This window comes from Pseudoalteromonas sp. TP27 (genome assembly GCF_056470645.1).
Genome location: NZ_JARDAK010000016.1, coordinates 1 through 101,185 on the forward strand (window position 1 = coordinate 1; position 101,185 = coordinate 101,185).

The 101,185-nt window shown below is 38.6% G+C and carries 89 protein-coding genes, 1 other RNA gene and 1 other annotated feature; of the genes, 50 read left to right on the forward strand and 40 right to left on the reverse strand.

The annotated features are described in order from the left end of the window. Window positions 1–219: 219 nt before the first annotated feature. A complete protein-coding gene (locus PX700_RS16275; RefSeq protein WP_479521282.1) occupies window positions 220–1,767 on the reverse strand; it encodes a methyl-accepting chemotaxis protein in 1,548 nt (515 codons plus the stop codon). A 584-nt stretch (window positions 1,768–2,351) separates the two neighbouring features. On the opposite strand from PX700_RS16275, the gene gshA reads away from it, so the two are divergent. Together gshA and PX700_RS16285 are read left to right on the forward strand one after the other, a co-directional pair. Then, complete coding sequence (gshA, locus tag PX700_RS16280; protein WP_479521283.1) at window positions 2,352–3,929, forward strand: glutamate--cysteine ligase; 1,578 nt, start codon at window positions 2,352–2,354, stop codon at window positions 3,927–3,929. A gap of 143 nt (window positions 3,930–4,072) precedes the next feature. Next, window positions 4,073–4,684: a transglycosylase SLT domain-containing protein gene (locus tag PX700_RS16285; protein WP_166419225.1), complete on the forward strand. Its 612-nt coding sequence runs from the start codon at window positions 4,073–4,075 to the stop codon at window positions 4,682–4,684. 57 nt (window positions 4,685–4,741) lie between these two features. Here PX700_RS16285 and PX700_RS16290 read toward each other — a convergent pair whose 3' ends face one another. Together PX700_RS16290 and PX700_RS16295 are read right to left on the reverse strand one after the other, a co-directional pair. Then, complete coding sequence (locus PX700_RS16290) at window positions 4,742–6,010, reverse strand: HlyC/CorC family transporter (protein ID WP_197178274.1); 1,269 nt, start codon at window positions 6,008–6,010, stop codon at window positions 4,742–4,744. Window positions 6,011–6,071: 61 nt separating this feature from the next. Continuing rightward, complete coding sequence (locus tag PX700_RS16295) at window positions 6,072–6,878, reverse strand: cytochrome C assembly family protein (protein WP_197178265.1); 807 nt, start codon at window positions 6,876–6,878, stop codon at window positions 6,072–6,074. A gap of 253 nt (window positions 6,879–7,131) precedes the next feature. Between PX700_RS16295 and ffh the strand changes: the two genes are divergently transcribed. The 6 genes from ffh (at window position 7,132) to tyrA (ending at window position 12,109) form a co-directional block, all read left to right on the forward strand. Further along, window positions 7,132–8,511: a signal recognition particle protein gene (ffh, locus tag PX700_RS16300; RefSeq protein ID WP_479521284.1), complete on the forward strand. Its 1,380-nt coding sequence runs from the start codon at window positions 7,132–7,134 to the stop codon at window positions 8,509–8,511. A gap of 260 nt (window positions 8,512–8,771) precedes the next feature. Beyond that, entirely contained in the window at window positions 8,772–9,020 is a 249-nt protein-coding gene (gene rpsP / locus PX700_RS16305) for a 30S ribosomal protein S16 (RefSeq protein ID WP_002962192.1), read from the forward strand. 17 nt (window positions 9,021–9,037) lie between these two features. Then, window positions 9,038–9,574: a ribosome maturation factor RimM gene (gene rimM, locus PX700_RS16310; RefSeq protein WP_166419221.1), complete on the forward strand. Its 537-nt coding sequence runs from the start codon at window positions 9,038–9,040 to the stop codon at window positions 9,572–9,574. After that, window positions 9,574–10,341, forward strand: a complete 768-nt coding sequence (gene trmD, locus PX700_RS16315) for a tRNA (guanosine(37)-N1)-methyltransferase TrmD (RefSeq protein ID WP_165729152.1) — start codon at window positions 9,574–9,576, stop codon at window positions 10,339–10,341. Before rimM ends, trmD begins: the two co-directional genes overlap by 1 nt. Window positions 10,342–10,374: 33 nt before the next feature. Next, window positions 10,375–10,734: a 50S ribosomal protein L19 gene (gene rplS, locus PX700_RS16320; RefSeq protein ID WP_007581406.1), complete on the forward strand. Its 360-nt coding sequence runs from the start codon at window positions 10,375–10,377 to the stop codon at window positions 10,732–10,734. A 241-nt stretch (window positions 10,735–10,975) separates the two neighbouring features. Further along, window positions 10,976–12,109 carry a bifunctional chorismate mutase/prephenate dehydrogenase gene (gene tyrA / locus PX700_RS16325; RefSeq protein ID WP_479521285.1) on the forward strand — a complete coding sequence of 378 codons (1,134 nt, stop codon included), beginning with the start codon at window positions 10,976–10,978 and terminating at the stop codon, window positions 12,107–12,109. 59 nt (window positions 12,110–12,168) lie between these two features. On the opposite strand, the gene PX700_RS16330 is transcribed toward tyrA, so the two are convergent. Beyond that, window positions 12,169–13,326 (reverse strand): chorismate mutase, encoded by a 1,158-nt coding sequence (locus PX700_RS16330; protein WP_479521286.1) that lies wholly within the window; start codon window positions 13,324–13,326, stop codon window positions 12,169–12,171. A gap of 44 nt (window positions 13,327–13,370) precedes the next feature. Further along, window positions 13,371–13,488: a sequence feature (Phe leader region), on the reverse strand. A 199-nt stretch (window positions 13,489–13,687) separates the two neighbouring features. Here PX700_RS16330 and PX700_RS16335 point away from each other — a divergent pair. Continuing rightward, window positions 13,688–16,690 carry a bifunctional diguanylate cyclase/phosphodiesterase gene (locus PX700_RS16335; RefSeq protein ID WP_479521287.1) on the forward strand — a complete coding sequence of 1,001 codons (3,003 nt, stop codon included), beginning with the start codon at window positions 13,688–13,690 and terminating at the stop codon, window positions 16,688–16,690. Window positions 16,691–16,734: 44 nt separating this feature from the next. Here PX700_RS16335 and PX700_RS16340 read toward each other — a convergent pair whose 3' ends face one another. Further along, the gene (locus PX700_RS16340) at window positions 16,735–17,064 is read right to left on the reverse strand and encodes an SUI1 family translation initiation factor (RefSeq protein WP_479521288.1); all 330 of its coding nucleotides are present in this window, start codon (window positions 17,062–17,064) and stop codon (window positions 16,735–16,737) included. A 134-nt stretch (window positions 17,065–17,198) separates the two neighbouring features. Between PX700_RS16340 and PX700_RS16345 the strand changes: the two genes are divergently transcribed. From PX700_RS16345 to PX700_RS16360, 4 genes are all read left to right on the forward strand, one after another. After that, window positions 17,199–17,504 carry an STAS domain-containing protein gene (locus tag PX700_RS16345; RefSeq protein ID WP_415637746.1) on the forward strand — a complete coding sequence of 102 codons (306 nt, stop codon included), beginning with the start codon at window positions 17,199–17,201 and terminating at the stop codon, window positions 17,502–17,504. After that, window positions 17,504–19,153, forward strand: coding sequence for a SpoIIE family protein phosphatase (locus PX700_RS16350; protein WP_479521289.1), 1,650 nt, complete (start codon window positions 17,504–17,506; stop codon window positions 19,151–19,153). Before PX700_RS16345 ends, PX700_RS16350 begins: the two co-directional genes overlap by 1 nt. A gap of 56 nt (window positions 19,154–19,209) precedes the next feature. Beyond that, the gene (locus PX700_RS16355; RefSeq protein ID WP_479521290.1) at window positions 19,210–19,869 is read left to right on the forward strand and encodes a GAF domain-containing protein; all 660 of its coding nucleotides are present in this window, start codon (window positions 19,210–19,212) and stop codon (window positions 19,867–19,869) included. A gap of 80 nt (window positions 19,870–19,949) precedes the next feature. Beyond that, window positions 19,950–21,140, forward strand: a complete 1,191-nt coding sequence (locus PX700_RS16360) for an amino acid aminotransferase (protein WP_415637743.1) — start codon at window positions 19,950–19,952, stop codon at window positions 21,138–21,140. Between the two features lie 80 nt (window positions 21,141–21,220). Here the strand turns inward: PX700_RS16360 and PX700_RS16365 are convergent, their stop codons facing one another. Further along, window positions 21,221–22,423 carry an aromatic amino acid transport family protein gene (locus tag PX700_RS16365; RefSeq protein WP_010554637.1) on the reverse strand — a complete coding sequence of 401 codons (1,203 nt, stop codon included), beginning with the start codon at window positions 22,421–22,423 and terminating at the stop codon, window positions 21,221–21,223. A 215-nt stretch (window positions 22,424–22,638) separates the two neighbouring features. Between PX700_RS16365 and PX700_RS16370 the strand changes: the two genes are divergently transcribed. Next, window positions 22,639–23,499, forward strand: coding sequence for a DMT family transporter (locus tag PX700_RS16370; RefSeq protein ID WP_479521291.1), 861 nt, complete (start codon window positions 22,639–22,641; stop codon window positions 23,497–23,499). Window positions 23,500–23,801: 302 nt separating this feature from the next. Here PX700_RS16370 and PX700_RS16375 read toward each other — a convergent pair whose 3' ends face one another. After that, on the reverse strand, window positions 23,802–24,680 hold the full coding sequence (locus PX700_RS16375; protein ID WP_479521292.1) for a flagellar protein MotY: 879 nt from the start codon (window positions 24,678–24,680) through the stop codon (window positions 23,802–23,804). 202 nt (window positions 24,681–24,882) lie between these two features. Between PX700_RS16375 and rnt the strand changes: the two genes are divergently transcribed. Next, window positions 24,883–25,599: a ribonuclease T gene (rnt, locus tag PX700_RS16380; protein ID WP_479521293.1), complete on the forward strand. Its 717-nt coding sequence runs from the start codon at window positions 24,883–24,885 to the stop codon at window positions 25,597–25,599. Here the strand turns inward: rnt and PX700_RS16385 are convergent. Next, window positions 25,583–27,208: a DUF342 domain-containing protein gene (locus PX700_RS16385; protein ID WP_479521294.1), complete on the reverse strand. Its 1,626-nt coding sequence runs from the start codon at window positions 27,206–27,208 to the stop codon at window positions 25,583–25,585. The genes rnt and PX700_RS16385 overlap by 17 nt on opposite strands. A 263-nt stretch (window positions 27,209–27,471) precedes the next feature. Between PX700_RS16385 and ssrA the strand changes: the two genes are divergently transcribed. After that, window positions 27,472–27,828, forward strand: a transfer-messenger RNA (tmRNA) gene (gene ssrA, locus PX700_RS16390). 374 nt (window positions 27,829–28,202) lie between these two features. Here ssrA and PX700_RS16395 read toward each other — a convergent pair. The 4 genes from PX700_RS16395 to PX700_RS16410 all read right to left on the reverse strand — a co-directional run bounded on the left by PX700_RS16395 (window position 28,203) and on the right by PX700_RS16410 (window position 31,059). Continuing rightward, complete coding sequence (locus PX700_RS16395) at window positions 28,203–28,841, reverse strand: hypothetical protein (protein ID WP_479521295.1); 639 nt, start codon at window positions 28,839–28,841, stop codon at window positions 28,203–28,205. A 599-nt stretch (window positions 28,842–29,440) separates the two neighbouring features. Continuing rightward, window positions 29,441–30,343 (reverse strand): hypothetical protein, encoded by a 903-nt coding sequence (locus PX700_RS16400; protein ID WP_479521296.1) that lies wholly within the window; start codon window positions 30,341–30,343, stop codon window positions 29,441–29,443. Window positions 30,344–30,345: 2 nt separating this feature from the next. After that, a complete protein-coding gene (locus tag PX700_RS16405; RefSeq protein ID WP_479521297.1) occupies window positions 30,346–30,546 on the reverse strand; it encodes a hypothetical protein in 201 nt (66 codons plus the stop codon). Window positions 30,547–30,789: 243 nt separating this feature from the next. Further along, window positions 30,790–31,059, reverse strand: a complete 270-nt coding sequence (locus tag PX700_RS16410) for a hypothetical protein (RefSeq protein ID WP_479521298.1) — start codon at window positions 31,057–31,059, stop codon at window positions 30,790–30,792. A 179-nt stretch (window positions 31,060–31,238) separates the two neighbouring features. On the opposite strand from PX700_RS16410, the gene PX700_RS16415 reads away from it, so the two are divergent. Next, entirely contained in the window at window positions 31,239–31,997 is a 759-nt protein-coding gene (locus PX700_RS16415; protein WP_479521299.1) for a sulfite exporter TauE/SafE family protein, read from the forward strand. A 34-nt stretch (window positions 31,998–32,031) separates the two neighbouring features. On the opposite strand, the gene PX700_RS16420 is transcribed toward PX700_RS16415, so the two are convergent. Together PX700_RS16420 and mnmC are read right to left on the reverse strand one after the other, a co-directional pair. After that, the gene (locus PX700_RS16420) at window positions 32,032–32,667 is read right to left on the reverse strand and encodes an NAD(P)-binding oxidoreductase (RefSeq protein ID WP_479521300.1); all 636 of its coding nucleotides are present in this window, start codon (window positions 32,665–32,667) and stop codon (window positions 32,032–32,034) included. 342 nt (window positions 32,668–33,009) lie between these two features. Beyond that, window positions 33,010–35,019, reverse strand: a complete 2,010-nt coding sequence (mnmC, locus tag PX700_RS16425) for a bifunctional tRNA (5-methylaminomethyl-2-thiouridine)(34)-methyltransferase MnmC2/FAD-dependent 5-carboxymethylaminomethyl-2-thiouridine(34) oxidoreductase MnmC1 (protein WP_479521301.1) — start codon at window positions 35,017–35,019, stop codon at window positions 33,010–33,012. Between the two features lie 179 nt (window positions 35,020–35,198). Here mnmC and fabB point away from each other — a divergent pair, with 179 nt between their 5' ends. Further along, entirely contained in the window at window positions 35,199–36,410 is a 1,212-nt protein-coding gene (gene fabB, locus PX700_RS16430; protein WP_415637729.1) for a beta-ketoacyl-ACP synthase I, read from the forward strand. A gap of 104 nt (window positions 36,411–36,514) precedes the next feature. Here fabB and PX700_RS16435 read toward each other — a convergent pair whose 3' ends face one another. Continuing rightward, window positions 36,515–36,880, reverse strand: a complete 366-nt coding sequence (locus PX700_RS16435) for a hypothetical protein (RefSeq protein ID WP_415637728.1) — start codon at window positions 36,878–36,880, stop codon at window positions 36,515–36,517. 51 nt (window positions 36,881–36,931) lie between these two features. Between PX700_RS16435 and PX700_RS16440 the strand changes: the two genes are divergently transcribed. Then, on the forward strand, window positions 36,932–37,369 hold the full coding sequence (locus PX700_RS16440) for a GNAT family N-acetyltransferase (RefSeq protein WP_479521302.1): 438 nt from the start codon (window positions 36,932–36,934) through the stop codon (window positions 37,367–37,369). A 75-nt stretch (window positions 37,370–37,444) separates the two neighbouring features. Then, window positions 37,445–39,118, forward strand: coding sequence for a gamma-glutamyltransferase (gene ggt, locus PX700_RS16445; RefSeq protein WP_415637726.1), 1,674 nt, complete (start codon window positions 37,445–37,447; stop codon window positions 39,116–39,118). A 48-nt stretch (window positions 39,119–39,166) separates the two neighbouring features. On the opposite strand, the gene PX700_RS16450 is transcribed toward ggt, so the two are convergent. From PX700_RS16450 to PX700_RS16490, 9 genes are all read right to left on the reverse strand, one after another. Next, window positions 39,167–40,024 carry a Tim44 domain-containing protein gene (locus tag PX700_RS16450; RefSeq protein ID WP_479521303.1) on the reverse strand — a complete coding sequence of 286 codons (858 nt, stop codon included), beginning with the start codon at window positions 40,022–40,024 and terminating at the stop codon, window positions 39,167–39,169. A gap of 161 nt (window positions 40,025–40,185) precedes the next feature. Next, complete coding sequence (locus PX700_RS16455) at window positions 40,186–40,938, reverse strand: DUF3379 family protein (protein WP_479521304.1); 753 nt, start codon at window positions 40,936–40,938, stop codon at window positions 40,186–40,188. Continuing rightward, window positions 40,938–41,495, reverse strand: coding sequence for a sigma-70 family RNA polymerase sigma factor (locus PX700_RS16460; protein ID WP_032827217.1), 558 nt, complete (start codon window positions 41,493–41,495; stop codon window positions 40,938–40,940). The genes PX700_RS16455 and PX700_RS16460 overlap by 1 nt, the downstream gene beginning before the upstream one ends. Before the next feature lie 61 nt (window positions 41,496–41,556). Further along, the gene (locus PX700_RS16465; protein ID WP_479521305.1) at window positions 41,557–43,215 is read right to left on the reverse strand and encodes a BatD family protein; all 1,659 of its coding nucleotides are present in this window, start codon (window positions 43,213–43,215) and stop codon (window positions 41,557–41,559) included. Further along, on the reverse strand, window positions 43,209–45,137 hold the full coding sequence (locus PX700_RS16470; RefSeq protein WP_479521306.1) for a vWA domain-containing protein: 1,929 nt from the start codon (window positions 45,135–45,137) through the stop codon (window positions 43,209–43,211). The genes PX700_RS16465 and PX700_RS16470 overlap by 7 nt, the downstream gene beginning before the upstream one ends. Next, entirely contained in the window at window positions 45,137–46,123 is a 987-nt protein-coding gene (locus PX700_RS16475; RefSeq protein WP_479521307.1) for a vWA domain-containing protein, read from the reverse strand. The genes PX700_RS16470 and PX700_RS16475 overlap by 1 nt, the downstream gene beginning before the upstream one ends. Further along, on the reverse strand, window positions 46,116–46,550 hold the full coding sequence (locus PX700_RS16480; RefSeq protein WP_479521308.1) for a DUF4381 family protein: 435 nt from the start codon (window positions 46,548–46,550) through the stop codon (window positions 46,116–46,118). Before PX700_RS16480 ends, PX700_RS16475 begins: the two co-directional genes overlap by 8 nt. A 2-nt stretch (window positions 46,551–46,552) precedes the next feature. Further along, on the reverse strand, window positions 46,553–47,497 hold the full coding sequence (locus tag PX700_RS16485) for a DUF58 domain-containing protein (RefSeq protein ID WP_479521309.1): 945 nt from the start codon (window positions 47,495–47,497) through the stop codon (window positions 46,553–46,555). 3 nt (window positions 47,498–47,500) lie between these two features. After that, complete coding sequence (locus tag PX700_RS16490) at window positions 47,501–48,457, reverse strand: AAA family ATPase (protein ID WP_024598407.1); 957 nt, start codon at window positions 48,455–48,457, stop codon at window positions 47,501–47,503. Window positions 48,458–48,763: 306 nt separating this feature from the next. Between PX700_RS16490 and fadI the strand changes: the two genes are divergently transcribed. The 3 genes from fadI (at window position 48,764) to PX700_RS16505 (ending at window position 52,900) form a co-directional block, all read left to right on the forward strand. Then, the gene (gene fadI, locus PX700_RS16495) at window positions 48,764–50,074 is read left to right on the forward strand and encodes an acetyl-CoA C-acyltransferase FadI (RefSeq protein WP_415637717.1); all 1,311 of its coding nucleotides are present in this window, start codon (window positions 48,764–48,766) and stop codon (window positions 50,072–50,074) included. Beyond that, entirely contained in the window at window positions 50,074–52,296 is a 2,223-nt protein-coding gene (fadJ, locus tag PX700_RS16500) for a fatty acid oxidation complex subunit alpha FadJ (protein WP_479521310.1), read from the forward strand. Before fadI ends, fadJ begins: the two co-directional genes overlap by 1 nt. A 94-nt stretch (window positions 52,297–52,390) precedes the next feature. Beyond that, entirely contained in the window at window positions 52,391–52,900 is a 510-nt protein-coding gene (locus PX700_RS16505) for a GNAT family N-acetyltransferase (RefSeq protein ID WP_415637715.1), read from the forward strand. 36 nt (window positions 52,901–52,936) lie between these two features. Here PX700_RS16505 and PX700_RS16510 read toward each other — a convergent pair whose 3' ends face one another. The 4 genes from PX700_RS16510 to PX700_RS16525 all read right to left on the reverse strand — a co-directional run bounded on the left by PX700_RS16510 (window position 52,937) and on the right by PX700_RS16525 (window position 56,137). Then, window positions 52,937–53,323: an MmcQ/YjbR family DNA-binding protein gene (locus PX700_RS16510; protein WP_415637714.1), complete on the reverse strand. Its 387-nt coding sequence runs from the start codon at window positions 53,321–53,323 to the stop codon at window positions 52,937–52,939. Window positions 53,324–53,507: 184 nt separating this feature from the next. After that, the gene (locus PX700_RS16515) at window positions 53,508–54,305 is read right to left on the reverse strand and encodes a hypothetical protein (protein ID WP_415637713.1); all 798 of its coding nucleotides are present in this window, start codon (window positions 54,303–54,305) and stop codon (window positions 53,508–53,510) included. 18 nt (window positions 54,306–54,323) lie between these two features. Further along, a complete protein-coding gene (locus PX700_RS16520; RefSeq protein ID WP_138584009.1) occupies window positions 54,324–54,869 on the reverse strand; it encodes a hypothetical protein in 546 nt (181 codons plus the stop codon). Beyond that, window positions 54,866–56,137, reverse strand: coding sequence for an SAM-dependent methyltransferase (locus PX700_RS16525; RefSeq protein ID WP_415637712.1), 1,272 nt, complete (start codon window positions 56,135–56,137; stop codon window positions 54,866–54,868). The genes PX700_RS16520 and PX700_RS16525 overlap by 4 nt, the downstream gene beginning before the upstream one ends. Before the next feature lie 609 nt (window positions 56,138–56,746). On the opposite strand from PX700_RS16525, the gene PX700_RS16530 reads away from it, so the two are divergent. From PX700_RS16530 to PX700_RS16565, 8 genes are all read left to right on the forward strand, one after another. Further along, window positions 56,747–57,574, forward strand: a complete 828-nt coding sequence (locus PX700_RS16530) for an SAM-dependent methyltransferase (RefSeq protein WP_479521311.1) — start codon at window positions 56,747–56,749, stop codon at window positions 57,572–57,574. Window positions 57,575–57,679: 105 nt separating this feature from the next. Next, window positions 57,680–57,985: a hypothetical protein gene (locus PX700_RS16535; protein ID WP_479521312.1), complete on the forward strand. Its 306-nt coding sequence runs from the start codon at window positions 57,680–57,682 to the stop codon at window positions 57,983–57,985. 12 nt (window positions 57,986–57,997) lie between these two features. Further along, window positions 57,998–58,948, forward strand: a complete 951-nt coding sequence (locus PX700_RS16540; RefSeq protein WP_415637710.1) for a methionyl-tRNA formyltransferase — start codon at window positions 57,998–58,000, stop codon at window positions 58,946–58,948. Between the two features lie 642 nt (window positions 58,949–59,590). Then, entirely contained in the window at window positions 59,591–60,211 is a 621-nt protein-coding gene (locus tag PX700_RS16545) for a phage tail protein (RefSeq protein ID WP_415637709.1), read from the forward strand. Between the two features lie 78 nt (window positions 60,212–60,289). After that, window positions 60,290–60,622: a hypothetical protein gene (locus tag PX700_RS16550; RefSeq protein ID WP_415637708.1), complete on the forward strand. Its 333-nt coding sequence runs from the start codon at window positions 60,290–60,292 to the stop codon at window positions 60,620–60,622. Continuing rightward, window positions 60,609–68,783, forward strand: coding sequence for an Ig-like domain-containing protein (locus PX700_RS16555; RefSeq protein ID WP_479521313.1), 8,175 nt, complete (start codon window positions 60,609–60,611; stop codon window positions 68,781–68,783). The genes PX700_RS16550 and PX700_RS16555 overlap by 14 nt, the downstream gene beginning before the upstream one ends. Window positions 68,784–68,929: 146 nt before the next feature. Continuing rightward, entirely contained in the window at window positions 68,930–69,502 is a 573-nt protein-coding gene (gene efpL / locus PX700_RS16560) for an elongation factor P-like protein EfpL (protein WP_007580599.1), read from the forward strand. A gap of 140 nt (window positions 69,503–69,642) precedes the next feature. Beyond that, window positions 69,643–69,837, forward strand: coding sequence for a hypothetical protein (locus PX700_RS16565; RefSeq protein ID WP_007580601.1), 195 nt, complete (start codon window positions 69,643–69,645; stop codon window positions 69,835–69,837). On the opposite strand, the gene PX700_RS16570 is transcribed toward PX700_RS16565, so the two are convergent. Together PX700_RS16570 and PX700_RS16575 are read right to left on the reverse strand one after the other, a co-directional pair. Then, the gene (locus tag PX700_RS16570; RefSeq protein ID WP_479521314.1) at window positions 69,834–72,086 is read right to left on the reverse strand and encodes a sensor domain-containing protein; all 2,253 of its coding nucleotides are present in this window, start codon (window positions 72,084–72,086) and stop codon (window positions 69,834–69,836) included. The genes PX700_RS16565 and PX700_RS16570 overlap by 4 nt on opposite strands. 54 nt (window positions 72,087–72,140) lie before the next feature. Further along, window positions 72,141–74,864, reverse strand: a complete 2,724-nt coding sequence (locus PX700_RS16575) for an insulinase family protein (RefSeq protein ID WP_479521315.1) — start codon at window positions 74,862–74,864, stop codon at window positions 72,141–72,143. A 192-nt stretch (window positions 74,865–75,056) separates the two neighbouring features. On the opposite strand from PX700_RS16575, the gene sixA reads away from it, so the two are divergent. From sixA to PX700_RS16590, 3 genes are read left to right on the forward strand one after another with little or no spacing between them, the layout of a single operon-like run. After that, entirely contained in the window at window positions 75,057–75,527 is a 471-nt protein-coding gene (sixA, locus tag PX700_RS16580) for a phosphohistidine phosphatase SixA (RefSeq protein ID WP_166419186.1), read from the forward strand. 24 nt (window positions 75,528–75,551) lie between these two features. Beyond that, window positions 75,552–75,905, forward strand: a complete 354-nt coding sequence (locus PX700_RS16585) for a RidA family protein (protein WP_024591642.1) — start codon at window positions 75,552–75,554, stop codon at window positions 75,903–75,905. Between the two features lie 8 nt (window positions 75,906–75,913). Next, the gene (locus PX700_RS16590; RefSeq protein WP_479521316.1) at window positions 75,914–76,651 is read left to right on the forward strand and encodes an SDR family oxidoreductase; all 738 of its coding nucleotides are present in this window, start codon (window positions 75,914–75,916) and stop codon (window positions 76,649–76,651) included. A 79-nt stretch (window positions 76,652–76,730) separates the two neighbouring features. Here the strand turns inward: PX700_RS16590 and PX700_RS16595 are convergent, their stop codons facing one another. The 7 genes from PX700_RS16595 to smrB all read right to left on the reverse strand — a co-directional run bounded on the left by PX700_RS16595 (window position 76,731) and on the right by smrB (window position 81,227). Further along, window positions 76,731–77,081: a hypothetical protein gene (locus PX700_RS16595; RefSeq protein ID WP_479521317.1), complete on the reverse strand. Its 351-nt coding sequence runs from the start codon at window positions 77,079–77,081 to the stop codon at window positions 76,731–76,733. Between the two features lie 225 nt (window positions 77,082–77,306). Next, window positions 77,307–77,528 carry a hypothetical protein gene (locus PX700_RS16600; protein ID WP_479521318.1) on the reverse strand — a complete coding sequence of 74 codons (222 nt, stop codon included), beginning with the start codon at window positions 77,526–77,528 and terminating at the stop codon, window positions 77,307–77,309. 51 nt (window positions 77,529–77,579) lie between these two features. Then, window positions 77,580–78,239: a DUF2589 domain-containing protein gene (locus tag PX700_RS16605; protein WP_479521319.1), complete on the reverse strand. Its 660-nt coding sequence runs from the start codon at window positions 78,237–78,239 to the stop codon at window positions 77,580–77,582. A 29-nt stretch (window positions 78,240–78,268) separates the two neighbouring features. Then, window positions 78,269–78,871, reverse strand: a complete 603-nt coding sequence (locus PX700_RS16610; RefSeq protein ID WP_479521320.1) for a DUF2589 domain-containing protein — start codon at window positions 78,869–78,871, stop codon at window positions 78,269–78,271. Between the two features lie 72 nt (window positions 78,872–78,943). Then, entirely contained in the window at window positions 78,944–79,402 is a 459-nt protein-coding gene (locus tag PX700_RS16615) for a hypothetical protein (RefSeq protein WP_479521321.1), read from the reverse strand. A gap of 298 nt (window positions 79,403–79,700) precedes the next feature. Further along, on the reverse strand, window positions 79,701–80,642 hold the full coding sequence (locus PX700_RS16620) for an AEC family transporter (RefSeq protein ID WP_479521322.1): 942 nt from the start codon (window positions 80,640–80,642) through the stop codon (window positions 79,701–79,703). A 27-nt stretch (window positions 80,643–80,669) separates the two neighbouring features. Then, entirely contained in the window at window positions 80,670–81,227 is a 558-nt protein-coding gene (gene smrB, locus PX700_RS16625; RefSeq protein WP_024598396.1) for an endonuclease SmrB, read from the reverse strand. Between the two features lie 152 nt (window positions 81,228–81,379). On the opposite strand from smrB, the gene prmB reads away from it, so the two are divergent. The 8 genes from prmB to PX700_RS16665 all read left to right on the forward strand — a co-directional run bounded on the left by prmB (window position 81,380) and on the right by PX700_RS16665 (window position 88,582). Further along, window positions 81,380–82,315, forward strand: a complete 936-nt coding sequence (gene prmB / locus PX700_RS16630) for a 50S ribosomal protein L3 N(5)-glutamine methyltransferase (RefSeq protein ID WP_007377743.1) — start codon at window positions 81,380–81,382, stop codon at window positions 82,313–82,315. A 227-nt stretch (window positions 82,316–82,542) separates the two neighbouring features. Continuing rightward, window positions 82,543–83,640: a chorismate synthase gene (aroC, locus tag PX700_RS16635; protein WP_008138551.1), complete on the forward strand. Its 1,098-nt coding sequence runs from the start codon at window positions 82,543–82,545 to the stop codon at window positions 83,638–83,640. Window positions 83,641–83,759: 119 nt separating this feature from the next. Continuing rightward, window positions 83,760–84,152 (forward strand): DUF4112 domain-containing protein, encoded by a 393-nt coding sequence (locus PX700_RS16640; RefSeq protein WP_479521323.1) that lies wholly within the window; start codon window positions 83,760–83,762, stop codon window positions 84,150–84,152. A gap of 174 nt (window positions 84,153–84,326) precedes the next feature. Further along, window positions 84,327–84,788, forward strand: a complete 462-nt coding sequence (locus tag PX700_RS16645; protein WP_479521324.1) for a zinc-ribbon domain containing protein — start codon at window positions 84,327–84,329, stop codon at window positions 84,786–84,788. 117 nt (window positions 84,789–84,905) lie between these two features. Next, window positions 84,906–85,460 carry an elongation factor P hydroxylase gene (locus PX700_RS16650; RefSeq protein ID WP_479521325.1) on the forward strand — a complete coding sequence of 185 codons (555 nt, stop codon included), beginning with the start codon at window positions 84,906–84,908 and terminating at the stop codon, window positions 85,458–85,460. Further along, window positions 85,450–86,613: an ATP-NAD kinase family protein gene (locus PX700_RS16655; RefSeq protein ID WP_479521326.1), complete on the forward strand. Its 1,164-nt coding sequence runs from the start codon at window positions 85,450–85,452 to the stop codon at window positions 86,611–86,613. The genes PX700_RS16650 and PX700_RS16655 overlap by 11 nt, the downstream gene beginning before the upstream one ends. Then, window positions 86,610–86,885, forward strand: coding sequence for a YfcL family protein (locus PX700_RS16660; RefSeq protein ID WP_479521327.1), 276 nt, complete (start codon window positions 86,610–86,612; stop codon window positions 86,883–86,885). Before PX700_RS16655 ends, PX700_RS16660 begins: the two co-directional genes overlap by 4 nt. 143 nt (window positions 86,886–87,028) lie before the next feature. Next, window positions 87,029–88,582: an AbgT family transporter gene (locus PX700_RS16665; protein ID WP_479521328.1), complete on the forward strand. Its 1,554-nt coding sequence runs from the start codon at window positions 87,029–87,031 to the stop codon at window positions 88,580–88,582. 76 nt (window positions 88,583–88,658) lie between these two features. On the opposite strand, the gene PX700_RS16670 is transcribed toward PX700_RS16665, so the two are convergent. The 3 genes from PX700_RS16670 to PX700_RS16680 form a co-directional block, all read right to left on the reverse strand. Next, a complete protein-coding gene (locus tag PX700_RS16670) occupies window positions 88,659–89,249 on the reverse strand; it encodes a hypothetical protein (RefSeq protein ID WP_479521329.1) in 591 nt (196 codons plus the stop codon). Between the two features lie 229 nt (window positions 89,250–89,478). Then, window positions 89,479–91,338: a DEAD/DEAH box helicase gene (locus tag PX700_RS16675; protein WP_479521330.1), complete on the reverse strand. Its 1,860-nt coding sequence runs from the start codon at window positions 91,336–91,338 to the stop codon at window positions 89,479–89,481. A 160-nt stretch (window positions 91,339–91,498) separates the two neighbouring features. Beyond that, entirely contained in the window at window positions 91,499–91,762 is a 264-nt protein-coding gene (locus PX700_RS16680) for a GrxA family glutaredoxin (protein WP_004587283.1), read from the reverse strand. A gap of 257 nt (window positions 91,763–92,019) precedes the next feature. On the opposite strand from PX700_RS16680, the gene PX700_RS16685 reads away from it, so the two are divergent. The 8 genes from PX700_RS16685 (at window position 92,020) to PX700_RS16720 (ending at window position 101,146) form a co-directional block, all read left to right on the forward strand. Next, a complete protein-coding gene (locus tag PX700_RS16685) occupies window positions 92,020–93,057 on the forward strand; it encodes a response regulator (protein ID WP_479521331.1) in 1,038 nt (345 codons plus the stop codon). 21 nt (window positions 93,058–93,078) lie between these two features. Beyond that, window positions 93,079–93,690: a cysteine hydrolase family protein gene (locus tag PX700_RS16690; protein WP_479521332.1), complete on the forward strand. Its 612-nt coding sequence runs from the start codon at window positions 93,079–93,081 to the stop codon at window positions 93,688–93,690. Next, entirely contained in the window at window positions 93,683–96,493 is a 2,811-nt protein-coding gene (locus PX700_RS16695; RefSeq protein WP_479521333.1) for a PAS domain S-box protein, read from the forward strand. The genes PX700_RS16690 and PX700_RS16695 overlap by 8 nt, the downstream gene beginning before the upstream one ends. Before the next feature lie 327 nt (window positions 96,494–96,820). Further along, the gene (locus PX700_RS16700; protein ID WP_479521334.1) at window positions 96,821–97,111 is read left to right on the forward strand and encodes a hypothetical protein; all 291 of its coding nucleotides are present in this window, start codon (window positions 96,821–96,823) and stop codon (window positions 97,109–97,111) included. A gap of 423 nt (window positions 97,112–97,534) precedes the next feature. Beyond that, window positions 97,535–98,347, forward strand: coding sequence for a putative bifunctional diguanylate cyclase/phosphodiesterase (locus tag PX700_RS16705; protein WP_479521335.1), 813 nt, complete (start codon window positions 97,535–97,537; stop codon window positions 98,345–98,347). Window positions 98,348–98,455: 108 nt separating this feature from the next. Next, window positions 98,456–98,830, forward strand: coding sequence for an Hpt domain-containing protein (locus PX700_RS16710; RefSeq protein WP_479521336.1), 375 nt, complete (start codon window positions 98,456–98,458; stop codon window positions 98,828–98,830). A 9-nt stretch (window positions 98,831–98,839) separates the two neighbouring features. After that, the gene (locus tag PX700_RS16715) at window positions 98,840–100,237 is read left to right on the forward strand and encodes a sigma-54-dependent transcriptional regulator (RefSeq protein WP_479521337.1); all 1,398 of its coding nucleotides are present in this window, start codon (window positions 98,840–98,842) and stop codon (window positions 100,235–100,237) included. 378 nt (window positions 100,238–100,615) lie between these two features. Further along, window positions 100,616–101,146 (forward strand): redoxin domain-containing protein, encoded by a 531-nt coding sequence (locus PX700_RS16720; RefSeq protein ID WP_415637695.1) that lies wholly within the window; start codon window positions 100,616–100,618, stop codon window positions 101,144–101,146. Window positions 101,147–101,185 lie beyond the last annotated feature (39 nt).

A 101,185-nucleotide genomic window follows, 5' to 3' on the forward strand; every position in this document is an offset into this window, starting at 1 on the left:
CCAGACTTGTGATCAAGAGACAGCTGAAATAGCGGCTTTTTAATGTTTATCTAGGTATTATACCAACTTGCATAAATCTTTGATCAATTTAACGAATTAAATTGCACTATAACGTCGTTAAAAATTTTTTATTTAGAACAACTAGATACAAAAATTTTTGCCTAGTTCTAGCGTAATTTTCTTTACGTTAAATAGACCCCATATATAAGCAGATTGGTATTAAACTTTAAAGGTTAGTAATAAATCGTTAACTCTACACGAACCTTCAACAAGCTCAGCTGCTCCCGTTGCCACATTAAAGCTTAAGCTTAAGTTTTCATCACCAAAGTCTTTAATTTGCGAAACATTATTACTAATGTCGTTACTAACCATTTGTTGCTCTTCTGCAGCCGATGATGTTTGTATAGCCAAATGAGATATTTCACTAATTTGAGTAAAAATCTCCTCAAGTTCAACTTGGGTTTTATCTGTTGTCAGAACACAGTTATCAGCTTGTGTTTTAGTGCGTTGCATTACTTTAGACCAGCTAAATAAAGTGTCCTGTATTTCCTTAATAGAGCTATGGATTTGCGTTGTTGCATTTTGAGTACGAGACGAAAGAGTCCTTACCTCGTCGGCGACTACAGCAAAGCCTCGGCCATGTTCTCCTGCTCTAGCTGCTTCTATTGCTGCATTTAGGGCAAGTAAGTTAGTTTGATCGGCAATTCCCTCTATTTCACTCATTACCTTACCAATTTTGTCGGCTTCAGAGGCTAAGCTGGTGGCTGTGGTTGCAGCCTCTTCTACTTGAAAAGCTAAATCAGATACCATTTTACTATTATCGGCAATATGCTCTTTTATTTCAGAGCAGCTTTGATGGGTGTTATTTACTTTATCAGCTGTTTGAGAAGTATTTACTGATATTTCCCCAATGGTCGAACTCATTTGGGTCATCGCGGATGCAATTTGCTCTAAACGTTCACCTTGTGAAGAAATACCTTTTTCAGTAAGCGTTGATTGTTTATCTAGATTAGTGGCGATGCCATTAAAGCTTAATGTGGAATCCTTCATACGGCCAAGAACAGTACGTAACTTTGCACTTAGCATTTGCTCTCTATAATCACTTACACTGTGGGGTGTGTGGCCGCTGTAAATATAACGAGAGACTGAATCAGCTGTTGCTTTTTGATCGCGCAATATTTTGGGAGTAACAATGAGTTCGTCATAATTTAACACAATAACCAAAGCGCAAATAAATAGGCTAATTGCAGCTATTGTGATTGAGCCCGCAACAGCGATAAAAATTAGCCAAAGTAGTAGACATATAAAAGTAATACTTTGTCTTATTGTGGTGTGTTCTCGCAGATTAAATAATGATTTGTTAGTATTTATTTTGTTGTAAAGAGTTTGTGCGCGTTGTTTAAGCTGTGAGCTTGCTTTGGTTCTTACTGATTGATAACCAATGAGCTGACCATGTTCAAATATAGGGGTTACAAAGGCATCTACCCAGTAATAGCGACCATCTTTACAGCGGTTTTTAACCATACCGCGCCAAGAGTGTTCTTGCTTTAGTGTTGTCCACATTTCTTTAAAAGCAGCTTTTGGCATGTCAGGGTGACGAACAATATTATGATGCTGACCGATAAGTTCTTGCGCGCTATACCCGGCTATAGAACAAAACTCTTGATTGACGTACGTTATTATACCTTTGAGATCGGTAGTAGAAACAAGCTCTTGTGATTCATCAAAGTATACTTCTTCATTTTTCAAGCTTTTATTATTGTGCATTATGTTTATTATCATCCTTTATTGTTGCTGTCATTATATTGGTTACAACCTATAAAGCAAAAAATAGTGTATTCCCTTGTACATTTATAAGGTAAATAATTTTTTTTATTGATCTAGATCAAGTTAAAATGCTGGAAAGATAAATTGAACTTACTTTGAATAAGTTCTGGTCTATTTTTTAGGTTTATATTTTGCTTATTTAATTTATATTTAAATACATATTTAAAGCATTTGAATAATGCCCATAGCAATGGCAATATTACGGCTTAATATAATGATGTTGGTCATATCAAGCGCATGTATAAAATGGGAAATAATTATTAATTTTGAAAAATTATATTGTTCTTAGCAATTTATACCCGTCGCATTAAATAACTGATCTATTACAACGCTAAAAAATAGCACAAGAACAAGGCGAAATTATGACATGTAGTTGTTCTATATAAGTTATTTTTAACGCAGTGAGTGCGCTATTTAATGCGATAAAATGATCATATTTTTAATAAAATGGGTATTAATCTTGAGTCTAAGTAATTAGCCCCCATAACCTTATGATTAAGCCACGTGGCCCGAGGAAATATTTTTTGACAACACATGATTTAGCTAGCGCACTTGAAGCGTTATCAGTAAATGAGCATCAACATGCAATTAAAGGCATTAAACGTGGCATAGAGCGAGAGTCGCTAAGAATACAAGATAATGGTGCTATATCACCTCAAGGTCACCCAAAAGGGGTGGGTAGTGCGTTAACTAACGGCCATATCACAACTGATTTTTCTGAGTCTTTACTAGAATTTATTACCCCAGTTAGTGAATCATCAACGCAAACGCTTAAGCAGTTAAAAGACCTTCAAAAGTTCACTCTAGAAAAAATGGGTGAAGAACTACTTTGGCCTATTAGTATGCCGTGTTTTATTGAACATCAAGACGATATAGTGCTAGCTCAATTTGGTAGTTCTAATACAGGCAAAATGAAAACGCTATACCGTGAAGGATTAAAAAATCGCTACGGTAGTATGATGCAAGCAATTGCGGGCGTTCACTTTAATATTTCATTCCCGGATACGCTTTGGCAGTCGCTTCATTCGTTACGACAAAGTAGTGCAAGCCTTCAAGATTTTATTTCAGAAGGCTATTTATCGCTTATTCGTAATTTTAAACGCGAATTATGGCTAATAAGCTATATGTTTGGCGCATCACCAGCATTATGTAACTCATTTTTACAAGGTCGAAAAACAGACTTACCATTTAAAAAACTAGGTAAAGGAACGCTTTATTTAGAAGTGGGTACTGCATTACGACTAGGTAATTTAGGTTATACAAATAGCGCTCAGTCGTCACTACGCGTAATGTATAACTCGTTAGATGAATATGTAGCGGGCCTTAAAAAAGCAATCAACACACCATCAGAAATTTATGGTGATCTTGATGACTACACGAGTGAAAACCCTAAACAGTTAAATAAAAATATTCTGCAGATTGAAAATGAGTTTTATTCGCCAATCCGCCCTAAACGTAATGCTAAAAGCGGTGAAACACCAACTGACGCACTACTTCGCGCAGGTATTGAATACGTAGAAATTCGTGCATTAGATGTTAACCCGTTTAGTGAAGTCGGTATTGATATTGAGCAAATTCACTTTTTAGATGTGTTTTTAACGTATTGTTTATTGAAAGATTCAGCTCCAATGGATTGGAAAGAACAAGCACGTAGTACTGAAAACCTCGACACAGTAGTAAATCAAGGTCGAGAAAAAGGGCTCATGCTTAACTTTAATAACACACAACGTAGTCTTCAATCGTGGGGCGATGAAATATTTACGCAGCTTACTGATGTCGCTAAATGGATGGATAATGCTTATGGTGTCGACTATTACTCAGAGACTATAAAACGTATGGCGACGTGGATACATAACCCAGAGCTTACTTACTCTGGACGATACGTTTCACAATTAAAAGAGTCTGGTTTAGACAACGGGCACTTTGCACTAGCATTGGCTAGTAAATATAAGCAAAGCCATGTAGATACTGATTACAGTGAGTTTTTAAAGCCTTGGCTGGAACAACAAGTTGTAGAGTCTAACGAAGCACAAGCTGCAATTGAGCAAGCAGATACCCAGTCATTTACTGCGTTTTTAGATGCGTATTTTGACGGTAAATAATTTGGGTATTTAGTAAAATTTAAGCAAAAAAACGCAGCCCATGTTGGCTGCGTAAATATATTCAGGGATGAATTAATGCTGTACTGCTGCATTCATTGAGTCAGACCCACACTTTTTAGAAAAGTTCTGTGAGATCTTAGAAAATGAAAAAAAATGCAATTATTTTATCTCTCGCCATTACTTTAGCTGGCTGTGCTACGGCTCCTCCAAAGCAACCTAACGATCTATGTAAAATTTTTGAAGAAAAGCCAGATTGGTATTTTGACGCAAAAGACGCGCAAGAAAAGTGGGGTTCTCCAAAGCATGTGCTTATGAGTATGATGTACCAAGAAAGCTCATTTAGACATGATGCAGCTCCACCTATGGAGTACTTTTTATGGATAATTCCAACTGGACGTGCAAGTGATGCTTATGGCTATTCGCAAGCTAAAACCCCAACGTGGTCTGATTATATTCGTGAAACAGGCAATAATGGTGCTGATAGAGACGACTTTGACGATGCAATCGACTTTATGGCGTGGTTTGTTTATAAAACCCATAAGGTAAATAAAATCTCTAAATGGGATGCTTACGCACAGTACCTTAATTACCATGAAGGCTGGGGTGGATATAAGCGTGGCACGTACAAAAAGAAAAAGTGGTTAATGGGTGTCGCAAACAAAGTTAAACACAGAGCGAGCCGTTATGGCGCGCAATTAAAGCGCTGTGAAGATGAGCTTGATAAAGGTTGGTTTGAACGTCTTATATTTGGCTAGATAGTTATTAATGGATATAAAAAAGGAGCCAATTGGCTCCTTTTTACTTAGTGAGAACTAGCGAGAACGCTTATTAGGCTGAATCTTCACCTGTTTTATCATGTTCTCTTTTACTTCGAGTACTTCAATAGGGTATCCCGCGATACGCAAACTAATATTTGCATCGGGAATATCTTCTAAGTATTCAACAATTAAACCGCTCAGAGTTTTAGGGCCGTCTAACGGAAAATCCCAACCCATTTCTTTATTTAAATCGCGTACGTTAGCGCCGCCATCCACAATACATGAGCCATCAGTTTGTGTTTCTACTTCTTCGCTTGGTGTACGAGTTTGCGTAGTTGTGAAATCGCCAACAACTTCTTCTAAAATATCTTCAAGCGTTACTAAGCCTTGAATATCACCGTACTCATCAACTACTAAACCAATACGCTCTTTAGATTGCTGAAATTTTAACAGCTGAGTATTTAGTGATGTACCTTCAGGGATAAAGTAAATTTCGCGAACAGCGCGCAGCAAAGAGGGTTTATCAAATTGCTCTTTTGTAAGCAGACGAAGTGCATCACGAGAGTGAATAAAGCCTACTGCATCATCTATATTATCGCGATACAACAACACTCGAGTATGCTGAGCATGGGTAAGCTGGCGACTAATTAGTTTCCAGTCGTCGTTAATATCAATCGCCACAATTTCGTTTCGTGGGATCATAATATCTTCAACAGTTACCTGCTCTAAATCTAAAATGGAGGTCAGCATGCTTTGGTGGCGAGCAGGAATAAGTGCACCTGACTCATTGAGTACTGTTTTTAATTCTTCTTTACTCATGCTGTGTTCGTCGATTTGTGCGGCACTAATACCAAATAATCGTAGTATTCCGTTGGTCATCCAGTTAATAACAACCACTAAAGGGAACATTATTTTAAGTAGCCCTTTTAAAATAATAGAGCTTGGAAAGGCAACTTTTTCAGGGTAAAGAGCAGCAAGGGTTTTAGGGGTTACTTCAGCAAATATAAGCACGACTAAAGTTAACACACCTGTTGCTATTGCAATACCGAGGTCACCATAAAGACGAATACCTATAATGGTTGCAACTTGGGCTGCTGCAATATTAACAAGGTTATTACCGATTAAGATTAAACCGATGAGCCTATCTGGACGGCTAAGTAATTTACTGACTCGTTTAGCTGCACGATGATCCTCTTTAGCTAGGTGTCGCAGGCGTATACGATTGATTGACATAATTCCGGTTTCTGAACCAGAAAAATAAGCAGAAAAAAGCACCAAAAAACCTAAAATGATAAATAGGGTACTTGTCGATATGTCGTCCAACGATGGATCCTTTTCTTATAAATCAATGCGTATTAAGCTAGAGTGAGCAAGCAGAGTCAAGTTAAAACTTATTTAGTATCACTTCTTGTATGAAACGGCTGCCAAAATAAGCGAGTGTGAGGACAAATGCAGCGACCATGATTGTAATAACCACCGGTTTACCGCGCCAACCCTTTTTCATATGACCAATAGCAACAACGGCAAAAATAGCCCACGCAACTAACGACAATATTGTTTTATGAATAAACTCTTTAGCAAACATACCATCAAGAAATACAAATCCTGAAAGTAATGCAAACGTGAGTAATATAGTGCCCAAATTAAGAAGTTGGTAAAGCTGGCGCTCAACAACCATTAAAGGCGGAAGGTGACTGTGTACAATGGCTAAATCTTTACGTTTTAAACGTTTATCAATAAAGTAAAACTGTACACCGTATAAAGTAGCGATAATTAAAATACAGTAGGCTAACAAAGAAAGAGAGATGTGCGTTACCAAACCAACGTCAATATTAATACTTTGCAATAAAATATGATGAGGAATAAATAAACTGGCAATTGTTAATAAAGCACCAAAGCCATAAACAACGGGTAATAATAAGGTCGCAGGAAATTTTAGCGAAACAGCAGTTACCGAAACGACAATAACCCAGCAGGTTAGTAAAGCGACATTTACAATACTTAAGTCTTGGCCATCAGCCCTAAAAACAGAATTAACCAATAGAAGCATATGCGCCACTATAGCAACTGTGCTCAAAATGACGGTTACTTTTTGGCTAGGGCCTTGTTGATGAAACAGGCGTGAAAGCACGTGAGACGTTGCTAACACATAAAATAAACTGGCAATAATAGTTAAACTAATAATCAGCATTGTGCTTGGGCCACTTAATTTGAGACAAAATAATCCTTGTTGTTATATGGTCATTGTATTTTATAGCAAAGCAAATGCATAGACCTTAAAAAAAGAAACTCAACAAGGTACACTTGAACACTATATTGTAAGACGCCATATACGGTATACTACTTTTAATTGAAACTTAATAAGTCAATCTAGGTTAATTGAAAAATCAAATTAACCGTAAAATTTAAATGGATTGATATAAACGTCTTATCGGAACCGTTACATGTTTGAGAACCTCCAAGAACGATTAGGTAAAACCTTAAAAAATATCAGTGGCCGTGGCCGTCTGACTGAAGACAACATAAAAGACACACTTCGCGAAGTGCGTATGGCATTTTTAGAAGCCGATGTGGCATTGCCTGTTGTTCGCGAGTTTGTAAAACAAGTTAAAGAACGTGCAGTTGGGGTTGAAGTTACAAAAAGCTTAAGCCCAGGCCAAGTATTTATAAAAATAGTGCGTGAAGAACTAGAAAAAGCAATGGGTGAAGCTAATGAAGAGCTAAGCCTTAATGCGCAACCGCCAGCCGTTGTAATGGTAGCGGGTCTACAAGGTGCGGGTAAAACCACCAGTGTAGCTAAGCTTGCTAAGTTTTTAAAAGAACGAAAAAAGAAATCAGTACTTGTAGTAAGTGCCGATGTTTATCGCCCTGCGGCTATTAAACAGCTAGAAACGCTTGCAACAGAAGTTGATGTTGATTTCTTTCCAAGTGATATTTCGCAAAAGCCAGTTGATATTGCAACCGCTGCAATTTCACATGCTAAAAAGAAATTTATAGATGTAGTACTTGTTGATACTGCAGGTCGTTTACATGTTGATAGCAACATGATGGACGAAATTAAAGATCTTCATAAAGCAATCAACCCAATTGAAACTTTGTTCGTTGTTGATGCAATGACAGGTCAAGATGCGGCGAATACAGCTAAAGCATTCGACGAAGCATTACCACTTACCGGTGTTATATTAACAAAAACCGATGGTGATGCACGTGGTGGTGCTGCTTTATCAATTCGTCATATCACTGGCAAGCCTATTAAGTTTATGGGTGTGGGTGAGCGCACTGACGCACTTGAACCTTTCCACCCAGACCGTATAGCGTCGCGTATTTTAGGCATGGGTGACGTACTTTCATTAATCGAAGAAGTCGAGATGAAAGTAGATAAAGAGCAAGCTGCCAAAGTTGCTGAAAAAGTATTTAAAGGCGCAGGTTTTACCCTTGATGACTTTGCTGATCAATTAAAGCAAATGAAAAACATGGGTGGCATGATGTCGATGCTCGATAAACTGCCTGGTATGTCTAACTTACCAGATGCGGTTAAAGGTCAAATGGGTGATAAAACATTTATCCAAATGGAAGCTATTATTAGCTCAATGACCAAAAAAGAGCGCGCACGCCCAGAAATCATTAAAGGTTCGCGTAAAAAACGTATAGCCGCTGGCTCTGGTACACAAGTACAAGAGATCAATAAGTTGCTTAAGCAGTTTACGCAAATGCAAAAAATGATGAAAAAGATGAAAGGTAAAGGCGGCATGACTAAAATGATGCGCGGTATGAAAGGCATGTTACCACCTGGAATGATGGGTGGCGGTGGTCCTAAATTTTAAAAAGTACCATTAAGTTACTTTTTAAAATAATAGCGAATCATATTTAAAGGAGCAAATAGCTCCTTTTTTGTTGAATAAATTATGCATGTAATGCACCTTTAACTCTGATTTGTCGTTGAGATCACGGTTTAACCTACTAAACTGCCTTTTTGCTTCACTTCTTACTTGCGTTATTGCCAAAAACTCGTACAATTCCCCAGCTCCCCATTCTGGGGAGTAAATCTTATTAATGAAAACAGTCAATCTTTATAGAGGACGGTATGGTAACTATTCGTTTGCAACGTGGTGGCGCTAAAAAACGCCCTTTCTATCAAATTGTGGTTGCGGATAGCCGTTTCTCGCGTGACGGTCGCTTCATCGAGAAAGTAGGCTTTTTTAACCCAATTGCTTCAGGTCAAGAAGAAAAAATTCGTTTAGATTTACCACGTGTTGAACACTGGGTAGGTCAGGGCGCATCTCTTTCAGATCGCGTAGCTAAGTTAGTAAAAGACGCTCGTAAAGCGGCTTAATAGGCGTAAGTGTAACCATGAGTCAAGAGAACACCTCATCAATAATTGTCGTAGGAAAGCTCGGTGCCCCATATGGTATAAAGGGCTGGCTTAAGGTACATTCATTTACTGATGATCCCGTAGGGATCTTCGATTTCAGCCCGTGGTTGATAGGGCAGCAAGGTAAATGGCAGTCCTTAGAAGTGGTCGACTGGCGTCGCCACAACAAAGGCTTTATCGCTAAATTTGCGCAGGTAAACGACCGAGACGAAGCAATGGCTTATACCCATGCTGAAATCTCAATGGATTCAGCGCATTTACCAGAACTCCCGCAAGGTGAGTTTTATTGGCGAGATCTCATTGGCATGTCTGTTGTAACTGATAAAGGTTATAGCTTAGGCATTGTTGATGACCTGATGGAGACAGGATCAAATGACGTTCTGGTTGTGAAAGCAAACAGTAAAGATGCATTTGGTCAAGCTGAGCGTTTAATTCCTTTTTTAACTGATTCAGTTATTAAAGACGTTAAATACGACGCAAGAGAAATTACCGTAGACTGGGATCCTGGTTTTTAATGACGCAAACTAGTTCATTATGGGTAGGGGTGATAAGCCTTTTTCCAGACATGTTTGACGCTATTACAGACCAAGGTGTTACCGGTCGCGCAGTAAAAAATGGTTTAATTGATTTTAACTGCTGGAATCCGCGAGACTATGCTTTAGATAAGCATAGAACCGTAGATGACCGTCCTTACGGGGGCGGACCGGGTATGTTAATGATGGTTGAGCCATTAAAAAAAGCGATTGCCGAAGCTAAAAAAGCAGCTGGTGATGGTGCTAAAGTAATTTATATGTCCCCGCAAGGGCGCAAACTTGATCAGCAAGGCGCTAGCGAACTCGCTAGTTCTAAAAAACTGATTTTGATTGCCGGTCGCTATGAAGGTATAGATGAGAGAATAATAGAATCATACGTTGACGAAGAATGGTCAATTGGTGATTTTATTTTGAGTGGTGGTGAACTACCTGCCATGACATTAATTGACGCAGTAGCGCGATTAGTGCCGGGTGTGTTAGGTCATAATCAGTCAGCAGAACAAGATTCGTTTTCGGATGGCTTGTTAGATTGTCCACACTATACACGACCAGAAACATTGGACGACAAACAGGTTCCTGCTGTATTACTCAGTGGTAACCACCAAGAGATAGCAAAATGGCGGCTTATGCAGTCATTAGGCAGAACTTGGTTACGACGTCCTGACTTGTTGCATAACCTAGCTCTGACTGAGGAGCAAGCGGTATTACTCGCGAAATTTCAGCAAGAGTACCAAAAAGCTTGTGGCTAGAAGACAGTTACACCTAGGAAAGTGAGAAACATAATGGCAAAAGTAAACCAAAATATTATTAAAGCGCTTGAAGATGAGCAGCTTAAAACAGACGTACCTGCATTCGGCCCTGGTGATACAGTGGTTGTACAGGTAAAAGTAAAAGAAGGTGCTAAAGAGCGTCTACAGGCCTTTGAAGGTGTTGTAATCGCTAAGCGTAATCGTGGTCTTCACTCAGCATTCACAGTTCGTAAAATCTCGAACGGTGAAGGCGTTGAGCGTGTATTCCAAACGCACAGCCCTCTTATTGATAGCGTAACAGTTAAGCGTCGCGGTGCAGTTCGCCGTGCTAAGCTTTACTATCTACGTGAGCGTTCTGGTAAATCTGCACGTATTAGAGAAAAACTTAACTAATACGCGCTGTTTATCAACGCAAAAAACGGGTTGCATCCTTCGGGTTGCAACCCGTTTTGGTTTTAGAATATTATTTTCTCAATTCTCAATTCTCAATTCTCAATTCTCAACCCCTCATCAGTAAAATTTCCGCTTTAACCTTTTCTCAGTTAACCGATCCTGTTAGTATTTATCGTATTGATTAGTTTACTTTTATGTAAATTTATATTTACGTTATTTGGTTTTTTAAGGTGGTATGAACGTGGCTGACATAAATGATTTAGCACAGCTAAGAGAAGGTATAGATGAATGTGACGCGCAACTTGTTGCCTTACTTGCTAAACGTAATGGTATTACGCAAAAAATTGGTGAGATAAAACAACAAACAGGTGCGTCTTTACATGCACCGGATCGTGAAGCAGAGCTATTAGCAGCAAGACGACAAGAAGCAATAAATCAAAATGTAAGCCCAGATCTCGTTGAAGATATACTTAGACGCATGATGCGAGAAGCCTATCAAAACCAACAAGCAAAACTTGCATGCGCAGCGCCAGAGCTTTCGCCAATTGTGATTGTAGGTGGTCAAGGTGCCATGGGGCAGTTATTTGCACAGCAGTTTATTCGCTCAGGTTACGACGTTAAAATTTTAGATAAAGATCAGCAAAACGATGCACAAAATATCTTAAAAGGTGCCAAGCTAGTAATGATTAGCGTACCAATTAATGCATTGGACGCAGTGGTTGCAAAGCTACCTAAACTAGATGATGACTGTTTACTCGTCGACATTACATCGGTAAAGCAATCACCTATTAAAGCACTAAAAGCTGCGCATAGCGGCCCCGTTGTTGGTTTACACCCTATGTTTGGGCCTGATATATCACATTGGGTAAAACAAACAGTCGTTGTATGTGAAGGGCGAGAGCACCAAGCAGCAAAAGGCTTATTACAGCAGTTACAAGTATGGGGTTGCCAGCTTGTTGAGCTTGATGCTAAAAAGCACGATGAGGCAATGCAAATTATTCAGGTAATGCGCCACTTAACAACATTTGTATACGGGCAGTTTTTAGCTAAGCAAAGCCATACGTTAGAAGAGCTGCGCAGTTGCTCTTCGCCAATATATCAATTAGAGCTGATGATGGTGGGGCGCTTATTTGCACAGTCGCCAGAGTTGTATTCTGACATTATGCTCGCACAATTTGATGATGTAGAGAACCTACTTGCACAATACCAAGATACCTTTGCAAGTACATTAGCTAAATTAAAAGCGGGAGATAAAGCCGCGCTAATTGATTCTTTTGCGCAAGCTAAAGCTTACTTTTCTGACTCGACAGAACACTTTTTAACGCAAAGTAGAAGCTTATTAAACAAAGCCAATGATTCAAAGGTTTTAGACTAATAGTTGCTAACTAACTAAAAAAGGGCCGATATCGGCCCTTTTTGATTTATAAAATTTTATTAAGTATTAACGCTTACAGCCTGTAATGATTCGCTTTGGTAGCAGCCTAAAATGCGTACATATTGAGTGTGCTCTTTAAGTTCTTCTAACGCTTCTTTTACCTGTTTATCAGCTAAGTTTGCTTCAAGATCTACATAAAACACTTCTTCCCACGGATTGCCCGGAGTTGGGCGCGACTCAAGTTTTACTAAATTAATCTTATGCTGTTTAAAAATCATCAACGCATCGGCTAGTGAGCCCGCTTGTTGTTTTGTCGACATGATCAAACTCGTTTTAGTTGGAATTTGGTTAGACACTTGTAAAGGCTTACGTGCAACAACAATAAAGCGGCTATGGTTTTCGCTTTGATTAGCTAGGTTTGATTTAATAACCTCAAGCCCTACGTTTTTTCCCGCTTGTGCAGAGCCAATTGCAGCGCTGTGTGGTGTGTTCAGGGCTGATTGTAGTGCGCTTGATGTTGAGTCACATGTTTCGTGTTGTAAATCACCTAAGCCCTGTAAAAAACGGCTGCACTGCGCAAATGGTTGCGGATGTGCAAATATTTTTGTTAGTTGGCTAAGTTCAGTATCAGGGTTTGCGAGTAAGCAATGCTCTACACTGTGAGTGACTTCTCCAACAATAGAGACTTGTGCGTGCTGTAATAAGTCAAACACCTCGTTAATACTGCCAGAGCTTGTATTTTCAATTGGCAGTAAACCAAAATCAGCTTGTCCGTTTTCTACTTTACCTGTTATTTCGTCAAATGAGGTACAGCCAATTTCAACTAATTTACCCGGGCGGCGGCTAAAATATTTATGGCATGCTAGTTGGCTATAAGAACCTTGACCACCTAAGTAAGTTACACGGTGTGTTTCACTAAGGGCATCTGGATTCAGGTTTTTTTGTAGCATTGCTTGTTGGTGTAAAACAGAGTCTTCCAAAATAGTTTGAAAAACATTGTTTACGTAATAAGCATCTAAACCAAGCGATTTACCATAACCAATTAGTTTTTCTAAAAGAGCGAGTTCACGTGCTTCATCGCGTATAGGCTTGTTATTGGCAATTTTGTATTCAACAACACCGTGGCTAATACGACGGCGTTTAGCTAATAACACCAGTAAGTCGGAGTCTATTTCATTTATGTCGTGTCTTAGGGCATTTAATACATCATTTGTCATTTTGGTATCCTCATTCCAAAAGTAAGCTGTTATTACACAGCAAAAACAAAAAAGCCTCCCGGTTGGGAGGCTTTACTATTCGATTGATTTTATCTCACAAACAGGGAAGCCTCTTCTATATAAAGAAGCTAAAAAACGAAAAAAAAGTGCGAGAGATAAATATGTTCATGCAGTTAATGTATGGAGAGTTGCTAACAATGTCAATAACGATACGGCGCTAAATAAGCACAGAGCGCTATTTATTTGATCATAATTAGTTTTTAGTGATATTTAACAAATAATTTATATATATGAAGTCAGATCTGATATATTTCGTTAACTGGTTCAAATAATAACAATTATTAATAATTAAGGTTGACCCGTGGTTTACAGACGCCCTCCATCGCGTTTTGGATTAAATTCTTTAAGTGTAAAACTTTCACTGCTTATATCTGCTATTTGTTTAATAGCAGGAGTATGTGCGGCTGCCTTAATGCTTAAATCTGAAGAGAAACAACTTGTATTTGAAGAACACGAGGTATTAAAAAGTTCGACAGATTTATTAGTAAAACAATTTAATGAGCGTATTAAAACAAAAATAAATATTGCTCAGCAAGCTAATAACGTAGTGACAGAGCAGCTTTTTCAACCCAATTCACCAATTAATTTAAACAATAAATCACAGTTACAGTTTAATAGCGACGGCACAATTCGAAGTGCCTCTGCCGACGGATTATCTGCCGCATTTTTACCACAGCAAAATTACTCTCCTTTTTACAAACGCCTGTTTAATGATTCTGAAATGTTGTGGCGTATAATTTCTCCGACTCTGGTACATGACTTCTTTAATTTTTATTTAATAACTGATGATGATTTTATTCGTGTTTCTCCTCCAAACTGGGCACTAAACGCACCTGCCGAGTTTAGAGTAACGCAAGGGTCAACGTATAAATATATTAAAAGTACATTAAGAGCAGAGCGAAAGCCTGCATGGTCAAAAGTTTATTACGATACAGTATGGCGCAAGTGGGTTATGAGCTTACTAGTGCCTGTTTATGTTGATAACGCATTTTTAGGTGTGACGGGGAGCGATATTTCTCTCAATAAACTTATTTCTTTTTTACCTGTTGGTGATAAAGAAAAACACCTACTTGTGTTTGATAGCAAAGGGCAATTGTTAGCGCATCCGAGTCTAAACCCTGCATTATTAGCTGACTACGGTAGTGATAATAAAACACTCGCTACTAACGAATTTGTAAACCCAGAACTACAGTCGATTATTGACGATGCAATTGCGGTAAAGTTACCTGAATATGCAAATGCATTTGAACAAAATAATGAAGCCCATATTATTAATATTCGTAAGATTGATGATTTAGATTGGTATATCGGGGTTTACAAAAAACGTTCATCTACGTTATCTGCGTTACAAGATTTAAAACTGAAATTTTTTGGCCTCTTTATTTTATACGCAATATTAGTTGCTTTATTGCTACATCAGGCACTTTATCAATTAGTGCTGCGTCGTCTACATACATTAGTATATGCGGTAACGAACTTTGGTCGAGGGCAATTAACAACTGAGTTCCCACCAGAAAACAAAGATGAAATTGGTACACTTAATGGCTCATTTAGAGACATGACGGTAGAAATTCGTAAACTTATCGATGGTTTAAACCAAAGAATTACTGAAAAAGAAATTGCCGAAAAAGCTGCGAATCGATTATCTAAAGCGGTGGCTTTCTCGGGCACCGGCGTTGTGATAACAAACGAAAACTTTGTTATTGAATATGTAAACCCCAAAATGCTTGAAATGACAGGCTACCCAGAAAGTCATTTTAACCGAGCGCCATTACTTAATATTATCGCCTCAGAAATGGCTATTTTAGTTGAAGATATAGACATAGATTTACGCAGCCGTAATTACTGGCGAGGCGACACATTAATTCAAGGCTTAAATAAAGAACCTATTTGGGTGTCCTTAAGCATCTCGCCAATTCGCGAAGACAGCGGTGAAATAACAAGCTATATCGCATCAGCACAAGATATTTCATTTGTAAAAGAAAGCCAGCGTAAAATGGAACAGCTTGCTTACTTTGACACCCTTACAGGCCTTGCCAACAGAACGTTCTTTAGAATGCAATTACGTAAATCAATGGCATTGGCAGAGCGAGGGCATTATGCATTTGCATTGTTTTATTTCGACTTAGACGAATTTAAACGTATTAACGACACACTAGGCCACGATGCTGGCGATCAATTATTAATTGAAGTGGCAAACAGGCTTAAAAAACGTTTAAGAGCAGAAGATACGATTGCACGTTTAGGTGGCGATGAGTTTGCAGTGTTACTTAGTGGTATAGAAAGCCAAGAGCACGCGGCAGATGTTGCTAATACTATTCAAAAAACATTGAATGTGCCTATAAAGCTAGGTAGCAATGAAGTCATTGTGAGCGCTAGTATTGGTATAACTATGGCTCCATACGATAGCCTAGAGGAAGATCAGTTACTCAAACATGCTGATTTGGCAATGTATGAAGCCAAAGCAAAAGGACGCAATACATTCCATTTTTATAGCCAAGAATTGAACGCAGCTGCAAATGAGCGTTTATTTATTGAAAATGAGCTACGTATAGCATTAAAAGAAAAACAATTCGTTGTTTACTACCAACCTCAAGTCGACAGTCGTACTCATCAGGTCGTTGGCTACGAAGCGTTATTAAGATGGTTTCACCCAGCGGAAGGGTTGATCTCTCCAGATAAATTTATCCCTATTGCTGAGGCAACTGGCCTTATAGTTGAATTAGGTGAATGGGTACTTCAAGAGTCTTGTGATTTTGCCGTAAGATTAACGGAGCAAGGTCTAGAAAATAATATATCAATAAACTTATCTGCTCGTCAGTTTAAAGATTCGAGTCTAGTATCTACGCTGAGTAAAATGATAATTAGATCGGGTGTTTCGGCTAAGCGCCTTCATTTAGAATTGACCGAAAGTATGTTGATGGGTAACGTTGAAGCTGCTATTACTCAACTGCATGAATTAAAAGCGCTAGGTGTATCAATTTCTATTGATGATTTTGGTACGGGTTATTCATCACTTAGTTACTTAAAGCGATTCCCAGTTGATATATTGAAAATTGACCGTTCATTTGTAAAAGATATCCCTGAGGATACAAATGACATGGAAATCACTGCGGCTATTATTGCTATGGCACAAAAGTTAAAGCTAGACGTGGTAGCTGAAGGCGTTGAAACAATAGAGCAAGTGAAATTTTTACAAAATAACAATTGCTTTATTGTGCAAGGTTATTATTTTAGCCCTCCAGTCCCTGAGTGCAATTTACCTAACTTGTATAAAAAGTTAAGTGAACCTTTAAAAAGTTAAGTGAACCTTTAAAAAGTGAAGTAAATAGTTAATAAGATTGTGGATTAACCACCCGCAATCTTAACTTTGAATTTTAACCCTTCTAAAATGGCTCTTAGTTTATCGCGGTCATCACCTTGTACTTCTATAATGCCTTCTTTTACTGCGCCGCCTTGACCCATTTTACTTTTTATGGTTTTAGCCAATTTTTTTAGATCGTGATCTTTTGGATCAATGCCAACAACGAGCATTACGCCTTTGCCTTTACGGCCTTTTGTTTGTCGCTCTATGCGAATAAAACCATCTTTAAAAAGCTTAGCTTCTAACTCTTTTTCTGGTTTTGGCTGGTCAATGCGACCAGTACTTGTTGAATACACTAACTGGCTATCACTCATACCTTACCTTTATAGATACAATAGATTAAATATTGGCGTAAATGATAGCAAATTTGAAGTGGTGTGTTTTTCTTTTTGCTAAATAATTTTAACAGGTTATATTTAATTCAAAGGAAATATTATTGGAGTTTACTATGAGTTTAACTAAGAATGAATCAGTCGATGGCACTACATTAACAATACAAATTAAAGGTAAATTTGACTTTAATTTAGTGCAATCTTTTCGCCAAGCTTATGCCCAAATGAGCGAAAAAACTGTAAAGGTTATTGTTGATTTAAGAGAGACTGACTACATGGATAGCTCAGCACTTGGCATGTTACTTAATATGAAAAAAACAATTGATAGCCAAGTAGAAACTATCGAAATAAGCAATTGCCAACCACAGCTTAGAAAAATTCTACAAATTTCACGTTTTGATAAAAAGTTTGATATTAGCTAATGATACATGTGTTAATTGTTGACGATCAGGCGCTCAATCGCATTTTGCTAAGTAAAATGCTTGAGCAAGAGGGCTATAAAATATCTGTAGCTTATAACGGGCTAGATGCGCTTAATGTACTTAAAAGAGAGCAAATAGACGTTGTTTTACTCGATGTTTTAATGCCTGTAATGGATGGTTTTGAGGCCGCTGAAAAAATAAAGCAGCTGTATAGTGAAGTTTACTTACCGATTATTTTTATAACCTCCTTAGACGATCAGGCAAGCTTTGAGCGCTGCCTTGCAGTAGGCGGCGATGACTTTATTCATAAACCATTTGAAAAAGTTATTCTGCATGCAAAAATTAAAGCACATAGCCGCACCAGAGAACTGAGTAAAAAAGCCAATCAACAAAAAAAATTGCTTGAATATCATCATAATCAAACTGAACGTGAACACGAAATAATTGAACATATTTTTAATAATTCACTAGAAAACCAAGGTAAATTTAAAGAGTATCTCGACTTTAGTTTATCACCTGCCTCTATGTTTAACGGCGATATGTTTTTAGTAGCCCAAAGCCCGATAGGTAATTTGTATTGCATGCTGGGGGATTTTACTGGCCACGGCCTAGCAGCAGCAATTGGCGCATTACCGGTTTCTCGTGTGTTTTACACTATGGTACAAAAAGGCATGGCGATTAATGACATTGCCTGTGAGCTGAATACACTACTGTACAACCTCCTACCTGGACACATGTTTTGTGCTGCAACCATTATAGAGCTCAGTGCATCCGGTAAAAGTGTTTCTGCATGGATGGGCGGCTTACCCGATGCCTACCTAATAGATAAAGACGGTAATGTAAAACAAACATTAGAGTCGCAACATATGGCGCTGGGGATTTTAGACGACCAAGAGTTTGAATATGAAGTTATTCATTTTGAAACAAATAGTAATACACGCCTAGTATTAGCAACCGACGGAATTATAGAAACAGCAAACAAAGAAGATATATTTTTTGGGGAAGAGCGTTTTTTACAAACCTTAAAAAGTAAATCGATGATTAGTAGTGAAGATATAGTGGCTAACGTTACTAAGTTTGCAGATGGTACTAAACAACAAGACGATTTAAGCATTGTTTTACTAAACTGCCTGCCTTTAATTCCTGAGGAGCAAGAGCGAGAAGCATTTTCTACTTTAGCTTTTAATTTATCTTTGAGCTTAAACTCAGAACAAATAAAAAAAACAGACCCCGTTTACGATGTAGTTAATATTTTAAGCAGTGTTGAGGGGTTAAATGCTCACCGCTCTAATATATTTTTACTGTTGTCTGAGGCTTATAATAATGCGCTTGATCATGGTGTATTAGGGCTTAACTCCGAAATTAAAAAACAAGAAGATGGTTTTTTTCGATATTACGAATTAAGAGAAGCAGCTCTGGCTAAACTTACCGATGCCATGATTATTATTGATATGCGCTATTGCCCCGACACACTCAGTTTATATTTTATTATTTGTGATTCAGGCCGAGGGTTTAGTTGTAAGCACGATGAGCTGGCAAAGGTTAATAATGAATTTGGCAGAGGCGTGTCTTTATTAGAAGAAATAGCCGAAAAAGTTACTTATAACGCCAGTGGTAATCAAGTTGAAATGTGCTACAAGTTGAGCTAGCTCTGTAAAAATATCCATGCTATTATTCTCGAAACTTTAGATGTATGGATGGCCAAATGATTTCTTCTTACCTAAAACAAGCACAATTAAGTGCTAATCCTACTTTAATTGCAACAGAGTTTGAAAAGCTTGAGCTGCATCTTACAAACACAACTTTACCTGATGTGCGTTGGGAGTATCAAATACCAGAGCTTGGCGAGGGCGGAGCGTGTAGTTTATTTGGTTACTTACAAGATGAGCCATTCAAATTAACTGACTATCTTAAAGGTGATGAGCAAACACAACTTAAGTTAGCTAATTTACAAAGTATTGTAAGCTACATAGAACAGCAAACAGGCGTTGATTGGTATGGTATTTATCAATCAACTAATACAAGTGAAGGTAAGCAACTGTTAAAATTAGCTTATCATGGTGCGCCTAGTCGCCCGTTGTTTCCTTTAACGCAAGCATTTGCAGCAGGGAGTAATAACGTACAAGTTGCGCTATCTCATCAAGGTCGCATTATTAATAACGTTGAAGCGTATTTGTCACAAGGCGGTGAATACTACACATGCGATCCTAAAGTTAAATCAGAAACCTGCTTACCTTTATTCAACGCACAAAATGAATGTGTTGGTATTATCGATGCAGAAGCCTTTAAAAATGATTTTTTTGATGAAAAGACGCTTGCCGTTTTAATTGCATGTTGTATTAAAATTCCTCACTTTATAGTGTAAATAACGCTAGTCAATATGATGTGCTTTTATGTTAAGCTTAGCTTAACAGCTAACCCCTAAATAACGATAAGAGATAGCCAATGTTCTCAGTATTAAAACCATTACCAACAGATCCTATTCTTGGCCTTATGGCGGCCTATAAACAAGATACAAACCCTAATAAAATTGATTTAGGTGTAGGTGTCTACAAAGATGAGCAAGGCAATACACCGGTTCTTAAAGCGGTTAAAAAAGCTGAAGCGTTTCGTCTTGAAAACGAAATGAGCAAATCTTACATTGGTTTAGCGGGTAATTTAGATTACTGCCAAAAAATGGAGCAGTTATTACTAGGCGAACATCAAGCATTGCTAGCAAATCGCGTACGTACTGCGCAAGCTCCAGGTGGTACGGGTGCACTTCGTGTTGCAGCTGAATTTATTAAGCGTTGTAATACAGACGCGACTGTTTGGGTAACTAACCCAACATGGGCTAACCACATTAGCTTGTTTGAAGCAGCAGGCTTAACAGTAAAAGAATACCCATATTACGATTACGAAAATAAAGATTTACTGTTTGATGAAATGATCAACACACTTAAACAAGTGCCTAAAGGCGATGTGGTTTTACTACATGCATGTTGTCATAACCCAAGCGGTATGGATTTAAACGAAACACAGTGGAACACGGTTGCTGAACTTGCAAAAGAAGTGGGCTTTACACCACTTGTTGATATTGCATACCAAGGTTTTGGTGCTTCGCTTGAAGAAGATGCACGCGGCTTACGTATTTTAGCCGATGCAGTAGAAGAGCTAATTATTTGTTCTTCATGTTCTAAAAACTTTGGCTTATACCGCGAGCGTATTGGTGCATGTTCACTAATTGCAAAAGACAGCGCAGCAGCTGATATTTCAAACTCTGTAATGCTAAGCGTTGTGCGTAGTATTTATTCTATGCCGCCAGCGCATGGTGCCGATATTGTTAATACTATTTTAAGCAGTACTGAGCTTACACAATTATGGCACTCTGAGCTTGATGAAATGCGTAGCCGCATAAATGGCCTACGTAGCTTAATTAAAGAAAGCTTAGCAACGAAAGATATTGCACAAGACTTCTCATTTATTGAGCGCCAAAACGGTATGTTTTCTTTCTTAGGTATTAACAAAGAGCAAATTGCTCGCCTACAAAAAGAATACGGCATTTACATTGTTGGCTCTAGCCGCGTAAATGTTGCAGGTGTTAGTCATTCAAATATTGAATACTTTTCAAATGCTGTAGCTGACGTTTGTAAATAAACGCAGTTAATATAAAAAACCGCACATCATAATGATATGCGGTTTTTTATTATCTAAATTTAAACAAAAAGCAGCAACCTTTAACCGATAGCAGGAATAAGCCCCGCCATTTGCATAAACTGCGCAGCAATAATAGTGATGCCACATATAGCAGCTATACCAAGCCCAACATTCCCGCTTTTAACTTGGTAGCCTGTTTTATTTGATGTTGTACGCTGTTTATAAACCATTGCTACAGGCAAAAATATTGCCAGGACGACAAGTGCTATTGCAGCGTAACCTAAGGCCATAATAAAGCCTTGAGGATAAAATAATGCAAAGCCAAGTGGCGGAATAAACGTAATTAAGGCCGTTTTAATTCGGTCTGTTTTATTGTCACCCTTTTTAAATGCATCAGCAAAAAAATCAAATAACCCTAAACTCACCCCTAAAAATGATGTCGCAAGTGCTAAATCAGCAAATAACTTAACGGCCGTTGCCACACTTGGGTTATGCGCAATACTTGCCACGCTAGATACAAACCCATTAAGACCTTGGCTGTTGAGTAAATCAGCTTGGCTCATAATACCTTGGCTAAGTAGTTGCCAAAAAATATAAATGACTAAAGGTAGGGCGGCTCCAGCAATCATTACTTTGCGCAGTACTTTTATTTCTACACCAACATATTTAACAATAGAAGGGATAGAGCCATGAAAACCAAACGAAGTAAATATAACCGGTATAGCCGAAAGGATTAATCCTTGCTCTACGGGCATCTCTAATAAGTGCTTACCTTGCACATAAGGGGTAAGCATGTAAAACAAACTAGCTAATACAATAATTTTTATTGTAAATAACACTCTATTTAGTTTATCTACCTTGCTAGTGCCTAGCGTTACCACACTTGCAATAATAACAGCGAGGATCACAGAGCCAAACTGTGGGGCTATATTTACATCAAAGCCTATATTTATACGCGCTTGGAGTTGTGCACCACCACCTGCAATATAAGCAGCGCATAAAGCGTAAAATAAAAAAACCATCGAAAAATTCGCAATATATTGTCCGCGCTTTCCAAGCCATAATTTAGCCAATGTATTTAATGTAGCATCGCGTGGTGCATATTGGTGTAGCTCTAACATGAGTAGTGCGGTGTAGGTCATTAGTAACCAGCTAGCAATTATTAATGCAAGTGCAGTACTAAACCCAAGCCCGGCAGATGCAATTGGCAATGCCAACATACCCGCACCAATAGTGGTGCCTGCAACAATTAACATGCTTCCCGTTGTTTTATTTTTAAGCACTTAATTACCTTAATTATTATTAATATTGATGCACCATATAACTAGTTACTCAAATCTCAAATAGTTTTGTAATAAAAGAGCATTATTAAAATGTAACTTACAATTTACAACTGTATTTATTAAAGGCTTTAGTGTTTAAAAAGTACTAAAACACAGTAGTGAGCGTATAATTTATTCTTTGTTTTATTCATTCATATAAAGCGTAGGGATGGCACGTGCCAGTTAGAGTATCGTATTTTTTAATGGTTCTTATATGGTCTACTACACCACTGGGTATAGTGTGGAGTAGTGACACTGTATCGCCAACGCTTGCTGTATTAATGCGAATGCTGGTGGGGCTATTGTTAGGCGGCTTAATTGTTGCTATTACAAATATTAGAGTGCCTTGGAGTAAAAATGCATGCTTACTTTATTTTTATTCGAGTATAGGTATTTTTGGCGGTATGTTGCTGAGCTATATGGCAGCTAAAACAGTCCCTTCTGGTATTATTTCGCTTATGTTTGGCCTTGCACCTATTTTGTCGGGGTTGCTTGCTCAACAGTTATTAAATGAACCTAAATTTAGCCCGATTAAATTAGTTGCGTTAGCGTGCGCCTTAATTGGCTTATATTTTGTTAGTTATAACCAAGTACAAAACTCGCAAACTCAAGGGCTTGGGTTGCTTTATGTGTTTATGGCTGTCTGCTTTTTTAGTTTAAGTGGTGTGATGATCAAGCGTGTACAGATTGCGATTCACCCTATGGCAACAACATTTGGTGCCTTAGTTTTTGTAACTCCACTCTTTTTTATTGCTTGGTGGTTATTAGATGGTGAGTTGCATATACAAAACTGGAGTGCAAAATCATTGTGGGCTATTGGCTATCTAGGAGTATTTGGATCTTTAGTAGGGGCTTTGGCGTATTTTCATGTGCTGCAAAACTTAAATGCAAGTACGGTATCACTTACTACACTTATCACCCCGAGCTTTGCGATAGGCTTAGGGGCTTGGCTAAATAATGAGTCATTAAGCCAAGAACTAATAATTGGTGCGGTTATTATTTTAATTAGTTTGGGCCTGTTTATCTTTCAGGATTAAAATTTGTTCAACCTAGGGGCGATTTAATCGCGGCGCGAGGTTTGTAACCTAGTGGGCTAAGTAAAAACCAAGCAACAAAGAGTAAATAGCCCCTAGGCAGAACCCTTCGGGCAGCGCCTGTTTGGCATTAATGCTACGTTATCGCCCATTTATGGGGAATAACCACACTACATAGGCTCTGCCTTGCCTAAATACCAAACAGCCTGCTGCAAATTCAACCTCGAAAGACAAACAGGCCCCAAGCTTTTTCAATTTGGTGATAAGTTTTTAAGGCGAAAAAAAGTAAACACAAATTAGCTTTACTACATTTTTTCTATTTGAATAATTAAACGACGGTTTTTGTCTCGGCTTAAAATGTTATCGTTATTATCAACAAAGCGTTTTTCGCCCAAACCGGTTGTTTGTACTTTGGCTTTATCAACACCCAAGCTCACCATATAATCTTTTATAGTTTTGGCGCGCTTGCGCGATAAATCTAAGTTATTCCAGCGTCCGCCATAGCTATCGGTGTATGAGTCAATACTAATGGACTCTATGCTTGCATCATTTTTTAAATACTCAGCAATTTTATCAAGACGTTGTTGCGACGATTTAGTTAATTTACTGCTGTTTGATTGATAGTTCATTACAGTAAACGAAATATCTTCAAAGCTGTACGGGAGTAGCTCATCACGGCACTGTAAAAAAGCCCAGTAAGCTTGTTTAAAGTTTACGCTCGATATACCAACGGCAATTTTATCGGCACTGTTTTGCCAGTCTTGATAATAAAAAGTAGGGTAGTAGCCTTTTTCAAGTTCGGTAAGCATTTCCCATGCGGTTTTATTGCCTAGTTCGCCATCAAACTTTTTAAGTAATTTCATGTTTGCAATATCGCGTGCAGGCAATCCTGCGCGCCATGTTGGTGGCACTGCTTTTAAGCCTGCAATTGCGTAGTTATCTGGGCGTACAACCATATCTAAATTAAACGTTAAGTTTTTATTTTTACTCGCAGAAGCTTTAAAAATAGCTTCGCCGTAATAAGGAACTTCATGATTTAATTGGCATTGTAAGCGCGTTGTTTTAACTACTTCCCAATTGGAGTTGTCTTGGGTTGCTGTGTATTGGCGCATAGCAGCTTGCGAGTGAGTACCACAAAGCACTGCACTTATACTAAGGCTAATAAATAACAACTTATACTTCATGGTGCTCTCCAGCTATCCGGGAATGCCAATAATTTGGCAAATTAACGACTGCAACGATTAGTTCGTTCTCTATATAACTAACTTATAAGTTAAAGCAAGTTATGTGCCTACAATTTTAAAGCAATAAATACTTAAATCCCCTAGCCTAGGGGGCATCAATTTTGACATAATAGTCAGCTTACACGTATAAACAAAGAAGACTATGGCAAATACTGAGCAAACACCTTTCGCAAAACGCTTTCGTGGATTTTTTCCTGTTGTTATTGATGTTGAAACTGCAGGTTTTAACAAAGAAACAGATGCATTGTTAGAAATAGCAGCCTCTGTTTTAAAAATGGATGACGAAGGATTGCTCAGCATAGATCATACTGTTCATTTTCATGTTCAGCCATTCGAAGGCGCTAATATAGAACAAGCCGCCATCGACTTTAATGGTATAGACCCGTTTTCACCACTACGTGGTGCAGTACCAGAAGACGAAGTAATTAAAGAAATATGTAAAGTAGTACGTAAAGCGCAAAAGGCCGCTGGCTGTCAACGCTCAGTGATTGTGGCGCATAATGCCGCATTCGATCATGGCTTTTTAAATGCAGCAATAGAGCGTAATAACATTAAACGTACGCCATTTCATCCGTTTGTAAGCTTCGATACTACGTCTTTAGCGGGTTTAGCATTAGGGCAAACTGTATTAGCAAAAGCATGTAGAGCGGCTGGTATCGAGTTTGATAACAGCCAAGCGCACTCAGCGCTTTACGACACAGAACGTACAGCAGAGCTTTATTGTTTAATAGTAAACCGCTGGCAGCAATTAGGTGGTTGGCCATTAGCCCCAACCGACGATTGTGACGCTGACGCCGAAACTGGTGCCGAAGTTGAAACTGAAACAAAAAATGACGAAGACGCTAAAACGTCTGAGTAATTTTACCCTCAGTTAGCTTAACTAAATGGGGCGGGTAAATACGCGAAAATTGTTTAGAATCTTTCGCTATTTTAAGCTCCACACCAGGGTGCATTAGCTCGTTTACTTTTAAACGACTACTGGCAAGTAATTGCGTTATTTTTTGCTTAATAAGTATTTTTTGACGATTAATATGGGCAGAACGTATTTTTATATGTTGTTCATTTTCAGATATTTTATTCATAAATTGCTGACGCTGAGCAGCCCCCGCAATTTTACTCGCTTTTTCACGAGCTTGTTGTAAAGCCGCGACTTTGATTGCAAGTACTTTTTCAAAATCAGTTATTTGAGTTTGCTTTTGACGAAGCTCAAACCAGAGCTGCGCTAAAAACACACGTGTTTTAGTACCGGCTGGCGCGCCTAGTTCACCTGTTTCAATGCGCATAGCGTCTAAAATATTACCGCCAATAATTTTACCTCGCGGATTATTTGCTTTGCCTACACGTATTAATCGCCTAGCACTTAAATCACAATGCAGAGCTTGGCGTTCAATAAATAAGTCTTGTTCGGTTTTAATATTACAGTACTGAGCATAACCAATCGAAATAGTACGTTGAGCGGTTATACAACATGTAAATGCTTCTTCGCTTTCACGTTTTCGGCCAATTGCACCAAGCATAATAGTGACTGCACTTTTACTTTCAACAGTTCCTGATTCTACAAAACCAAGCACCGTAATATCACCATTGGCTTTTACGCGCATACCGTCTTTAATATCGCCAGTAATAATTACACTGCCGTCAAAATCAACATGGCCTGTACTTACATCTACGTTATCAAAGCATAAAACGTCATCTACACGCATACCACGGGGCAGAGCTACAGGTACACCTTTGCAGTCGGCAATAAGCATATTAGGATTATTAGGATCTACTTTTGTACCTTCGAAAGGCTGGAGTTGGTGATCTTTACCTGGTTTTGCACTAATTGAATCGCCAAATACCGTATAGCCTTCTTCTCCAGGGGTTGCGGCAATGCGCTGCATTAAGGGAGTGCCGGGTTTTACAGTGATAATAGCGCCAAGGTTTTTCATATCAACCTTACCGCCTTCTGTAGCTTGTGGGCTAAGTACTCGGTCTTGGGCTGTTGAGCATAAACGCACAAATTTAGCGTCGCTACCTTCTTTAGGATTGCGCCCATGTGCAATTATGGCACTGTAAGAGCTTCCTGCTGGTTGCTCAAACTGCTGGCCTAAAAAGGTATCAAGCGCACGAGGACTTATTCCTTTTTTAACACCTGCATCAGCAAGTGCTTTTTGCGCGCCTTCCATAGACAAAAGTGCGCCACCTTTAGCGGTAGTTAATGTTGCTTCTGCGACCATGTTTTTTTCATCAATATTAATGACAAGCGACGCATCAAGAGCTTTAGCAACTACAAGCGATACTTCCTGATAATTTTTAGTTGGTGCAAAAAGCTTTCCAATATTGGCGACTATAGCTCCATACTCACTAAACTCAGATTGTTCAAGCATTTCTACTAACTGAGTACTCGTAACAGGAAAACCACTATCAATAGGATGACTTACTAAAGAGACAAACCCTGTACTTTGATCAAATGAAAAAACCGACATTTATAAATTCCTTAAATTATGCCTGTTATTATTTTTATTTTTTACAACTAAAGGTTTAGAAATGACAAAAACCTTAACTCCTTATTTGAACACAGGTTAAACATATTGTTAAGCAAATGTTTATAGAGCCTTGCATAAACTAAATTTTGCTTATTTAACGTGCGATTGATGCATGCAATTAAAATAAACCGTTACTAGGCCTTGAGTATCAGTACTTTACTCGGTTATACTGTTTGTACGCTCTGAATTGAGTTACTAATTCAGGGGCTGATTAGGATTCGACGGAATTCAAGAAGCCCAAGGTGCATGTCGAGGTGCGGTTTGCCTCGTTAAACAGCCGCAACCTAAAGTAATCGCAAACGACGATAACTACTCTCTAGCAGCTTAGGCTGGCTAGCGCTCCTTCCATGTATTCTTGTGGACTGGATTTTGGAGTGTCACCCTAACACCTGATCGCGACGGAAACCCTGGCCGGGGTTGAAGCGCTAAAACTAAGCGGCCTCGCCTTTATTTACCGTGTTTGTCCGGGACTTAAAGGTTAATTAAATGACAATACTAAACATGTAGTACCGACGGTCGAGGCTTTTCGGACGGGGGTTCAAATCCCCCCAGCTCCACCAATAAAGGTTTTTGAACTCGTTATTCGAAAACCATAAGAAACCCGCAAATTTTTTAACCCAAATTTGCGGTTTTTTTTATGCTTATAATTTAATTATTAATAATTGTGGCAAATAAGCTTGAGCTTTTATTTCAGCGTTTTACAGTACAGTAAATAAAACAGATATTAATTTGCCGAAAGGGCAGTGTAGCAATGTTTTAAGGCATACTTTTGTAAGTCATTTTATGATGAACGGAGGTAATATTTTAGTGTTACAGCAGATACTTGGTCATGTAAAGATTGAGTAAACTATGGTTTACGCACACTTTGGAGCAAGCCATTTAGAGGATGCTATTAGATTGGGCCCAAGAGTAGATATATAAGTTATAGCCAAGTTCAAAGAGGTATTCTATTGTTTTTTAAAAAAGAGCCTACGATTACCGAATAATCTATTATTGAACGTATTATTAAATCGCAAACGCCAAAAGAAGATTGCTCTTTTTCAAAATAAGAGATCATTTTAAGGATATCTTGTTCGCTATAAAGTCTTCTTTTCTTGTCTTTATAGACTTTTAGCTTTTTAAACTCTTCAACATGAAGATTATCAATAATGGGGCTGTTTAGTTCAAAAATCATTTCAGGCTTAGGTGGCGAATACGCTCTAAAATTGGTAACTCCAAGTGAACTATTTGAAAGGTGAATATTATAATTTCTCAAAATTTTTAAAAAATGGAATACAGGGTTTTCATTTTTTATCAATGAATAACATTCAATATCAGCATTATTAGGATAATTTACTTTAAGTAGCTCTTCTATTGTTATGAATTCTGCTAAGGCAGCCCTTAAATAAGCAGTTTTGATATTATTGTTAGAAATAATATGATTCGATTCATCAGTTCCAATATGACTTGCTAAATATATGGCAGAACAGAATCGCGTATATATGTCAATATCCAATTGAGTTCGTTCATCTGGTTTAGGGATAATCATATAACCTTCATCCATTTTTGGAAATAACTCGTAATTTAAATTCATAAAACTGCTTAAGCTCTTAATTTTTTAACTTTTTATTTGGTAAATTCATAGAGATTAGTGGCTTACTAAATCAAAATTGATATTGATAAAGCAAGAATTATATAGAAAGATAAATCTAATTTGTATCGCCAAATTGTTCTTTTTTGCGAGTTCGTTTCAAGGCATGAATCCTATAGTTAAAAAATAATCTGTTATATTAGTTTTTTCTCAATAATTGCCGGAGTGCTAATTTAAGTAAAGCATAAAGAGTACCGCTTCTAAATTGGTTCGATGAAGTGGTCCACTATCAGCTAATAGTCACAAGGTTAATGTTTAATAGGATTTAGGTCGCGTATTTTCATGTCCATATATTGCCCAGCTATGATAGTTAACACAAGACCTAAGTAGATATTACTAGTGTATAACACCCTGATTTCATAGTAAGTTGTTGTTTTTAATAGTTACATGTAACAATCGAGGCTTTCGGGCAGGGGGCAAATCCCCCCAGCTCCACCAATAAAGGTTTTTGAACTCGTTATTCGAAAACCATAAGAAACCCGCAAATTTGTTAATCCAAATTTGCGGTTTTTTTTACGGAATTTATAAAGTGAAAATAGAGTTTAAGAATTTCTAATTGCACGTAGCTTCATTTTTATCGCAATCACAAGCAGGCTAAATAATGACAGCATGCTTATTAACAACGTTAGGTAAAGTATGGGGTTATTTTGCTCTTCGGTTCTGACTGGAGAGCTGTTTGTAGTTTGCGAGTTTTGATGTTGCCTAATATAGCTTTGGCTGATCCAATCTACCGCGTTTATCCATTGTACTTTGGCGGGATCAGTATTGTTGAGCATCCCTATTGCGTGCTTATCTTTATTTAAGCTTTTTGAAAGTTGTATCAATTGCTGCCAAAATTCATTTTTAGGGCCTAGGTCATCTATTTCTTGCAGGTGCTGTTGTAACTTATCGCCACCCATCGTTTTAATATCAGCTTGTCCTGTGCTTTGCGCGTAGCTATTTATTAGCGATGAAAAGCGACTAAAGTACTCATTACTTTTTTGTAGGGTAGGGTTAGCTGTGTGATCGTTTGTTACTTTTTTTGCAGGTTGATTTAGGCTGTTTTGATCAATTAAATATTGCTTATAGCTTTGGTAGCTTAAGTTGTTCGTAGTTATGTTATTTGTAGTTGTGTTATTTGGAGTGGCGAAGTTGTTTTTAAGTGCTTTAACACTAATTACTGCGCCTAGTAAGGTAATAATAAAAAGGGCGCAATAGCAAAAATACAATGCGCTTTTTAAAGTGTTACGCAGTAGTTTATATTTATTATTACTTTGCTCTATAGTTGAATTTTTAAATGGGGTTGCATCTGTATTTAGTAATTCACTTTGTGCTGAGGTGCTTTTTTCATGAGTGCTCTTATTAATATGTTTATTGGTACCTTCACTGTGCTCAGTGAGTGCTATTTGATTATTTTGAGATTGAGCGATAACAGTAGTGCGCTGAGGTTCTACTTTAGTAATCAACCCTAGCTTTTTAAGTGAAGATTCTGTTTTAACAGCATCAATACTCGATAAGTCTTTTTTAAAGCATAAGCTTTTCCATCAAATAATTGAACAACAATACTATGAGGAATATTCAGAAGCAGGCTGAGTTGCTCTTGGGCAGAGGTAAGGTCAGTATTTTGATATAACTGTCCATTAAAAACAATTTTAAATGTAGCGCTCACGTTGGTACCTTGCTTGTGTAATTCCATTTTTGGAATTTTATTTTTATTATTTGATACACAAAGTTAATTTAACAGATAAAGGTGATGCTTTCTAATGATTTGTGATTAAAAAAGCCTTAACAAACAGCGCTAAGGCTTTGGGGTGTAGCTGTTATTTTACTTTATAGTTTAGCGAGTGATTTTACAGATTGCTTTTGCTCACTTACGGGTTGGGTTGCTTTGTCTATTAATGTTTCAAGTGGTTTATTTCGAACACACATAAGTACTTTGTTCATCGCCATTACTTAGCGTACATGTTTGAGTGGTAATAGATGAAATAAGCGCATCGCTTTCAAAGTTAAAAGGGTCAACTTCGACAACAAAATCGGTTGAAGTATCTGTTGTAGTTTCCTCACCGGTGGTTGCTTCAGTCACAACGCTACTTTCAGTATCGCTACCGTTACAGGCAGTTAAACCCAGTGCAAGTATGCACATTGCTAGCGGCATTAAAATTGGTGCGTTAATCTTTCTCATCAGAGATATCCGGTAATGAAGTTGAATGTATAATATTTGTTAAATGTGCAAGCAAAGTGCAAAAACAATGCAACATTGTACATTGCCTCAGATTGGGGCTGATAATTTTGTAAATGCACAATATTTTTTATTATTTAAAATACTGCGCCTTTAAAATATTTAAATAGGCAGTGAGTTTTATGGACTTTTTATTTCCCGACAGCATGTCTTTATTTTTGTTTTTATTGTTAATAATCACAGCAGGGTTTACCTCTTTTGTATCTGCTGCATTTGGCGCTGGTGGCGGGTTAATGCTGCTTGTAGTTATGGCGTCGTTTATGCCGATGGCAGTTGTTGTGCCTGTGCATGGTTTAGTACAGCTTGGCTCTAATGCAAATAGGTTTTTACTCAGCTTTAAGCATATTGATAAAAGCATGTTTGTTTACTTTGCGTTAGGCGGCTTGGTAGGGGCGGGGTTATCTAGTTTTGTAATTGATGATATATCGCTTGATGCAATGAAGTTAGTGGTCGCTATTTTTGTTATTTATTTACTGTGGGGTAAAACGCCGCCTATAAAATTAACCTCTAAGCTGTGGCGTGTGGTTGCGGGTTGCATTACTACTTTTGTTTCAATGTTTGTGGGGGCAAGCGGTCCACTTGTTGGTAGCTGTTTATACATAAATAATTACGAAAAGTTAAAATTTACGGCGACATTTTCGAGCATTATGAGTGTGCAGCATTTATTAAAAGCGGTGATTTATGGCGCTGTCGGCTTTAGTTTTTGGCAATGGGTGCCGCTTGTAATCGCTATGGTAATAAGTGGCGCTGTAGGAACTTGGTTTGGAATTAAATTACTAAAAAGTATACCAGGGGATAAGTTTAAACGTATTTTTAGAGTGGTATTAACGTTATTAACCCTGCAACTAGGTTGGCAAGGTGTAAAAGTATTACTCCACTAGTAAAAGTGGAGTAATAATCGTTAAATAATAAAGGTTATTTAACAGCGGCTTTAATTGGCTTGTCGCCATCAAATAACTCAAAAATGCGGTTGCTAATAAATGGGTTAGTCGCAATATGTAATAAAGCATTGGCTACGTTTTCGCGGCTAATTTTAGCTTTTGAGCGGTCACTTGGTCGCTGAGTAGTTACTTGCATTGATGCGCTATCGTCAGTCAATGTACCTGGGCGAACAATAGTGTAATTTAAGCCACTATTTATTAAGTGCTCGTCGGCCATGTGTTTTGCTACTAAGTAAGGTTTTAAATCACCTTTAATTGAATCTGGATCGTCAGCACCAATTGAGCTGACCATAACAAAGTGTTTAACGCCGTGCTCTTTTGCAAATGTAGCTGCTTTTGTTGCTGCCCATAAATCAATTAGTACGGTTTTGTCATCGCCAGTGTTGCCACCAGAACCCGCTGCAAAAATCACTTGGTCACAGCCTTTCATTGCATCGCCAAAATCGCCTTCCAGATCTTGCTCAACAATAGTTAAAAAGGAGCTGCTTAAATCGCTTAGTTTGTTTTTGTCGCGAACTAGTGCCACAACATTTTGCTCATTTTCTAAAAGTAGCTCAGTTGCCATTTTGCCTATTTGTCCGCTTGCGCCAATAATTAGGGTCTTACTCATAATTAACTCCTTCCAATAAATAGTAAAAGTAATGTGCTTACAAACAGACCTTGGGGTAGGGGATAATTTTTAAAGGGTAAAAATGAGTTTAAATGAGCTAATTTCAAAAAATACTTTAATTAAAATACGATGCTTAACTGAGCATTAAAATTAGATGGTTTTATTATGTTTTTTAGAGTTTTTTAATTGCTTGTTATGCTTTTTACATATTATCGCGATAATAAGTTAACAATACTTTTTGGCAGTTATATTTTTAGGTTGTGTAGCGTTTTTGTTGGAAATACTTTTAATTATAATTTTTTAAGCGGTATTTTTTAGCCTACCAAGAAACACCGCTGTTGCTTAAATTTTATTACGAATTAAATCTCGCACGATAAACCGAGCTGGATGAATAGCTTGGCTTACGCGTTCGCTTAATGGCCGGGGTTCATTATTTAAACAGCTTACGAGATATTCTGCACTTAGCGGTGCGCTACACAACGCGCGAGCACCAAAACCGGTAAAAATATGAAGGCCTTGTTGTGGCTTATTAAGTTGCTCATATTGGTAGCGTTTACCTAAACGTAGATTAGCAAAAGCCATAGTGTAATCACTTTGCTCACACCATTGCCCAGCCATTGGCAGGTGATCTACAAATGTGCAGCGAACAGCCGCTTTTGCCGAGGTTATATTACCAAGAGTGGAGGCAAATTCACTTTGCTGATAAAAGCTAAGTAGTTGCTCTTGGTTTAATTGGTTGTCGAGCGCTGTAACTTCACGGCTTTTAGTGTTTTTTTCAAACGTGGCACCCATACAGTGATGATCTAAATAGGCTGGAGTAAAATACCCTTTATGGCAAAGCACTGTTTTAAGTTTATGTGATTGCTCACTTGCCTCAATATGCGAAACCTGACCGCGCACTCCTACTATTGGCAGCGCTTTTGTTTGCTCAAATGCATCACTGTGCTCGCCCGCACAAATAATTACATCACTAAAAGGACCTAACTGCTCATCATTCGTTAATAAAAACCAACCGCTTTCAGTTTTTTTAAGCTGTTTTATATCGCAGTTAAACACGCTTTTAAATGGGTTTATGCTATTTGCAGCCTTTAGCATAGCGCTTACTAATTGCGGCGGATTAACCCAGCCGCCTTGTTCAAAAAACACGCCTGAATAACCTGTCGTTACTCCGGCTATTTCGTCGCCTTGCTCTGCGGTTACGTTATGCATTAGCTGGGTTGGCCACAGTTGTTTTTGTGCTAAGTTTTCGTGCTTATCGGCTAGCGGTTTTTTTACTGCATGCTGTAATACGCCGCACCAATCGTAATCAAAACTAAAGCCGTTATTGAGCAACTGGTTATACAAACGTTTGGCGTATAAAAAACTATGTGCAAACAATTCGCTGTGCGGCGAGTTTTTAGCTTGTAGGTGAGGGTAAATAGCGCCTTGCACATTGTGCGATGCCCCCATAGCGGGCTTTTCATCTTGGCAAAATAAGTGGCTGGTTATGCCACGCTTTGCCAAGCTATATAAAATACAGCTACTGGCAATACCGCCACCTATTACGGCTACGTTTTTTAATGCGCTGCTATCTTGATTAAAATAAGCAGGGGCTGATTGAGCGTTATTAATATGGCTAAGTTGGCCGATAAGCATATCTTTATTCTGATCAAAGCCTTTGGCCTTTTTTGTATTAAAGCCAGCCTTTATAAGGCCATGCATAACAAAATCAACAGATATAAATGACGATAAAGTTGCATCACTTCTTGATATATCTGCCATGGAGTTAAATAAACTTTGCTGCCACATATCAGGGGTATTACTTGGCTCAAAACCATCTAAGTACCAAGCATCAACAATTCCTGTTTGCGGATAGCTCATTGCCTGTATGGATTCTAAAGCATCACCAAAGTATAAATCGAGAACAACAGTGCCATTATTAAACTCGAGCCGGTGACACCCCTCTAAATTAATGGGGTAGTTTGCTGCTAATTGCTCGCTTAAATGACTTAAAGTAGGCCAAGCGGTTAAAGCTTGTTTTAAGTCGTTCACGGTTAAAGGGTGTTTTTCAAACGAAATAAAGTGTAAGCGTTTTACACTTTTTTCACATTCATTTTGAACTTGCATCCGCTTAAGGTGGTCAGTAAAGCGTTGCCATGTATTTAAAAAGTTTAAACCTGTGCCAAAGCCGGTTTCGGCAATAACAAAATGTGGTTGGTCATGATTTTGTAATCGTGCATCTATATTATTTTGCTCATAAAACACATAATGCGATTGAGCTAAGCCATCGACATTAGAAAAATAAATATCACCGAAGTCATTAGTCGAAGGTGTACCTAAATTATTAAAGTGACTATGTGCGTTTTTAATCATGATTTTTTAAATTTATGGATATATTTTTTTATTATTTTACGGGTTTTCTTTGAAATAGTCTGGCGTTATTTATATGCTAGCAGTTCAGAGTACAAGTGTACGCTAGAAAGCTGACCACTTAGGTGATTAAATTCGCGTAAAATAGAATGCAATTAAGTATTAAGCTAAGGGAATTACCCATGAGAAGAGCTGTAATTACAGGTATCGGTGTTGTATCAAGCATTGGTAACAACAAAGAAGAAGTATTAGAATCGTTAAAAACGGGCAAAAGCGGTATCGCTTTTAACCAAGAATTTGCCGATTATAAGTTACGTAGTAACGTATCGGGTAAAATTGATATTGACGTTAAAGAACATGTTGACCGCAAAGCAATGCGCTTTATGGGTGACGCTGCTGCTTACTCTTATATTTCGATGACTCAAGCAATCGAAGACTCAGGTTTGACTGACGACCAAGTATCAAATGAGCGCACGGGTATTATTGTTGGCTCTGGCGGTGGTTCGTCTAAGTGGCAAGTAGAAGCAGCTGATATTTTACGTGAAAAAGGCGTAAAACGCGTAGGGCCTTATATGGTTCCACGTACTATGGCGAGCACTACATCTGCTTGTTTAGCAACACCATTTAAAATTAAAGGTGTTAACTACTCAATTAGCTCTGCATGTGCAACCTCTGCGCATTGTATTGGTAATGCAGTAGAACAAATTCAATTAGGTAAGCAAGATGTTGTTTTTGCTGGTGGCGGTGAAGAACTACACTGGACATTAGCAATGGAATTTGACGCTATGGGCGCACTTTCTACTAAATACAACGAAACACCAGAAAAAGCATCTCGTACATACGATGCAAATCGCGATGGTTTTGTTATATCTGGCGGTGGCGGTATTGTTGTAGTTGAAGAACTTGAACACGCACTTGCACGTGGCGCACATATCTACGGCGAAATTGTTGGCTACGGTGCAACATCAGATGGCTACGACATGGTTGCTCCATCTGGCGAAGGTGCTGCACGTTGTATGCGCCAAGCTATGCAAGATGTAGATAGCATTGATTACTTAAACACGCATGGTACATCTACACCAGTAGGCGACGTTAAAGAGTTAGGTGCGATTCAAGAAGTGTTTGGTGGTAAGTCACCAATGATCAGCGCAACTAAAGCAATGACGGGTCATGCCCTAGGTGCTGCAGGTGTTCACGAAGCTATTTTCTCATTATTGATGCTAGAGCACGGCTTTGTAGCGCCTTCAATTAATATTGATGAGCTAGATGAGCAAGCGGCAGGTTTAGATATTATTACTGAGCGTCGTGATGTTGAGTTAAATACGGTAATGTCTAATAGCTTTGGCTTTGGTGGCACAAACGCGACTTTAGTTATGAGTAAGTACAAAGGTTAATTTGAGCTTATAAGCCTTAAATATGTAAACACATATTTAAGGCTAAATAGCTTAAAACAAAAAAGGAAAGCCGAGGCTTTCCTTTTTTATTATCGAAGGTTAAATTAACCTTCGTTATGTTCTTTACGCGCTTGCTCAATTTCGTCAGCAATTTCTTGCGCTTTCTGCTTAGTTTTTTCGGTTAACTCACCAGCAGTTTCTTTGCTTTTAATCCATGCATCAACAGCAATCTCTTTGCCGTCGTCGTACATGTCTAAGCCCATTTTTTTACTTTGCTCTAATAGCTCGTTTAAAGACTCGTCATTTTTAAGATCGTTTGTTGTCTCTTTAACGTCGTCCCATGCATCACCAAGCTTTTCTTGCATTTGTGCGCTTTTATCTTTTGCATCTTCTTTTACTTCGTTGGCATCTTCACAACCAGTTAATGTAATTAAAGTGCCTAATAAAGCTAAACCTGCTAATTTATTCATGTGCTATCTCCTTTAGAGACTGATAATTAATTCGAGGCAGACTATACAACAATGAAAATGAACACACTCGGAACAGAACGATTAAATTTAAAATTAATGCATAAAGATACAGGCTCACAATTATATGAGCAAACGTGTTGGGGGTTATGGGAAGTAACAATAAAACAAAGTAATATTTTTATTGGCTATATAATTGTAAAACCAATGGATTTATTTAGTGAATTACCTGACTTTAGTGATATAGAAATTGGTTGGCGATTAAAACAAGAAAGCTGGGGCAGTGGCTATGCGACAGAAGCTGCCTGTGCCATGTTTAATGAGATAACTAAGCAACAAGATGTAAAAAAAATCAGTGCGACGGCTAATAAAAACAATCTAGCCTCTATAAAGGTAATGGAAAAATTAGGCATGCAATTTGTTAAAAACTACATACAAAAAGAACAAGGTGCTGATGTGGTTTCAGTACATTATTCAAAGAGCATAGATTAATAGAGCGTGTGAACGTTATTTCGTATCAGAAAATATCAATACAGATTGCTATAAACAATAAATTAAGGATATTCCATGGGACTATTTTTCTCTAAAAGTAAGCTAATTGCGAAAAGTTTACTTATTTTACAGCTAAGCGTGTTTAATCTCGCAGCAGAACCTTTAACGCAAAGCGCGGTCGCAATGCCTGACTCGTTCAGTGCAGATGCCGCCAAAAGTATATTAGAGCAAGGCGGTAATGCTGTTGATGCGGCTATTACTGCACAATTTGTGCTTGCGGTAACGCTTCCTGAAGCTGGAAATATTGGCGGCGGGGGATTTATGCTTATTCAAAAAGATGGCAAAGGCGACTTTATAGATTATCGAGAAACAGCACCAACAGCCGCTCATCGTGATATGTATTTAGATGAGCAAGGTAATGTTATTGCAAACAAATCAATATATGGCATTCACGCAAGCGGTGTACCTGGCAGTGTAGCGGGTATGTGGCTTGCCCATCAAAAACATGGCACTTTAAAGTGGGAAACACTCGTACAGCCTGCTGTAACGTTGGCTGAGCAAGGGTTTGTAGTTCCGCCTAAGTTGGCACAGGGTGTTAGCCACTATATAGCGCATCTAAAAGATCAAAAAATAAATGTAAACTTTGAAAAATATTTTGCTGATGTAAAAGCCAATAAAGTATTTAAACAACCAGAGTTGGCAGCAACGCTAAAGCGTATTCGTGATAACGGTCAAGATGGATTTTATAAAGGCGAAACCGCAAATATTATTGCTAAGTTTATGCACCAGCACGGCGGTATTATTAATCAAGATGATTTAAAAAATTATACCGCTAAATCGCGCACGCCCATTAAAGCAAGTTGGAATGGTTATGAAGTACTTACTTCACCACCGCCGAGTTCAGGTGGTATTGCTATTTTACAGTGGCTTAAAATGTATGAGCTACAAAAACCTGATGCAGGCTTAGTTCATAACTCCACGCAGTATGTTCATTTACTCTCTGAAATAGGTAAACGTGTATTTGCAGATAGGGCAGAATATTTAGGCGATCCTGATTTTTTTGATGTGCCAGTAAACGCGTTAACTAATATTAACTACCTCAAAGAGCGCAGTAATGGCATTTCGCTAACCGCTATCTCTACTACCGAAAATATTAAACCGGGCCTTAAAGAAAGTGAGCAAACTACGCACTTTTCAATTGTTGATAAAATGGGTAACGCTGTAGCAAATACCACCACAATAAACTTAGGGTTTGGTAGCGGTGTAGTTGTTGAAGGTGCGGGATTTATTTTAAATGATGAAATGGACGACTTTAGCGCCAAACCAGGCGTTATGAATGTATTTGGTGCAATAGGCGGTAAGGCTAACGAAATACAGCCACACAAGCGTATGTTGAGTTCTATGACACCTACAATACTACTTAAAGACAACACTGTTAAAATGGTGACAGGCTCGCCGGGTGGTACAACTATTATTAGCTCTGTGTACGAATCTATCTTAAATGCGGTAGAGTTTGATATGAGTGCAGAGCAGGTTGTAAACAGCCCTCGTTTTCATCACCAACTATGGCCTAAAAATATAATTAGAGCGCATAAAGGTTTAACTGATAGCGTAAAAGCAGAACTTACAAAAATGGGTTACACCATCGATGAAAATCACTTTGGTGACTTACACGTTATTATTAATAAAGAGGGTCAATTAGATGCCGCTTCTGAAGCATCAGGGCGCGGTAAATCAATTGTTTTTTAAATAAAAAAAACACCGCGCTAAAAGGCGCGGTGTTTTAAACGTTAACGCTTATTGCGTATCAATTAAATCTTCAACACCCACTATTAGCCATGGAGCATCATCTGAAATTAGGCGTTCTAAGTGCCAAATTTCTAAAATAGGTTCTTCTTTTTTATCGCCTAAATCACGGTACTTACCTTTAAAGCGAACACTAACCTGCCACGATTGCGCATTTGTATCTGCACGCACAAGTTCGGCATCAATAAACATTACTTCTGTTTCTACGCTCTGTATAGCTTCACGCTCAGCTTTAAATTCGGCAACAAGTTCAGGGCTTAAGTATTCAGCCATTGTGGTGTAATCAGCATTATTCCATGCAGTTTGTAGCGTATGGTAATGGCTACGGGCACCTTGTAAAAAACCATTAACGTCAAAGTTAGGCGGTAAGTTAAAAGGCACACTTTCACCTTGTGGTGCATTGCTTGCAAAGCCTGTACTCATTGGCTGCTCGATTGGTGCTTGTTTAAAAACATTTTGCTGAGCATTTGTACCAGCACTGGCATTTGCAAGTTGTGGAGCACGGCTCGCACGTAAAAAGCCTGTTACTAGCTTAAATAAAATAAAGAGTCCGCCAGCTAATAAAATCATTTCCAGTAGCTGAAAACCTTCAAAATCGTCGCCTAGCATTGCTGCAATTAAGCCACCGGCTAAAAGACCACCCAACACGCCTGCCATAATCCCTTTTTTATTTGATTTAGCTTTGGGTGCTGTTGATGCAGGTACATCTGATTGTTTATTTTGTGTGGTTTGTTGTGTTGCAGGCGTTTTTCCGCGTTTGCTGCTGCCAAACTTTTTACGTGCATGTGCATCAAAACTAGCAGTACATAACAATGCTAATAGTGAAAAAATAACGATGATGTTCTTCATGAAAACCCTTAATTTTAATTGAGCCGCGATTATAATTTACTTTAAGGGGAAATATAAATAATTACTTTTAAAATCAGATGGTTTGAGTGTAATTTAATCTATTTAATAGACACAAAAAAACCGCTTAATAAATATTAAGCGGTTTTTTAATTAGGTAAAAATTATAACCAACGAATAGCGCCTGTAACGCGTTCGTTATAAGTATTTAGAGGTGCGCCAACACTTGCCACTAAAATAGTATCTGCTTGTGGACCACGATTAATATGACCTTCAAAGCGGTCATCGTGGAAGTTATCATCACCAAAACCAAATGATTTATTTTCAGATGGCACTATAAATACAGTCATTGGGCCAAAGTCAGACTCAAATATTAAGTGCAGACCTTTTTCGCCTTCAAAATCACAAAACATAGCGTACGTTACGGCACCTGGAAGTTCATCAAGATGACCCCCTAGAACTGCAAGCTTGTCGTTAACGCTTTGTAGGCTAATAGGCTCTTTTTTATCAAGGGCATTAATTTCGTAGTACACATGGGCTAGTGCATGTTCACCTGCTTCGTGCGCAATATTTTGCTCTGTACTAAAAAAGAATGCACCCATTGCTACAAAAAATGATGCGGCAAGCGCTAAATGTACTCGATCAAACTTAAAACGCGATCGGGCATCAACCACGTTTTTTCCCGTTGCTTGCTCTTCTTGTAGCGCTTTTTCTTTTAATGATGTGTTTAAAAGAATACGGTCTGCAAGATTTTCTGGCACAGGTATGTCTAAAGCATCTTGAATATACTTATCAAAATCTTTCATATCGTTAATAAAACTTTGTCGCTCTGGATTACTGTCAGCAAACTCCATAAGCTCCTTGTCAATGTCGTTTGGCTGCGCAATAGTGCGGCGACGAAACTCAAGTTCATCCATTATTTTGATGCCCCTTTAAGTTGTTCATCATCACGGCTTAAAGCCTCTTTAAGTTGATTTCGGGCACGGTATAAACGAGTCATTACCGTGTTTTTATTTAAATTAAGTATGCCTGCAATCTCTTCACCAGAGCAGCCCATTACAACTTGCAGTAATAATGGTTCTCGGTATTCATCAGATAGCAGTGCAATCTGGCGTTGAATTACCGTTTGTTCCATTTCATCATCTAATGAATGGCTGGTTTCATCAACAAGCGTATCGTTTTCTACATCACTGTAATCAAACTGTTTACGCTCAAATCTGCGTGCGTTTTCTCTTCGTAATATAGTTAGCAGCCAGGGTTTAGCTGCTTTTTGATCAAGTAAAGAGTCGAGTGAACGCCAAGCGCGTAAAAACGTCTCTTGAACTAAATCATCTGCTATGTGCGGATCACGGCATAACCAATAAGCAAAGCGATAAAGCTCTTTATTGTAAACGTGGACCAAGGCTTCATAACGCTTTTGTTTCTCTGCCATATCGATTAAGACCTGATTGTTTGATTTTTTCTTTCCAAGCATAAGCACTTTTTTAATTAAAAATTATTATTTATTGCAAAAAAAGACCTGTTTATAGTCGTTATTAATCATAAAGATCTTTTAATACAGCTTGTTGCGATTTTAATGCTTGAGTTTGATAACTCTCAATAATTTTAATAATAGCATTAAGATCCGTGTTTGCGTCTTTATTGCTATAAAGTTGCGCCTGTAATTGGTTAATAAAACCATTTAGCTCACTACTATTTATGCGGCTACAAAGCTCATCAATAGCGCCCACATTTTTGTGGGTAACTTTTATAGCAAAACTATTTAGTGCATTGTAAAAAGCTTTCACATCTTGTGTTTTAGCTAAAGCTTTAAGCTCATTTAAGTTTGGCTGAACAATACGCCCACTATTAACCTGTACTTTTTCAGTCGTATTTTTAGAAGAACGGGTAATTAGATAAAAAATTACAGTGCCAATCCATAAAATATACCCTAAAGCGGCAACAACTATTAACCAAAGAGGAGTATCATTTTTAGTTTCAATAGGTTGTGAACCTGTCGCTTCATTCGAAATATTTTCAATTGCAGGTAAATTGTTTGGGTTTGATTGTGGGTTTGCCACTGCGGTATTCGGTGCGGTACTACTTGGTGTTACTGTTATAGTGCGCTTTGGTAATGTAGCTACGCTAATACGGTTCATCTTAGTATTAAACCAAGGCAGCTTTATTTCAGGCAAAGTATAAGTACCTGGTTTTTGCGGCAGTAATGCATATGATGCCGTTTGCTGCGATACAACTCGTCCGTCACGTACGGCATTGTTGTTTTCTTTTTTATCAGGGTAGCTGCGTATGCCATCAATAGTAGGCATTGTAATTTCAGGCAGCTGCTCTTTAGTAACCCCAAGTGCCGTAAATGTAATAGTGCGTGTTATAGGCGTACCTACTTCTACTGTGTTGTCGTTAGGTTGCCATTCTTCATCAAGACTAACCAGCTCGCTTGGTAACCATGCGCCCTTGTAGTCACTCGGAATTGGTTTAATTTCTACTTGCTGATCATCGCCAAGAGCAGATACCTCCAATTGGCGGTAATTTTGCTGTACTCGCCCTTGAAAAGCAGAGCCTGCAATAGTGTACGCACCACTTTTTTGTGGCTGAATTAAATATTCGCGAGTAATAACAAGATAGCGTTTACCATCAACTAGCTCATAACCTTCTGTTTGCTTACCCAATTGCGTAAGCTGAGCGTCTTCCATACTTGGTGTGCTTAAACTGCCATCAAGCAGTTCTTTTGCAAGATAAAGCTTAATAGTATAAACGCCGGCTTCTTGCACAAATAATGAATTACTCGATAGTGACGTTTTTAAAAATATTTCGTTATTTTTATCTGCATCAACAGAGCGTTTTGCTACTTTTAATTTAATAGGCTGTGAGGTTAACCCTGCAACGCTAAAAGCGGGAATTGTGTAATCGCCCTCAGCACGGGTCATTAATTTAACCGACCACGTAGTTTGCTTATTAATGCTGCCATTAATAATGTTGGTACGAGAGCTTAAGCTAGTCGGGCCTACAACAAAGTCTTTTAACAGTGCAGAGGTGTCAGGTTGTTGGCCTTTAACGGTGTCGTCTACCGATATATTAAGCATAAAAAACTCACCCGCTAAAACGGGGTTTTTATCTACACTGGCTTCTAATTTGGTGGCAGCCCACGAAGGCATCGCACTTAATAGCAATAAACAGCAAAATAATCGCATTACCATGATTTTTCGACTCCTGTAGGGCGACGTTTATATTGTCTTTTTTGGGCTTCTAATTGCATTTTATTCCGTAATAAAATAGCCGGGTCATCCGGAACTTTTCTGAGTAATTGATTAAGTTGTTGAGCTTTTTCTTTCTCTTCGTTAGTCAATTCGCTAGCTTGTGCTTGCATTGCCTGCTGTTGAGCATTTTGCTTTTGCTCATCACTAGCAGGTTGCTCGCTCATTGCTTGAGGCTTACTTTGTTGCTGCTCGTCTTCTTTAGGCTGGTCAGCGTCTTTATTTTGCCCTTGCTCACTTGGTGGCTGTGCTTGCATATCAGGTTCATTTTGCTTGTCTGATTGCTCGCCAGGCTCGCCTTGTTGATCTTTTGATTGTTCAGACTCTTTATCTAATTCTTTATCAGATTTTTCATCGCTGGGGCTTTGACTTTCGTTTTCGCCTTTTTCAGAATCGCTTTTATCACCATTTTGTTGCTGATCCTGTTTTGACTCATCAGAATTTTGCCCTTGGTTTTGCTCATCTTTTTTCTGACTATCATCTTGGTCTTGAGAGTCGTCGCCTTGCTGATCTTGTTGCTCTTGTTGATTGAGTAATTGTTCAACTAAGGCTTGATTATCAGCTGCTTGTGCAAAGTCATCTTGTAATGCTTGGGCTTGTTTGTATGCTTCAATTGCGTCCTCAAGCTTGCCAGCTTTGGCGAGGGCATTACCGTAGTTGTATAAACCGCTAGCCGACTTATCATTACTAAACTCATTAAGTGCAGCATCAAAATTACCTTGCTGGTAAAGCGCAGCGCCTTTTAACTCACTTGATTGAGCCTGTGTTGCTTCATCGTACTCTTTATTATTGTAAGCCTCTAATGCACGTTGATCTGCATTTTGCAAAAGAGTAGGGAGCTCTAAGGCATACGCATTTTGCTGGGGTAAAAAGCTAAATACTAAAAAAGCACCTAATAAGGCAGCACGTCTAAATAAATACAAACCAAATGGCAATAACAGTAACAGTCCGTATATACCGGCATCTATTCGCCAAAGTGCATGGCTTTGTTTTTCGTCTTTTAACAATTCGCTTTGCGCGCTTGGAGCAAATGTATTTATGTCGTTATTACTAGGCTGATAGCTCGCAAATTTACCGCCACTGCTTGATGCTAAATTTTTAAGCTGAGCAGCATTAAGTGTAGGGACTACAATTTGGCCGTATCTGTCTTTCAAAAAACCACCTTCAGGTAATTTTATCGGTGCGCCTTGAGCGGTACCCACGCCATATATATTTAATCTATATTGGGTGTTACTGGTAAAGCTACTCACGTCGCTTTGTTCTTGTTGGTCAATACCGTCGGTCACTAAAATAATGTCGCCATCAATATAACCCGCTTGCGTTAATAGCTCTTTGGCCATATCAAGACCGGCTAAAACGTTTGAGCCTTTGTCTGGCATTATTTCAGGGCTCAAGCTTGGAATTAAATTACTGAGTGTTGTGGCGTCGTTTGTTAGCGGCGATATTATGTAGGCCGTGCCTGCGTAGGCTACAAGCGCGGTATCACCTTCTTTAAACAGCTCAATCATATCAAGCGCTTTAAAGCGTGATTGCATTAAACGATTTGGTAAAATATCGGTGCTGTACATTGAGTACGACATATCCATAACAATTACACGGGCACTTTTACTTTGAAATACAGGAACTTGTTTTTTCTCAAAACTAGGTCCTGCACTAAATAAAATGCCAAGGCTGCAAAACAAAGCAATAAGCCAAAGAGGTTGGCTGGCTTTAGTGTTTGCTTCGCTCATTATAAATTGTGCTAAATGTGGTGCAATTAGCTGCTCACTGGTGGTTTTTTTATGCTTAATTAAGGCAATAAAAAATAAGGCCACAGCAGGTATAAGTAACCATAAAAGAGCAGGGCGAATAAATTCAAAATCCATTAGTTTGGCTCCTTTAATGCACGCAGTGTACTAAGCATTACTTTTAAGCTAATAAGTAAAATAGCGATAAGTAATGGGTAGTAAAATAATGAGCTTTGTGGGCGAAATGTTTGTTCATCAGCGCTAATAGGTTCAAGCTTATCAAGCTCTGCGTAAATTTGTTGAAGGCCTGCTACATCTTTGGCTCTAAAGTATAATCCGCCAGTTTGCTCGGCAATCTTTTTAAGTAAGCTTTCATCTAAATTACTGCCGCTAGAGCCGCCCATATTAAAGAGGCTAAAACCACGTGGGTTATCTGAGCCAACACCAATGGTGTACACTTTAATACCTTCTTCGCGGGCTAGCAGTAGGGCATCGTCAGGGTTTAGGTTACCAGCGGTGTTTTGTCCGTCGGTTAATAGCACCACAATTCGGTTACTTTCATCTTTATTGGCAAAGCGTTTTACCGAAAGACCCAATGCATCACCAATGGCTGTTGCGCGCCCCACTAAACCAATTTGGGCTTCGCTGAGCATTTTACTTACTGTTTTAACGTCGCGTGTGAGCGGGGTTTGTAAAAACGCAGTATCGCCAAATAATATCAGCCCAAGCCTGTCGCCTTGGCGCTGCTCTATAAAATCACTGAGTACGGCTTTTACCATGGTAAGGCGGTCAACATATTGGCCGTTGTAAGCCATGTCTTGTTCGGTCATTGAGCCTGATAAGTCAACAGCTAACATTATATCGCGACCCTCATTTGGCAATGAGATTGGCTCATCTAACCATGTTGGGTTAGCAGCAGCAATAACAAGTAATAACCAAATTACCCACTCAAAAGGATTTAAACGTCGTGCGTGTGGTTCAATACTTTGGCTGGTTAAATTGTGCTTTGCAAAACTGGGTATACGTAAACGCGTACTGGCATTACTTGCTGCTGGTTTTAATAGTAAAAGTAATAAAGGTAAGGGTAGTAATACAAATAACCATGGCCAGCTAAATTCAAACATTTACTGACTCCTTTATTTTAAATTGTTTAATACCTTGGCGAAATTTTTCGCACAGTGTTGTATCTTTTTGGCTGGGGTTATACAAGCTTAGTATTTCTTGTTCTGTAAAGCTTAAGCCAGTAAGCGTATTAAGTGTTGCGCACCATTTAGAGGTTGATTGCGCAGCAAGGCGCTTGTCGTAATATTCAATCACTAAACGTTTTAAAATAATATGTAGTTGCTGAGGGTTTTGCTCACTTTGGCTCAATTGTATTGCGTAGCGTTTAGGCTTTTTAAATTTATGTTTTTTGTACAATATATAAATAGCTGCGCACAGTACTAACAACAGCAGTGCAATAATAACCCACCAAGCAGGGGCTAGTGGCCACCAATTAACTTGGCTTGGCGCTATTATATCGTGCAGGCCATCGAGTGGATTGGTTTGCATGGTTATTTTCTCACTAATTGCAGCTCAAGCGGTGTTGCTGCATTGAATGATATTAAATTAAGACCCGATTTAGTTAAGCGATTAAAGCGCGTACTAAATGCTTGCTCAGCATTTTTAGCAAAGCGTTCTCTAAAGCTGTTATCCATTAATGGTAGGGCAAAGTCTTGACCATTTGCATTAACGGTGACTGCTTGCTTAAACGCAGGTAACTGATGCTCAAACGGATCGCTTATATGGCAACCAATAAGCTCGCAGTGGCGGCTTAATATTTCGAGTTGCTTAAAGCTGGCATCATCCAGAGCGTTAAAATCAGACACTAAATACACTAAGCTGCCAGGCTTTGCTAAATGATTAAGGCGCTTTAAGTTATCACTAAAGTTGTTAGGGGCTGTTTTATCAATGTTGCTTAGCGCTTGCTGGTGGTTGTCGCATAAATTATGGCAAAGCTTAAGCACGGCTTTTTCGCGAGCACTGGGTTTTAGCTCCAAATGCGAGTGCTGATTAAACACAATGCCGCCAATTCTGTCGCCGCGCTGACACGCCGACCATGCAACAAGGGCACTTATATGCGCCGCTTGAACCGACTTTAACAGTAACTTTGAGCCAAACAGCATTGAGTTTGAAAAATCAGTAAACACAAACACAGGGCGCTCTTTCTCTTCTTGAAAGAGCTTTGTGTGAGTTTCGCCGGTACGCGCAGTGACTCGCCAATCAATAGAGCGAATATCGTCGCCTTGTTGATAATGTCGCACTTCGGCAAATTCCATTCCTCGGCCTTTGTGCGGTGCAAGGTATTGCCCTGTTAAGGTGTTTTTTATTTTTACCTTAGGGGCAAGCTCAAGCAATTGCGCTTTGGCTTTGTAATACATCAGCTCTTTAAGTGCTAAATTAACACCGTTGCTATGACTCTCTTTAAGCCATGCTTGGGGATCTAATTGTTTTTGCATAACTTATGGTACGGCTACAAGTTCAACTATACGGCTTATTACTTGATCTTTAGTAATGCCATCGGCTTGGGCTTCGTAACTTAAAATAATGCGATGACGCAGCACGTTATGTACAACTGCTTGAATGTCATCAGGTGCGACAAAGTCACGGCCTTGAAGCCATGCATGAGCACGAGCACATTTATCAAGTGCTATTGTTGCACGCGGGCTTGCACCAAATTCAATCCAACTACCTAGTTGTGCATCTAATTTAGCGCCTTCACGGGTGGCAATAATAAGTTGTACTAGGTATTGCTCAAGCGGTTCTGCTAAATAAAGCCCTAGTATTTCTTTTCGGGCAGCAAATAAATCACTTTGACTAATCTTTTGTAATACCGGCTGCTGTTCGTTAAGTGCTTCGCCACGCGTTAAACGTAGTATATCAAGCTCATGCTCTGCGCCAGGGTAACCAATACTTAGGTGCAGTAAAAAACGATCAAGCTGGGCTTCTGGTAACGGGTAAGTACCTTCTTGCTCTAGCGGGTTTTGTGTTGCCATAACTAAAAATAGTTCGCTAAGCGGATAGGTGTTTTTACCTACGGTAACTTGGCGCTCTGCCATGGCTTCTAAAAGAGCTGATTGCACTTTTGCTGGAGCACGGTTAATTTCGTCAGCTAAAATTAGGTTATGAAAAAGAGGGCCTTTTTCAAATACAAACTCGCTAGTTTGTTGGCGGTAAATATCGGTGCCTGTTACATCAGCCGGTAATAAATCTGGCGTAAACTGTACGCGCTGAAACGAGCCTTCAATACCTTTTGCAAGCGCATTAACTGCACGTGTTTTTGCAAGACCAGGAGGCCCTTCTACTAATAAATGACCATCAGCTAAAATTGCAATAAGTAGCGCTTGAGTAAGCTCTGGCTGGCCAATAATTTGTGTATCTAAGTACGTTTTTAATTGTGAAAATGCGTTAGCTGCCATAATAAGTGGACTGTCCTCGTCAGCTGGGTTTGTACCTAATAGTGTTAGGTGATAAATACTGACCTATTTATAAGGTTTATAATTGGGTAACTCAAGAGTTAGACTGTATTTTTTAAAATAGTTCGTTATTTTTTAACGATTTTTAGCGTACCACAAAACTTTGTAAATGCGTCTAAAAAAGCCTATTGTGATAGTCGTAATTAAACACTATTTATATAAATTTGTGTTTATCTATTGGCTTTAGCACACGGGTTGTTTAGAATCGAGGAAAACAAACAGGTCAGACCTGTCAGCGGGAGAGCATAAATGTCTGAGCAAAACATACTAAAAACACCAAAGGGCGACCGTATTGCCATAGTTAGCGGCTTACGTACACCTTTTGCAAAGCAAGCAACTGCATTTCATCATATATCTGCACTTGATATGGGTAAGTTAGTCGTAAACGAGATGCTTGAACGACTAAATTTTGATAAATCAGAAATCGATCAACTTGTATTTGGTCAAGTAGTACAAATGCCAGAAGCGCCAAATATTGCACGTGAAATTGTATTAGGCACAGGTATGCCAGTATCGGTTGATGCATATTCTGTATCGCGCGCATGTGCTACCAGCTTTCAGGCAATTGCCAATGTAGCTGAGTCTATTATGGCAGGCTCTGTAAGTGTAGGTATTGCGGGCGGCGCAGATTCGTCTTCAGTATTGCCAATCGGTGTTAGTAAAAAGCTAGCAGGCAGCTTAGTTGATTTAAATAAAGCGCGTACGCTTGGTCAACGCTTAAAAATATTTTCAAAACTGCGTTTAAAAGATTTATTACCAGTGCCACCTGCGGTTGCAGAGTACTCAACAGGCCTTTCAATGGGGCAAACTGCTGAGCAAATGGCTAAAACACATAATATTAGCCGTGAAGATCAAGATGCATTAGCACATCGTTCTCACTCACTTGCAACGCAAGCATGGGCTGATGGAAAGTTAAAAGATGAAGTAATGACGGCGCATTTACCGCCATATAAAAGCTTTATTTCAGAAGATAACAACATTCGTAAAAACTCAACGGTTGAAGGCTACGCCAAGCTTAAACCGGTGTTTGACCGCCAGCACGGTACAGTTACCGCCGCAAATGCAACACCGTTAACAGATGGTGCAGCGGCCGTACTTATGATGAGCGAAAGCAAAGCAAAAGCACTTGGCTACGAAATACTAGGTTACGTACGTAGCTTTGCGTTTTCAGCAATTGGTGTAGAAAAAGACATGCTAATGGGCCCAGCTCATTCAACGCCTATTGCACTAGATAGAGCCGGTATTACCCTTGCTGATTTAGATTTAATTGAAATGCACGAAGCGTTTGCATCGCAAACACTTGCCAATATGAAAATGTTTGCCTCAGACAAATTTGCACAAGAGCATTTAGGTCGCAGCAAAGCAATTGGCGAGATTAACATGGATAAGTTTAACGTTAATGGCGGTTCACTGGCATATGGTCATCCATTTGCTGCAACAGGTGCACGCTTAATTACGCAAAGCTTATACGAGCTTAAACGTCGTGGTGGCGGTTTAGCATTAACAACAGCGTGTGCTGCTGGTGGTTTAGGTGCAGCCTTTGTATTGGAGAGTGCATAATGTCAGATTCAGTATTTAATTTAGCGGTAGACGAAAATAAAATTGCCGTAGTAACGATTGATGTGCCGGGTGAGAAAATGAATACCCTGCGCAGCAGTTTTGCCGATGATTTAAAAGCGTTACTAGAAGACGCTAAGTCGCAAAATGTAAAAGGCATGGTATTTATAAGCGGAAAAAGCGATAACTTTATTGCTGGCGCCGATGTAAAAATGCTCGATAGCGTTCAAAAGCGTGAAGATGCTTTAGCTATTAGCGAGCTATGTCATCAAGCGTTTTTTGATATGACAAAACTGCCATACACAACAGTAAGTGCGATTCATGGCGCTGCATTAGGTGGTGGTTTAGAGTTTGCATTAGCGTGTGATTACCGTATTGGTACCGACAGCGATTTAACAAAAATTGGTTTACCAGAAGTACAACTTGGTTTACTACCCGGTGGTGGTGGTACGCAGCGTTTAACTAAAATTGTTGGTATTCAAAAAGCACTAGAGTGGATGCTAACAGGTAAACAAATTCGCCCTAAGCAAGCTAAAAAAGCAGGCGTGCTTGATGATTGTGTACCGCACAGTGTGCTGCTAAAAGTTGCAAAAGAATTTGCGACTAAGAAAAAGCCACAAGCAAAAGAGCCAAAGCTCGACAATATTAGTAAATTATTAGAATCAAACCCGTTTGGGCGTAACTTTATCTTTAAAAAAGCCAAAGAAAACGTACTGAAAAAAACGGGCGGACACTACCCAGCACCACTTGCCATTATTAAAGCAGTGCGAGCTAGTGTAGAGCTTGATGAGTTAAAAGCGTATAAAACAGAAGCTGAAAGCTTTGCAACACTCGTAATGAGTGATGAATCTAAAGCGCTTCGCGGTATTTTCTTTGCAACCACTGAAATGAAAAAAGAGTGGCGCAATGATGACGCACCAGCAATTAGCAAAACCGCTGTTTTAGGTGGTGGACTAATGGGCGCTGGTATTGCGCACGTAAGTGCTGTTAAAGCTAAAGTACCGGTACGTATTAAAGATGTAGCAGAGCAGGGCATTAGTAATGCAATGAGCTACACCTACAAAATTTTAGATAAGCGCCTTAAACGCCGTATTATGTCTAAAGCCGATGTACAGTTAACAATGAACCGCATTACAGGTACGACTGACTACAGTGGCTTTAAGCACATTGATTTAGTAATAGAAGCAGTGTTTGAAGATCTTGCGCTTAAGCAAGGTATGGTTGCAGATGTAGAGCAGCAATGCCAAGCAAATACAATTTTTGCAAGTAATACGTCATCATTACCAATTTCGCAAATTGCAGCGCAGGCAGCACGTCCTGAAAATGTAATTGGCCTGCATTACTTTTCACCAGTGGAAAAAATGCCATTAGTGGAAGTTATTCCACACGAAGGTACGTCTCAAGAGACGATTGCCCGCGTTGTTAACTTTGCACGTAAGCAAGGCAAAACGCCAATAGTTGTAAAAGACATGGCCGGTTTTTACGTAAACCGTATTTTAGCGCCTTACTTAAACGAGGCCGCTAATTTGATGCTTGCGGGTGAGCCAATCGAAAAGATTGATGCAGCGCTTGTTGAGTTTGGTTTTCCGGTAGGGCCGCTTGCTCTGCTTGATGAAGTAGGTATTGATATTGGCTCTAAAATTGCTCCAATTCTTGAAAAAGAATTAGGTGATCGTTTTAAAGGCCCTGATGCATTTATGCGTATGATTGATTCAAAACGCCTTGGCCGCAAATCGGGTCGTGGTTTTTATGAATACGATAAAAAAGGCAAAAAGGTTGATGAGTCAGTTTACGAACTATTGGGTGTTACCCCGGCTCCACGTTTAAACAAAAGCGAAATTGCTAAGCGTTGTGTATCGCAAATGCTTAACGAAGCAGTACGTTGTTTAGATGATGGCATTATTGCCAGCCCACGTGATGGCGATATTGGAGCAATATTTGGTATTGGTTTCCCACCATTTTTAGGTGGCCCGTTCAGCTACATGGATAAATTAGGCGCAAGTAAAATAAGCTCTGATATGTCTACATTAGCTAACAGCGATGCTAACTTTGCACCATGTGAATCACTGGTAACAATGGCAAGCTCGGGTGCTACTTTTTATAACGCAACACATGTTGAGGTTTTAGATCCTGAGATACAAAGCACTGAGGTACAAAGTACTGAACCACAAGAGCAAAGTGTAACTGAGCCTGAAGTTATTAAAGAGATTGAAACGAAAGAATAAAGTTTTACTACTTATAAAAAACCGCATTTAAATGCGGTTTTTTTGTAACTTTTTTTAGTAACTTTTTATTGTGACTTTATAAACGAGGAGCTTAATGATCTTATTTACACAAAGATTGAGCATGTACCAAATAGAAGAAGCTGATTGGCCTCTTTTTCTAGCGCTTCATCGCGATCCTCAAGTCCTTAAGTATTGTTTTGATATGCCAATGGAGTCACTTGTAAGAAATCGCTTTGAGATACGCTTGCCTAAGTGGAATGCTAAATCACGTCATCCACTGTGTTTACTCATTATTAATAATCAAACCAAACAACCTGTGGGTGTTACAGGCTTTGCCTATGACGGAGAAACCGCAGAGCTTGGTTATTTATTATTGCCAGAGTATTTTAATCAAGGCTACGCGACAGAATCCCTAAGAGCTGTGATTGACTGGGCATGGAAAAAATGTGGAATAAGGCAATTTAAAGCAGTTGTAACTCGTGGTAATGTTGGTTCTGAAAAGGTGCTTGGTAAGTGCGGTTTAACCCATACTGATACACTTTTTAAAGTGCATACAATAGGCGAAAAGTTATATGACGATTTAATTTATACGCTTAAGGTGTAAGGTTTTAATGGGCTAGTAGCCTAGCCCAAAAAGTATTTACAAGTGAAGTGAAATAGCTTTGCGGTCTTTTTCTGGCATGTTTTCTACGACTAAATTAAATGAGTTATCAATCATTCTCTCAATTTCACCTTGTGGAATTGTGCCGTCTAAAATTACTGTGTTCCATAAGCGTTTATTCATATGGTAACCAGGGATCACTGCCGGGAAAATATCACGCAATGATAGTGCTTCATCAGGATCGCACTTTAAGTTAAGCCACCAAATAACCTCACCATCATCATTAGTTTGATCGTCATTGCCAATAGCAAGAGTCGCAAACATTTTATGATTCACTTTATATACATCAACCTCTTGCGCAAATGGCTTTGTAACCTGAACAAGTGGTTTTTTAACTAAATACTCATGCACTTTTTTGTGGTCCATGATCCATTCCTTGAAGTCATACTCGATACACACACCATAGCATTATTTTATTGGTTTTGTGATACGAAATATTATTTGCACTCATCTTTTCTTCATTAATACACTGAAGTAGTGGAAGTTATTAGTATTGGCACAAAGAAAAACCCTATAAATACGAAAAAGTAACCAAGCTAACGCTATAGAGCTAGACAGTTTTCGGTAGCGATGAATAAGCAATTACAGCGGCGTCACGTTGAGTGAGATTGGGCCTCGTTGTATTGTGGCTATAAAGACGACAATATTCTATGGGATCGCCTTCGTGTGTTAAATAAGCTTCAGTGGTGAATTGCAGTAACGTCTCTTTCCAGCGCTTTACAATAGAGGGGGGTGGGTTTGGTAAAGCATTTAAAATGAGTTTAGATTCTTCAAAATTACTATTAATTGCCACATTAAGCATGTCATCGTTAGCAGCGGCTAGCCAACTAGCGCCATTAGTGCCTACGCAAAGTAATGGCATATAAGGTGCCAACGCTGGGCATACATTGTTTTTGTATATTTCAACTTGCCAGTATGAGCGCGCTATTTTTATAAATTGAGTAAAACTTTCAATTGTCGTAAATTTGGATGTTGCAAGAGGCAGAATTTCAACCCTAGGTTTATTCGCGTTCACCGTATCATTGGCAACATCAATATACCAAGGTCCAAGTATGAGCGCGTTTTGAAAGTACTCATCTCGTAGCGATCCCCAGGCCTTTTTTAAATCAGTACCTTGGTGAATGCATTCTTTTAATAAACTGAGCCCGAGCTTATCTGTGTGTGGTAATTGTGCTTGTAATAATGCAAACATTTCATCACGAATTTCTCTGCAACGTCCTATCGGATAAGGCTTGTTGGCAAAGTAAGGCATTTTAGGTGCAAGCTTTAAATCGACGACTAATCTTAGTTGTGCCAGATCGTTGCAGAGCATTGTTAGCTGTTGTGGTGTGAAGTTATTATCAAGCACGTATATTTCCCAAAATCGTTATTGTAATTTGCTTAACTGGGTTTGTGTATAGGCGTCATTTCTTAGCCACCTTAACATGTTTGGATAACCGTTAGGGTGGTCTGGCTGTTCACACATAAACCACGAATATAAAAGAGGGTAACCAAAACCCGTGCTGTTAGTAAAGGCCTCGATTAAGTTATCAGATGCCCCTTTATAACCCTGCTCATGAAATAAAATATTCGGGGCGATATTTAAATAGCAAGCTGCAGCCCATGACCAAGCTATTGCGGTCATTTCTTCGGCCGCTTGATGATCATGGTTTTTCATATCTCCTGTTAAACACGTTCTTGTCGTTTCTGAGGTAACTGCAATATGACCTGCTTCATGAAGAATATCACCTGGGTATAACAGCTTTTCTAAATCAAGTAATAAAGTGCCTTGTTCTATTTTAAGGCCAGGTAAAAAAGTCTTTTCGTTTAACGTTTCATACCGGTGGTTTATACCTATATCAGTAAGAAAGGCTAAAATATTTTCAACCTCAGTTAACTGCTTATCTGTATTGTGTTCAGTGCTAATAGTCATAATGATTTGAGATTACTGTTAGTGACTAGCCAATGTTCAAATTCTTCAATACGTTGACTTTGATAAAGTGCTGCCGTTGTTTCATGGTACGGCAGCGTTAATGAATCTAGTAGCTTGGTCCATAATGCCCATTCATCGTCGGCAATACTAAAAGGGTGACCGGATTTAGCTGCTTGCGCATGCTCAAACATACGCTTTACACCAGGCAATCCCAAGTTATTGAGATCTGTAAATCTTGCCAATTCATTCATCGTTTTAATCGTGTTTTTTATTGGGAATGTAAATATAAAGTCTGCATTGTTAGGTGTTATATATTCATAATGAATAGCTTCACCGCCACGAAGCTGCGCATCATGAGGTAAAAAAATAAGCGGTATATTTAAACTACATTGATTTTCGGTCAATTTAAGGTGTTTGTATACTTGAATGTTGGTTGTTAGTTTTAGTCTGTAATTAGTATCAACGCCATTTGGGATCAGCATACTGCCTTTAAAGGAGGATTTATCTCCTGCATTCAAACGCTTTGCTTCGTCGATGTTTAAGCAATAAAACTCTTTTAGGAGTATGTCATCTGTAGTACTCCCTTCTATAGACATTAAAGATTTAAAAGGTGTTAGCCATGCCTTTAAAGAAATATTTTGTGGGATCAAGGTGCCAGAATTATGCAGATATTGGCATAAATGAGCAAAAATAAAAACTTGAGGTTCTCGTTTTAAAAGAGCCGTCATGGTTTCAGAAATAATAATGTCAAATTGCTGAGAGGGGGGGGCTTGCCAACAAGTTGCGTCATCACACGTAATTGCAACAATATTTTGGGTGATTGAAAAGTGCTTTACTAGCCTTTTAATTGCACAGATGTTTTCTGGATGAATGTCAATGAGAGTGACTTTTATGCGCGGGTTTGTGGCAATACTTAAATAAGGAATAAGTAACGTACCATAAGGGCCTGTACCGGCATAAAGAATATGAATATCATCAGTCGTTGCTTTTAAACGTTCTTCGATAGCGAGCTTAACACCTTGCATAAAGATTTGTGTGCGAAGAGTCTCTTCAGTGCATTTAGCTGCTTTTACAGGAGAGATTGCAACGCCTTGGGATGTATCTCCATCATTCCAGTCATTCATATCTAAGTCAGTTGAAATAGACGTAATATTCCCTAAGTAATTTTTTAACTCGTTGATAAAAGGCTTCATCACCCCCGCATCGGCTGGCTCATTTAGCAAATGTGTAACCGCATTACGGTATCTGTTCAGTAACTCAATAGTCATATCGCTCCCTGTATTTAGCTACAAAAATCGTTGCTCGAAATAATATAGCACTCTATTTTAATTAAGTTTAGCTCGTGTTAATAAATCAATTTAAGGTGTTTTACGTGTGGCAGATTCAAGTCTAAAATCAGGCAAGGAAAAGGATTTATTATGCAAATTCACCTACCAAAGATCAACACGCCCTAATCCACACACTTTTAATTTCGATTAATGCAACAGTACTCCATTAGCGGCAAAAGCAGGTAGCTTAATTGTTTGGCGACATACATTACCGCACGGTAGTTGTCCAAATAAGGGAAGTAGACCTTGTATTGTACAATATATAAACATGGCTCTACTAAAATAAGTAGCTAAAGACTCGCTATGAGTAATAAATAATGCCGTGTAATAGAGTTTAGTATTTTTTATTTTAACTTGTGTTACAATTGTGGATGCTTTGTTAGCAGCAAGTTGATTGGTTTTCAGTGTTTTATACAAGTTAGTGATTATTAAAAATAATAGAACTAGAAAAGTTGCACTCCATACCTCATGGACTATTATGTTATCTGAATGTAGTGTTAACGAATGAAGGTTTTACATGGTATTCAAAGTCCAAGGAAATGCTTAATTATGAAAACATATAGCTCTCATCCTAAAGCGTGTTTGGAATATGCAGAGCCCCACATTGATGAGCTATTAAAACATTCAATACGTACCCAGCTTGAGTCTCTTCTAAAATCTAAATTAACAACTGAACAACGCCAACAAGTTTTGCAAAAAAGCTTTGTTGATACAATGACTTTGGTATTGAGCAACACGCAAGTCGAACACCTTCAATTAGTGAACGCTTTTGAGTCTATGTATGATCATGCTGTGCAATCAATGGCATTAGCACAGCTCAGCCAAGAGCAGCTAACGCGGCAATATGTGTCAGGCTCTGGTTTAATTATGTCTCCTCATAACTGCAAACACACCATAAAAGATGTGTATCGCATTCAAGGTTATGCACGTGGGATTGATCAAGCGATAGAAAGCAAGCTTAAGCACTCATCTTCCATCACCATTTTATACCCCGCCTGTGGCCCATTTGCACCGTTGCTGCTGCCTTTGTTGAGTTACTATAAAGAGAGTACTAAATTTACGTCAAAGCAGGTCAACGTAATTTTGGTAGATGTTCACCCCGGGGCAATATTATCGCTGCAGCAGTTAGTTAAAGACTTACAACTTGGCGATTATGTTTTGCGAATTGAAGAAGCTGATGCTACTCAGTATCACCCTACTGAGTCGATAGATATTCTTGTGCTAGAGGCAATGCAGCATGGCTTCACGAAAGAAGGGCAGCTAAGTATTGCCAAACATCTGGTGCAATTTTTAACCATTGATGGTTGGATGATCCCACAAAATGTCTCAGTGAAAGGCATGATGGTGATAGGAGAAACCGAGTTTAATCAACAATAGAAGGATGTAGATTACAGCCATTCGATCACTATTAATAAAAGCGCACAGCAAGATAGAGTTGAACTCGGTGAAATTTTAAGCATTAACAAATCAACGTTGTTAAATATGCAGGAACTTGAGCTGCAGGACGGCGTAAAAGTTATTCCTGCAAACCAAATTACTTTACCCAGCAATATTCAAGATATGAATAAACGTATTTTCGCTATTTATATGCATATCAACACATTTGCTGATGAGAGTGTTGGTCAGTATGACTCAGGGATTACACACCCAAGGCCTGATATGACATTTTATATAGACGTTAAACCCAGAGATATTGAACACACTCATTTTGTTGCCAATAGCGGTGATACTGTGCAGTTTTATTATCAATTAACTGGTTTGCCAGGATTTATTTCCGCAAAAGTTTAAAAAGGAGCATTTATGCGAGGTAAAATAGCCTTCTTTACTGGCAGTACATTCTCAGTACCCGCTATACAATCTCTTATTCAATTAAATAAGTTAGCGTGTGTTGTGCTGGTGGAGCCGCAAGGTAACCCTGACCTTATACAGCTTACAGCGCTCTTAGAGCAATCCAACGTGCCTATGGTACAGTATTCATCATTTGATGAATTTAAAGTTATCGCAGAGTTAGATAGATATCAAGCGGGCATAGGTATCGTTTATTTATTTAGGCATAAGTTGAGCGAGCGTATTATTAGCTTTTTTAGTGGAGACATTTTTAATTTACATCCCAGTGAATTGCCCAGTTATCGAGGCCCACTGCCATTGTATTGGCAAATAAGGCATGGGAAAACACAATGTGTATTGACACTTCACCAGCTCACTAAAGATATTGATTCAGGGCCTGTTGTAACTAGTCAAACAGTAGATATTCATCCATTTGATACATTACAGAGTTTATCTCATCAAGTATCTCAAGCCGTACCAGCTGTAATTAACACGTTATTAATTCAGCTACAGAATAACGCTATTGCCACTACGGAACAATCAACTATTGAGAATATGCCATCAGCGCCCTTTTTTAGTGAACAAGATTTACTTATTGATTGGCGAACTCATACCTCAGAAAACATAGTGTGTATGGCTCGAGCTGGTAACGTTGATTTCGGTGGTGCCAGAATACAGCTAGAAAATAACTTGTTTCAATTGTTGCAAGCAACGCAGTTGAAAACTGAATATTCTGGTATTAATGCAGGGACTGTCATTGAGGTCAGTATGATGGCTGGCTTACTCATAAAAAGTATTGATGGCGCAGTACGTCTAGATATCATTGCAACTCCTTATGGGGTTTTTGACGGATATAAATTTGCAACATTATACAACTTAGATGCGGGTACAAGTTTTCATCAAACGACACAAAGAACATTATAAAGTTTTGGTATTGCTTAATTGATAGGAATTTTATGGATTCGAATTGGTGTTTTCTCTCTGTTTTCTAACTATGCATTGTTTAATGTAGAGGATAATAAAATGAACGTTAAGATATCGATTTTTAATAATTACGCCTATGACTTAGTTTTAGCCTCATATTGCAATGGTACATTGCCATCATTGGTTTCGAATGATTTAGCGTAAAAGGCGCGCGAGGTAGTCAATGTAAATAGCGGCGAATGTGTCATTTTAGAAATACCGGGTTTAAACAGTGTTCTGATCCAACATCTGGGCACTGACAAACTTATTGACTGCCATGACTGTTTTTGTATATCACTCGACGAGTTCGATTTGTGCGAGCAGTCCGTATTATTAAAATGTGCTAATAAAGAGGCTTACTGGTGTTTTGCTAATGAAGTTGAAACTGCAGAACTTAAAATGAGTGTAAATTTACTGTGCACAGTATGCATCGACAGTGTAATAGACGGAGCTGTTAGGGCTATTTCTTTACCTGGGCTTTATATTTCCGCATCCGATATATCAGTAGTTAACTAGCATAAATGGGTAATTAAATTGAGTTAATCGTTAAGTATCAGTACTTTTTACAATAACTAAATAACTAAGTAAATGAAGGAATTAATTATGTCTACTGAATCATATATAGGGTCTATGGTGCCTTTTGCCGGTACTTTTGATATTCAAAACTTTGCATCGTGTCAGGGCCAACTTATCGCAATTGGGGAATCACATGCACAGGTTTTGTATTCATTATTAGGAACTACTTTTGGTGGTGACGGGCGTACGAACTTTGGTATACCTGATTTAAGAGGGCGTTCACCTATTGGACATGGAAACCGCCCTGGAGGAAGCAGCTATATTATTGGTCAAATGGCAGGAAATGAAACCGCGACGTTGAGTGCTGATAATTTAGCTCAACACAGTCATGCCGCAACTTTTACACCTACTGGTGGGGGAAGTGTAGGTGGTAACTTTCAAGTGGCGACCAACGGAGCGAATAAGACGACTCCAGATGCCGATAGCTATTTAGCTGTTGCTGCAAGTCCGATTTACTTTAAACCGTCGGGTCTTTCACCTGCCACATTGACTGATATTAAAGGGTTAACTGTTGATGGCGGAACCAACTCTGGAGGGGGCGTTACGGTGGGGAATACTGGCGGTGGTGTGCCGTTTAGCATTTTGAACCCCATCATTGCGATAAATTGGTTAATTACTACTAATGGAATTTATCCTGCACGTAGTTAATAAATAAAGTTTAGTTAGCATATTTTACATAACGTATGCTTTTTTATAGATAATAATTTTAGTTTAGTAAGGAATATCATGAAGTTGGATTTAATTATCCCTGCACTTGAAACCATCAATACATCTTTAATTAATAAAGGTATATCAGGGCTTACATTAATTGGTTTTATAATTTGTAACATATTACGAAGAGTAAACGCGCAAAAAACAAGCCAGAGGTTATTGAATTCAGCTTCTATTCAAACCAACACTTATACTGCTTTTCGAGTTGAAAATTTACTCAGGGGCATTCGAAAGCACTCACTGTTTAACAAAAATATAATTAAACGCTTTATAGAAATTATATGCTCCCTCTGTGTGCAAATTATTACGGCTAACTTACTTATAGGAAATAATAATGAAGTTAAATAAAATAGCTTCGGCATGTGCAGCCGCAGGTTTATCTGTCCTTACCTTGTCTTCTCATGCGGTATTGGCAGCACAGAAGACGATTGATTACACCGCAGGCTCAGGTGCAAGCCTTAGCGATGTTAGAGATGGCTCAAATGGAGTGAGTAATGTAATATTAGACACCGCAGGGGATTTAACTTTTATATTAGATGCAGGTGAGGCGAGTGCTTTTACGGGATTTAACGATTGGGCCATTTATAATGGCCTAGGCACTATTTCTGACACTATGCTAAATGGTACATTTACCAATGAACCAAGCAGAGGCGTTAAGTTTTATACCAGTGGTGGAGAAAACTTTAGTTTTGATGCGATAAAGTTTAATCAGGACACAGAGACGACGGGCAATCACTTTATTAAGTTAACGGGTTATTCTGATGGTACCTCAACTGTAACCGTTACTATTACTCCTGCTAATGCAGGAGTAAGCAATATATTTACACTGAGTCGTTCATCTCACTTTACTAATGCACTTTGGCAAGATGTTGATGCCGTAACGATAGAGTTTCCACATAATAACCCTGGTGATTCAATTAAGTATGACGGCCGCTTTGCGATTGTTGATATTGTGGTTGATGATGCTGTTGCATCAAATTTCGCCCCGGTTGTTGATTTAAATGGCGTGCTGGCAGGTACAGGTAGTTCAGTGTCGTTTACTGAAGGTAGTGGTGCTGTAAATATTGCGCCCGATGCTAGTGCCGCTGATAGTGATGGCGATACAATAACAACAATAACCGTTGCATTAACAAATGATCAAGATGGTGTATCTGAAGGGCTAAGTGTTTCAGCTGCCGCACAAAATGCACTGGGTGGTATTAGTGGTGCATCCGATATTACCTTACAAGATACTATTTCAATTACAGGTGCTTCTGCAACAACGGCTGACGTTGCCACTTTCCTTAAAGCAATCACGTATAACAATACCAGTTCGTCGCCCAACACAACTTCGCGGACAGTGTCTGTTGTGATTAATGATGGCACTGAAAACAGTATTAGCCGTACCGCGACAATTTCAGTGGCTAACCTTACAGCGGCGAGCTCTTCAGCGGCAGGTTTTAGTACCCTCGATGGTACAAATTTAAGTCCTGCTATTAGCTTTAGCAGCGACAATGAGACTTTAACCGTATCTTCAGCAAGCCATATTACAGGGTCTACAGCTCAAGGTGGCAATGGTACAGATGAAATCATTGTTATAGATGGCAGTGATTTGACGCAATTTACCAGTTTTATCTCCTTTGAGACCCTCTCTACCTATAATGACGGTTCGTTAACACTCAGCGAGTCGCAACACGATGGGTTTACAACGATAAATGGCGCTGGAACAAATACATTTACTTTGGCAAGTGCCGATGGGGATAGCAGCGTAATTGCAGATGCAGACATAGAAACGTATGTTTTAAATGCTGCTTTTAATATTACCCTATCAAGTGGTGCGCAAAGTGTTACCGGAAGCAGTAGTGCTGATACCGTTAATATTGCTGGCTTGAGCGTTACAGGTGCGCTTGCTGGTGGCGGCGATACAGATGTGCTGCAAATGAGCACCGGTGCTGATATCAGTAATGCCACAATAAGCGCGTTTGAGTATTTAACATTAAGCAGTGGCGCATCCGTCACGACGACAGAAGCGCAGCATGATGCGTTTACTACAATTACAGGCGCAGGCACTGAGCAAATTACCATAAGCACAGCGACTGATGGTTTAACGGGTAATAGCGCTGTTGAAACGTATGTGCTGTCAGCGGCCAATACATTTACATTAGGCAGTGCATCACAGAATTTAACGGGTAGTAGTGGCGACGACACGGTTAATGTCAATGCACTGAGTGCAACGGGTACTTTAGCTGGTGGAAGTGGCACAGACACATTGGTTGTTACCAACGGCGGTAATATATCAAGTGCGACAGTCAGTGGTTTTGAGAATTTATCAGTTGCTGCTGGTGGCACAGTGACCGTAGATGCATCGCAACTTTCTAGTTTTTCTGGCACAGTATCAGGTAGCGGAAATGAGACTATATCCGTTTCAGGTGATGGAAATGTAGGCACGGTATCGGCGATAGAAAGTTATATCTTAAATGACGACACTACGAATACGCGCTCGGTTACTGTAACTAGTGCGAGTCATTCTGTGACTGCAACCTCAGCGACTGATGCAATTACGTTTGATTTAGGTTCACTTACATTTACTGGCACCATGATAGGTGATAATACTGTTGCAGATACACTGAGTTTAAGCAATGGTGCCAATATATCTGCAGGTACTATAAGTAACATTAATAACCTGGCCTTGGCATCAGGTGCTTCAGTTAACATGACTACCAGTCAACATAATGCGTTTGGTGGCACAATTACGGCGCCCGGCGCTGAAACCATTATTATTAGTGGTGATGGTAATTTGACCACGTATTCTTCCGTTGAGTCTTATGTCATCGGTGATGATACTACCAATACACGAACGGTTACTGTGAGTAATGGTACGGATAATGTAACAGCTAACTCTTCAACAGATGCAATAACGTTTGATATTGGCTCAAGTACATTTTCAGGCACACTGACCGGTGATGCGAGTCAAACTGATAAAGTATTGGTTTCTGATGGTGCTGATGTAACTTCTGGTTCATTTTTTAATATTGGAACGTTGAGCCTAGCCTCTTCAGCAATAGTCGCTATTGATGTTAATAATATTAATGATTTTAATACTGCCATTACAGGATCCGCTGGTGCTGATACGCTAAAACTCATGGATGGTGGCGCCTTTAATTTTACTGGCACTACCGTATCGGGTATTGAAAATCTGGCAATAGGCACTAATAGCAACACGACTATCACCTTAACCGATAATTTTAATGCTAATGCTGGCGTTGTATCTTTTTCTAATGCGAGTGGCAGTGCAATTACCGCCGCAGTGACTTTAGATGCAAGTGCATTTAGCACCGACATTTTAACAATGACCTCATCAAACTTTAATGGTGCTGATATACTCAAAGGCGGTTCAGGCGCTGATACTTTACGCCCAGGCGCAGGTACAGATACGCTAACAGGTAACGCAGGAAATGATAATTTTGTAGGCAGTACATCACAGTTATCTGGCGACACAATCACTGATCTATCTTCCGGCGATACTATTACAATTACTGGTATCACAGGGCTTTCAGCCAGTAACGTGCGTTTTAATGGCGCAAGTACATTAGAAGTAGATACCAACGCCACTGATTTTAATATTTCTGAACTGACTCTTTCACTTACTAATGCGTCTGGCAATGATTTAGCCTTTACGGTTGCTGATAGTGGCCCTGAGACGCTCATTACATTTGTTTCAGCAAACTCAGCACCTACATTTAGCTCGCTTAACGGCGGCGCTACATTTATAGAAAATGGCAGTGCTGAGATCATCGATAGTGATATGACCATTGCAGATGTTGAGCTTGATGCACTTAACAGCAATGCTGGGGATTATAATAATGCGAGTTTAACCATTCGTAGAAACGGTGGAGCATCAACTCAAGATGTATTTGGTCATTCTGGGTTATTAGGTGCGTTAACTGAAGGTAATACATTTAGTTATAATGCTAATAATGTAGGGACTGTTACCACAAACTCAGCAGGCACTTTAACGCTAACATTTAATGGTAATGCGACTTCTGCAATTGTAGATTCTGTTGCGCAAGCCATTACCTACGCCAATAACTCGGATGTGCCTTTAAATGCAACCGTGCTTGACTATATATTTAATGATGGCGTGGTAGACAGCACAGGCACTAATCAGGCGTCAGTTACTATTACCTCGGTTAACGACGCGCCGACAGTATCAGCAGTGGGGGCTAATCCAACCTTTACAGAAAATGGCTCAGCAGTGGGGATTTTCTCTTCAGCTTCTATTAGTACGGTTGAGAGTGGGCAAGATATTGAACAAATATCATTAATAGTAACTAATGTAAAAAATGCTGGTGATGAGTTCCTTCAATTTGGCACCGATCTGATCAACTTAGAGCATAATGCATCGGGTACTTATTCGGGAGCCGTTAACTTTAGCTATGTAGTTACGTTAAGTGGTTCAACAGCAACAGTAACGGTTACCGCTACAGATACACCTGCGGTATGGCAAAACTATGTGCCGTTTTTAAAATATAAAAATACCAGTGAGTCGCCAACCACCGATAATAGAGTTGTTACGCTTACATCTATAAAAGACAGTGGTGGTACCGCTAATGGCGGCGCTAATAGAGCAATTGGCAGTTTTGGCTCTTCTATAGTTAAAGTAGTGGGCGAAAATAATGCACCTACTGATATCAACCTTTCAAGCTCTACGATTAGTGAATCAGTTGTGGGGGCCGGTGCTGATATTGGAGTATTAACGACTACGGATGCTGATTCGAGCAGTCATACTTACTCGCTAGTTCCATCAACATCAGCTGCAACGGGTAGTTGTACCACAAGCACAGGCAATAGTTCTTTCCAAATCAATGGCAGTACGTTAGAAACAAAAACAGCATTGCCACTGGGTATTTACACTGTTTGTATACAGACAAACGATAGTGCTGCGACCTTTAAAAAATCATTTGCTATTACCGTAACTGAAGCGCCTAAACCAACTAACCCTGAAATCAGTGGCGCACCAGTAACAAAAGTAAACCAAGGTGAGGCTTATAGCTTTACACCAACAGCAACGGATCCACAAAATAAAGCACTGACGTTTAGTATTGCTAATAAGCCAAGTTGGGCGAGTTTTAATACTGCAACAGGTAATTTATTCGGTATTCCTGCTAAAACTAACATAGGGCTTTATCCTAATATCGCCATTACTGTTAGTAACGGTAGCGAGCAAGCAAGCTTGCCACCTTTTAATTTAGAAGTGATATCAACAAATAGTGCTCCGGTTGCTGCTAGCTTAAGTTTAGAGCTTGATGAAGATTCTAATATCAGTTTTTCCCCTGATATTACGGATGTAGACTCAGATACGTTGACAATTAGCGCTGTGTCGCAGCCTCAATTTGGTACATTAACCAAACAAGCCAATACATTCACTTATACACCTAATGCGAACTACTTTGGCTCTGATAGTTTTAATTATCTTGCAGATGATACAAAGGAAAAATCTGCTATTGCCACGGTGAACTTTACGGTAGCTTCTATTAATGATGCGCCAATTGCCAATCCAGATAGCTACTCACTAAATAGCAACGCTGATAATAGCTACCCACTTGATGTACTAGTTAATGATACCGATGTTGATGACGATGAATTAGTTATTGTTAGCGCCAACGCAAGCGTGGGGTCGGTGCGAATTGAAAATGGCTCGCTGATTTATCAGGCTCAAGCAAGCACTAAAGGGGCTATTCAAATTAACTATTTGATTGAAGACCCTGATAAAGAAACGAGTAGAACAACAGCAACATTAACGTTAAATAATCAAGCAGACAATGTGCCAACCATCGAAACGCCGGCTGATATTGATGTTAATGCAAAAGGGTTGTTTACTAAGGTCAAGTTAGGTGTCCCTTCGGCAACGGACAAAGAAGGTAATATATTAGCGGTTGCATTAGTTAACCCAAGTTTGTTGTATGCGCCAGGTAAGCATTTAGTTTACTGGAAAGCAGTAGACAGCAGCGGGCTTGAAGCAATCGCAACGCAAAATGTAAACGTGAGTCCGCTTATTTCGCTTAGTAAAAATAGCGAAATTACTGAGAATAAAACACATAGCTTTAATGTGTTTTTAAATGGTGAAGCACCAAGTTATCCAGTAACAATTGCCTATGAAGTATCGGGTACTGCTGATAGCTCTGATCATGATTTAGTGTCGTCAGAGTTAGTGATTAACAGTGGCATGCAGGGACAAGTTAATTTTACAACCTATGCAGACTCCGAAACGGAAGGCAATGAAACCGTTGTAATTACACTGGCAGATACACTGAATTTAGGTGCGAAGTCTTCAACAACAATCACTATTGTTGAAAATAATGTAGCACCTACTATTAGTACCAGTATTACACAAGGTTCTCAACAAAGATCACTTGTTACCATAGGTAATGATCCTGTCACGATTAAAGGTGTGGCTCAGGATGCAAACCCAGACGATAGCATAACGCTAGATTGGGTCTCAGAGAGTAATAAGCTGCTTAATACAAGCACAAATGAAAACGAATTTGTTTTTTCAACACAATCACTAACTCCTGGAATCTATAAAATAACAGTAACAGCGCAAGACTCTGGCGAGCCAAGTCTCTCAACAACAAAAGATGTTTACGTTGAAGTGTTAACTTCACTTGAGGCGCTAGGAACGGAGGATTCAGATGGTGATCTTATTCCAGATTCGCAAGAAGGTTACAGTGATAGTGACGGTGATGGCATTCCTGATTATTTAGATGCAATCAGTGAATGTAATGTCATGCAAGAACAAGTTAAAGACAGTAACAAGTTCTTAGTAGAAGGCGAGCCAGGCGTTTGCGTTAGAAAAGGGGTTACAGTTTCACAAAATGCAACGGGCGGTGTTCAGTTGCTTGATAGTGAATTACCTGAAGATGAAGGCGCGGTAAATACAGGCGGACTATTTGATTTTATCGCAACAGGTTTGCCTAATGCTGGAGATACTTACAGCATAGTAATACCGCAAAGAAAACCAATCTCACAAAACTCTGTTTACAGAAAATTAAAAGAGGGACAGTGGATTGATTTTGATACATCAGGTGACAACCAATTACTCTCTACAGCGGGTGAACCTGGCTATTGCCCTCCACCAAGAAGCAGTGAGTGGACGCAAGGGCTTACTGAAGGCGCTTGGTGTGTGCAGTTACAAATTGTTGATGGTGGCCCTAATGATGACGATGGCAAAGAAAATCGCTCAATAGTCGACCCTGGTGGTGTTGCAATTGTTCGCACATCGAACCAGCTTCCTGAGGCTAATCAAGATGAGATAACAATTGGTGTAGGGGAGTCAACGACTATTGATGTATTAAAAAATGATACAGATATAGACGGCGATACACTTATTTTAAGCGGCGCGACGGCTGATTTTGGTGATGTAAGTATTGTTGATGAGCAGTTACTGTATACCCCACCAGCTGGATTTGTTGGTGTTGCGATTATTGAATATAGTATTAGTGATGGTAAAGGGGGCACATCAAACAGCCAAGTTAAAGTTAACTTAGTTATAAACAATGCACCAACAGCTGTTTTTGATTCGGCAGCAACCACGGATAATACATCGATTGAAATAGATGTACTTCGTAATGATTCAGATATTGATGGTGATGAATTATTTGTTGTTAATGCAGTTGCGGCTCAGGGCACAGTAACAATTAATATTAACGGCACTTTACAATACACACCTAAAAGCGGCTTTGACGGTGTTGATATTATTGATTACACAATAAAAGATAGCAAAGGTGCAAAATCTACAGCACAAGTAAAAGTGACGGTTAGCGCTGTTAAATCAGTGGCCATCAATAATAAATCATCAGGAGGAAGCATGGGAGGTTGGGGTTTATTACTGATTTCAGTACTTGTTATTAGTCGTAGAAGATCAATGTTTCCAAGCTTTGCAATAGTAACGACCAGTTGTTTAATTAGCACCAGTGCAATGGCTGATCCATGGTCGTTTGAGGCCACGCTAGGTGAGTCTGAAGCAAAACATTCTTTAGTAACTAAAGACAACAAGGCTAATTTAGTTTCTATAGATGATACTGATACTAGTTGGTCAATTGGCGCTTATTATGACCTGTCACCCAATTGGGAAGTCGCTATAAGATATATTGATTTAGGTGAAGGTCGAGCCGATTTAACTGCCCAAACAGTAAAAGCTGATGCAGATAAATTACATCAAGATTATTCACGCTTTGTACCGGTGTTACCTAAAGGGGTGGCAGCTGAAGTTGGTTACCGACATATGCTTGCTGAATCTTTAAGCACAAAGGTATTTTTAGGCGCTTACCGTCATCAGTATAAAATACAAAGTAGCATCACGGATGGTGTTCGCTTAGAGTATAAAGAACACGCTACGAAACCTTATATAGGTGCCGCTTTAGGTTATTCGGTTTATAAGCAGACTGAATTATTACTAAAGTATACTTATTATAAAGTATCAAAAAATGATGTAAGTGAGTTATCAGCAGGAATAAAAGTACGCTTTTAAGTTGATGCTTAGTGTGTTCAGTGCCGCTATTAGCGGCGCTGAACCACATATTTTTAAAAAGTATCACTAAGTTGTTTTGTTTCTATTGAAGATTCCTCAGTTCGTGGTATGTTTCTCGCAATCAAAAAAATAATAGGAATTCACCGATGCCAAAGGCGAGTGATGTAAAAAAGGGTACTGCCATTGATTTTAATGGCCGCGTTTTAGTTGTAAAAGATATTGTGCGCTCTGTGCCGCAAGGTCGTGCTGGTGGTAGTTTATATCGTATGCGTTTATACGATGTGGTAACCGGTGGTAAAGTTGACGAAACATTCAAAGACAGTGACATGCTAACGCTTGCCGATTTAACGCGCCGTGAAGTAATGCTATCGTACATTGATGGTGACGAGTATGTGTTCATGGATAATGAAGATTACACGCCTTATAACTTAAGCAAAGATGCTATTAGCGAAGAAATTTTATTTGTTAATGAAGAAACGCAAGGCGTACACGTAATTGTTATTGATGGCGCGCCAGTAGGGCTTGATTTACCGTCAAGTGTTGAGCTTGTTGTTGAAGAAACAGACCCATCTATTAAAGGTGCTTCTGCAAGTGCTCGTTCAAAACCTGCACGTATGTCTACTGGCTTAAATATTTCTGTGCCAGAGCATATTTCAACAGGTGACCGTATCCGTATTAATACGGTTGAGCATAAATTTATGGGTCGTGCTGAAAAGTAACGCGTAAATTATAATTTTAAAAGCCGAATCTGTGTTTAACAGGTTCGGCTTTTTTGTGCGCGGAGGATTTGTTGCTTTAAATTTAATCACGTTGGCGTTAGAATAAGCGCCGTATTTTTGAGCAATTATGAGGTTTAGTCTTGTTTATAGTTTTACTAAGCAGCGCTTTTATAGCTTTAATGTATTTAGAAGCCATTAAAAAAGGTATGCCAATTAAGCGATGGCTTATTTTAGGCGGTTTACTTGGGCCTGTGGCTTGGTGCTTGTTTAATCTACATTATCGTCGTGCTTTAGTAAGAAATGTAGGTATAAACGCATGTATATGGCGCCCCTAATTTATTGACGCCACTTTTTTATTTGCTCTAATTAAGCTTGGAGCTGCTTTAGTCTGTTGGCGTTTTAAAAATTCAGTAAACTCACTTTTTGAAAGTGGTTTAGAATAATAATAACCTTGTACTGTTTCGCAGTTTAGCTTTTTAAGTATATCAATTTGATGAGCCTGCTCAACGCCTTCTGCAACTACATGCAAATCAAGGTTATGCGCAATAGTAACTATTGAGTCGACCATGTTACGCCCACGTTCGTTGGTCATATCATCTATAAATGCTTTATCTACTTTTAGTGTATTAAGCGGAAATTGCTTTAAATACGCTAACGAAGAATAACCCGTACCAAAATCATCCATTGCCAAATGAATACCTCGGGCACTTAACGAACGCATAATAGCAATGGCTTCTTTAGGGTCGTCCATTACGGTACCTTCTGTTATTTCAAGCTCTAAAAAGTAAGAAGGTAATTCGTTTTTTTGCAAAATAACGTCAATACGAGAGGTTAAATCGGGGAGGCTAAATTGCTTTGCTGATAAGTTAACGGCTACTCGACCACTAAATAAACCGCTATCTAGCCATTCTTTTACGTCTCGGCAGGCTTTGTTTAATACCACTTCACCAATTTCAATTATTTGGCCTGTTTCCTCGGCAATGGGTATAAATACGCCTGGGCTAATAATACCTTTTTTAGGCGTAATAAAGCGCACTAACGCTTCCATTCCGGTTAGCTTGCCTGTGTGAATATTCATTTTTGGTTGGTAGTACACTTCAAAATGATCTTCTTTTAAGCCAAAGCGCATAAGGTTTTCTATTTGCAGGCGTTTTACTGCTTGGCGGTTCATTGTGTCGTTAAAAAATAGGTAACTATTACCTTTCTTTTTAGCATGATACATTGCGGTATCTGCATTTTTTAAGAGTAGTTCAGGCGTATTACCGTCTTCTGGGAACAATACAATGCCTACACTTGAGGTAATTGCCAGTTCGTGGCCAGCCATTTTAAATGGTGTAGCAATAGCTGCTAAAAACTGTTTTGCCATGCGTGTAATTACATGTATGTCGTTAGTGTCAGACATTACAAGGGCAAACTCATCGCCCCCTAAACGATAAAACACATCATTTTCGCGGGTTAGTTTATTTAAGCGCATCGCTAGTTTAGCTAATAAGCTATCACCTAGCTGATGTCCTAACGAGTCATTTATTTTTTTAAAGTTATCTAAATCGAACACAAGCAAGGCGTGGTGCGAGTTGAGCTTTACAAGCTTTTGTAAGTCAGTAAAAAATAAATTTCGGTTAGGAAGGCTCGTTGTGCGATCTCGGTTTGATAGATTATGCAGCTGCGATTCGGCTTTTTTACGCTCTGTTAAATCGGAATAAACCACTACGTAGTTGGTTATTTGATTTTGATCGTTTTTAATTTCATCTATCGAAATTTCTATAGGCAATAAAACACGCTCACTATTACGAAGCTTCACTTCTTGTTGAATATGTTCGCGCTCTTTTACTATTTCAATAATTTTGTTTGTATAGCTTGGCTCATACCCAGATAGATTGAAATCTTTCTCTAAGTATTGCTCGCGTACGCCACCAAATAAGGTTAAAAAGCTGGGGTTTATATCAACCAGTTTAAAGTTTTTATCGTAAATTGCTAAGGCGTCGGTGAGCGATTCAACACACTTAGCAAAAAGGTTTAAGCGCTCCTCAGTCGATTTTAACTGTGATATATCGCGAACGGTACCTGTCATTCTAAGAGGTGATAAGTTAGCGTCTTTTTCAATTATTTTTCCGCGATCGAGCACCCAGTGCCAACGACCAAATGTATCTTTGATTCGGTAGGTGGCTTCAAAAAAAGCAGACTGCTCTGCAAAGTGTACTTTTAACAAGTGCTCAACGTTATTAATATCGTGAGGGTGAATAAGGCCTTTATTTGGCGGAAACCCCATTAATGTAGTTGAATCCATTAGGTACTTATCGTTAATACGAATGACTTCGCCTGTTTTTATGTTCCAATCCCATAGAGTATCGCCGCTACCTTCTACAGTACTTTTAAGGCGTTTTTCAGAAAGGCAAAGTTGACTGCGTGAACGCCTTAGCTTAAATATGACAAATAGCAGGTAGGGTAAAGCAAGCGCTATGATGGCGCTTGCTAGTATGAGTATATTGTCGGAGTTGTAATTAAATGAAGACTCAAAGGCAAAAAGCTCAAATGAGTAAGCAAGTACTACAAGCATGCTTAGTTTTATTATTATTTTTATCATTTTTTTATTACTTCTAATTTACAAATGATAATTTAAAACAAGCTAAACCTAGTGTCAAAGAGATTGAGAGTAAACGGGCATATTTTGAGATTTAGTGACTTTTGCCGAGCTTAAAAGCTCATATCTTGGTCTATTATCATCAAATAGGCTTAGTGCATAAATTTTAACTTCTTTTAGTGTTAGTGCATTTAGTGCATCTAAAAGTCGCTGCTGCATATGAAATTCATGATCTCTGTTACCAATAGCAAGCCATAACCTTTGTGAGCGCAGGCGCAGGTTTTTATCTTTTTCTGCAATATGTGTACTTAGGCCATGCTTTTGCTGTTGCCAATCGTTTTCATCAAGCGCATCAATGTTATCAAGATAATTTTTAATAAAGTGGTTGTGGCGGTGCAATAGTGTTTTTGCATCGAACTTAGGTGACTGCACATAAAAGGCAATACCAGCACGCGTATTAAAAGGCGCATAACCTGCGCCAACTAAATAACCTAGCTGTTGTGTAGTGCGCAATTCATTAAAGTAATCTTGATTAATTAAATGATTAAGCGCCATCATTTTTACTTTTTCGGCTACGCAATCCGTTTGTGCTTGATAGTAAATAACCATTGCATGGTCGCTACAAGGAAGCTCTAACTCATAGCGAGTTACTTTTTTAATTTCAAAAAGAGGGCGTCTTAAGTCTTCAATTATAGTTGCGCTTTTTAAATGATCAGCGACCTTTTTTTGAAAAGCTATTGCATCACTTTGCTGCCAATTACCATGCAAAAACGACTCAACGTGAAGCGCTTTAAAAAAGTCATTTCTGAACTCATTAAATTGCTGAAAACAGGTGTTTTTTAACGCTGTTGCAAGTTCCCCAGGTTGTGGGTTCCAAGGCATTATTTTTGCGCCTAAAATGCTAAATAACTCACTGACTGGTTTGTTTTGGTTGCTATTGCGCCAATGCCTTACAAGTTGCTTTTTATACTCGGCAAAGCGCTTTGCACAAATTTCTACATTAAAGAGTGCATCAATTAATTGATCAACAAGTTCTAGCTGGCTCGATGAAAGCCCAGCGGTATGTAACGTTAACCCACCTTGATGTGAGGTTAAGTGGTAGCTGAGCCCTGCAAGCTCCGCTGGATAAAATTGTTCGCCCACACTATCCATAAATAAATCAGTAAATAAGCGGGTGAGCGCCATATGTTTTACGTCTTTTACGGCAAAATCAGAATCCATGGCCAAATAAAAATGACCTTTAGCTACGCGAAAAGTGTTGTCTTGTTTAAACCAAAAGTCAAAACCAGGCTCTTTTACTAATAACTCGGGTTTTGTTTGTGGTTTTATGACATCAAATAGCACCACTTCTTTTGTTAAATAGGGATTAGCGGTAGGCAGCAGCATTTCGCTCAACGGCTTATTTATCTCGCTAAGGGCATCAAGCCAGCTAGGTGAAACATGCTCTACTTTATATGGTGTGTTGTACCATGCCGTTTTATGTTCAGGCTCTACATCTGGATGTATAAGTACGATGCGCATATTATGTGGCGTTAACCACTGCATGGCCATTTCGTGGGTCGCTTTTTTAAAGCCTTCCATTAAATAGTCGCCTTGCACGTAGTTTGCTTCATCGTAATGCTGCATATTAATGCTTAAATTACTGACCCAATCAATTAAGCGTGACTTTTCTTGGTTATCGAATGCTATTTGTAATAGATTTTTTTTATCTTGATATAGGCGCGGTAATTGCTCGGTGTTATCGTTAATTAAACAAATGTATTCAAACACCATTTCAATAATGTCTTCAAAGTATTCAATGCCTTCATCGGTAAGTGCTAAGCTAATATTAAAATCTTTGAAGTTACTGCCATTAATACCACCGCCAGCAGAAAGTGCGTTTATCCAGCCTTGTTCTTTTAAAATAGAATAAAGAGAACCGGCGCCTTCATAGCCAAGTAAATGAGCTATAAAACTTACTGTTTTGTGACGATAAAAGTCATCAATATTAGGCATTGCAAAACTAATAATAAGCTTTTGCATATGCTTATGCGGCTCTATATGGAGTATTTTTCCTATGTCTTGCTTGCGATAAAGTGGCTCACTGATCTCTGGCTTTTTAAGGTTTTTGTTGCCGTTAATTGCGCTAAAGTAAGTTTGCGTCCAACTTTGCAGAGTATCTAGCTCTTCATTAGCGCATATAACCAACGTCATCCACTGAGCTTGGTAGTAGTTATTAAAAAAATCACGTAGCTCGTCGCTAATACAGCGCTCTCTATCAGCTAAGGTTTGCAGGTTACCCACAGAAAATTTAGCAAATGGATGAGCAGGGTTTACTGTTTCTTTATGAGCCTGATAAATACGTCGACCATCATCTTTTATTTTTAGTTTAAACTCGGCTTCAATTGCGTTTCGTTCTTTTTCTGTTTCGGCTGAATTTAAAAGAGGCGCAATAAAAAAGCGGCTAAATTGGGTAAGTGCTTGTTCAAATTCTTGATTGTTAATATCAAAAAAGTAACAGGTATGCTCAGTGCCAGTCCATGCATTGGTGTTGCCGCCAGCTTGCGAAACAAAATTATTAAAACTGCCTGAATCTGGGTATTGGTCAGTGCCTAAAAAAAGCATGTGCTCTAAAAAGTGTGCGAGGCCTTGCCTGTCAAGAGGGTCGTCAAAATGTCCGGCGTTAACTGCCATTGATGCTGCCGCTTTTGTAGAATCTTTATCTTGCACTAATAGTACTTTTAGACCATTGTCCAGTGTAAAGGCGCGGTATGCTCTGTTATCATTGCGGCTGATATTCAAATGATGCTCCTGAAACTAAGCGTTTACTTGTTAACAACAGATGATGGCTTCAGGAAAGCGAAATATAGCTTGAAAATTTACCTGAGTCTCATGAAAGAACTATTTTAGAAATAAATAGGTTTATGTTGTCAATATAGCTGACAAACGGGCAAACTGGCTACTGTTTTATATTCTTTAATTGGTTGATTTTTTATGAAAACAATCCTAATAATGCGCCACGGCGAAGCAACACCCATGCAGGCTGATGATGCAGGTAGAAATTTAACCCAAGCAGGGCATGATGAAGCTGAAAAAATGGGTCTTTGGCTCAATAAAACACATCACCCTGATGCACTGTTAGTTAGTCCTTACATTCGAGCGCAGCAAACGGCTGCAGGTGTTGCTAAAAATAACGAATTTAAATTTAGCGAAACCACATCCGATATAATCCCTGAGGGCAAACCTCAAATTGCCGCTGATTACATCGAAACACTTATAGCTACTCACCCCCAATGCAATACGTGGCTCATTGTAGCCCATATGCCTATTGTCAGTTATTTAGTGGATCAATTAAGCCCTGGCAATATGCCAATTTTTAATACGGGTGCCGTTGCTGTTATTAATTACGATGAGCAAACTCAGCGTAGTAGTTATTTAAGTATAAATGCCCCAGAGAACGTTTAAATATAAATAATTGAGTAAATTAAAATGACGATAGAACGCTTACAAACAGGTGCGCGCATGAGCCGCATAGTAAAACACAACGGTACTGTGTATTTATGTGGCCAAGTATGCGCCGACGCACAAAAAGATATTAAAGAACAAACTCAAACTATGCTCGATAAAGTAGAGGCATTGCTTGATGAGGCAGGAAGCTCAAAAGAGCATATGCTTAGCGCGACTATTTATGTAAAGAGCATGGAATACTTTGCTGATATGAACGCAGTATGGGATGCGTGGGTAACCGAGGGTTATGCACCAGCACGTGCCTGCGTAGAAGCTAAAATGGCACGTGATGCACTGCTTGTTGAAATTTCAGTAGTTGCAGCTTTAAAAGAATAACAGCTTTAATGACTCGCTCCCCCGTTGTACTTATCACAGGCTCTAGCAGAGGTATAGGCGCAGCTACGGCATTATATTTTGCTAAGCATGGTTATGATGTTTGCATTAATTATAAAGCTGATTTAGCTAGTGCAATGTTGGTTGCAGAAGAAGTAAAGCGATTAGGCGTTGAGGCTGAAGTAATTCAAGCTGACGTATCACTAGAGGCTGACGTTTTAGCTTTATTTATGCATATAGATAAAGTCTTTGGTCAGCTTGATATACTTGTTAATAATGCTGGTATATTACAGCCGCAAATGCCCTTACTGGAAATGAGTGCCGAACGCATAAATCATATTTTAGCTGTTAACGTAACAAGTGCTTTTTTATGTAGTCGTGAGGCAATCAAGAGAATGAAAAGCGGTGGGAGCATAGTAAATGTCTCATCGGGGGCAGCTAAAACAGGTGCTCCTCATGAATACATAGATTATGCCGCTTCTAAAGGGGCTATAGACACATTAACAATAGGCTTATCTAAAGAAGTTGCGGCGCGTAACATTCGTGTAAATGGTGTTCGTCCGGGATTGATATACACAGATATGCACAGTGATGGTGGCGAGCCAAATAGAGTCGATAATTTAAAATATAAATTACCACTTAGTAGAGGAGGTAAGCCGCAAGAAGTTGCTGCTGCAATTTATTTTTTAGCTTCGAGTGATGCTTCATTCACTACAGGTAGTTTTATTGATGTAGCTGGTGGCTTGTAAGTGTCGCTTATTTTGCTGAGTAAGTAAGAGACACTATGTTGGACTGTTAAGCTTTTAGGATGAATACCTTTAGTTTCAGCTATGGATTGCAAGTTGTCAGTGTTCTTAATTCACTGTCTTTTTGATTAAACACGTGACATGTTCTAAAGCTATCTTTAACCGTTATATGTAATGTAGAACCATCGCCCGTAGCTGGCGCTGCCCCACCATAATGAGGGCCTTTTGAGATAGAGCAATTACCCTTATCCCAAAAAAGAGCAAGCGCGTTATCATCCGAATCTCGGATTAACTGTTGCCATAAAGCAATACTACCTTGCTTTTGAGGGAAAATGGCATGTTCACTGACCATGCATTCCGCGTAGCTATTAAGTGATAGTAAGCTTAATGAGCATACAATGACTTTAATTAATTTTATATTAATGGTTTTCATATTTTTCACCTTTGTTGTTGCATTAAGTTGCTAAGTAAAAATAGCAACAATAAACAATTTGAGGTATAGGAGTGGCTCATATGATTTTCAATGAGTTATGTAGTGCATTGCTGAGATGTTGAATAGAAAGGTTAAAAGTTGATTTCACTATTGAGATCAACTTTACGATTGAATTGTATATAAATGAGAGAGGTTAAAAGAAGCCACATAAAAATGCAGGCACTATTAACTAAACTTAGCATAATCGCTATTACAGTTTCCTATTGCAGAGCTAGACTGCAACTTTTCACTGGCAGACTTTACTTGCATTCTATCCTCTGCTGCTAAGCTAATTACAGTGTTACATAATTGGCAGCAAAACTTATCTCCAGCACATAAGGCTTCAATACTAATAATAATTTTAGAATGCTGACAGTGAGGGCAGTTAATTGTATTAGTTAAATCCATAGTAGTTCCTATTTTTTAAATAGCGCCTTTACTAAAGGCGCTTATAAGTTGTTATCCAGTTTTTGCATCCTCATTTTTAGGGTTTTTGATCATTATAGGCTGAATGGCTGCCGTATATGCTTGGATTATTGTTGTTACCCCTTCAGGAAGTGGCAACTGCCCAGCATTAACTGCTACGGTGTATTTAGCGGAATTTGACTTTTCGTAGTGCTCTTTATCTGAGGACGATGACTTGCTAGTTGATTTAACGGAGCCTTCTATTTTGGCAGAAAACCCCATATAACTGAAACCAGCTTCAAAGCTACCACTAGCCTCTTTACTATCACTACTTGATTTTTCAGTGTCGTGTGAATAAGAGCTTTTCACTTCCATTTCAAAACTAACATCAACATTTTTAACGGCAAGTGAGTTCAACGGTAAAATAGTCAAAATGGGTAAATTTAAAGTAGAGACTGCAGGCGTTGATGACTCACCTGTATCTTGATTAATAACAGGACGAGTAATTTCAAGCTTGACCATAATAGGTCTACGTAGACCTCCTTCTTTATCTTTATCATCGATTGGTTGAAAACAAGTTTCTAATAAAAACTGCGTTTGCGTAATTGCCATGTTTGCATTGGCATCAGCTGCTGCATTTAAAGGAGCACCAATTAAAGATTTCATTGGTAAACCTGAAAATTGTTGAGCCATACTTACTAGTGAATTTTCCATTATAGTATCCTTTTTCTAATGTTTATTTTTTACCCAGGAATTTGCGCCCTAAGTGAACGCTCATAACCTTCAATAAGTTTTTGAAGGCCTTCAGGAGTTTCACCTCCTTGAAGTTTTATTTCGATTTCCACATTAGAAGTGCTTCTTTCTTGTGATTTAGAAAAAATACCTCTTTGAGTTTGCTTTGGAAATGCGACAAATAATTCGTTTTGATCGTTAGCAGTTACTTCTAGGTTTGCTTTTATGCTAACTTCGTGTATTTTTTGTGAGCTGATAGGTGTCAAAGTTATAATAGGTACATCAACATAGCTGATCTTAGGTCCATTATGGTCCTTATCTGGGAAGGCCATTTGCATTGTTTTGGGCTTAAGTACGCGTCGTATTTGATTATTAGATGCTAGTTTTTCATTGTGGTTTTTGAGAATGTTAAGCGCTGACTCTGTATCATCACTATCGATAAATGTTTTAACTTTTTGAATCGACTCATCATCAAGGTCGGTTACGTTTGCAATGGGTATTTCTACTATTTCAAAAAACTTATTGATGTGTTTTATACCTTGAGCTTCAACCTCATTAGCGGCTTGCTTAATGCTTGAGTGAAGCTCGTGTATAAGCGATCTAAATTTAATCATCTTTGTATTCCGTTGTGACTTTGTTATGTCAGTTATAGGGAATAAAAAAAGATAAGTTAATAAGAGCCAATCTTATGATTGTTTTGAAATGGCTATCCTTTTTCTTGCTGTCGATATAGTGCGCTGACTAATGCCAAACACTCTGATTAGTTCATCGTTTGCCATGCCGTTTTTTATTGAGTTTTCATACGCTATTTTTCTAAGTAAACTAAATATGCCCCATCTATTTGGAATTTCAATATAGCCAGATGAATCAGCAAGAGAGCAAAGTTTTCGGTAATGAGATTCTGTTAAACTTATCTTTAAACTCATTTCTAATTTTGACTTATGTTTACCTAAGTAAATCTTTTTACCACCATGCTTTTCTATAAAATCATAAAACTCATTGGCAGTGAATAGTTCTACAAGTTCAGATAAGAAAAAGGGCAGCCTGGCAAGTACTTCAACCCTGTAATCATCATAAAAAATATATAACTCATTCATATGATTTATTTTATTCGTATAAATTGCACCAAAAATTTCGTAATGCATCCTTTGCGACTCCAACTGAAGGGGTACACTTCAAAGAGGTTACCTTTAAAGTCTTGTACGGGTTTCTTTATTTGTAGTTTTCAGGAGTTAATAAGGACATAAGAATAATTCATATGAAATTAACATCTTATTGATTATTTTATATCAATTGTACTTGTAATGGGTACTTTATGATGAGGATTAGTTAATACACGATGTTGTTACAGTTCTATCTGGATACAGTTAGATATATTTACTTACTTATGGTTAAGTTACCTAAGTTAATTTGAAAAGAGTTAAAGTGCATAATTTAATTTTTTTACAACAATACAGCCAGCCAAAGTGTAAAACTAATAACACTTAAAATAGTAGAAAACACCACAGCGCCAGCAAGTGTAGCTTGATGCTGCTTTAGCTGACTGGCAATTAAGTAAGCATTTACGCCTACAGGAGATGCGCTTAAAAGCACTAATACATTGAGTATTTGCGCGTCTAGTTTAAATGCATAAGTACCTACCACTAATACTAGTGCCGGTAATACAAGTATTTTTAATAATGAAGATATAAGCGCGGGCTGCCAGTTTGCCGCTATTTTATAAAATACTAAGTTTGCGCCAAGTACGAATAAAGCACACGCAATAGCGGGTTTGGCGAGTAAATCTGTACTGCTTACTAAATTATCGTATAGAGTTAGCCCAGATACATTAATGATCAACCCACAACCAATACTCAGTACGATAGGGTTTAGCACCATGCTCTTGCCAAAGTTGTACCATGAGAAGTTTTCAGCATTTCCTTTTGCCCCAATTAAAAAGGTGAGGGCAAATAGCAATGTGCTATGAAAGGTGATGATCATAAATGCAATAGCAATCATCTCTTTACCCAGTGACGCTATAACAATTGGGATACCTACCAACACCATATTTGAATAACTTCCTGCCAAACCAAATACGCTGTGTTGTTGATAATTTATGGCTTTATTATTAGAGCATGGCTTATTTAAGTAAAAGCGGTCAATTAAAATGCCTAATCCAAACACACATAAAACCGGTATGTAAAAACTCATAAATGCAAAAAGGCTGATGCTTTGTTGCAGGTTTATTTGCGACATATTTAGTACTAAAAAGGCAGGTAAACTCACATAAAAAGTAAATTTACTTAGACCCGCAATGTGTTGTTCGTTAAAAAACTTTAACTTACAACAGCTATAACCCAGTACAACAATAAAGATGAGCGGAAAAATAATCGATAAAATATGCACGAACTTACATCCTAGTAATAGCTAAAGTTAGCGTCTAAATTCATCACTTTGCGGTAAATTAATTAGTATGAGTACAGCGCCTCTGCCACCATATTCGAGGGGGGCTTGGTGCATTGCTATTACGTCTGGGTGCTGTACTAAGTACTGCGGTACTTTGTGCTTTAATACGCCGCCACCAATACCATGCACTACACACGCACAATAGTAATGCTGCTTTTTACATTCGTGAATCAGCCCAGCGAGTTCATCTTTAGCAAGTTCTTTATTTAAACCATGTAAATCTAGCGTCAAATCGGGTGCAAAGTCGCCACGGCGAAGTTGTTTAGCTAAAAAGCTGTCTTGGCCTGGTTTTACATATTTAACCGTGCCGTGGGTGTCTATATCGGGAATATAAACGTCTGAGAAGAAAAATTCAGACTGAGCCTGCTTTTTTTGCTGGGCAAATTGCTTAGCTTGTGACACCTTAGGTTTTGTATCAAAACGATGAGTATCTTGTTTAAATACTTTGGCGCCTGTGATCGTTTGACGAAATAAGCTTATGTCGTCATTGCTTAGGGACGAATGTGATGGAGTGTCTTTTTTCATAACTATTACCTAAACAAAAAAACGTAAAAACGCAGCGCAAAAGGCGGTACAATACTTAAATGAGGGGCAATTGTAATTTGCCCAGCGCAGATAGGCAATGCAATCGTCTTAAAGACTCAAAACAGTCAGTAAGCTAATACAGGTAAAAATATATGAGCGATTTACAAATAGAAGAAGCAACACTCGAAGAAGCCGTTGCAGAACTGTCAACTTTACATGACTGGTTACGTTGGACTACAAGCCAATTTGCAAGTAGTAGTATATTTTTTGGACACGGTACAGATAACGCATGGGATGAAGCTGTAAGCTTATTATTGCCTGCGCTTAGCTTGCCTGTTGATGCGCCAAAAGAATTAATGCATGCGCGTTTAACAAGCACAGAAAAAAACCGACTTGCGGGTCTTATTGCAGAACGTATTAACGACTGCACACCAGTACCTTACTTAACTAACATTGCATGGTTTGCGGGTATGCCATTTTATGTGGATGAGCGTGTACTTATACCTCGCTCACCGTTCGCTGAGCTTATCAGTAATCGCTTTACGCCATGGCTTGAAGAGCCACAATCGGTTAACCGCATATTAGATTTATGTACGGGGTCGGGTTGTATCGCAATCGCACTTGCTCAAGCTTTTGAGCAAGCACAAGTTGATGCGGTAGATATATCGTATGAAGCGCTTGAAGTGACAGACATAAACATTAACGATTACATGTTAAGTGACCGTGTGCTGCCAATTCAGTCTGATGTATTTAGCGGTGTACCAGGTCAAAAATACGACCTAATAGTCGCAAACCCACCGTATGTTGATGCAGAAGATATGGCTGACCTGCCACGTGAGTTTCATCATGAGCCAGAGCTTGGGCTTGCATCAGGACACGATGGTTTAGATGTAACCCGTACTATTTTAAGCGAAGCGAGTGAACATCTAACTGATAACGGTTTGTTATTTGTAGAAGTTGGTAACTCTATGGTACATATGGATGCACTGTATCCGGGCGCGCCGTTTGAATGGATTGAATTTGAACAAGGCGGCTTAGGTGTATTTGTAATTAGCAAAAAGCAGCTAGATGAGTATTTTGCAAAATAATACCAATTCCATTAAGTATGTGATCTAAATTTTACGCCGAAAAAATAATTCAGTTCTAGGCGTAAATTGATGTAAATGGTTGTTCCCTTTGCGAAATTTACAACAAAGAAATGGGTTGTTTTAGCAAGTAAAATAGATCAGCTATTTATTTGAATTGGTATAAGTAAAAAATGAATAGCCAAGCCCTGTGCTTGGCTATTGGTAGTCATTAGGAATGAGGAAAGTTAATGGCAGGTAATAGCATTGGACAGTTATTTAAAGTGTCCACCTTTGGTGAGAGCCACGGCGTTGCATTAGGCGGCGTTGTTGATGGTACTCCCGCAGGTCTTGAAATCACAGAGGCCGACTTACAAATTGATTTAGATCGCCGAAAACCAGGCCAAAGCCGTTATACAACGCAGCGCCGCGAAAGCGATCAAATAAAAATATTAGCAGGCGTTTTTGAAGGTAAAACCACAGGTACTAGTATTGGTTTATTAATTGAAAACACCGATCAACGTTCGCAAGATTACGGCAAAATTAAAGATGTATTTCGCCCAGGTCATGGCGATTACACGTATTGGCATAAGTACGGCCTGCGCGATTATCGTGGTGGTGGCCGCTCATCTGCACGCGAAACCGCAATACGCGTAGCGGCAGGTGCTATTGCTAAAAAATACTTAAAGCAATTTCATGGTATTGAAGTTAAAGCATGCTTAAGTCAGCTTGGACCTATTAAGGCGGAAACGTTTGATTGGGATGAAGTTGAAAACAACTTATTTTTCTTCCCTGATGCAAGTAAGCTTGAAGCGCTTGACGAATATATGCGTGACCTTAAAAAGCAAGGTGACTCAGTTGGCGCTAAAGTAAAAGTAGTGGCAAGCAACGTACCTGTAGGTCTTGGTGAGCCAGTATTTGACCGCCTTGACGCCGAACTTGCACACTCATTAATGAGTATTAATGCAGTTAAAGGTGTTGAAATTGGTGATGGCTTTGATGTAGTTGAGCAAAAAGGCTCTGAGCATCGCGACGAGCTAACCCCTGAAGGTTTTACATCAAACCATGCAGGTGGCGTACTTGCGGGGATTTCGACAGGGCAAGATATTATTGCTTCTATTGCGCTAAAACCAACGTCGAGCATTACTATTCCGGGTAACAGTATTAATACAAGCAACGAAGCGGTAGAGATGATCACTAAAGGTCGTCACGATCCGTGTGTGGGTATTCGCGCAATCCCGATTGCTGAGGCAATGATGGCTATTACATTAATGGACCATTTACTGCGTCAACGCGGACAAAATCCACATGTAAATCACGAACACGGACCAATTAACGGCTCAGTGTAAGTATTTATAATTATAAAAAAACGCGGATTACCGCGTTTTTTTGTGCCTGTAATTTATTTAATGCCTTTCAGGAATTGTTCAAGTAAGCCCTATATACTGTACAAAGGAGGGTAGTAATCATGAACGATAATATTAATGAACACTCACAAATAAAAGCCCAAGCTGCAATAGCCCGCTTAGAACGTTTCAGTAAGTTAACCGATAGCAGTATTGGTATTCCTTTTACTAAATTTAATATAGGCCTAGAGGCTGTGATTGGTTTAATTCCCGTTATAGGTGATGCCGCAGGGCTAATTTTATCAAGTTATGTGCTGATAGAAGCGCAGCGTTTAGGTGTGAGTAAACGTATAAAGACTAAGATGATTATCAATATGCTCATAGACTTTGTGGGCGGATTAGTGCCATTTTTTGGCGATATATTTGATGCATTTTTTAAAGCTAACACGCGCAATACCCGTTTGCTAAAAAACCATATAGCTAAGCAGGTAAAAGTAGAGGGTATTGAACACTAAGTAATATTAATGCCGAAAGTATTTAATGGGCTAAATTATTCAAAGTGTAGAAATTACTTATACCTAAATTCGGATAATAACTACGTATTATTGATTTTGCTTTAACTTGCTTTAACTTGCTTTTATTTAGCTTACTTTTAAGATGTAAGCTGTGAATTTAAAATAGGCAGATATATGTACCTTAACCACCCAAGGTATGGCAATAGACCAATAACTACAAATACCTCAGTGACAATAGAGGAGATAGAGAAAGGGCATTGGCGTTACTCGAGTCTTAAATACTTCCCTAATACGGCAATATTGGCTGATATAAAAAAGCAAAATTATGCCATTTTTCCTCGAACACTCTATGTAGATATTGAGGAGCAGTGCGAGACTTGCTCTAAGGCATTTATTTTTTTTGCTCAAGAGCAGCAATATTGGTTTGAAACATTAAGATTTTGGGTCGATTCGCACTGTACTCATTGCTTTGAATGCCGTAAGCATGCCAGATATATACTTACTCTACGTAAACGGTACGATATGTTAACTAGCTTAGCCAATAAAACCTCAAGTGAAAAAACGCAGCGTAAAGAACTTGCCAATACGCTTTACTGTTTAGGTATTATTAAAAATATCAATAAAGTGAAAGATTAGTCCGCTTATATTTTACTATCACGCCTTATTTTTACTTTAGCTGTAAAAGCCCGTACAATTCGTCTCGTTTTTACTGCGCACAATAGCGCTGCAACCGAGACAAATTAGCCCAATTTTATGCATCAAATAGCTGATCTAATTTCAATTTTTGAACGCACTTTTTATCAAAGTTATAATACACAGCTGATAAAAGGCGATTGTGAGCCTGTGTATCTGCCTGCAACAGAGCACGTGCCATATCACCAAGTTGTATTTGCGCATGGTTTTTATGCCAGTGCATTACATGAAATAGCGCATTGGCTGGTGGCCGGAGATGAACGTCGATTATTAGAAGATTATGGTTATTGGTATTGTCCTGATGGACGCGACAAACAAAAACAAGCTGAGTTTGAAAGCGTAGAAGTAAAGCCTCAAGCTATAGAGTGGTTATTAAGCACCGCAGCAGGGTTTAATTTTAATGTGTCGGTGGATAACTTAAACGGCGAGCAGACATGTCGGTTTGATTTTCAGCAGCGAGTACATGCACGTGTATTATCGCTTATCGAAAATGGCTTTAATTTTCGTACAGAGTCACTTTTAAAAGCACTCTCTGATTTTTATAACACACCTTGGCCATTAACAGCGCAGCAATTTAATTGGCAACATCCGAAGGAGCTTTGTAATGGCGTTTAAATTAGGTTTAATTGTAAACCCAGTCGCGGGTTTAGGCGGAACAGTTGCTTTAAAAGGCAGTGATGGCGCGCAAACAGCCGCCAAAGCAATCGAATTAGGTGCAGAACCAAAAGCAAATAGCCGCACAAAAGCAGCGCTTGAAGTGCTATTGCCTTATAAAGAACGCTTAACCATTTACACCGTCAACGGTGACATGGGTGAGCAAACAGCCAAAGCTTTGGGCTTTAATGTAGAGGTTGTATACAACTCTGCAGTAATAACAACCCCAGATGACACAGAACAAGCAGCAAAAGTACTTAAAGACTTTGGTGTTGATTTAGTTTTATTTGCAGGAGGCGACGGCACAGCGCGTAATATTTGCCATGCAATAGAAGATACCATTCCCGTGCTTGGTATTCCTGCAGGCTGTAAAATTCATTCTGGTGTGTACGCTATTACCCCAAAAGCTGCAGGGCGCGTAGTTGAAATGCTGGTTAAGGGGGAGTTAGTTACCTTAGCTGATGCCGATGTAATGGATATAGATGAAGATGCTTTCAGGCAAGGCACTGTAAAAGCAAAACGTTATGGTGAAATGCAAACACCAAGTGAAGTACGTTATATGCAAGCGGTTAAAAATGGCGGCAAAGAAACCGACGAACTCGTACTTGCCGACATTGCTGCGCATGTTGTATCGCAAATGGATGAAGACACATTTTATATTATGGGTAGCGGCTCAACGGTTGAAGCCATAATGGAAGAAATGGGACTCGATAATACCTTACTTGGCGTTGACTTAATAAAAGATCAAACCTTAGTTGCCCAAGATTTAACGGCTAAGCAATTACTTGAGTTTACTAGCCAGCAAAGTACTAAGTTAGTCATTACGCTCATTGGCGGGCAAGGGCATATATTTGGCCGTGGTAATCAGCAATTGAGCCCTGTGCTTATACGTGCAATTGGCAAAGAAAATATTATTGTAGTAGCAACAAAAACAAAGCTACAAGCGCTTAACGGTCGCCCCCTTATTTGTGATACTGGCGACAGCGAATTAGATGATGAATTAACAGGTTATATTAAAGTAACCACCGGATTTAACGATCATATTATGTATGCAGTAGGGCACCAAAACCTTGAAAATACAGGTGCTTTGCAAAACCAGGAGATTTGTAAATGAGTTTAGTGAATTATATCGATGCAGCCCAGCAGTACTTCGATGATTTAGTAATAAAAGCAACTGATGATGAATTATTTGCAGGCGGCTATTTACGAGGTCATTTTGATCTTGCAGTTGGTTATGCCGAAGTAGAAAAGCTGACAATCAGTATAGATGAGCTAAACGAAACTGTAGAGCAGAGCTTAGTTAAAGCGTATCGCAATGGCGAGCTTAATGAAGAAGATAAGACATTAGTTGCACGCTTGTGGGAAGACGTTAAAGCCCTCGCTTAACAAAACCGATAAAAGAAAAACACGATTAGCTCAGCGCTGTCGTGTTTTTTGCTTTCAAAGGCCCTAAAATAGATGTTATGTTAATTTACTGTTGCGTTTTAATACGATACTGTTGTTAAAATAAATTTAATGAGTAATCAAATATGAATAATAATCAAGACGCTTTACCTTCAGGGGTTGTTGCGCGTTTTTTAAATTTTGTTGAGCGGGTTGGCAATAAGCTTCCAGATCCGGCAATTATATTTTTATTTGCTATGTTATTGATCTGGTTCTTGTCGTGGTGGTTTTCAGGCGTAAGTTTTGACGCAATTGATCCCCGTACAGGCGAAGCCATTATTATTAATAATATGCTGGCAAGTGACTCGCTCGCCACCTTTTTATCCTCTATGGTAAAAACTTTTACCGGCTTTGCACCCTTAGGCGTAGTGTTAGTGGCTATGTTAGGTGTAGGTGTTGCAGAACACTCTGGCTTTATCAATACAGGCCTTAAACTCATGTTAAAAGTCACGCCTAAAAAACTTTTAACGCCTTCAATTATTTTAGTAGCCATTGTGAGCCATACCGCTACTGACGCAGGTTATGTGTTAGTTATTCCACTTGCTGGTGTTATATTTTATGCTGCAGGACGCCATCCGCTTGCGGGTATTGCAGCTGCATTTGCGGGTGTAAGTGGTGGTTTTGGGGCTAACTTCATTCCATCAGGGATTGATCCATTGCTACAAAGCTTTACTCAAAGTGCAGCGCAAATAATTAATCCTGCAATGACAATTAACCCGTTAAATAACTGGGCATTTGCTTCAGCATCTAGCTTATTTATTGTGGCATTAGGCTGGTACATTACCGATAAAATTATTGAACCACGTTTACAAAAAACAGCGGTAGATGGTGCTAAAGAAGACCTACCAGTATTTGAAGATGCCCGTAGTGACGAAAAACGTGCATTTATAATTGCCGCTTCAGTTATGGTTGCAGGACTTGCGCTACTTGCTTATGTATCGGCAGATAGTAATTCGGCAATGCGCAGCAGCGACGGCTCATTAACTAATTTTAGCTCGCCATTAATGCAATCTATTGTACCGTTAATCTTTTTATTATTTTGGATACCCGGCGCAGTATACGGCTTTACGGTAGGTACCTTTAAAACTTCAAAAGACATGATAGATGCCATGAGTAAAGCGATGAGCGGCATGGCATATTATATCGTCATGGCGTTTTTCTGTTCGCTATTTATTGCTGCATTTAGTAAATCAAATTTAGGTGCACTGCTCGCAATCGAAGGTGCGCAGTTATTAAAGGCAATGGAATTACCAAGTGCAGTAACGGTTGTGGGCATTATCTTTTTAACTGGCTTTGTTAACTTGTTTGTAGGTTCAAGTTCAGCAAAATGGGCATTACTAGGCCCCATTTTTGTACCGATGTTAATGCAACTTGGCATTTCACCAGACTTAACTCAAGCTGCTTATCGTGTAGGTGACTCAAGTTCTAATATTATTACACCGTTAATGCCATACTTCCCATTAGTGGTGGTGTATTGTCAAAAGTATGTGAAAGGCACAGGTATAGGTACTTTAATTGCTATTATGCTACCGTACTCAATCGCCTTTATGATTGGCTGGAGTATTTTTTTGCTAGGTTATTGGGCACTTGGTATTCCTTTAGGTTTAGATGCAAGCTACATTTATCCAGCATTGCCTTAACCTAAACCTTTATGAACCTCACTCACTTGAGTGAGGTTTTTAAATAAAAGTCCTGTAATGTAAAAGTAAGTCTAAGTTACCTTTCTAAATTTCTCACTATATAGCCAAACAAACTGGCCTCACCAACAATATACACATAGTCGTTTTTGTTATTCATTATTGTAGATTTATCGTCGTACCATCTAAAATCGTGAGTTTCATTCGTTTTAGGATCTTTAAAGTATAAACGAGTACAACTATCTTCATAATCCGTTCCACATTCTTGTACATCCGTGAGGATATATTCCTTATACCAATAGTCGCCTTGCGTGTAGTAAGCCCATAATTTAATGGGAGCAGAGAATAAAAAATAGAGACTTGCATAGATTAACAAAGGGAGTAATGGGTACGTGAAGATTAATGATAACTTCGTTTTTGTATCTGAAAAACTATATTTAAGATGCTCTCTGTATTTACTGCAGCGTCTATATTTATTGAATATAAGTATATTTAAGTAGATAAATACAGCACCAGACATAACAGGGAAGGCTATAAAGCAAACAAAGTTGTAGAGCTTATTTGAGATAAATGGCGGATCTGTAAAGTCTATTAAAATAGGGATTGCAACGCAAAGCAGGGGGAAGCTTATTATTGCTACAAAGAGTAAGTTGTCGTAATGTTTTCTCAATTTTAATTCGTCCGTGAATTATAGCCTTTGCTTAGTTTACAGAATTTTTGTTATTTTAAAAATCAAAGAAAACGTATTTATAGGCATTAAGTAACCTGAACCCTCGCTAATAGAACTATTTCAGGCGTTATTGAACTGACGCGAAAATTTACCTTGTTTTCACTGCAGCTTAGACACAAAAAAACCTTGCTCACTTACGTGGCAAGGTTTTTTATTAAAGAGTCGTTGCTTATTTCGGCGTTGTAAAGCTTACTGGGCGACGTTCTTTACGAGGGCCAGTACGCTTATCACCGCGTTGGCTATCGTCTTTATCTTTACTAAAGGTGCGCTTTTTGTCACCAGCTGGACGCTCAGAGCGTTCGCCACGTGGTTCAGCAGGACCTTGATCAGTGGTAATTGTTAAGCCCATAGGACGTTTACAAATAAACACTTTTTGGAAATGATCAAGTACATCTTTAGGCATGTTTTGCGGTAATTGAACCGTACTGTGATTGTCGTGTAAACGAATATCACCAATAAACTTGCTTGAAATGTCAGCTTCGTTAGCAATAGCACCAACAATGTTCTTAACCTGAACACCGTGTTCACGACCTACTTCGATACGGTAAGTATCCATAGGGCCTGCATCACGGCTGTTACGCTCGCGAGGTTTACGCTCAGCGCGTTCACCACCACGTTCGCCGCCACGTTCGTTACGACGTCCACGGTCACCGCGATCGTTGCGGTCACGTGGGTTGCGGTCGTTACGCTCGTTACGTTCACGAGGTTGAATCTTAACTTCTTCAACTTTAATTGGAGATTGTTGCTGTGCTAAACACAGTAACGCACCCGCTAAGCTTTCAAGAGGAAGATCAAGTTTTTCAGCCATGTTAGTAGCTATCTCGTTAAAGAATGTAATATCTTTGTTTTCAAGCGCAATAGTTAATTTTGCTTGTAACGCTTCGATACGTTTTTCTTCAACGATTTTTGCAGTTGGTAATTCAACTTGTGCAATTTCAGACTTCGTATGACGAATGATATTTTTAAGTAAATAACGTTCGTTATGTTTTACGAATAAAATTGCTTTACCAGTACGACCAGCACGACCTGTACGGCCGATACGGTGAACGTAGGCTTCAGAATCTTGTGGGATATCGTAGTTGATAACTAAGCTTAAGCGGTCAACATCTAGACCACGAGCAGCAACGTCTGTTGCAATAACAACATTTAGCATGCCGCTTTTTAAGCGTTCTACAGTGCGTTCACGTGCTTGCTGGTTCATGTCACCGTTAAGTGGAGCAGCAGAGAAACCTTCGCGCTCTAATAACTCAGCAAGTTGTACTGTATCGTTACGTGTACGTACGAAAACAATAGCACCTTCATACTGTTCAGCTTCTAAGAAGCGAACAATTGCTTTATTTTTATGTACGCTTGCATTCCAAAACACTTGCTCAACAGATGATACTGTAGAGTTACGCGCAGAAATATGAACCTGTTCAGGATTGTTCATATATTTGCTGCTGATGTTTTGAATTTGCTTAGGCATAGTCGCAGAGAAAAGACATGTTTGCTTTTCGCGCGGTGTTTTTTCCATGATGCTTTCTACATCATCGATAAAGCCCATACGTAACATTTCATCGGCTTCATCAAGTACAAGTGCTTGTAGAGCATCAAACTTGATAGTGCCACGGTTAATGTGATCGATTAAACGACCTGGAGTTGCAACAATAACCTGAGCGCCACGACGAAGTGCGCTTAATTGGATACTGTAGCTTTGGCCACCATATAGTGCCAATACTTCAATACCACGAACATGTTTAGCATATTGTTCGAATGCCTCAGCAACTTGGATCGCAAGCTCACGTGTTGGTGTGAGTACAAGGATCTGTGGCTGTTTCACAGACGGGTCAATATTATTTAGTAATGGCAGTGCAAATGCTGCGGTTTTACCTGTACCCGTTTGAGCTAGTCCCAGTACGTCCTTTCTTTCTAGCAATAACGGTATACATTGAGCTTGGATTTCAGATGGTGTCTTGTAACCCAACTCTTCAACTGCCTTCAAAATTGCAGGAGAAAGATTTAGAGATTCAAACGTGACTGGTTCTGACATTAATACGCCTCAACGAATTTAAAGAGGCGCGCATTATATAGGATTCGCGAGGCAAATGCTTGTATAAATTGAAACTAATTTGTATGTATTTGATGTTGGTCGAAATTTAACCAGCGCAATGTGAGGTTTATTAAACTGGTTAACATATTTAATACAAAGCTTATTTATACAGGCCTAGGTTTTCTTTTGCGTAAGCTTCAAATTCTGTAAACCCACCGATGTGTGTTTGGTCTACAAAAATTTGTGGAACTGTAGGGCAAGGCTTACCCGCTGACTTTTCAAGGTCGGCTTTACTAATACCTTCTTTAATTATGTCGATATAGCGAAATTTAAAGTCATCACGTTCATTTGATAGTTGCTCAGCAACATCTTTCGCACGAACACAAAATGGACAGCCTTCACGGCCAAAAATTACAGTTAACATAGCTTTCTCCTCAATTTGATTAATATCAGTTTAAATGATCGGAAAATAATTTAAAGCGAAAAAAATCGATTGCAGCATTCTAATAAAACTATAAACCATATTATGCATAGCAATATGATTTGCAAAATGCGAATAGCAAACTAAAAAGTTATTCGCCTAATACTTAAGTCTATGAATGCAAGTGTGTTTACAAAAATTAATTTATGGCACATAACTTGATGATGTAGAGCTATACATTGGGTTAACGAGAGTACTTTATGAATATTAATAGTCACGTTTTAGAAATTATCCAAGGAGTAATAGGTAAATATTGTGAAACCCAAAATCGAACTTTTTCTATTACCTTAATTAATAAATTGCATTGTAATTACGTCTGTTTGCAAATTCCGCTTGAACAAATGATCGCGCAATGCGAAGAGTTTCTTATCCCGGCGTTGGCTTCTGTAAAAGAGAGTTTTTTACTCACGCTCGAAGCAAATATCCAAGGAGTTAGTTTTCATTGCCAAATTGATGATTCTGAGCAAGTAAACACACTTGATTTTCACGGACTTTTAGCAACAAAAGAATCTGTTAGTTTAGCGCTTGATATTAGCCAAAATGTAGACGTTTTAACTGATTGTGAGGCGTTACTTAAAAGCTGCTTAAAAATGTCGGCTAATACTCATGACCGCTTTGGTTTAAATTTTAAATTGTTTAATAGTAATTTTAGGGAATCGGTGCAGCTAGAGGATTTACGTCATCTTAGTGGTGACGCGCTAACTGATAGATTAAATAGTGACAGCTTAAATACACACATAAAGCTGTGCACTATTAACGACATTAGTGAGCTTAGCCAGGATCATAAACTCTCTAAAAAAATATTAGGCTGGCCGTTTTTTGATACTGATTTAATTACTATTTTAGCTACATTTCATACGCAGACACGTTTATCTGTATTGGTTGCGGATGACAGTTTACCGAGTCAAATTGCTACAAAAGTAATGCTTGAAATGTTGGGTTGCTTAGTAACATGTGCAGAAAATGGAGCGAGTGCATTAACGCTCGCCCAAAATGAATCATTTGACTTACTACTCTTAGATGAGCGCATGCCAGGAATGTTTGGCAGTGACGTAGCGCAGCAATTAGTGAGTCAAAACACACCTAATAACAACACACCAAAAGTTATTTTAACGGGGCTGACCGGCGATGAACAAATAGCAGAATTATTCGAAAAAGGTATTACTCACTATTTACAAAAGCCAGTGACAAAAGCAGTACTCGAAAAATTTATTAAACCTTGGCAGCTAGCGTCTTAGATTGATTAATAAGGAACAACGATGCCTGATTTCTCTAAAACTGCGCTTATTTTGATTGGTTTTCAAAACGATTACTTTTCTCCAAAAGGCGTACTGTATAAGGTGGTTGAAGAGTCATCAAGAATTACCGGCGTGGTAGAAAATACACTCTCTTTATTAACCTCTTTTGCAGAGCAATTTGCTTTAGTTGTTAATACACCTATTCATTTTACGCAAAGCTACAACGAGCTTAAAAATCCGATTGGTATATTAAAAGTCATTGCAGATGTAGGTGCATTTAAAGCAGGTTCATACGGTGCTCAAACAATTGAGCAGCTAGACCCTTTTAGTAATGTTATAGAGGTGGTGCCAGGTAAAAGAGGTTTAAATGCTTTTACACATACAGCCTTAGCTGAAAAGCTTAAAAATCATAACGTCACTAATATAATTTTAGCCGGTACATTGACTTCTATCTGTATTGATTCAACTGCGCGAACGGCTGTTGAACTCGGTTTTAATGTCACTATTTTAAGCGACTGCACCTCGAGCCGCACTCCTCTTGAACAAACATTTTACTGTGAAGAGGTTTTTCCTCTTTATGCGCGAGTTTGTGATAGCAATACTTTTATAAAGCATTGGAGAGAGCATGAATAATAATGATGAACTACAAGTGCAAATCCAATATGCACTTGTTGAAAAACTCTCCAATAGTAATCGACGTCAGGCAAAGTTGTTAGCTATTTTAGATGAGTGTATTTTTGAATGCGATAAACATTTAAATCTTACTTATATTAATGAGGCTTGGGGGAAAAAACTAGGTTACTCAAACGATTCGTTAATCGGTTCTAATATAACTAAGTTAATGAATTGCGATGATATTATGCATTTTGTTGCATACAGTTGTTGTTTGCTTGAAGGAAAGCAGGCTCCAAGTGTAGAAATACAAATAAAAAGTAGTAGTGGGCTCGTAAACTGGTTTGAGCTGAGATTAGTTTATGATGATAAAAGCGGTTTTATAGGGTCACTCTATGATATTCAGCGTCATAAAGACTCTCAATTTTTGCTAACGCAGCAGCAAAAATATGCTAAACGTTTATCCCTTGTTGCGAGTCATACAAACAACTTAGTTATTATTACAGATAAATTTGGTTCAATTGAGTGGGTTAATAATAGTTTTGAAGTACTTACAGGTTACACCTGTGATGAAGTTATAGGTATTACACCAGGTGAGTTATTACAGGGCCCAAAAACATGTAAAGAAAGTTGTAAGGTTATGTCTCATGCAATAAAAAATGGACTTCCTTTTCAAGTAGAAACTATAAATTACGATAAAAATGGTAATGTTTATTGGGTTGCTATTGATGCAAGCCCAGTGCGAGATGATGCAGGGCAGGTGATGCACTTTATTGCCATAGAAACTAATATTACTCAGCGAGTTAAAGCTGAGCAAGCAATGGCTGAGATAGAATATAATTACCATTCTGTAGTTGATAATATTCCCGATATTGTTTTACGCCTGGATACACTCGGTAATTTATTATTTATAAATCAAGCGTGGCAGCATGTATTACATACTAAAGTAGATGAGAGCCTCGGATTACCTATAATTGAATTTATAGCAAAAGAAGATGTAGAGAAAGTCAGTAATACGCTACTTGATTATAAACAAGGCAAGCGCGACATACGTCGCTTCGATATACGTTTAATTAATGCCGAAGGTATAAATAACTGGGTTGAAATTACACTAACTCCCATTGTTGGTCGCTACGAAAGTGATTTATTGTCAATTGCAGCAACACTGGTTGATATACAGGAGCGTATAGAAAGTGAACAAATATTACTTGAAGCTAAACATCAGGCTGAAACACTAGCTGAGTCAAAAAGCCGATTCATGGCAAATATTAGCCATGAAATTCGCACGCCATTAAATGCTGTGATTGGATCTGCAGATATTTTACATCATACAGGTTTAACGTCTGAGCAAATGCGCTACACACAAATGATTAAAACGAGTTCGGATGCGTTGCTGAGTGTGCTTGACGACGTATTAACATATTCGCGTTTTGAAGCACAAGCTATAACGCTCGATAATCAACAATTTAGTATTGATACGTGTATTGAAGAAGCAATAGATATAATTTCCCAAAGCGCTTTAGAAAAAGGGCTTGAGGTTATTTTTGATTTATATCCAGATGTTCCCACTCAAGTAATTGGAGATCATGCGCGTATAAGGCAAATAGCTATTAATTTACTAGCCAATGCAATTAAGTTTACGCAGCAGGGCGTAATAACGGTTACGGTTAGATGTACTCACAATAAAGGTAATAATTTAAATCTTCATTTATCTGTGAAAGACACAGGAATGGGAATAGCAAAAAATAAAATAGAAAGTATGTTTATGCCTTTCATCCAATCCGATAATTCAATTACCCGAAAACACGGTGGTAGTGGCTTAGGCCTTGCGATATGTAAGCAGATTTGTGATGTAGTAGGTGGGGATATTTCGGTTAGTTCTGAGCTTAACAAGGGGAGTGAGTTTGTAGTTAACTACCCACTACAAATAGACACAACTGACTCAATTTTAAGAGAGGGGTTTGCAGCACGAAGTAAAAAACCAAAAGTATGGATAGTAGGAAGTAACCAAATCCTAAAAACAGCGTTAGAACACACGGTTACTCGATTTTCTATCGCTTTTGAACACTATGAGATATGTCCTGATATACCAGAATATAATGATTTTCCAGATGCGATTATATTAACTGATCCTCAAATGTTAGCCCAAGCGCGCGTGCGTATAAGTACATATAACTCCCTTAATTCACCGTGCTTACTTATCTTAGACTTACTAGGTGAAAGCTTATTACCGCAAAATCTTAACGACAGAGAGCTTAGGTTAAATGGCCCTTTTAAAGTATCGCATGTACCGCGAGCAATTAGTTTATTGGAAGAGCAGTTATTTCATTTAGATATTATATTTACTAACCGTGAACAAAAAGAGGTTTTAGAGAGCCCTTCAGGGTTAACTCAGTTGAACGGAACCACTATATTGGTTGCTGAAGATAATACAAATAATCAAATTGTAATTAGGCAGTTTTTAGAACAAAAAGGATGCCAGGTGCATATAGCTAGTGATGGGCAAGAGGCAATAGCCAAGGCTAAAAACAATAAAATTGATATTATTTTTATGGATATTCAAATGCCAATACTCGACGGGATCTCTGCAACCAAAGCAATTAGGCAGCTAGGTATAGTAACCCCAATAATTGCACTCACAGCAAATGCGATTCATGGTGATAAAGAGCGGTTTATAGAAGCTGGGATGAATGATTATTTAGCTAAGCCAATTGTAAGTGAAACGCTTTATTTATTACTTGATAAATATGCACCAAAACTGGCTATTGAATCTAAGCATTTAAAGCTCACTCGTTTAGCGCAAGCGTGGGAAATGTTGAGTTAAGTAATATAAAAGTTGATTTATGTTGCTTAAAATTTGATAAATGGAGAAATTAACCTAGTGTTTTAGGAGTAATTTTAATTTATTTTTTAGTATTTAATGAGTGTTTTTATTGTGGTTTTTTATTTTTATTCGCAAATTGCAATTCAAAATAAAAATGTAGTTTTACGAATTACCGTTGGATTTTAAATTTTATTTTTAACCTTTAATAATCACTTGATTTTATTGCTTATTTTATTTTGTTCTTGCTTTTATTTAGTTGGCACAAGTTTCGCAACGTATTACATATCAAATCAAGACGAATTTAGTTAAATTTTTAAGGGGTACAATATGCAAACAAACACAAAAGCCGAACAACAGCCTAAAAGTAATAATTGGGTGCTTACACCAGAAATTATGGTTTTGTCTATTTTGCTTGTAGCTACCTTAGTAATAGGTATTACAGTTTTACGCGGTAGCGATTCTGTAGAGCCATTAACTGATATACAGCCGATTACTTTTACACAAGCTGACTTTGAAAGTGCACATTCAATGAGTAACACGTTTGACCAGCAAAATACTAGCTATGCACAACACGTAACAGCCCTTAAAAACGAAAATAACGACACCCTTTCAAACTAGAGACTTTTGCGCAGGTAACTATTTATTGTTGCCTGCGTTTTTTTGTTTTCTACCACAATTATTAACTTTTTAAACCTAGCTTTAAAATTATCTGAACGCCTTCCAACTTAGGTTATGGGTAATCTAATCAGTTTTATAAAACCTCCCCTTTATGCTCACCTTTAATTACTAACTCTAACTTTTTGCCAATAATTGTTTGCTGGTTTCTAAGCTTTTTAGGTTTAGTAAACGCTTACCTATTAATTTAAGTGCATTGCAAACTGAATTGCAAAATGCAAATAAAATGAAATAATTTAAAAATTCAAAAAAATAAATTTAACATACTGAATTTAATGGTTTTTATTTTTATTCTTTAGCCTTTTAAATGGTCTATAACTTGCTCTTAAATGTATAAGTCACTAAGGGTGAAAATCGGAGCAAACCATGAATGCATTTAAATATTTAGAATCGGAAAGTCCAGTCAATCTCGCAAGGTGGCATGAGTTAGAGAGAATCATGTCTGATGCGATGCAAAATAACTATTTTAAAATGGTTTATCAACCGCTTGTATCACTAGGAACGGGTAAGTTGGTTGGCTTTGAATCGCTAGTAAGGTGTCAATCTCCAAACTTTGGTATTGTAGGTCCTGATGAGTTTATACCTCATGTAGAGCAATCGGGAATGATTTTAGAATTAGGTGATTGGATTTTTGAACAGTGTTTGTCTGATTTAAAACATATGCGGCAGTTTGGTATGACAGATATTGCTGTTTCATTAAATATTTCACCGGTACAAATTTTAGATGGTGATGTGTTTTCAAAAGTAATGTCTTTACTAGAAAAGTACCAAATACCGCCAGAGGCAATTAAAGTAGAACTAACGGAAACTGCACTCATTCATAGTCCTGATAAAATAGCTAAGGCATTTGAAAATTTCCATAAAGAAGGCGTAAAAGTGTGGATAGATGATTTTGGTACTGGGTACGCGTCTTTAGGTCTACTTCGTCAATTTGATATTGATGGTTTAAAAATTGATCGCAGTTTTGTAAGTGGTATTTCAACTAATAATGAAGACTTTACGTTATGTAGCGCAATTATTGCGATGGCTCAACGATTGGGCTTACAAACGGTAGCAGAAGGCATTGAAGAGAATGAGCAATTACAAATATTAGAACAACTTGGTTGCGATATAGCTCAGGGGTATTTGCTCGATAAGCCGCAAACATTAACAAAAAGTATTGATACCTGGGCTCTGTAATTTTTTATATACATTTTGATTTGCAAAATGCAAAAAACAAATTACTCTTAAACTACAATTTTTACATTTTATTAGTGTCCGAAGTTTTAACTTACACAAAGGTGGTTTATGCCTATATCAGAGCAGTTTGTCGATAAAAGTATTACCGAGCTAAATGTATTAACTCAACTCGAAAAGGATGTTGGGACAACCGTGTTAGCTCGATTAATTAACTTATTTATTGATGAATTAGTCACTATGGCTCACCAATTAGATACGGCAATTAGCAGTGAAAATATTATAAAAATTAGAGAAATAATGCATGTTTTAAAAAACTCAGCCGCTTTATATGGAGCGTCTCCTTTAGCTGCATTAGCAACACAATTACATGATTCACCACCATCAACCACAGAAGAAAATTTGCACGCAGCGCTTGTTATTAAGCATAACTTGGATAAAACCCGAGATGCATATCAAATAATGAGTAATAGTATCGCTATTTAGGAGAAAGCCGTGTCAGATATAATGGATAAAGGTCTTGTTTATATTGTTGAAGATAGCATCGCCAGTGGTGCTTTGTATGCAAGTCAACTTGAACAGGCAGGTTTTGAATGTAAGCATTTTACTGATGGTTATTCTGCCTTGGTTGGTATTAAAGAAAAAATGCCGGCAGTGGTAGTACAAGATGTTTGCTTGCCAGATATAAGCGGGCTTGAGGTTTTACAATTTGTAAATAAACAAAAAAATCCTGCTAACGTAGTCATGATCACCTCTAATAGCTCCATTGATATAGCGGTAGAAGCAATGCGTTTAGGTGGCTTTGATTTTTTAGAGAAACCCTTTACAAGTCAGCGACTCATTAGCTCAGTAGAAAGTGCGTTAACACCAAAAGAGCAAGTTAAAGTACAGCCATTGGTTAAAAACAGAGATAAAAGCCAAGATTTTGTTGGTGAATCACTCGCAATGAAAACCGTTTTTAGATTGCTTGATAGTGCCGCTAGAAGCAAAGCATGTGTATTTATTACAGGTGAAAGTGGTACTGGTAAAGAAGTGTGCGCGCAGACCCTCCATGATGCAAGCCCCCGAAATAAAGGACCTTTTATTGCTATAAACTGTGCAGCAATTCCTGCTGAGTTATTTGAATCAGAATTTTTTGGTCATGTTAAAGGTGCGTTTAGTGGTGCGTTAAGCGATCGAAAGGGCGCAGTTGAAGTGGCCAACGGCGGCACGTTATTTTTAGACGAATTATGTGAAATGGAACTTAACTTACAAGCCAAATTGTTACGCTTTTTACAAACAGGCATATTTAGCAAAGTTGGCAGTAGTGAAGTATTACACAGCGATGTTCGCTTAGTCTGTGCAACAAACAGAAACCCAATAATAGAGGTTGCTGAAGGGCGCTTTAGAGAAGATTTATATTATCGTTTAAATGTTATTCCCGTAAAACTACCTCCTTTAAGAGAGCGCGGAAACGATATATTACTGCTCGCTGAGTATATTTTAAAACAAAAAAGCGATAGTAATGCAAAGAATTTTATTGGCTTTTCTGATGAAGTTAAAGCACTTTTTTGTAATTACGATTGGCCAGGAAATATTCGCGAGCTACAAAATGTAATTGAAAACACAGTCGTTATTAATGATGGCGATGTAATTGAAAAGGACATGCTACCAAACTCATTTGGATTAGGCGCTGTGAAGCATTCAAGCTCAACTAAGTCAATTCACAATACAAACGAGCAGGGGGTCCAATTATCTCCTATGTCTGTTCACGATATAGAACCTTTGTGGCAAGTTGAAAAAAGGGCGATTGAAAATGCAATTAAAAGCTGTGAAGACAACATTCCTCTTGCTGCTGCTTATTTAGGGGTAAGTGCATCCACCATTTATAGAAAAATAAAGGGATGGTCTTAAATACTAGGGCGTGTTGATCTTTGATGGTTGAATTTGCAGCAGTATGTTTGGTTTTTAGGCAAGGCAGAGCCTATGAAGTGTGGTTACTCCCCATAAATAGGCGATAACGCAGCATAAATGCCAAACATGCGCTGCCCTTCGGGTTCTGCCTAGGGGCGATAAACTCTTTGTTACTCGGTTTTTACTTAGCCCACTAGGTTACAAACCTCGCGCCGCGATTTAATCGGCCCTAGATTGAACAAATTTCAATCCGCAAAGATCAACACGCCCTAATAGATTTTTAATTACATTTTTCAGGTTGAATTAATGAAAGTTACCCTAAGGTCTGTGGGTAAGAGCAAATTGATTTTTAATCTGAAACAGTAAAAGGAGATCGCAATGAGTAACACTAGTTTAAAACCTGCGGATATTATGCCATCACTAGTAGTGAGTGATGTTGATGAGAAAAAGATAGATATAGTCGACAGAATAAGTGACTCTGTGTGGAAAATGATTGTTGTTTATCGAGGCCAGCACTGCCCTAAATGTACTGCGCAACTCAACGAGCTTGCTAAAGTTCATAAAGACTTTAAAGATGCTGGTGTTGAAGTGGTTGCAGTAAGTGGTGATAGCCATGAGCAGCTTAATAAACATCTCGAAAAAATAGATATTAATTTCCCAATTTACTATGGTTTAACAATCGAGCAAATGACAGATTTAGGGCTACATATTAGCGAACCTCGCAGTGATGCAGAAACTGACCATCCATTTGCTGAGCCAGGGATTTTTGTACTTAATGAAAAAAATCAGCTTCAAATGGTCGATATATCAAACAGCCCGTTTGTTCGTCCTGATTTAGAGCAATTGCTAGGTGGGATTAAGTTTTCAAGAGAAAACGACTATCCGATCCGAGGCACATTTATTAAATAACATTCATTTTACATAGTTTCAAAAAAGGCACTTTTTAGT

Excerpts from the sequence above, each read along its gene's own strand:
- PX700_RS16275 (WP_479521282.1), bottom strand. The coding sequence starts at position 1,767 with ATGCACAATAATAAAAGCTTGAAAAATGAAGAAGTATACTTTGATGAA.
- PX700_RS16285 (WP_166419225.1), top strand. The coding sequence starts at position 4,073 with ATGAAAAAAAATGCAATTATTTTATCTCTCGCCATTACTTTAGCTGGC.
- PX700_RS16295 (WP_197178265.1), bottom strand. The coding sequence starts at position 6,878 with ATGCTGATTATTAGTTTAACTATTATTGCCAGTTTATTTTATGTGTTA.
- ffh (WP_479521284.1), top strand. The coding sequence starts at position 7,132 with ATGTTTGAGAACCTCCAAGAACGATTAGGTAAAACCTTAAAAAATATC.
- rpsP (WP_002962192.1), top strand. The coding sequence starts at position 8,772 with ATGGTAACTATTCGTTTGCAACGTGGTGGCGCTAAAAAACGCCCTTTC.
- rimM (WP_166419221.1), top strand. The coding sequence starts at position 9,038 with ATGAGTCAAGAGAACACCTCATCAATAATTGTCGTAGGAAAGCTCGGT.
- trmD (WP_165729152.1), top strand. The coding sequence starts at position 9,574 with ATGACGCAAACTAGTTCATTATGGGTAGGGGTGATAAGCCTTTTTCCA.
- rplS (WP_007581406.1), top strand. The coding sequence starts at position 10,375 with ATGGCAAAAGTAAACCAAAATATTATTAAAGCGCTTGAAGATGAGCAG.
- PX700_RS16330 (WP_479521286.1), bottom strand. The coding sequence starts at position 13,326 with ATGACAAATGATGTATTAAATGCCCTAAGACACGACATAAATGAAATA.
- PX700_RS16340 (WP_479521288.1), bottom strand. The coding sequence starts at position 17,064 with ATGAGTGATAGCCAGTTAGTGTATTCAACAAGTACTGGTCGCATTGAC.
- PX700_RS16345 (WP_415637746.1), top strand. The coding sequence starts at position 17,199 with ATGAGTTTAACTAAGAATGAATCAGTCGATGGCACTACATTAACAATA.
- PX700_RS16350 (WP_479521289.1), top strand. The coding sequence starts at position 17,504 with ATGATACATGTGTTAATTGTTGACGATCAGGCGCTCAATCGCATTTTG.
- PX700_RS16355 (WP_479521290.1), top strand. The coding sequence starts at position 19,210 with ATGATTTCTTCTTACCTAAAACAAGCACAATTAAGTGCTAATCCTACT.
- PX700_RS16360 (WP_415637743.1), top strand. The coding sequence starts at position 19,950 with ATGTTCTCAGTATTAAAACCATTACCAACAGATCCTATTCTTGGCCTT.
- PX700_RS16375 (WP_479521292.1), bottom strand. The coding sequence starts at position 24,680 with ATGAAGTATAAGTTGTTATTTATTAGCCTTAGTATAAGTGCAGTGCTT.
- rnt (WP_479521293.1), top strand. The coding sequence starts at position 24,883 with ATGGCAAATACTGAGCAAACACCTTTCGCAAAACGCTTTCGTGGATTT.
- PX700_RS16385 (WP_479521294.1), bottom strand. The coding sequence starts at position 27,208 with ATGTCGGTTTTTTCATTTGATCAAAGTACAGGGTTTGTCTCTTTAGTA.
- PX700_RS16395 (WP_479521295.1), bottom strand. The coding sequence starts at position 28,841 with ATGAATTTAAATTACGAGTTATTTCCAAAAATGGATGAAGGTTATATG.
- PX700_RS16410 (WP_479521298.1), bottom strand. The coding sequence starts at position 31,059 with ATGAGAAAGATTAACGCACCAATTTTAATGCCGCTAGCAATGTGCATA.
- PX700_RS16415 (WP_479521299.1), top strand. The coding sequence starts at position 31,239 with ATGGACTTTTTATTTCCCGACAGCATGTCTTTATTTTTGTTTTTATTG.
- PX700_RS16420 (WP_479521300.1), bottom strand. The coding sequence starts at position 32,667 with ATGAGTAAGACCCTAATTATTGGCGCAAGCGGACAAATAGGCAAAATG.
- mnmC (WP_479521301.1), bottom strand. The coding sequence starts at position 35,019 with ATGATTAAAAACGCACATAGTCACTTTAATAATTTAGGTACACCTTCG.
- fabB (WP_415637729.1), top strand. The coding sequence starts at position 35,199 with ATGAGAAGAGCTGTAATTACAGGTATCGGTGTTGTATCAAGCATTGGT.
- PX700_RS16435 (WP_415637728.1), bottom strand. The coding sequence starts at position 36,880 with ATGAATAAATTAGCAGGTTTAGCTTTATTAGGCACTTTAATTACATTA.
- PX700_RS16440 (WP_479521302.1), top strand. The coding sequence starts at position 36,932 with ATGAAAATGAACACACTCGGAACAGAACGATTAAATTTAAAATTAATG.
- ggt (WP_415637726.1), top strand. The coding sequence starts at position 37,445 with ATGGGACTATTTTTCTCTAAAAGTAAGCTAATTGCGAAAAGTTTACTT.
- PX700_RS16450 (WP_479521303.1), bottom strand. The coding sequence starts at position 40,024 with ATGAAGAACATCATCGTTATTTTTTCACTATTAGCATTGTTATGTACT.
- PX700_RS16455 (WP_479521304.1), bottom strand. The coding sequence starts at position 40,938 with ATGGATGAACTTGAGTTTCGTCGCCGCACTATTGCGCAGCCAAACGAC.
- PX700_RS16460 (WP_032827217.1), bottom strand. The coding sequence starts at position 41,495 with ATGCTTGGAAAGAAAAAATCAAACAATCAGGTCTTAATCGATATGGCA.
- PX700_RS16465 (WP_479521305.1), bottom strand. The coding sequence starts at position 43,215 with ATGGTAATGCGATTATTTTGCTGTTTATTGCTATTAAGTGCGATGCCT.
- PX700_RS16470 (WP_479521306.1), bottom strand. The coding sequence starts at position 45,137 with ATGGATTTTGAATTTATTCGCCCTGCTCTTTTATGGTTACTTATACCT.
- PX700_RS16475 (WP_479521307.1), bottom strand. The coding sequence starts at position 46,123 with ATGTTTGAATTTAGCTGGCCATGGTTATTTGTATTACTACCCTTACCT.
- PX700_RS16480 (WP_479521308.1), bottom strand. The coding sequence starts at position 46,550 with ATGCAAACCAATCCACTCGATGGCCTGCACGATATAATAGCGCCAAGC.
- PX700_RS16485 (WP_479521309.1), bottom strand. The coding sequence starts at position 47,497 with ATGCAAAAACAATTAGATCCCCAAGCATGGCTTAAAGAGAGTCATAGC.
- PX700_RS16490 (WP_024598407.1), bottom strand. The coding sequence starts at position 48,457 with ATGGCAGCTAACGCATTTTCACAATTAAAAACGTACTTAGATACACAA.
- fadI (WP_415637717.1), top strand. The coding sequence starts at position 48,764 with ATGTCTGAGCAAAACATACTAAAAACACCAAAGGGCGACCGTATTGCC.
- fadJ (WP_479521310.1), top strand. The coding sequence starts at position 50,074 with ATGTCAGATTCAGTATTTAATTTAGCGGTAGACGAAAATAAAATTGCC.
- PX700_RS16505 (WP_415637715.1), top strand. The coding sequence starts at position 52,391 with ATGATCTTATTTACACAAAGATTGAGCATGTACCAAATAGAAGAAGCT.
- PX700_RS16510 (WP_415637714.1), bottom strand. The coding sequence starts at position 53,323 with ATGGACCACAAAAAAGTGCATGAGTATTTAGTTAAAAAACCACTTGTT.
- PX700_RS16520 (WP_138584009.1), bottom strand. The coding sequence starts at position 54,869 with ATGACTATTAGCACTGAACACAATACAGATAAGCAGTTAACTGAGGTT.
- PX700_RS16525 (WP_415637712.1), bottom strand. The coding sequence starts at position 56,137 with ATGACTATTGAGTTACTGAACAGATACCGTAATGCGGTTACACATTTG.
- PX700_RS16530 (WP_479521311.1), top strand. The coding sequence starts at position 56,747 with ATGAAAACATATAGCTCTCATCCTAAAGCGTGTTTGGAATATGCAGAG.
- PX700_RS16535 (WP_479521312.1), top strand. The coding sequence starts at position 57,680 with ATGCAGGAACTTGAGCTGCAGGACGGCGTAAAAGTTATTCCTGCAAAC.
- PX700_RS16540 (WP_415637710.1), top strand. The coding sequence starts at position 57,998 with ATGCGAGGTAAAATAGCCTTCTTTACTGGCAGTACATTCTCAGTACCC.
- PX700_RS16545 (WP_415637709.1), top strand. The coding sequence starts at position 59,591 with ATGTCTACTGAATCATATATAGGGTCTATGGTGCCTTTTGCCGGTACT.
- PX700_RS16550 (WP_415637708.1), top strand. The coding sequence starts at position 60,290 with ATGAAGTTGGATTTAATTATCCCTGCACTTGAAACCATCAATACATCT.
- PX700_RS16555 (WP_479521313.1), top strand. The coding sequence starts at position 60,609 with ATGAAGTTAAATAAAATAGCTTCGGCATGTGCAGCCGCAGGTTTATCT.
- efpL (WP_007580599.1), top strand. The coding sequence starts at position 68,930 with ATGCCAAAGGCGAGTGATGTAAAAAAGGGTACTGCCATTGATTTTAAT.
- PX700_RS16570 (WP_479521314.1), bottom strand. The coding sequence starts at position 72,086 with ATGATAAAAATAATAATAAAACTAAGCATGCTTGTAGTACTTGCTTAC.
- sixA (WP_166419186.1), top strand. The coding sequence starts at position 75,057 with ATGAAAACAATCCTAATAATGCGCCACGGCGAAGCAACACCCATGCAG.
- PX700_RS16585 (WP_024591642.1), top strand. The coding sequence starts at position 75,552 with ATGACGATAGAACGCTTACAAACAGGTGCGCGCATGAGCCGCATAGTA.
- PX700_RS16590 (WP_479521316.1), top strand. The coding sequence starts at position 75,914 with ATGACTCGCTCCCCCGTTGTACTTATCACAGGCTCTAGCAGAGGTATA.
- PX700_RS16595 (WP_479521317.1), bottom strand. The coding sequence starts at position 77,081 with ATGAAAACCATTAATATAAAATTAATTAAAGTCATTGTATGCTCATTA.
- PX700_RS16600 (WP_479521318.1), bottom strand. The coding sequence starts at position 77,528 with ATGGATTTAACTAATACAATTAACTGCCCTCACTGTCAGCATTCTAAA.
- PX700_RS16605 (WP_479521319.1), bottom strand. The coding sequence starts at position 78,239 with ATGGAAAATTCACTAGTAAGTATGGCTCAACAATTTTCAGGTTTACCA.
- PX700_RS16610 (WP_479521320.1), bottom strand. The coding sequence starts at position 78,871 with ATGATTAAATTTAGATCGCTTATACACGAGCTTCACTCAAGCATTAAG.
- PX700_RS16615 (WP_479521321.1), bottom strand. The coding sequence starts at position 79,402 with ATGCATTACGAAATTTTTGGTGCAATTTATACGAATAAAATAAATCAT.
- smrB (WP_024598396.1), bottom strand. The coding sequence starts at position 81,227 with ATGAAAAAAGACACTCCATCACATTCGTCCCTAAGCAATGACGACATA.
- prmB (WP_007377743.1), top strand. The coding sequence starts at position 81,380 with ATGAGCGATTTACAAATAGAAGAAGCAACACTCGAAGAAGCCGTTGCA.
- aroC (WP_008138551.1), top strand. The coding sequence starts at position 82,543 with ATGGCAGGTAATAGCATTGGACAGTTATTTAAAGTGTCCACCTTTGGT.
- PX700_RS16640 (WP_479521323.1), top strand. The coding sequence starts at position 83,760 with ATGAACGATAATATTAATGAACACTCACAAATAAAAGCCCAAGCTGCA.
- PX700_RS16645 (WP_479521324.1), top strand. The coding sequence starts at position 84,327 with ATGTACCTTAACCACCCAAGGTATGGCAATAGACCAATAACTACAAAT.
- PX700_RS16650 (WP_479521325.1), top strand. The coding sequence starts at position 84,906 with ATGCATCAAATAGCTGATCTAATTTCAATTTTTGAACGCACTTTTTAT.
- PX700_RS16655 (WP_479521326.1), top strand. The coding sequence starts at position 85,450 with ATGGCGTTTAAATTAGGTTTAATTGTAAACCCAGTCGCGGGTTTAGGC.
- PX700_RS16660 (WP_479521327.1), top strand. The coding sequence starts at position 86,610 with ATGAGTTTAGTGAATTATATCGATGCAGCCCAGCAGTACTTCGATGAT.
- PX700_RS16665 (WP_479521328.1), top strand. The coding sequence starts at position 87,029 with ATGAATAATAATCAAGACGCTTTACCTTCAGGGGTTGTTGCGCGTTTT.
- PX700_RS16675 (WP_479521330.1), bottom strand. The coding sequence starts at position 91,338 with ATGTCAGAACCAGTCACGTTTGAATCTCTAAATCTTTCTCCTGCAATT.
- PX700_RS16680 (WP_004587283.1), bottom strand. The coding sequence starts at position 91,762 with ATGTTAACTGTAATTTTTGGCCGTGAAGGCTGTCCATTTTGTGTTCGT.
- PX700_RS16685 (WP_479521331.1), top strand. The coding sequence starts at position 92,020 with ATGAATATTAATAGTCACGTTTTAGAAATTATCCAAGGAGTAATAGGT.
- PX700_RS16690 (WP_479521332.1), top strand. The coding sequence starts at position 93,079 with ATGCCTGATTTCTCTAAAACTGCGCTTATTTTGATTGGTTTTCAAAAC.
- PX700_RS16695 (WP_479521333.1), top strand. The coding sequence starts at position 93,683 with ATGAATAATAATGATGAACTACAAGTGCAAATCCAATATGCACTTGTT.
- PX700_RS16700 (WP_479521334.1), top strand. The coding sequence starts at position 96,821 with ATGCAAACAAACACAAAAGCCGAACAACAGCCTAAAAGTAATAATTGG.
- PX700_RS16705 (WP_479521335.1), top strand. The coding sequence starts at position 97,535 with ATGAATGCATTTAAATATTTAGAATCGGAAAGTCCAGTCAATCTCGCA.
- PX700_RS16710 (WP_479521336.1), top strand. The coding sequence starts at position 98,456 with ATGCCTATATCAGAGCAGTTTGTCGATAAAAGTATTACCGAGCTAAAT.
- PX700_RS16720 (WP_415637695.1), top strand. The coding sequence starts at position 100,616 with ATGAGTAACACTAGTTTAAAACCTGCGGATATTATGCCATCACTAGTA.